This window comes from Streptomyces hiroshimensis (genome assembly GCF_014650335.1).
In the GTDB taxonomy this organism is placed as follows: domain Bacteria; phylum Actinomycetota; class Actinomycetes; order Streptomycetales; family Streptomycetaceae; genus Streptomyces; species Streptomyces hiroshimensis.
Map to the genome: position 1 here is coordinate 312,967 of NZ_BMUT01000006.1, position 114,111 is coordinate 427,077.

The window sequence follows — 114,111 nt, forward strand, 5'->3', positions numbered from 1 at the left end:
CCGCCGGCACGGCACCGGGACCGGACGGCCCGAAGGCCGGCGCGGGCACTCCGGGCGACGCCGTCCCCCGTCTCGACCCCCTCGCCGCGCTTGCCGCGGCAGCCGGTTACGACGACCCCGAGCTGTGGTGGGAGGACGCCGTCGAGCACCGCCGCAGCGCGGACGGCGGCGACGCCCTCGTGCCCTTCGCCGCCCTCGCCGAGGCCATGACCGAGCTGCGGACCGCTTTCGGCGAGGGCGACGGGCCGGACGGCGCGCGGGACCTCGTCCGCGAAGCGCACATGCGGCTCAGGATCCGGGACGCGCGACGGGAGTTCGGCGCCGGGATCGCCGTCGTCTGCGGCGCCTGGCACGTCCCCGCCCTGGCCGCGAAGCGGACCGTCGCCGCCGACCGGCAGGCCCTCAAGGGCCTGCCGAAGGTCAAGGCGGCGATCGGCTGGGTCCCCTGGACCCACCGGCGCCTCTCCCGTCACAGCGGCTACGGCGCCGGGATCGACTCGCCCGGCTGGTACGGCCACCTCTTCCACGCCCCCGACCGCCCCCTCGAACGCTGGATGACGAAAGCCGCCCGGCTGCTGCGGGACGAGGACTTCCCCGTCTCCTCCGCCCACGTCATCGAGGCCGTCCGCCTCGCCGGCTCCCTCGCCGCCCTGCGCGGCCGCCCGCTCGCCGGGCTCACCGAGACCACCGACGCCGTCAGGGCCGTGATGTGCGACGGCTCCGACGTGCCCCTCGCCCTCGTGCAGGACCGGCTCGTCATCGGGGACGTCCTCGGCGAGGTGCCCGAGACGGCTCCCGCCACGCCCCTGCAGCGCGACCTCTCCCGCCTCCAGCGCAGCCTGCGCCTCAAGCCCGAAGCGGCCTCTCGCGAGGCGGAGTTCGACCTGCGCAAGGACACCGACGCCGCGCGCAGCCGGCTGCTGCACCGCCTGCGGCTCCTCGGCGTCGACTGGGGCGAGCCGGTGCGCTCCCGCGCGGGGACCGGCACCTTCCGCGAGACCTGGCGGCTGAGCTGGGAGCCCGAACTGGCCGTCAAGGTCGCCGAGGCCTCCGCCTGGGGCACCACCGTGCTCGCGGCGGCCACCGCGAAGGCCGAGGCCCGGGCCGTCGGCTCCGCCGCCCTCGCCGACGTCACGGCCCTCGCCGAGCACTGCCTGCTGGCGGAGCTCCCCGGCGCCCTCCCGGCCGTGATGCGCGTCCTGGCCGACCGCGCCGCCCTCGACGCGGACGTCGTCCACCTCGCCGAGGCCCTTCCCGCCCTCGTCCGCTCCGTGCGCTACGGCGACGTTCGCCGCAGGGACACCGCCGCCCTCGGCAAGGTCGCCGCGGGCCTTGCCGAACGCATCTTCGTCGGCTTCCCGGCGGCCTGCGCGGGCCTCGACGCCGACGCCGCGGAGGCCATGAGGGGCCATGTGGACGCGGTCCATCAAGCGGTGACCTTGCTGGCTCCGGAGACCGCTCCGGAGACCGCTCCGGAGACCGCTCCGGAGACCGCCCCGGAGACCGGCGCGCCCTCCGGCCTCCGCCACCGCTGGTCCGGCGTGCTCGGTGTGCTCGCCGGGCGGGACGGGCTGCCCGGGGGCATCCGGGGGCGGGCCGCGCGGCTGCTGCTCGACGACGGACTGCTGCCCGACGGGCGGGCCGCCCGGCTCATGGGGCTCGCTCTGTCCACCGGCACCGAGCCGGCGCAGGCCGCCGCCTGGATCGAAGGGTTCCTCGGCAGCGGCGGCTCCGGCGGCATGCTGCTCGTCCACGACGAGCGTCTGCTCTCCCTCGTGGACGACTGGCTCACCGGTGTGCCCCCGGCGGCCTTCACCGACGTCCTGCCCCTCCTCCGGCGCACCTTCTCCGCCTACGACCCCGGCGTGCGCCGCACTCTCGGTGAGCTCGTCCGCCACGGCGGACCGGCCGGCGGCAGCGTCACTCGCCCCGGAGCCCGGCCCGCGGCCGCGCCGCCCCTGGACCCGGGCCGGGCGGCCGCCGTGCTGCCCACCCTCCGGCTCCTCCTCGGCCTCCCCGATCCCTCTGCCCCCGATCCCTCTGCCCCCGGCCCTGCCACCCCCACCACCCCAGGAGCCGCACGATGACCTCACCTCGTACGGCCACGGATTCCCGTACGGCCGCAGAATCCCGTACCACCCCGGCCGACGAGCGCCTGCGCCGCTGGCGCCTCGTCCTCGGCGGCGACGGCGCCGCGGACGGCACCGGCCGGGCCCTCTCCGGCACCGACGCCGCAATGGACCGCACCCTGGAGGCGCTCTACGGCCCGTACGGCCCGGGCCCGGGTGCCGGCGGCGGGCGGCCCGGCGGCCCGCGCGAGGTCGGCCTCGGCGGCTCCGCGCCGCGCGTCGCCCGCTGGCTGGGGGACATCCGCACGTACTTCCCGGCATCCGTCGTTCAGGTGATGCAGCGCGACGCCGTCGACCGGCTCGGCCTCTCCTCGCTCCTCCTGGAGCCGGAGATGCTCGAAGCGGTCGAGGCCGACGTCCACCTCGTCGGCACGCTGCTCTCCCTCCACAAGGCGATGCCCGAGACCACGAAGGAGACCGCCCGCACCGTGGTCCGCAAGGTCGTCGAGGACCTGGAGCGGCGCCTGGCCGGCCGCACCCGCGCCACCCTCACCGGCGCCCTCGACCGCTCCGCCCGGATCAGGCGCCCCCGCCACCGCGACATCGACTGGGACCGCACCATCCGGGCGAACCTCAAGAACTACCTGCCCGAGTACCGCACGGTCGTCCCCGAGCGGCTCGTCGGCTACGGCCGGGCCGCACGGGCGGTGAAGAAGGACGTGATCCTCTGCATCGACCAGTCCGGCTCCATGGCGGCGTCCGTCGTCTACGCCTCCGTCTTCGGCGCCGTCCTCGCCTCGATGCGCGCCCTCGACACCCGCCTCGTCGTCTTCGACACCTCCGTAGTCGACCTCACCGACCAGCTGACCGACCCGGTCGACGTGCTCTTCGGCACCCAGCTCGGCGGCGGCACCGACATCAACCGCGCGCTCGCCTACTGCCAGTCACGGATCACCCGCCCGGCGGAAACCGTCGTGGTCCTCATCAGTGATCTCTACGAGGGCGGGATCCGCGAGGGCATGCTCAAACGGGTGGCGGCCATGAAGGCCTCCGGAGTGCAGTTCGTGACGCTGCTCGCACTCTCCGACGAGGGCGCTCCCGCCTACGACCGCGAGCACGCGGCGGCCCTGGCGGCCCTCGGTGCACCGGCCTTCGCCTGCACCCCGGACCTCTTCCCGGAGGTGATGGCCGCCGCCCTGGAGAAGCGCCCGCTGCCCGTGCCCGGCACCGCCGCCTGACCGGCCGCCGCGCACGCGCCGGTAGGCCGGATGCGTACGGATTCCGTCGCGATCTGTGAGCGTAATCACGGCCGGAGTGTGAGCTCTGATTTAGGGCCTCCCCGCCTGCGGGGATAACCTGCGAGACGGACATGCCGCGTCAACGGTGAACGTGTGCCGCCCTCGCCCGTGCTACCCCGGGGCGCAACCCCCGGACCCCTGCGGAGATCGCGTCGTCACGCCGCCCAGCGGCACGCCCGCGCAGACAACGAACCGCGATATCCATGGAAAAGGGACGGACGCGCGTGGACCTGTTCGAGTACCAGGCGAGGGACCTCTTCGCCAAGCACGGTGTACCGGTGCTGGCCGGTGAAGTCATTGACACGCCTGAGGACGCCCGCGCGGCGACCGAGCGGCTGGGCGGCAAGTCGGTCGTCAAGGCCCAGGTCAAGGTCGGTGGCCGTGGCAAGGCCGGTGGCGTGAAGCTGGCCGCCACCCCGGACGAGGCCGTCGCCCGCGCGACGGACATCCTCGGCATGGACATCAAGGGCCACACGGTCCACAAGGTGATGATCGCCGAGACCGCTCCCGAGATCCTCGAGGAGTACTACGTCTCGTACCTCCTCGACCGCACCAACCGCACCTTCCTGGCCATGGCCTCGGTCGCCGGCGGCATGGACATCGAGGAGGTCGCCGCGACGACCCCCGAGAAGCTCGCCAAGGTCCCGGTCAACGCCAACGAGGGCGTCACGATCGAGAAGGCCCGCGAGATCGTCGCCCAGGCGAAGTTCCCGGCCGAGGTCGCCGAGAAGGTCGCCGAGGTCATGGTGACCCTGTGGAAGACCTTCGTCGCCGAGGACGCGCTCCTCGTCGAGGTCAACCCGCTGGCCAAGGTCGCGAGCGGCGACGTCATCGCCCTCGACGGCAAGGTCTCGCTCGACGAGAACGCCGACTTCCGCCAGCCGGAGCATGAGGCGCTCGAGGACAAGGCCGCGGCCAACCCCCTCGAGGCGGCCGCCAAGGCCAAGGGCCTGAACTACGTCAAGCTCGAGGGCCAGGTCGGCATCATCGGCAACGGCGCGGGTCTCGTCATGAGCACCCTCGACGTCGTCGCGTACGCCGGTGAGAACCACGGCGGCGTCAAGCCCGCCAACTTCCTCGACATCGGTGGCGGCGCCTCCGCCGAGGTCATGGCCAACGGTCTCGAGATCATCCTCGGCGACCCGGACGTCAAGTCCGTCTTCGTCAACGTCTTCGGTGGCATCACCGCGTGCGACGAGGTCGCCAAGGGCATCGTCCAGGCCCTGGAGCTCCTCAAGAGCAAGGGCGAGGACGTCTCCAAGCCGCTGGTCGTGCGCCTCGACGGCAACAACGCGGAGCTGGGTCGCAAGATCCTGTCCGACGCCAACCACCCGCTGGTCCAGCGCGTGGACACCATGGACGGCGCGGCCGACAAGGCCGCCGAGCTGGCTGCGGCTAAGTAAGGGACGAGGACTCCACAACCATGGCTATCTTCCTCACCAAGGACAGCAAGGTCATCGTCCAGGGGATGACCGGCGCCACGGGCATGAAGCACACCAAGCTCATGCTGGCCGACGGCACCAACATCGTCGGTGGCGTGAACCCGCGCAAGGCCGGCACGAGCGTCGACTTCGACGGCACCTCCGTGCCCGTCTTCGGCTCGGTCGCCGAGGCGATGGAGAAGACCGGTGCCGATGTCACCGTCGTCTTCGTCCCGCCGGCGTTCGCGAAGGCCGCCGTCGTCGAGGCGATCGACGCCGAGATCCCGCTGGCCGTCGTGATCACCGAGGGCATCGCCGTCCACGACTCCGCCGCCTTCTGGGCGTACGCGGGCTCGAAGGGCAACAAGACCCGCATCATCGGCCCGAACTGCCCCGGTCTCATCACCCCGGGCCAGTCCAACGCCGGCATCATCCCGGGCGACATCACCAAGCCCGGCCGCATCGGTCTCGTGTCCAAGTCCGGCACGCTGACCTACCAGATGATGTACGAGCTCCGTGACATCGGCTTCTCCTCCGCCGTCGGCATCGGTGGCGACCCGGTCATCGGTACCACGCACATCGACGCGCTCGCCGCGTTCGAGGCCGACCCGGAGACCGAGCTGATCGTGATGATCGGCGAGATCGGCGGCGACGCCGAGGAGCGTGCCGCGGACTTCATCAAGGCCAACGTCACCAAGCCGGTCGTCGGCTACGTGGCGGGCTTCACCGCGCCCGAGGGCAAGACCATGGGCCACGCCGGCGCCATCGTCTCCGGTTCGTCCGGCACCGCCCAGGCGAAGAAGGAGGCCCTTGAGGCCGCCGGTGTGAAGGTCGGCAAGACCCCGTCCGAGACGGCCCGCCTCGCGCGCGCCGCGCTGGGCGCCTGAGCCTGACGGTTCCCGTGCACGGGCCCGCACCCCTCGGGGGGTGCGGGCCCGTGCCCGTTCCGGGCTCGGACCCAGCAGGGGTGATTGTGTGTCAAATAGGTTTATCCGTGCATCAAAAGCGACACGACGGTCATTTACCCGCTACCCGAACGAAAGGCGTGTTCTTGGCAGCATGACCATGTGACCCACGATGCCGAGCACAGCCCGTCGTTGCCCTCGCCCGGCCGGCCCGGCGCCGGTGCGCCGCCACCGGCGGGCACGGTGCTCGTCGGCGGGGCGATCGCCGCGGGCCTCGGGCTCGGGGCACTGGCCGTCGTGGTCCTGCTGCTGTGGATCACCTCGCCCTACCCGGACGGCGGCGCGGGCGAGGCCCTGCGCTCCGCCGCCGGCCTGTGGCTGCTCGCCCACGGCGCGGACCTCGTCCGCACCGACACGCTCACCGGGGCGCCCGCCCCCCTCGGCCTGACCCCGATGCTGCTGACCGTCCTGCCCTGCTGGCTGCTCTACCGCGCCGCGCGGCACGCCCTGGAACCGGCGGAGGAGCCGGAGGACGACCACGACGACCTCCTCCTGTACCCCGAAGCGGTGCCCTTCGAGGAGCTCACGCCCGAGGAAGTCCTCGCCATGAGCCCGCCCCTCGCGCCCGTTCCGACGGAACCGCCGGTCCCGGCGGAGCCCGGGCCCTGCCCCGCCCCGCGCAAGGCCGCCCCGGCCCTTCTCGGCGGCTATCTGCTCGTCGCGGTGGGAGCCGTCCTCTACGCCTCCTCGGGCCCGGTACGGGTCGAGCCGCTGAGCGCCCTGCTCCACGTGCCGGTCGTCGCGGGGGCGTCCGTCGCGGCCGGGATGTGGGCCGCCGCGGGACGCCCGTACGGCACGCTGCCGCCGGTCCTCCGCCGGGCCCTCGCGCCGGTCCCCGCGCGCCTGCGGCACTGGTTCACCCGGCCCCGGTCGGCCGCGGCCCTGCGCGCGGGGACGGCGGGCACCGTCGTCCTGCTCAGCGGGGCCGCCGTCCTCCTCGCGGCCTCCCTCGCCGTCCACGCGGGCGCCGCCCGCGAGTCCCTCCTGCAGATCACCGCGGCCTGGTCGGGCCGCGCCGCGGTGCTGCTGCTGTGCCTCGCGCTGCTGCCCAACGCCGTGGTCTGGGCCGCGGCCTACGGGCTCGGGCCGGGCTTCGCGGTGGGCACGGCCGGGGCCGTCGCGCCCCTCGGGATCACCACGTACCCGCTGCTGCCGTCCTTCCCGCTCTTCGCGATCCTCCCCGCCCCGGGCCCCGCCGAGCCGCTGCCCCTGGCCGCCTCCGCGGCGGTGAGCCTCGCGGCCGGGGCCACCGTCGCCTACGCCGCCGTGCCGCGCCGCAGCGCGGACCTGGCCCGGTCGGGCCTCGGCGAGACCGCAGCCATCGCCGCCCTCGGCTCCTTCTTCTGCGCGCTCGTGATCACCCTGCTGACCTACGCGGCGGGCGGCAGCCTGGGCGCGTCCGTCCTCGCCACCTTCGGGCCCTCCTGCCGGCTGGTCGGCGCGGCCGCGCTCGCCTGGACGACCGTCGTGAGCGTGCCCGGGGCCATCGTGCTGCGGTGGCTGCGGCGGCGCATCGCCCTGGGCGACACGTCAGCGGAACCACGGGTGACCGCCGCGTCGGCCCCCGGCCTGGGGGTCGTCGCCCTGGCCGGGGCCCCGTCCGCGCGGCCTGCCGCGGGCACCCACCGCCGGGTGCCGCCCGGGCGGGCCGACCGGCCGCGGAAGGCGCGCCGGGCACGCGCCCGCTGGTGGACCGGCGCTCCTGCCGCCCGGGCGGTGGGCTCCTGGCTGGGCTTCGGCGTGGGTACGGGTGCCCGCGCGGCGGGGGCGGGGGTGCGGGCCGACACGGCGACGCTGTCCTTCGCCCGGCCCGGAGCAGGGCCCGCATGGTCGGCCGAGCCGGGCGCCACGGCCGTGGAGGCGCTGCCCGTACGGGGCGCACCGGCGGGGTCCGCCCCGGTGGGCCTCGCCGCTCCGGCCGCCGCGCCCGCATCCGGCACGCAGACCGTGCGGCGCGGGTGGTTCGGGCGCCGGCGGGCGAAAGAGAGCGGACGGCGGGGGAGAGGCGCGGCCCAGGTGCCGGCGTTCGACGCGGCGGCCTGGCACGACACGGGCGCGCGGCAGGTGCGGTGGGCCGCGCTGCGGGAGTCCGGGGGCGGGCTGATGCCGGCGTTCGAGCCGCGCGACGCGGGGCCCCCGGACCGGGGCTGAAAGGCTTCAGCCCCTCGTCCCCAACAGCTAGTCCCGCGTCCCCAGCAGCGGCCTCAGCTGCTTCGGCAAGTGCTTCTCGCACGCCTGCTGGGAGCTCTGGGTCAGGGCGTCGTCCACGCACGTGTAGTAGTCGCTGTAGACGATCTGGAAGACGAACGTCGCCGCCGCGATGGCCAGCGCCAGCCCGCCCGTCACCAGGCCGCTGACCGCCGCCGTCGTCTGCGGGCGGAAGGCGCCGGGCGGCGGGGCGGGGGCCGCCGGGGTGTCGGGATCCTGCCGCTGCGGGCGGGACTTGGCGCGCAGCGCGCTGACGCCCCAGTAGACGGAGAGGGCGCCGAGCAGCAGGGCGACGTAGGGGATGCTGAACAGGGCGAAGAAGAAGCCCCACATGCCTGCGAGGAGGGCGTAGCGGGCGCGCCGCTGGGCGGGGTCCGTGGGGTCCCAGCGCAGGCCGCCGTTCCCGCCCGGGCCGCCTGCGGGGCCGCCCGGGCCGCCGCCGAAGCCGCCGTCGTGGCGGCCGGGCTGCCGGCTGCTCCACTGGCTGCCCCACGCCGGGGGCTGCTGCCGTCCGTCGCCGGAGCCGTTCCCGTCCTCGCCTCCGTCCTGCGAGCCGTCCCCCTGCCCGCCGCCCCGGCCGTCCGCGTGGCCCTGCGGCCCCTGCGGGCGCTGCCGCGGCTGCCACGGCTGGTCGGGCTGTCCCTCCGGCGGGGGCGCGAAGGGGTTGTCCCGCTGCTCGCCGGAGGAGGACGGCGTGGGGCGGTCGTGCGACATGCGGGCGTTCCTCATCGCACCGCCGCCGGGGGTGCGGGTGGGCAGCGCGAGGGGGTGAGCCGCGTGACGGCGTCGGTCCGGCATGTGGAGTGTGTCTTCCCCTTGTGTCGTCGTCCGGCACGCCCAGGATGTGCGCCGTCCAGGATGTGTGCCCGCACGCCCGGGACGTACGGCACATCCCCGGCGTCCGTGCCTACCGCACTCCGAACGTACGGCGTCGCGCCCGGATTCCGTGCACGTGGCCCGCGCTTTTCCGTGCGCTGCTTCCAGACGCTACCTTCCGCGCGCGCCCCCGTCCCGCGGGGGCCGTTCGGTGTGCCGGTATCGTTGCTGGCGGTCGGCGGGTTCGTAGAGTCCCCCGTATCCGGCGACGCCCTCGTCTCGTACGACCATACAAACCGTAGGGCCGTGCACACCGTACGCCCATCACACCGCTCAGACCGCTGACACCGCTCCGCCCGCGAGAAAGGGCCCCACCGTGGCCTCCCCGCCTCCCGCGCCCCCCGCCCGCCTCGTCGTCCTCGTCTCCGGCTCCGGCACCAATCTGCAGGCCCTGCTCGATGCGATCGCCGCCGACCCGGAGGGCTACGGCGCCCGGATCGTGGCCGTGGGCGCCGACCGGGACGGCATCGCCGGCCTGGAGCGGGCCGAGCGCGCCGGGATCCCCACGTTCGTCTGCCGCGTCAAGGACCACCCGACGCGCGACGCCTGGGACCGCGCGCTGACCGAGGCCACCGCGGCCCACGAGCCGGACCTCGTGGTCTCGGCCGGTTTCATGAAGATCGTGGGCAAGGAGTTCCTGGCCCGCTTCGGGGGCCGCGTGATCAATACGCACCCCGCCCTGCTGCCCAGCTTCCCCGGCGCCCACGGCGCGCGCGACGCACTCGCGTACGGCGTCAAGGTGACCGGGTGCACCGTCCACTTCGTCGACGACGGCGTCGACACCGGCCCGATCATCGCGCAGGGCGTGGTCGAGGTCCGGGACGAGGACGACGAATCCGCACTGCACGAGCGGATCAAGGAAGTCGAGCGCGATCTGCTCGTCGAGGTCGTGGGGCGCCTGGCCCGCAACGGCTACCGCATAGAGGGACGAAAGGTGAAATTCCTGTGACCGCCGAAGGTATGAAGCGGCCCATCCGCCGCGCGCTGGTCAGCGTCTACGACAAGGCCGGGCTGGAGGAGCTCGCGCGCGGTCTGCACGAGGCGGGCGTCGAGCTCGTCTCGACCGGCTCGACGGCCGGCCGGATCGCCGCCGCCGGCGTCCCGGTCACCCGGGTCGAGGAGCTCACCGGTTTCCCCGAGTGCCTGGACGGCCGCGTCAAGACGCTCCACCCGCGCGTCCACGCCGGCATCCTGGCCGACCAGCGCCTGGACTCCCACCGCGAGCAGCTCGCCGAGCTGGGCGTGGAGCCGTTCGAGCTGGTGATCGTCAACCTCTACCCGTTCCGGGAGACCGTCGCCTCCGGCGCCTCGCCCGACGAGTGCGTGGAGCAGATCGACATCGGCGGCCCCTCGATGGTCCGCGCCGCCGCCAAGAACCACCCCTCGGTGGCCGTCGTGGTCAACCCCGGCCGCTACCAGGACGTCCTCAAGGCCGTCGCCGACGGCGGCTTCGACCTCGCGCAGCGCAAGCGCCTGGCCGCCGAGGCGTTCCAGCACACCGCCGCCTACGACGTGGCCGTCGCCAACTGGTTCGCCGAAGGCTACGGAGCCGACGAGGGCCCCTGGCCCGACTTCATCGGCGTCTCCTACGAGCGCAAGCAGGTCCTGCGCTACGGCGAGAACCCCCACCAGCCCGCCGCCCTCTACACGGACGGCACGGGCAAGGGCCTCGCCTACGCCGAGCAGCTGCACGGCAAGGAGATGTCCTACAACAACTACGTCGACACCGAGGCGGCCCGCCGGGCGGCGTACGACCACACCGACCCCTGCGTCGCGATCATCAAGCACGCCAACCCGTGCGGCATCGCCGTCGGTTCGGACGTCGCCGAGGCCCACCGCAAGGCCCACGAGTGCGACCCGCTGTCCGCGTTCGGCGGCGTGATCGCCGTCAACAGCCCGGTGTCGGTCGCCATGGCCGAGCAGGTCGCCGAGATCTTCACCGAGGTCATCGTCGCCCCGGCCTACGAGGACGGCGCCGTCGAGGTGCTGGCCCGCAAGAAGAACATCCGCGTGCTGCGCTGCGCCGACGCCCCCGCGGCGCACGGCGAGTCCCGTCCCGTCGAGGGCGGCGTCCTCGTCCAGGCCAAGGACCGGCTCCAGGCCGAGGGCGACGACCCGGCCAACTGGACGCTCGCCACGGGCGAGGCGCTCTCCGCCGACGAGCTGGCCGGGCTGGCCTTCGCCTGGCGCGCCTGCCGCGCGGTGAAGTCCAACGCGATCCTGCTGGCCAAGGACGGTGCGACCGTCGGCGTCGGCATGGGCCAGGTCAACCGCGTCGACTCCGCGAAGCTGGCGGTGCAGCGGGCGGGCGAGGAGCGGGCGCGCGGCTCGTACGCCGCCTCCGACGCCTTTTTCCCCTTCCCGGACGGGCTGGAGGTGCTGACGGCCGCGGGCGTCAAGGCCGTGGTGCAGCCGGGCGGTTCGGTCCGCGACGAGCAGGTCGTGGAGGCCGCGAAGGCGGCGGGCGTGACGATGTACTTCACGGGCACGCGCCACTTCTTCCACTGAGGCCGCGGAACGGCCGGAGGCCCGTACCCCCGATCACGTCGGGGGTACGGGCCTCCGGGTGGTCCGCCGAAGCGTCGCTCAGAAGCGCGGGCGGCGGAACCACTCCGCCGTGGCCTGCTTGGCCGCGAAGATGATCACCAGGATCGACAGGATGAACGTGATCAGGCCGAGTCCGTAGGCCCAGGAGCTCAGGAGTCCGCCGATGATGCCGAAAGACGCGTAGACGATCGAACCGACGCGGACGCCATTGCCGCCCTTGGCGTAGCGCACGGCGAGAATGATGCCGATAACGGCGAACACCAGGGCGAGCAGGATGAAGAAGCCGAGGACGCCCTTGCCGATGTCGACGGCCTTGTCGACGTCGACCTCGTCGCCCTGCGCGGTCCGGACCGTCCGGCCCGGGCCGACCTCGTCGGCCTTGTCCTTGATCGCGGCGATCAGGGTGCCGAAAAAGCCCGCCAGAGCCACGTGCACTGCGGCGATGCAGTAGAGCATGATGCGCGCGGCCTTGGTGATGCCCGGCATTACCTGCGGGCCCTGCGGCGCACCGGCGTAACCGCCCTGCGCCTGCGGGTACGCGGCGTACGGCTGGCCGGGCTGGGCGCCCTGAGGCGCTTGCGGATATCCGTAACCGGGCGCCTGCTGGGGCGCGCCGTACGGGTTGTTCTGATCGCCGAAGCTCATGCTGGGGATTTCCTCCGTCGGTGTCGTGCGGGGACGGCGCAGGCATTCGGAGGAGAGTTGTGTCAGCGGCTCGCCCCCGATTTGCACGCGCGGCACGCGGATCATCGTTATCGGGCCACTGACTTTTGTCCAGCTGATACCCGTATCGTCGGGGCCGCAGGGGCTCCCGGGAATAACCGGTGCGAATTCGTCACCAACCGCGGACCGCCCTGATTGGAACCATGGCCACTCCATCCGCGAGGATGGGGTCATGACCGCCCAGATTCTCGATGGCAAGGCCACCGCAGCAGCGATCAAGTCCGAACTCACCGTGCGCGTGGAGGCGCTGAAGGCCAAGGGCGTCCAGCCCGGTCTCGGCACCCTCCTCGTGGGCGACGACCCCGGCAGCAAGTGGTACGTGGCCGGCAAGCACCGCGACTGTGCCGAGGTCGGCATCGCGTCCATCCAGCGTGAACTGCCCGCCACGGCCACGCAGGAGGAGATCGAGGCGGTCGTCCGCGAGCTCAACGACAACCCCGACTGCACCGGCTACATCGTCCAACTCCCCCTCCCCAAGGGCATCGACACCAACCGGGTCCTGGAGCTGATGGACCCGGCCAAGGACGCCGACGGCCTGCACCCGATGAGCCTCGGCCGCCTGGTCCTCAACGAGACCGGCCCGCTGCCCTGCACCCCCAACGGCATCATCGAGCTGCTGCGCCACCACGGCGTCGAGCTGGGCGGCAAGCACGTCGTGGTCGTGGGCCGCGGCATCACCGTCGGCCGCTCGATCGGCCTGCTGCTGACCCGCAGGACCGAGAACTCCACGGTCACCCTCTGCCACACCGGTACCCGTGATCTGTCGGCGCACCTGCGCCAGGCCGACGTCATCGTCGCCGCGGCGGGCGTGGGCCACCTGATCAAGCCGGAGGACGTCAAGCCCGGCGCGGCCGTGCTGGACGTCGGCGTCAGCCGCGACGGCGAGGGCAAGATCATGGGCGATGTGGACCCGGCGGTCGCCAAGGTCGCCGGCTGGGTCTCGCCCAACCCGGGCGGCGTCGGCCCGATGACCCGCGCCCTGCTGCTGGTCAACGTGGTGGAGGCCGCCGAGCGCGCCGCCGGAAGCGGCAATGCGGGCTGAGAAGGAGCCGGGCGAGCCGGGCGCGGGAGCGGAGCCCGGCGCGGGCAAGGAGCCGGGCGCGGGCGGCAAGGAACCGGGCGCGGGCAAGGAACCGGGTGCGGGCAGGGAGCCGGGCGCGGGCAAGGGGCGCCGCTTCCAGCTCACGCGGGACACCGCCCGCCCCGAGGGGGGCGGGCGCGCCGCCCCCGGGGACGCCCCGGCGCCGGCGCGCCAGTGGCCGCTGCTGGCGGTCATGGGCGTGACGGGGCTCGGGCTGCTGATCACCGCCTTCGACGCGTTCCGGGTCGGGACGCTGCTGATCGGGCTGGCGATGATCGGCGGTGCGGTGCTGCGCTGGGCCCTGCCGTCCGTGGGCATGCTGGCCGTGCGCTCCCGGTTCACCGACATGATCACGTACGGCGGGCTGGGCGTGGCGATCCTGCTGCTGTCCCTGATGGCGCAGCCGCACCCGTGGCTGAAGGTGCCGTTCCTGGAGGACATCCTCCACTTCACGGTCTAGACCCGACCGGGTTTGCCCGATTTCGAGTAGCTTGATGACGAGGTGATCCCTTTCCTGCCCCGCAGGGCGGGAAAGGGCCGGTGCTGCCCGCGAGAGGGACGTTCCCCGTCATGGCCAAGATCAAGGTAGTGGGCCCGGTCGTCGAGCTCGACGGCGACGAGATGACCCGGATCATCTGGCGGTTCATCAAGGACCGGCTGATCCTGCCCCACCTCGACATCGAACTGAAGTACTTCGACCTGGGTATCGAGCACCGTGACGCCACCGGCGACCAGGTGACCGTCGACGCCGCGCACGCCATCCGGCAGCACGGCGTCGGCGTGAAGTGCGCGACGATCACGCCGGACGAGTCGCGGGTCGAGGAGTTCGGCCTCAAGGCGATGTACCCCTCGCCCAACGGCACCATCCGCAACATCCTCGGCGGGGTGATCTTCCGCGAGCCGATCATCATGGCGAACGTGCCGCGGCTCGTACCCGGCTGGACGAAGCCGATCGTCGTCGGCCGTCACGCCTTCGGCGACCAGTACCGCGCGACCGACCTGAAGATCCCCGGCGCGGGCACCCTGGCCGTGACCTTCACCCCGAAGGACGGCACCGAGCCGCTGGAGCTGGAGGTCTACGACTTCCCGGGCCCCGGCGTCGCCCTGGCGATGTACAACCTGGACGCCTCGATCCGCGACTTCGCGCGCGCCTCGTTCCGCTACGGCCTGGGCCGCGGCTACCCGGTCTACCTGTCCACCAAGAACACGATCCTGAAGAAGTACGACGGCCGGTTCAAGGACCTCTTCCAGGAGGTCTTCGACGCCGAGTTCAAGGCGGACTTCGATGCGGCCGGGCTGACGTACGAGCACCGCCTCATCGACGACATGGTGGCGGCCGCGCTGAAGTCGTCCGGCGGCTACGTCTGGGCCTGCAAGAACTACGACGGCGACGTCCAGTCCGACTCCGTCGCCCAGGGCTTCGGCTCGCTCGGCCTCATGACCTCGGTCCTCATGACGCCCGACGGCCGCACGCTGGAGGCCGAGGCCGCGCACGGCACCGTCACCCGCCACTACCGCCGCCACCAGCAGGGCAAGGCGACCTCCACCAACCCCGTCGCCTCGGTCTTCGCCTGGACCCGGGCCCTGGCCCACCGCGGCAGGCTGGACGGCACGCCCGAGGTCGTCGCGTTCGCGGAGACGCTGGAGCGGGTGTGCACGGAGACGGTCGAGAGCGGGCGGATGACCAAGGACCTGGCCCTGCTGGTCGGTGCGGAGACCCCTTGGCTGACCACCGAGGAGTTCCTCGCGGCCGTCGAGGCGAACCTGCAGAGGAAGCTCGTGCCGGCAGCCGTGTGAACGGCGTGCCGGCAGTCGCGTGAGCGGCCGCGGTGGCCGGTCCTCCACCCCCGTGGGGGGACCGGCCACCGCCCCGCCCATGAGTTTCATGATCGCGAGTTCGGGCTTCAAGATCTTCAAGCCTGCTGTGGCCCGGGGGTGACGGTTCTGCGACGAGTTCGCCGTCGCGTATCAGTTGTGCAGCAGATGTGACAAGGGCGCATGGCGGGACCCCTGATTAACCCAAATGCCACGATGCGCCCCGCCGATGGGAACTGCCATGCTGGATTGCGGCATCCCCCTGGGTAGCCAGCACCGAGGCTGCGGAAGGGGCGCCGCGGCACGGCCGGGCGCGGCACGGCCGGTGCAGCGACACAGCACGGCCCGGTACGGCAACACAGCACGGTGTACAGCACGGCACAGCACGGAAAAGGGTCACGGCACGGGAAGAGCACCGCAGACATCGGGGGACAGGGGAGTGCAATGCCTCGTTGGAGGGCGCTACCGGAGGAACTCGACCCGGAAGTGCGCGAATTCACCGAACAGCTGCGCAGACTCGTGGAGCGCAGCGGGCTGAGCGTCGGTGCCGTCGCGGACCGCACGGGCTACAGCAAGACGTCGTGGGAGCGCTATCTCGGCGGGCGGCTGCTGCCGCCGCTGGGGGCCGCCGAGGCGCTGGCCGAGGCGACCGGGACCGATGTGGTCCACCTGAGCACGATGTGGGAGCTCGCCGAGCGGGCGTGGAGCCGCAGCGAGCTGCGGCACGACTCCACGGTGGAGTCGGCCCGGATCGCCCGGGCGCGGGCCGCGCTGGGCGAGTTCGGACCTCCGCAGGGCGCGCCGCAGGCCGCCTCTCAGGCCGCCCGCGCCGGCGGGCAGCCGGGGGCGGTGATCTCGGAACCGCTGTGCCACGAGGCGGCGCGCCGGGCGGCAGCCGCGGAGGAGAGCCCGGCCGCGGGCCCCGCAGGAACCGCCGGCCCGGTAGGCCCCGCAGTCGCTCCGGAACCCTCCGGGCAGGCCCCGCGGCCGCCCGTCCCGGGCTCGCCGCAGCCGCCCGACTACCGGGCGAACGCGATCCCGGCCGACGGCCCGGCACCCCGCCGCCGCGCGGCCCTCTTCGTCACGGGCGTCGTGGGCGCGCTCCTCGTCGTCGCCGCGGCCGTCCTGCTGCTGGGCGTCGGCGACGGCACGGGCGGGGACTCCGGCAGCGTGCAGCCGCTCGCCTCGCCCTCCGCCGTGCTGCCCGCCGGGGTCAAGTGCACGGGCGCCGAGTGCAGTGGCAAAGACCCCGAGGCCATGGGCTGCGGCGGCGGCCGCGCGACGACGGCCGGCTCCGCGACGGTCGGCACGTCCTACGTCGAGGTCCGCTACAGCCAGGTGTGCGGCGCGGCGTGGGCGCGGATAACGCAGGCGGCCCCGGGCGACGCCGTCCGGATAGACGCGGCCGCGGACGGTGCCGCGCCCGCCCGTACGGAGTCCGGCCGGGTGGTGCGCGACGCCGACGGCTACACCCCGATGGTCGCGGTGTCCGGGCCGGGGAAGGCGAAGGCCTGCGCGACGCTGACCTCGGGCTCCAAGGGGTGCACGGTGGCGCGCGCTCCCTCCGCTCCGGCGGGGTGAGCCGGGCTGAGCCGGGCTGGGCCGTGCCGAGCGACAGGCCCGCCGGTGCCCCGGCGCGCCACGGTGAGGCGTCCCACACGGGGGCGGGGGTTCGGAGCGGGCCGGGTCGGATAGCCTGACGCCGGATCTCTTGATACCGAGAGAGATCCTCACTCATGGGCAGGGACACCCAACCCCAGTTCGCAGCAGGAGATCGCCATGACCCGCACTCCCGTCAATGTCACCGTCACCGGTGCAGCCGGCCAGATCGGCTACGCGCTGCTCTTCCGCATCGCCTCCGGTCAGCTCCTCGGCGCGGACGTGCCGGTCAAGCTGCGCCTGCTGGAGATCCCGCAGGGCCTGAAGGCCGCCGAGGGCACCGCCATGGAGCTCGACGACTGCGCCTTCCCGCTGCTCCGCGGCATCGACATCACCGACGACCCGAACGTCGGCTTCGCGGGTGCGAACGTCGCGCTGCTGGTCGGCGCCCGTCCGCGTACCAAGGGCATGGAGCGCGGTGACCTGCTGGAGGCCAACGGCGGCATCTTCAAGCCGCAGGGCGCGGCCATCAACGCCCACGCCGCGGACGACATCAAGGTCCTCGTCGTCGGCAACCCGGCCAACACCAACGCCCTCATCGCCCAGGCCGCCGCGCCGGACGTCCCGGCCGAGCGCTTCACCGCGATGACCCGCCTGGACCACAACCGCGCGCTCTCGCAGCTGGCGAAGAAGACCGGCTCGTCCGTCGCCGACATCAAGCGCCTGACGATCTGGGGCAACCACTCGGCCACCCAGTACCCGGACATCTTCCACGCCGAGGTCGCCGGCAAGAACGCCGCCGAGATCGTCAACGACGAGGCGTGGCTGTCCGACACCTTCATCCCGACCGTCGCCAAGCGCGGCGCGGCCATCATCGAGGCCCGCGGCGCGTCCTCGGCCGCCTCGGCCGCCAACGCCGCCATCGACCACGTCCACACCTGGGTCAACGGCACCGCCGAGGGCGACTGGACCTCGATGGGTATCCCGTCGGACGGCTCCTACGGCGTCCCGGAGGGCCTCATCTCCTCCTTCCCGGTCACCTGCAAGGACGGCAAGTACGAGATCGTCCAGGGCCTGGAGATCAACGACTTCTCCCGCGGCCGCATCGACGCCTCGGTCCAGGAGCTGGCGGAGGAGCGCGACGCGGTCCGTGCACTCGGCCTCATCTGACCGGCACACGCCGCTGACGGCACGTCGCTGACAGCACGCCACTGACAGGGGGCCTCCCGCAGCCACGGCTGCGGGAGGCCCCCTGTTTCGTCAGTACGGTGCCCGGCCGGGGCCCCACCCGAAAAACCTTCCCAGTCCACAGCTCGACATTCGCACTGGTGCGCGTCGAGGCACTCGTACGGTGTCGAGTTTCGGCCCGTCATCCGCTCCTTATGGGGTCGGTGACGGGCCGGTTGGCTTATTGTGAGTTCTCCGAAAATCCGTCAACTCCTGCATATTCGCAGGTGAGTTCGACGATCGGGGGATCAATGTCCTTATCCGCCGGATCCACAAGAGCCGATCAGGCCAACTCGCCCGGCCCGGTGAAAACGACCGGTACACCGAGGCCCGACTCACGCAGTGAAGCCACCCGCCTGCTCTGTGCGGGGGCCTATCTCGACCTCGACTTCCGCCGCCGCGTCATCGAAGAGCTGGTGGAGCACGAGGAACGCCCCGTCGCACCGTCCCTCGGCATCGACGTCGTGCCGGTGCTCACCCACGCGCTGCGGGCCCGCTCGCAGGACGTGCTCACCGCCGTGCTGCTGACCGGCCTGTGGGCCGCGTTCTTCGCCACCGGGTTCGTCACCGACACGGGCAGCCTCCCGGAGGCCCCGCTTCCGTGGGCCGGGCTCTATGCCGTGGTGTGCGTGGTGCACTGGCTCGGGCAGGCCGCCGCCGGGCGCGGGAGCGCCGTCTACGCCGTCGACCGCACCACCCTGCGCCGGGCGCTCAAGGGTCACGCCTCGCTGCGCGCCTTGCGGGCGGTCGGCCCGCCCGTGCTGCAGGTCGCCTACTGGGCCGCGGCCCTCGTCGCCCTGTTCGAGGGCATGGGCAGCTGGGCGGCCCTGCTCTTCCCGCTGCTCCTCGCGCTGCCGGTGTGGATGCACCGCCAGCGCGTCGCCTCCGTCATGCGGCTGGAGCTCGGCCGGGAGGCGTTCGCCCACCACCCCCGCGCGGTGCCGCGTTCGCGCTACCACCGGCGGATCGCGGCGACGATCGACCGCGAGCAGTACGCGGGGCTGACGATCTACGACCCCTCCCGCCCGTTCATCGGCATGGGCCGCCCGTACGAGCCGTGGTCGTTCGTCCTGGAGCTCAAGCCCCGGGACGGGGCGAAGGGTGACCTCCGGGTGCCGTTCACCGCGCGCGCCGTCGTCGACCTCATCCGGCCCCGCCTGGAGGCGCTGCGCGACTCCGCCGCTGCCACCAGCCGCGACCGGCTGAAGGACCTGGAGGTCGAGGAGTTCGTCTACCTGCCGGTCGGCCCGCACCGGCCCGAGGTCCGCTACGACGAGCCCGTGGTCCGGCGGCACCTGCAGGACGCCGTGGACGAGGGCGGCGAGGCCCGCCGCTACTTCCTGCGGGTCCGTGTCGGCGCCTGGGACGAGCAGGTCGTCGTGTCCGTGCTGGTCAGGGTGCACACCCAGGGCGGCATGCTGGTCCTGGAGGTCGTGCCACACGTCCTGACGCCGGTCAAGCCGGAGTTCCGCGCGGTCGACGTGATCGCCGCGCGCGGCGAGGACGACATCCTGCGCGACGGCGCCCGCGCCCTGCTGTCCGCCCCCGCCGCGGGCTTCGCCTCCGCGGTCTCGGCGCTCCGCACGGCCGTCGCCGGCTTCCGCACCTGGCTGGCCGACCCGCGCCGCGCGGTTCCGGACGGCCCCGCGGGCTCGGTTCGGGAGATCGCCGGGGTGCGCAGCGTCTCGCTGTTCCAGGAGATGGACATCAGCCGCTACGTGAAGACGGTCCAGGACCGGATCGCGAGCGGCGTACGGGACGCACTGCGCTCCCAGGGCTATGAGACCGACCAGTTCGAGCAGCAGATCGTGCAGGTCAGCGAGGGCGGCGTCTTCATCGGCTCGATGAGCGGCGGCGCCGTGGCCGCGGGCAGCGGCGCCCAGGCGAGGAACACCACGAAGGACGGGGGATCATGACGGAACAGCGGAAGAACAGCGGCGGTGGCGGCATCGCCATCGGCCGGATGACGGGCGGCGCGGTGGCCGCCGGGGACCGCGCGCAGGCGGAGAACCGCGCCGAGCGGGCCGGCCCGAACACTCCCGGAGACGCCGGATTAGCCGGCGTACCGGCTGAGACGCCCGGCGACGGCGGCATCGCGGTCGGGGAACTCTCGGGAGGCTCGGTCGCCGCGGGCCGGCAGGCCCGGGCCGTCGACTCCGCCCGGGACGCCCTGGCCGTGACGCCCGAGCTGCTGGAGGCCGTTGCGGCACTGCGTCGGCAACTGCCCCTGCTCGTACGGGCCGAGGGTGACGGCGTCGACGCGGTCGGCGACGAGCTCGCCGGCCTGGAGGACGAGGCCCGCCGCACCGGCCGCACGCAGCGCGGCCGCCTGGTGCGGCTGCGGGCCCTGCTGAGCAGTGGAGCCACGGCCGCCGGCGGCCTGGCCTCGGCGGCCACGGTCGCCGAGGCGGCCGGCCGGCTGCTGGCGTGAGGGGGCGGGGCACATGAGCCGCTGGGACGCTGATCTCCAGCAGTGGGTGGAGGACGAACCGCCCGGACGGAGACCGCACGCAGCACAAGGGGACGCCGCACGCGACCCCGACCACCTCCACGACCCCGACCACCTCCACGACCCCGACCACCTTCGCGACCACGATCACCTCCACGACCCCGACGAGCCGGAGATCCATCTGCTCCCCGGCCCCCTGGACGGCCTGCCCGAAGGGCCGTCGCACGCGGCGATCCTGGCCGGTGCGCTGGCCGGGGTGGTCCTCGCGGGCGGCCTGGGCGTCGGCGCCTGGGCCCTGATGCGGGACGACGGCGGCGGTACGGGCGCGGACGGCTCCGGCAGTGCGTCGCCCGGTGTGAGCGCGAGCGCCCCGCCGTCGCCGGGCCCGTCGGACGGCAGCATCTCGGGCACCACGGGCACCACAGGAAGCATGGGCACCACAGGCACCACGGGCTCCCTGGGGATGACAGGAGGGATGACCAGCGGGAGCACGGGGTTCACGGGCGGTTACAGCCCGGGCACTCCGAGCGCCCCGAGCACCCCGCCCAGCGCCTTCTCCGGATCCGGACCGGGGTCCGCGCCGGGGTCCGGGCCCGGATCCGGCCTGGGATCCGGTCAGGGCGCCCCGGCCGGATTCCGCCGCACGGAGGACCCCTCGGGCTTCCGCGTGGACGTCCCGCAGGGCTGGGAGCGCACCACGGAAGGCGCCAGCGTCTTCTTCAGGCGGGCGGACGGCAACAGCCTGATCCAGGTGTTCACGCTCGACGGGCCGGAGCCGACGCCGTACGCGTCGCTGGAGGAGGCCGAGCGGGCGGTGTCCCGCAACAAGGGCTACCGCAAGCTGTGGCTGACGCAGGAGACCGGCCCCACGCCCGGCGCCGCCGAGCTGGCGTACAGCTACATCCGGCCGGACGGCACCGTGCGGCGCGTTGTCGACCGTGCGTTCAACGGCCCCGACCACCGGCAGTACGCACTGCTGGTCGCCGGGCCGTCCGACGAGTGGCCGTCGCACCAGGAGATCTACCGGGTACTGATGGGGTCGTTCTGCCCCTCGGGGTACTGCGTGAACACGGGCGGCAGCAGCGACGCTCAGTGACCCGTGTCACTCTTTGTGAAGAAAGAGGCATAGCTTTTCGCCTTTTGGTTAGGCGCGTCCCGTTGCCGCCCGAGCGTCCTGCCCGGCGGCAGCGGGACAGACCAGGAACCGGAAGGCAGAGAAGACATGTCGTCAGCCGAGACCATCCACGTCGACGGGGTGTGGCGCGCCGCCGCGTCCGGTGCCCAGCGGGAGGTGCTCGACCCCGCGGACGCCAAGACCCTCGCCGTGGTCTCCGAGGGCGGCGCCGACGACACGGACGCCGCCGTCGCCGCGGCCCGCCGCGCCTTCGACGGCGGTCAGGGCGCCTGGCCGCGGACTCCCGTGGCCGAGCGGGCGGCGCTGCTGCGCCGCGTCGCGGACCTCCTCCAGCGCGACCGCGAGGAGATCGCGCTGACCGAGAGCCGGGACACCGGCAAGACCCTCGAAGAGGGCCGCACCGACGTCGACTGCGTGACCGACGCCTTCCGTTACTTCGCCGACCTCGTCGTGAACGAGGGCGGCGGGCGCGTCGTCGACGCGGGCTCGGACACCGTGCACAGCGTCGTCGTCCACGAGCCGGTCGGCGTCTGCGCGCTGATCACCCCCTGGAACTACCCGCTGCTGCAGGCCAGCTGGAAGATCGCCCCCGCGCTGGCGGCGGGCGACACCTTCGTCATCAAGCCCAGCGAGGTCACCCCGCTGTCCACCGTGCTGCTGATGAAGCTGCTGGCCGAGGCGGGTCTGCCGGACGGCGTCGGCAACCTCGTCACCGGCGCGGGCGACCCCGTGGGCGCCCGCCTCTCCGAGCACCCGGACGTCGACCTCGTCTCCTTCACCGGCGGCCTCGCCTCCGGCACCAAGGTGATGCAGGCCGCGGCGCCCAGCGTGAAGAAGGTCGCCCTCGAACTCGGCGGCAAGAACCCCAACGTGGTCTTCGCCGACGCCTGCGCGACCGACGAGGACTTCGACACCGCCGTCGACCAGGCCCTCAACGCCGCGTTCATCCACAGCGGCCAGGTCTGCTCGGCCGGCTCCCGCCTCATCATCGAGGAGTCCGTCCGCGACCGCTTCGTGGCCGAACTCGCCCGCCGCGCCGCGAAGATCCGCCTCGGCCGCGGCACCGAGGACGGCGTCGAGTGCGGCCCGCTGGTCTCCGCGCAGCAGCTCGACAAGATCGAGGCCTACGTCGCCTCCGCCCTGGCCGAGGGTGCGACGCTGCGCTGCGGCGGCGCCCAGCCGGAGCCGAACGAGGTGCGCCCCGCAGGCGGTTACTTCTACTCGCCGACCGTCCTCGACCACTGCCACCGCGCGATGAAGGTCGTCCGCGAGGAGACCTTCGGCCCGATCCTCACCGTCGAGGTCTTCCGCACCGAGGACGAGGCCGTGGCCCTGGCCAACGACACCGAGTACGGCCTCGCCGGCGCCGTGTGGACCAAGGATGCGGGCCGCGCCCGCCGCGTCGCCGGCCGGCTGCGCCACGGCACCGTCTGGATCAACGACTTCCACCCCTACCTGCCGCAGGCGGAGTGGGGCGGCTTCGGCAAGTCCGGAATCGGCCGCGAGCTCGGCCCGGCGGGCCTGGCCGAATACCGCGAGGCCAAGCACATCTACCAGAACCTTGCGCCCGAGCCGGTGCGCTGGTTCGCCGGCTGAGCCAGCCTCATTCCGTAAGCGAAGAACCTTCCTGCCCCGAGGAGTACCCCCATGCCCCCCGCAGCCCAGAAGATCACGGCCGACTACGTCGTCGTCGGCGGCGGCACCGCCGGATCGGTCATCGCCTCCCGCCTCGTGGAGGACCCCGGTGTCTCCGTCGTCGTCATCGAGGGCGGCCCCTCCGACATCGACCGCGAGGACGTGCTGACGCTGCGCAAGTGGCTCGGCCTGCTCGGCGGTGAGCTGGACTACGAGTACACCACCACGGAACAGCCCCGCGGCAACTCGCACATCCTGCACAGCCGCGCCAAGGTGCTGGGCGGCTGCTCCTCGCACAACACCCTGATCTCCTTCAAGCCGCTGCCCTCCGACTGGGACGAGTGGGAGAGCGCGGGCGCCGCCGGCTGGGGCGCGAAGGACATGGACCCCTACTTCGGCAAGCTCCGCAACAACATCGTGCGGGTCGCGAAGAAGGACCAGAACGCCATCGCCTCGGACTGGATCGAGGCGGTCAAGACCGCGCTCGGCGTCCCCGAGGTCACCGGCTTCAACGACAAGCCCTTCGACGAGGGCGTCGGCTTCTTCGACCTCTCCTACCACCCGGAGAACAACAAGCGCTCCTCCGCCTCCGTCGCCTACCTCCACCCCCACATGGAGGCCGGCGACCGGCCCAACCTCCGCCTCATGCTGGAGACCTGGGCGCACAAGCTGGAGCTGGACGGCACCCGCGCCAAGGGCGTGCACGTGCGCACCAAGGACGGCGAGGAGATCTACGTCGAGGCCGGCCGCGAGGTGCTGGTGTGCGCCGGCGCCGTCGACACGCCCCGGCTGCTGATGCACTCCGGCATCGGCCCGAAGGAGGACCTCGAAGCGCTCGGCATACCCTGCGTGCTCGACCTGCCGGGCGTCGGCGAGAACCTCATCGACCACCCCGAGTCGGTCATCGTCTGGGAGACCGACGGGCCCATCCCCGGCAACTCCGCGATGGACTCCGACGCGGGCCTGTTCGTCAAGCGCGACCCGGAGCACCAGGGACCCGACCTGATGTTCCACTTCTACCAGATCCCCTTCACGGACAACCCCGAGCGCCTGGGCTACGAACGCCCCGAGCACGGCGTGTCCATGACCCCCAACATCCCCAAGTCGCGCGCCCGCGGCCGGCTCTACCTCACCTCCGCGGACCTCGAGGCCAAGCCGGCCCTCGACTTCCGCTACTTCGAGGATGAGGACGACTACGACGGCCGCACCCTCGTCGACGGCATCAAGCTCGCCCGCAAGGTCGCCGAGGCCGAGCCGTTCAAGAAGTGGCTCAAGCGCGAGGTCTTCCCCGGCCCGGACGTCACCGACGACGCCGAGATCAGCGAACTCGTCCGCAAGGCCGCACACACCGTCTACCACCCCGCCGGCACCTGCCGGATGGGCGCCGCCGACGACGCCCTCGCCGTGGTCGACCCCCAGCTGCGGATCCGCGGCCTGGAGAACATCCGCATCGCGGACGCGTCCGTCTTCCCGACGATGCCCGCGGTCAACCCGATGATCGGGGTCCTGATGGTGGGAGAGAAGTGCGCGGAAATGCTTGTAGCAGGCCCCGGCACCGGGGGTGACCCCCGATGAACGGCACCGGCGCCGGCACAGGCGCAACCACCGAGCAGATGCCCGAGCAGACGCCCGAGCACGCGCCGCAGGCTGCGGCCGACGCACCGGCGGTCTTCAGCGTCCGCAACCTGTGGAAGGTCTTCGGGCCGAAGGCCGACCGTGTCCCCGGCAGCGACCTGGCCGCCCTCTCCGCCGAGGAGCTGCGCGAGCAGGCCGGCTGCACCGTCGCCGTCCGCGACGTCTCCTTCGACGTCCGCCAGGGCGAGGTCTTCGTCGTCATGGGCCTGTCCGGCTCCGGCAAGTCCACGCTCGTCCGCTGCCTGACCCGGCTCATCGAGCCGACCTCCGGCACCATCGCCATCGACGGCGAGGACGTGTGCGGCATGGACAAGGGTGCCCTGCGCGACCTGCGCCGCCACCGCGCGGCCATGGTCTTCCAGCACTTCGGGCTGCTCCCGCACCGCTCCGTCCTCGACAACGTCGCCTACGGGCTGGAGATCCAGGGCGTCGCCAAGGCCGAACGCCGCGCCAAGGCCGCCGAGATGGTGGAGAAGGTCGGCCTCGCGGGCATGGAGGACCGCCGCCCCGGCCAGCTCTCCGGCGGCCAGCAGCAGCGCGTGGGCCTCGCCCGCGCCCTCGCCGCCGACCCCGAAGTCCTCCTCTTCGACGAGCCGTTCAGCGCCCTCGACCCGCTCATCCGCCGCGACATGCAGGAGGAGGTCGTCCGCCTGCACCGCGACGAGGGCCGCACGATGGTCTTCATCACCCACGACCTGTCCGAGGCGCTGCGCCTCGGCGACCGGATCGCGCTGATGCGCGACGGCCGCGTCGTGCAGTGCGGGACGCCGGAGGAGATCGTGGGTTCCCCGGCGGACGACTACGTCCGCGACTTCGTACGGGACGTCCCGCGCGAACAGGTCCTGACCGTCCGGCGCGCGATGCGGCCCGCCGCCGCGGGCGAGTCGGAGGAGGGCGAGTCCCTCGCCCCCACGACGACCGTCGCCGAGGCGATCGAGACGGTGGCCCGCACGGGCACGGCGGCCCGCGTCGTCGACGGCGGCCGCTGCGTCGGCGTCGTCGACCACCGCAGCCTGCTGGGCGTGGTGGCGGGCCTCGACTCCTCGCGGAAGGCGGCGGCATGACCGTACACACAGCTCCGCCGCAGATGAAGACGGCGCCGCCAGGCCGGGACGCCACGGCGCCGCACCCCGCGGCACTCTTCCTCCGCGCCCTGTGGGCCCGGCCCGCCGCCCGCAAGCTGCTCGTCCTCGCCGCGGCCGCCGCCGTCCTCGTCCCCGTGGCCGCCGCCGCCCACGGCAGCGGCACCTGGCCCTCCGCGCTCACCGTCGACCTGAGCAAGCCCCTGACCGGGGCCAGCGACTGGATCATCGACAACCGCGACAGCCACTGGGCGTTCCTCTACTTCTTCGGGCACATCAGCGGCGCGATCATCGCCGCCGTACACGCGGTCTACACCGTCCTGCTGGCCCTCGGCTGGGCCGGAGTGACGGCAGCGGCGGCGCTGATCGCCTGGCGGGTCGCGGGCGTACGGGTCGCCGTGACCGCCACCGCCTCGTTCGCCGCCTGCGGCCTGCTCGGCATGTGGGTGCCCACGATGCGCACCCTCGCGCTGATGATCGTCGCGGTCGCGGTGTCCGTCGCCGTCGGCGCGCTCCTCGGCCTCGCCGCGGGCCTGTCGGACCGTACGTTCCGCGCGCTGCGGCCCGTCCTCGACACCATGCAGGCGCTGCCCGCCTTCGCGTACCTGCTGCCCGTCGTCCTCGTCTTCGGCATCGGCGTGGCCCCGGCCGTCCTCGCGACCGTCGTCTACGCGGCGCCGCCCATGGCCCGCCTCACCGCGCTCGGCCTGCGCTCGACCGACCAGGGCGTCCTGGAGGCCGTGGAGTCGCTCGGCGCGACCGGACGGCAGCGGCTGCTGACCGCACGCCTGCCGCTCGCCCGCCGCGAGCTGCTTCTGGGCGTCAACCAGACCATCATGATGGCCCTGTCCATGGCCGTCATCGCCTCCGTGATCGGCGCGGACGGCCTGGGAGACCGCGTCTACCAGGCCCTGTCGACGGTAGACGTCGGCAGCGCCCTGGCCGCAGGCATCCCGATCGTCCTCCTGGCCATCGTCCTGGACCGCACGACGGCAGCCGCGGGCGCCTCCGGTCCGCCCTCGTCGTCCGCACGCCGGCCGTGGGTGGGCTGGGCGCTGGCGGCCGTGGTCACCGCGTCTTTCACCCTCGGCGGCAGGATGCTGGGCTCGCAGACCTGGCCCGACGGCTGGACCGTCGCCATCGCCGCCCCGGTGAACACCGCCAAGGACTGGATGGTCGACCACCTCTACACCGGCCTCCCCGGCATCGGCGGCACCGCCGACCTCGCCGCCCACTACACCGGCTGGATCCTCGACCCCCTGCGCGACGGCCTCCAGGCCCTCCCCTGGTGGGGCGCCCTCCTCCTCGTGGCCGCCCTCGCCTGGCTGATCGGCACGTGGCGCACGGCCCTGACGGCAGTCCTCTCGCTGGCCGCGATCGGCGTGCTGGGCCGCTGGGAGCTGTCCATGGACACGCTCTCGCAGGTGCTGGCCGCGGTCGCCGTCACGCTCGTCCTCGGCTTCACGATCGCCGTGCCGGCCGCGCGCAGCCCGCGCGTGGAGCGGCTGCTGCGGCCCGTCCTGGACGTCTTCCAGACCATGCCGCAGTTCGTGTACCTGATCCCCGTCGTCGCCCTGTTCGGCATCGGCCGGGCTCCGGCCGCCGCGGCCGCGGTCGTGTACGCGCTGCCCGCGGTCGTCCGCATCGCGAGCGAGGGCCTGCGCCGGGTGAACCCCGGCGCCATGGAGTCCGCCCGCTCGCTGGGCGCGACCGGCGGCCAGCAGCTGCGCCAGGTGCAGTTCCCGCTGGCCCGCCCGCAGCTGCTGCTCGCGGTCAACCAGGCCGTGGTGCTGGTGCTGTCCGTCGTCATCATCGGCGGCCTCGTCGGCGGTGGCGCACTCGGTTACGAGGTCGTGTTCGGCCTCGCCCAGGGCGACCTGGCGACCGGTCTCACCGCGGGTGTGGCCATCGCCTGCCTGGGGCTGATGCTCGACCGGGTCACCCAGCCGACGAAGGGAGCGCGTGATGGCGCGTAAGACGATGGTGGGGGCGGCCGCGCTGTGCGTCCTGGCCGCCGCCACGACCACCGCCTGCGGCGCCGCCGACATGACCAAGCAGGCGTCCCCGTACGCCGCCGCGGCGGGGACGAAGACCGTCACCCTGTCCGTGCAGTCGTGGGTCGGCGCGCGGGCCAACACGGCCGTCGCCAAGTACCTGCTGGAGCACGAGCTGGGCTACCGCGTCGACACCGTTCAGGTCGACGAGGTGCCCGCCTGGGACGCCCTCAGCCAGGGCCGCGTCGACGCGATCATGGAGGACTGGGGCCACCCGGAGCAGGAGAAGCGGTACGTCGAGGACAAGAAGACGATCGCCCCCGGCGGCGACCTCGGCGTCACCGGCCACATCGGCTGGTGGGTGCCGAAGTACTTCGCCGACGCCCACCCCGACGTCCTCGACTGGCGCAACCTCAATAAGTACGCGTCGCAGCTGCGCTCGCCCGAGAGCGGCGGCAAGGGCCAGCTCCTGGACGGCTCGCCGTCGTACGTCACCAACGACAAGGCGCTCGTAAAGAACCTCGGCCTGGACTACAAGGTCGTCTTCGCGGGCTCCGAGGCGGCGCAGATCACCCAGATCCAGCAGTCCGCCAAGGACAAGAAGCCCTTCCTCACCTACTGGTACGAGCCCCAGTGGCTCTTCAACGAGGTGCCGATGGTGGAGGTGAAGCTGCCCTCGTACACGCAGGAGTGCGCGGACAAGGGCGCGGCCGACCCGTCGACGGTGAACTGCGCCTACCCGACCTCGCCGCTGAAGAAGTTCCTCAACGCGGACTTCACGCGCAACGGCGGCAAGGCGGCCCGCTTCCTGAAGAACTTCCAGTGGTCGAAGGACGACCAGAACGCCGTCTCGCAGATGATCGCCGAGGACAAGCTCAGCGCGGACGAGGCCGCGAAGCGGTGGGTGGAGAAGAACCCGGACGTATGGAAGAAGTGGCTCCGGTAGGGAGACGGAGACACGGAGACACTGAGCGAGCGGCGCCGTACCCCCGTGGACGGCGCCGCTCCCGCATGCACGCCGGGGTTCAGGCCGAGTACGCGCCCGGGCCGAGGCCCGTCGTCACGCCGATCCGGTTCCACGCGTTGATCGTGGTGATCATGGCGATGAGCTGGGCGAGCTCCTGCTGGGGGAAGTGCTTCGCCGCTCGCTCGTAGACCGCGTCGGACACTCCGGAGGGCAGCAGCGTGACGGCCTCGGTCAGGGCGAGCGCCGCCTGCTCCTTCTCGGTGTAGAAGCCGGCCGCCTCCTCCCACGCGTTGAGGAGGTAGATGCGCTCCTCCGACTCGCCGAGCTTGCGGGCGTCCTTGGTGTGCATGTCCAGGCAGAAGGCGCAGTGGTTGAGCTGCGAGGCGCGGATCTTGACCAGTTCGACGAGGGAGGTCTCCAGGCCCTTCCGGGCCGCCCGCTCCAGGTTCAGCATCGCCTTCTGCACCTCGGGGGCGTGCTCGTGGAGCAGCATGCGGGGGGCGTGGTGGTGGGTGGTGGTCTGTGCGGTCGCGTTCGTCATGGCTACGACACTAGGCCGGGAACAGCCCACAGGTATGGTCCATTCCCATGGAGAAAACACGGGCCACTTCGGGGGGTGCCGGCGACGGCGCGGGTGTGGACTTCCATCTGGACCTGAGCGGGCCGGGCGGTGTGCGCGCCTCCCTCATCCGCGCCCTGCGCGAGGCCGTCCGCAGCGGCCGGCTCGCGCCCGGCAGCCGGCTGCCCGCCTCCCGTACGCTCGCGGCCGACCTCGGCCTGGCCCGTAACACCGTCGCGGACGCCTACGGCGAGCTCGTCGCCGAGGGCTGGCTGACCGCCCGCCAGGGCTCGGGCACGCGGGTGGCCCGGCGGGCGGCGGCGCGGGCGCCCGAGCGCCGGACACCGCCCGTGCGGACGCCGCGGCGTCCCGCCTACAACCTGCGCCCCGGGACCGCCGACGTCTCCGCCTTCCCGCGCGCCGCGTGGCTCGCCGCGGCGCGCCGGGCCATGGCGGCCGCCCCGAACGACGCCTTCGGGCACGTCGACGAGCAGGGCCGGATCGAGCTGCGGACCGCCCTCGCGGGCTATCTGGCGCGCGCCCGCGGCGTGCACGCGGACCCGGAGCGGATCGTGGTGTGCGCGGGCTTCATGCAGGGGCTGGGCCTGGTCGGCCGGGTGCTGCGGGAGCGCGGCATACGCGAGATGGGGGTCGAGGAGTACGGGCTGTGGTTCCACCGGGAGACGCTGGAGCGGGCGGGGCTGCGGTGCCTGCCCATGCCGCTGGACGGCCACGGCGCCGACGTCAGTGTGCTGGAGGGCGGCAAGGCGGACGGCCGGTCCGTGCTCATGACCCCGGCGCACCAGTTCCCCACCGGCGTGCCCCTGCACCCCGACCGGCGCGCCGCGGTGGTCGACTGGGCGGCCCGTACCGGCGGGACGATCCTGGAGGACGACTACGACGGCGAGTTCCGCTACGACCGGCAGCCGGTCGGCTGCCTGCAGGGCCTCAGCCCGGAGCGCATCGTCTACTTCGGCACCGCGAGCAAGGCCCTCGCGCCGGGCCTGCGGCTCGCGTGGATGGTGCTGCCGGAGCACCTCACCGGCGAGGTGCTGGCCCACAAGCGGGCGGGGGAGTGGAGCTCGGGGGCGCTGGAGCAGCTGACGCTCGCGGAGTTCATCACGTCCGGGGCGTACGACCGGCACGTGCGGGCGATGCGGCTGCGCTACCGGCGGCGGCGCGACCGGCTCGTCGAGGTCCTCGCCGAGCGCGCCCCGCACATCAAGGTCACGGGCATCGCGGCGGGCCTGCACGCCGTCCTCGAACTCCCGCCGGGCACGGAGCACCCCACCCTGCAGGCCGCGGCGTGGGAGGGCCTGGCCCTGGAGGGCCTCTCCCGCCTCCGCTGCACCCCGCCCCCGGCCTCTGTCTCCGACGGCCTCATCGTCGGCTACGGCACCCCGCCGGACCACGCGTTCCCGGGCGCCCTGGAGGCCCTGCTGAGGGTGCTGCCGCCGGCGGAGTGACGACCGGTCCCCTCAGGCCGTCTCCGCCGGCCCCTCGGCGCCGCCCTCCCCGAAGCGGGCCAGGGCCAGGGCACCCGCGACCGCCAGGGCGAAGCCCGCGGCGGCGAGCGGCGTCAGGCCCGGGCGGGTGCGGTCGCCGAGCCAGACGATGCCGACCAGCGCCGGGCCCAGGGTCTCGCCGATGACCATGCCGGCCGTGGCCGCCGTCACCGAACCGCGCTGCAGGGCCGACGTCAGCAGCAGGAACGCGGCGCCCCCGCCCAGCAGCAGCGCGTACGCCGCCGGGTTGCGGAGCAGCGCCCCGGGGGAGAGGTCGTCGATCAGGCGGACGGTCACCTCCACCACGCCGAAGCCGAAGCCCGCGCCCAGCCCGAGGGCCGCTGCACGGGCCCGGCCCGGCAGCCGCCCGGCCGCGGCGCCCAGCGCCAGGACACCGGCCGCGACGACGAGGGTTCCGGCGCGCAGGGCCGTGGAGCCCGTGCCGTCCCCCTCGGCGCCGGACGCCAGCCCGAGCATCGCGAGTCCCCCGCAGACCACGGACACCGCGGCCCACTCGATCCCGCTGAGCCTCACCCGCAGCACCCGCGAGGCCACGACCGCCGTCACCGCGAGGCTCGCGGCCAGGGCGGCGCCCACGGCGTAGATCGGCAGGGTCCGCAGCGCGACGAGCTCCAGCGCGAAGCCCGCCGCGTCCAGCGCGAGCCCGGCCAGATAGCGCCACTGCCGCAGCACCCGCAGCAGCAGGACGGGGTCCACCCCCGAGCCGCTGCCCGGCGCGGAGGCCCGTGCGGCGACGGCCTGCAGAACGGACGCGGTGCCGAAACACACCGCCGAACCCAGCGCGCACAGCATCCCGAGGAGCATCGTCCGACTGTAGGCCGCCCCGCCGCCCGCCGTACGGAAAGGCCCTTTAGGGTGAGGGACCTCGTCGCACGCGAGTGCGAGAGAAGAGCGGCAGAGGCAGAACATGACGGGGGTCATCTGCATGACGGAAAAGACGGAAACGACGGAAAAGAAGGGCAGGGCGGGCAGGACGGGCGGGACCGGCAGGACGCGGCGCAGGCTTCGCTCGTCCACGGTCATCCTCGGCGGGATGGGCGCGCTCGCCGCGGCCCTGACCTCCTGCGGCTCCGAGCCGGACAAGCGCTGCGTCGACCCGAACAGCTACGACGCCGCGCGCGGCGGCTACCGGGTCCTCGACTCCAAGGCGTGCAAGAGCAAGGGCAGCGGGAGCACCACCGGCACCACCGGCAGCAGCAGCGGCAGCAGCGGTACGAGCGGCACCGGCCGCTGGTACTACAGCTCGGACAAGTCCGGCGGCTATGCCGAGCGCGGCACCTTCAGCAAGAGCCAGGCCGTCGACCGGGGCGGCTTCGGCTGCTCGAACTCCGGCTCCGGCGGCGGCTGATCCCGTGCGCCGCCACCGCACCGAGCCCCGCCCCGGCTGGCAGGCCACCGTCGAGGAGCAGGGCGTGATCTACCCCCTGACCCGCCTCCCCGACGGCTCCCTGCGCCCGTACTGGGACGAGAGCGCGTACTACTCCTTCACGCTCGACGAGGTCGAGGAGCTGGAGGAGACCGTCGCCGAACTGCACGAGATGTGCACGGCCGCCGCCGCGCACATCGTCGAGCGCGACCGCTTCGCCGACCTCGGCCTCACCGATCCGGCGCTGACCGCCCTGATCGCCGAGTCCTGGCGCCGCCGCGACGAACTCCCGTCCGTCTACGGCCGCTTCGACCTGCGCCACGACGGCCGTGGCCCGGCCAAGCTGCTGGAGTACAACGCCGACACGCCCACCTCCCTGGTGGAGGCGGCGAGCGCCCAGTGGTTCTGGATGGAAGACCGCTTCCCCGGCCTCGACCAGTGGAACTCCCTGCACGAGCGCCTCGTCGACGCCTGGAAGCGGCAGGCGCCGCTGCTGCCGCCCGGCGCGCCGCTGTACTTCGCGCACTCGGCCGGCGACGAGCTCGGCGAGGACCTGATGACGGTCGCCTACCTGCGCGAGACCGCCGAGCAGGCCGGCCTGGACACCCGGGCGATCTCCATGGAGAACGTCGGCTGGGACGCCCTCTCCGGCCGCTTCGTCGACGAGCGCTACGCCTTCATCCGCTCCTGCTTCAAGCTCTACCCGTGGGAGTGGCTGGCGACCGACCGCTTCGGCCCCCACGCCCTGGACACGCTCGACAACGGCGGCGGTACGGGATCCACGCTGTGGATCGAGCCGGCGTGGAAGATGCTGCTGTCCAACAAGGCGCTCCTGGCGATCCTGTGGGAGCTCCACCCGGGCCACCCCAACCTGCTCCCCGCCTACCTCGACGGCCCCCGCGAGCTCGCCCGCACCGGCGGCTGGGTCGCCAAGCCGCTGCTGGGCCGCGAGGGCGCCGGCATCACCGTCCACGAGGCGGGCGCGCCCCCGGTGCTGCGGGACGAGCCGTGCTGCTACCAGCAGCTGTGCCCGCTCCCGGACTTCGACGGCAACCGTACGGTCCTCGGCGCGTGGGTGGTCGACGGCGAGCCGGCGGGGTTGGGCATCAGGGAGTCGGCGGGCCTGATCACGGACGAGTACGCGCGGTTCGTCCCGCACGTGATCGAGACATGACCGACGCGTGACCGGCTGAGCGCTCAGAGCTCCGGCGCGGACAGGTGCAGCACCTCGTACCGCTCGGTGCAGTCGTCGTCGAGCGGTACGGACTCCTGCCACAGCACGAAGCGCAGCAGCTGCCAGTGGTGCGGGTCGACGGCGAGCGCGGCCGTGTGCACGGCGTCGTGCCCGGCCGCCAGCTCGCGCAGCGCCTCCGCCTCCGCCGCGACCGCCTCGGTCAGCCCCTCGGCGGGCAGCTGCGTCAGCCGCCGGGACGCCGCCCGCGGCACCGCGCCCCGCGCGGGCCCGGCCTCGCAGGCGATCCCGGCCCAGTGCCGCACGACCGGGCGGCCGAAGTCCCGCACGATGCCCTCGAATCCGCCGCCGCCGACGAGGAACTCGCTCATCGCGGCGGTGTCGTTCCACAGGTAGAACGGCGCGTACTGGTTGACGGGCGAGCCGTTCACGCCGCGCTCGCGGATGACGTAGGCCTTCAGCGCCATGCCGGCGCGGTCGTCGAGGGCGTGGCCGCGGGTGGCGACGCGCTCGCGGATGATCCCCATGTCGTAGTCGGCGGGGAGGGTGATCTCGTACTGCTTTGCGTACACGGTGTGTTGTGCCTTTCGCGTGCTCAGACTATGGGTTCGGCCGGGTAGCCGGCATCGGTGACGGGCTCGCCGCGCTCGGCCTCGGTGCCGTCCTCGGCGGCCGTCAGGACGGCCAGGTGGGTCATGGAGGTCGTGGGCCCGGCGCCGTGCCAGTGCCACTCGCCGGGGGCGATGACGACGCGGTCGCCGGCCCGCACGACCTCGACCGGCCCGCCCCGGCGCTGCATCAGCCCGGTGCCTTCGGTGATGTGCAGGACCTGGCCCTCGGGGTGACGGTGCCAGTGGGTGCGGCTGCCGGGCTCGAAGCGGACGTCGTCGATGCGCAGCCGCGAGGTGGGCCCCGCGACGGCGATCGGCGTGGCGTGGACGGTTCCGGTGACCCACTCGGGAGCGGCGGTGTAGGTGGCGGGCGGGTCGCGGTGGATCAGCATGGGGTGCGCTCCAGGAGAGTCAGGAGAGTGACGGATCAGGAGGACTGCGCGGCGAGAAGCCCGAGCACCCCGTCGACGGCCTGCTCGAACGGCGCCGTCGAGCCGGCGGCACGGGCCAGCACGTAGCCGCCCTGCAGGACGGCGACGACGGTCGCGGCGGTGACCGCCGGGTCGAGGCCGGCGGACAGCTCGCCGCACGCGACGCCCTCCGCGAGCACCTCGGCCAGCCGCCCCCGCAGCCAGACGAACGTCTCGTCCACGGGCGCCCGCAGCGCGGCGTCGGCCATCACGTCCGGATCCTGCGTGAGCCGCCCGACGGGGCACCCCTTGAGGACGTCGCGCTCGCGCCGCAGATAGGCGGTGATCCGCTCCACGGCCGTGCCCGGCCCGCCCAGCTGCTGCTCGGCCTTGCCCCGCATCTCCTCGGCGGTCCGCCGGATGGCCGTCAGCGCGAGGTCGGGCTTGCCGCTGAAGTGGTGGTACATGCTGCCCTGCCCGGCCCCGGCGCGCTGCTGGATGGCCTTCGGGCTCGTACCGACGTAGCCGCGCTCCCACAGCAGCTCGCGGGTGCTCTCGATGAGGCGTTCCGAGGTTTCCGAGGTGCTCATGGTGGGAGTGTACATACTAGTAGGTACAGAAGATCAACTCCGGATGTGAAAGGAGGGCCCGGCGTGCACTGCACGCCGAGCCCTCCTTTCCTCCGCACCCCTCCGTCAGGAGCCCAGCACCGCCCGCAGCTGGTCGAGCCCCCAGTCCAGGTCCTCCTTGCTGATCACCAGCGGCGGGGCGATCCGGATCGTGGACCCGTGGGTGTCCTTGACCAGTACCCGCCGCTCCATCAGCCGCTCCGAGATCTGCCGGCCCGTGCCGTGCGACGGGGCGATGTCGACGCCCGCCCACAGGCCGCGCCCGCGCACCGCCTCCACCGCGCCGCCGCCCACCAGCAGGTTCAGCTCCTGGTGGAGGTGCTCGCCGAGCTCCGTGGCCCGCTGCTGGAACTCGCCGGACTTCAGCATCGTGATGACCTCCAGCGCCACCGCGCAGGCCAGCGGGTTCCCGCCGAACGTCGAGCCGTGCTCGCCGGGCCGGTACACGCCGAGGATCTCCCGGGACGCCACCACGGCGGACACCGGCACCACGCCGCCGCCCAGCGCCTTGCCCAGCACGTACATGTCGGGGACGACGTCCTCGTGGTCGCACGCGAACGTTCTGCCGGTGCGGCCCAGGCCGGACTGGATCTCGTCCGCGATGAACAGCACCCCGCGCTCGGCGGTCAGCCGCCGTACGCCCGGCAGATAGCCGGCCGGCGGCACGAGCACCCCGGCCTCGCCCTGGATGGGCTCCAGCAGCACGGCGACCGTGTCGTCGTCCACGGCCTCCTCCAGCGCGGCCAGGTCGCCGTAGGGGACGATCTCGAAGCCCGGCGTGTACGGGCCGTAGTCCGCCCGGGCCTCCTCGTCCGTCGAGAAGCTGATGATCGTGGTCGTGCGGCCGTGGAAGTTGTCGGCCGCCACGACGATCTTCGCCCGGCCGTCCGGCACGCCCTTGACCTTGTACCCCCACTTGCGGGCGGTCTTCACGGCCGTCTCGACCGCCTCCGCGCCCGTGTTCATGGGCAGCACCATGTCCTTGCCGCACAGGGCGGCGAGCTCGGTGCAGAACTCCGCGAAGCGGTCGTGGTGGAAGGCGCGCGAGGTCAGCGTCACCCGATCGAGCTGCGCCTTCGCGGCGTTGATCAGACGCCGGTTGCCGTGGCCGAAGTTGAGCGCGGAGTACCCGGCGAGCATGTCGAGATAGCGCCGCCCCTCGACGTCCGTCATCCAGGCGCCCTCCGCATACGCGACGACGACCGGCAACGGATGGTAGTTGTGCGCGCTGTGGGCCTCGGCGGCGGCGATGCTGCGTTCCGTGGAAGTCACCGTGTGCTCCGTTCGTGTACGGGCATGCGTGTGCGGGCATTGCTGTGCCCCGTGTTCCACCTTTCTACTACTCACGGCCCCACCGTCGGACGGAGTCGGGCACCGCACCTGAGAGAATGTGCGCATGGCCCTCGATCGACCGCGCGCTCTCTCCGGCATCCAGCCCACCGCAGGCTCGTTCCACCTGGGGAACTACCTCGGTGCCGTCCGCCAGTACGTGTCTCTGCAGGAGACCCACGACGCCTTCTACATGGTGGTCGACCTGCACGCGATCACCGTGCCGCAGGACCCCGAGAAGCTGCGGGCCAACACCCGCCTCGCCGCGGCCCAGCTGCTCGCCGCCGGCCTCGACCCCGAGCGCTGCACCCTCTTCATCCAGAGCCACGTCCCCGAGCACGCCCAGCTCGCGTGGGTGATGAACTGCCTCACCGGCTTCGGCGAGGCCTCGCGGATGACGCAGTTCAAGGACAAGTCCGCCAAGCAGGGCTCCGGGGCCACCACGGTCGGCCTGTTCACCTATCCGATCCTCCAGGTCGCCGACATCCTCCTCTACCAGGCGAACGCCGTCCCGGTGGGCGAGGACCAGCGCCAGCACGTCGAGCTCACGCGCGACCTGGCCGAGCGCTTCAACGGCCGCTTCGGCGACACCTTCACCCTTCCGGCCGCGCACATCGTCCGCGAGACGGCGAAGATCTACGACCTGCAGGACCCGTCGGCGAAGATGAGCAAGTCGACGGCGAACCCCAAGGGCCTGATCAACCTCCTCGACGAGCCCAAGGTCTCCGCCAAGAAGATCAAGAGCGCGGTCACCGACACCGACACGGTGATCCGCTTCGACCCGGAGAACAAGCCCGGCGTCAGCAATCTGCTCACCATCTACGCCACGCTCACCGGTACGGGAATGGCCGATCTGGAGCAGAAGTACGAAGGCAAGGGCTACGGTGCGCTGAAGACGGACCTCGCCGAGGTCATGGTGGAGTGGGTGACGCCGTTCCGCGCGCGCACGCAGGAATATCTCGACGACCCCGAGACGCTGGACTCCGTCCTGGCGAAGGGCGCCGAGAAGGCCCGCGCGGTCGCGGCGGAGACGCTCGCCCAGGCGTACGACAAGGTGGGCTTCCTGCCCGCCAAGCACTGAGGGCGGCCGGGCCACCGGAAGCGCTCCGGGCCCCTGGTCCCGTCCCGTACGGGACCAGGAGCTCTGGCACGGGGTGTGGCACAGCCGTCACACTGGCCACGGGGACATACAGGCGCGCAGGAGGGAGAACGCAATGGGGACCGTAACGCTCGGCGTTTCGATCGCGGTCCCGGAGCCGTACGGAAGCTTCCTCCAGAAGCGCCGCGAGGGCTTCGGGGACCCGCACGCACACGGCATCCCCACGCACGTCACCCTGCTGCCGCCCACCGAGGTCGACGCCTCGTCCCTGCCCGCGATCGAGGAGCACCTCGCGCGGGTCGCCGCCGAGGGCCGGCCGTTCCCCATGCGCCTGTCCGGCACCGGCACCTTCCGCCCCCTCTCGCCCGTCGTCTACGTCAACGTGGTCGAGGGCTCCTCCTCCTGCGCCTGGCTGCAGAAGCGCATCCGGGACGCCTCCGGGCCCGTCGCCCGCGAGCTGCAGTTCCCGTACCACCCGCACGTCACCGTCGCCCACGGCATCGCCGAGGAGGCCATGGACCGGGCCTACGAGGAGCTGGCCGGTTTCGAGGCCGCCTGGACGATCGACGCCTTCGCCCTCTACGAGCAGGGCACCGACGGCGTGTGGCGCCTGGAGCGCGAGTATCCGTTCGGGGAGGGGGAGGGGACGGCGCCGGCCGTCCCCCAGCAGACCGGTGTGCGACCCCCCGCTCCTTCGCGTTAGCGCAGCTCGGAGCGGGCGTATCCGCCCGTCCGGGTGGTAGACGTACGCCATGGACTGGCTGACGCGGCTCCCCGGCATCGGGCCCCTGATCACCCGCCTCATGCGGACCCACGCGTGGCGCTCGTACGAGACCCTGGACCGGGTGAAGTGGACCCGCCTCGCCGCGGCGATCACCTTCACCAGCTTCGTGGCCCTCTTCCCCCTGCTCACCGTCGGCGCCGCCGTCGGCGCGGCCCTGCTCAGCGAGGAGCGGATGCGGGACCTGGAGCGGCGGCTCGCCGAGCAGGTGCCCGGCATCTCCGGCCAGCTCGACCTCAGCGGCCTCGTCGACAACGCCGGGACGGTCGGCCTTGTCGCCGGAGCGCTGCTGCTGTTCACGGGCATCAGCTGGATCGGCTCGCTGCGGGAGTGCCTGCGCGCGGTCTGGGAGAAGGAGGAGAGCCCCGGGAACCCCGTCGTGCTCAAGCTCAAGGACGGGGCGCTGCTCCTCGGCCTCGGCGGCGTCGCGCTCGTCTCGCTCGGCTGCTCGGCCTTCGCGTCGGCGGCCGTGGACTGGGTGGCCGCCAAGACCGGGCTGGACGGCATCGGCGCGCTGCTGACCGCGGCCGGCTTCTGCATCGCCGTCCTCGCCGACTTCCTGCTGATGCTCTACGTGCTCTCCCGGCTGCCCGGCGTCCTGCCCCCGCGCCGCCGCCTCGTCGTCGGCGCGTTCCTCGGGGCGCTCGGCCTGGAGCTGCTGAAACTGCTGCTCGGCGGCTATCTGCGGGGCGTGGCGGCGAAGAGCATGTACGGGGCCTTCGGCACGCCCGTCGCGCTGCTGCTGTGGATCAACTTCATGGCGAAGCTGGTGCTGTTCTGCGCGGCGTGGACGGCGACACGTCCTGCGGACGAGCAGCCGCAGGAAAAGGCCCGTACGGCCTGAGGCCGGCCCGGCACCGCCGACTGCCGCCGTCCTGGTTTCGCGCCGCGGCGGCGGCAGGAAAGCGGCTGCCGCCGCGGCGGAAAGGACAAGCCCGCCGCCACGGCGAGAATCCCCTACGGCGAGGGTCCGGCGGAATGCGGAACCGCCGGACCGGCGACGTACCGGCTACCCCTTCGGCCTCGGCCAGCGGCGGTGGACGACGAACGCTCCCGCGGCCAGGGCCGCCACCGCGCCGCCCGCGATGCCCACGGCCGTCCACATCCCGCCGGAGCCCGAGCTCGCCACCGAGGCCTGCGAGTGGTCCCCGCCGGCCTTGCCGGCGCCGCCCTTGCCGCCCGCGGCGCCTCCCTTCGGGGGAACCAGCATGCCGACCGGCTTGACGTGCCCGGCCGCCTCGAAGCCCCAGTCCAGCAGCCGCGCGGTCTCCTTGTAGACCTCGTACTGCTCCTGGATCTCCGGGTTCATCACCGTCACCAGCAGCTTGCGCCCGTCGTGCTGGGCGACGCCCGTGAAGGTGTTGCCCGCGTTCGTGGTCGAGCCGTTCTTCACCCCGGCCATGCCCTTGTACGGCATGCCGCCCGGCATGCCCTCGCCCGTCAGCAGCCGGTTGGTGTTGACGATGCCGAAGCTCTCGCGCGGCTTGCCCGGCTTCTCCTCGCCGGGGAACTGCGCCGACACCGTCGAGCAGTACTCCCGGAAGTCCGCCTTCTGCAGCCCCGAACGGGCGAACAGCGTCAGGTCGTACGCGCTGGAGACCTGCTCGTCCGCGTCGTAGCCGTCGGGGGTGACGACGTGGGTGTCCAGCGCCTGCAGGTCCTCGGCGTGCGCTTGCATGTCCTTCACGGTCTTGGGGATCCCTCCGTTCATGGACGCGAGGACGCGCACCGCGTCGTTGCCCGAGCGCAGGAACACGCCCAGCCACAGGTCGTGGACGCTGTACGACGAGCCCTCCTTGACCCCCACGGCGCTGCTCCCCGCGCCCATGCCCTCCAGGTCGGAGGGATCGACCCGGTGCGTCTTCGTCCGGGGCAGCTTCGGCAGCACCGTGTCGGCGAAGAGCATCTTCAGGGTCGAGGCCGGCGGCAGCTGCCAGTGCGCGTTGTTCGCGGCGAGGATCTCGCCCGACTCGGCGTCGGCCACGAGCCAGGAGCGCCCGCTGAGCTCCTTGGGCAGCTCCGGCGCACCCGGCCCGAGCTGCACCTGCGGTCCCGGCCGGCCCAGCATCTCGCCGCCCACGGTGGACATCCTGACGGGCGGCCTGCGGGGCGCGCCCCGGCCGACGCCCTTGCCGTCGTCCTCCCTGGCGGTCGCGCCCTCGGGCGCCCGGGCGCCCGAGGGACTGGGGCTCACGCTCGGGCGGCTCGGGGTCGGGGAGGGGGTGGGATCGGCGAGGGCGGGGGCGGCGGTCATCAACGGGACGAACAGGGAGGCGGCGGCCGCGAGCGCGGCCCCGTGACGTCGTCGCGTCGCGGCGGCCCGCGTGGGGCGTGATGTCGTCGTCGGCACGTCCGTGAAACTACCCCGCCACCTGGGGGTTCCAGTCGCCGCCTCACTGGCTCGGATGACGGCCGGGGACCCGATAGGACTAGTGCGCTGACCCGAACGCATACTGAAACCCATGCCGAGCACTACGTCCGACGCCGCCCCCGCCGCGTCCGGGGCCTCCGCCGCTCCTGCCGCCGCCCCCGCCGTCCTCTCCCGTCCCGTCTCCTGGTTCCTGCTCGCCTTCGGCGCGTGGAGCTGGGTCATCTGGGTCACCTTCGCTAAGAACCTATGGAAGGACGGCAGCGGTCTCGCCTTTGACGACGCGGGTGATCCGACCGCGTACTTCTGGGTGCACCTCGCGCTCGCCATCACCTCGTTTCTTCTGGGGACGGCCGTGGGGCTGATCGGGTTGCGCGGCGTCAGGGCGCTGCGGCGCACGTCATAGGAGCGACGAGGGCGCCGGGGCGGTACCTGCCAGGCACCTGCCCTGTACCTGCTCGGCACCGGGCCGGTGCCGGGCTGGTCAGAGCCGTCCCAGCTCCCACAGCCGCCACTGCCCGGTCCCGTCCGAGAGGTACTGCGTCCCCGAGACGGACGCGCTGCTCAGCACATAGTCCTTCTTCTGCCACAGCGGCAGCACGGGGACGTCCTGGGCGATGATCTCCTGGATGGCCCGGAAGTCCTTCGAGACGCGGCTGCGCTGGGAGCTGTCCTGCGCGGTGCTGATGAGCTGCTCCACCTTCGGATTGGCGTAGCCCGTGCGGAAGGAGGAGGAGCGGCCCACGAGCGGGGTGGTGAAGTTGTCCGGGTCGGGGAAGTCGGCGAGCCAGCCGACGCAGTACGCGTCGTAGTCGCCCCGGGCGTAGCCCTGCCGGAACTCCGTCCACTCCACGTGCCGCGTGGTCACCTCGAACAGCCCGGTGCCCTCCAGCTGCCGCTTCAGCAGCGCCGCTTCCTCGTCGGTGGCGGCGCCCTGCGAGTACGTGAGCGTGAAGCGGACGGGGGTGGTGATGCCGGCGCGGCTGAGGATGCCGCGTGCGGATTCGGGGTCCGGCTGGGGGTTGAGGTCGAAGAACGACGTGGTGTGGCCGGTGAGGCCCTGGGGGATGAGGGAGTACAGGGGTTCGACGGTGCGGCGGTGGACGTCGCGGGCGAGGGCCTCGCGGTCGACGACGGCGGCGATGGCCCGGCGGACCGCCGGCGGCTTCAGCGGCGAGTCGTCGCGCAGGTTGAAGAACATGGAGCGGGTCTCGGAGCCGGCGCTCTCCATCAGCTTCACCCCCGTGTCCGACAGGGAGTGCGCGGCGATGTCGGCCGGGGGCATCAGCCGCCCGGCGACGTCGAGGGAGCGTTCCTTCCAGGCCTTGCTCATCGCGGCCGAGTCCCGGAAGTAGTGCACGGTCACCTCGCCGCCCCGGTGCTTGACGGCGCCCTGGTAGTGCTTGTTGGGCCGCAGCTCGGCCACGGAGCGCGGACGGTAGCTCTTGAGGACGTACGGGCCGGAGCCGTCGGCCTCGGTGCCGGGGCGCAGCCTGTCGGCCGGATAGCGCGTGCTGTCGACGATGGCGCCGGCGCCGGTGGCTATCTTGAACGGGAACGTGGCATCCGGGACCCGCAGCCGGAAGGTGATCGTCCGTCCCTCGGTGCCGACGGACTCCAGGGTGTCCAGCAGGGACTGCGGTCCCTGGGAGGACTTGATCCGCAGGATCCGGTCGAAGGAGAACTTCACGTCCCTGGTCGTCAGTTCGTGCCCGTTGGCGAACGTCAGGCCCTCGCGGAGCTCGCACTGGTAGGTGCGTAACCCCTTCCCCTGGAAACCGCAGCGGCTCGCGGCGTCCGGCACGGGGGAGCCCGTGCCCGGGGTGTAGGTCAGTAATGACTGATAGACGTTGCTGAACAGCGCCCAGGAGCCCGCGTCATAGGCGCCGGCGGGGTCGAGGGAGGTGACGGTGTCCGTGGTGCCGACGGTGATCGGCCCCTGGTCCTCATCCCCCGGGGAGACCAGCTGACAGCCCCCCGCCCCGCCCGCCAACAGCACCGCAGCCACCACGGCCGCCCCCGCCCGAAGCCCACGCATCCCCGCGCCCCCTCCGCCCAGTGATGCGCCACACTCAAACACAGGAACGGCCGTACGTCCGGGAAATCGGCCAAGTGATCGTCAGAGTTCCTTGCGGGCAAGGAAGTCGAGGATCAGCTTCTCCCACTCGCGCGGCTTCTCGGCCATCGGGATGTGGCCGGTGTCGATCTCCGCGTACTCCGCGCCGGGGATCCCGTCCGCCAGGAAGCGGGAGTTGGCGGGGGAGACGAGGGTGTCCTGCAGGGTGGCGATCACCAGGGTCGGGACGGAGATCCCGGCCAGGTGGGCGGTGTTGTCGGCGGTGGCGACCACGGCGGCCTGCTCGGCGGCCCCGGCCGGGACGCCCGCGGCGAGCAGGTCCAGGAAGGCCGGCAGGTGCTCGGCGGGTATGGCGTTGTAGAAGTCCTCGCCGAAGCCGGACAGGGCCACGAACCGGGCGAAGGCCTCGTAGTCGCCCTCGGCGAGCAGCTTCTGCCAGAGGTACAGCGAGGCCAGCGTGCGGTTGTCCGGCTTGGCCAGACCGGCCGTCAGGACCAGGCCGCGCACCCGGTCCGGGTAGCGGGCCGCCGTCCGCACGGACACCAGGGTGCCCAGCGAGTAGCCGAGGAGGGTGAAGGTGTCGAGGCCGGCCGCGTCGGCGGCGGCCACGATCCCGTCCACGAGGCCGTCCAGGGTCAGCGGGCCGGTCGCCCGCGGCGTCGCACCGGAGCCGGGGTAGTCGGGGGCCACCACGGTGTGGTGCTCGGCGAGGGCCGGGATCACCGGCGTGTAGTTGCCCTCGATGCTGCCGCCCGCGCCGTGCGCGAGGAGGATGCCGGGGCCGGAGCCGTGGACGGTGGTGGCGAATGCGGGAATCTGTGTCATGGCCAAGAGGTTGCCGTATGACACCAGTGTCAAGGTCAAGTCCTGATGGGGGAGAACCGCCCATGCGCATCGGAGAGCTGTCCCGCCGTACCGGAGTGAGCCCCCGGCTCCTGCGCTACTACGAGGAGCAGGGCCTGCTCCGCTCCGAGCGGGACACCAACGGCTACCGCAGGTACCACCCGGACGCCGCCGAGCGCGTCGGCCGCATCCGCGAGCTCCTCGACGCCGGCATGACGACGGAGACCATCCGCACGCTCCTGCCCTGCGCCCAGGGCGGCCCCGGCCTGCTCACCTGCACCCACTCCGTCCGCGCCGTAGACGACCAGCTCGCCCGGGTGGAGGAGCAGATGGCCGAGCTCCGGCGCCGCAAGGAGGCCCTGCTGGGCGTCACCGAGGCCATGCACACCCGCCGCCGCGAGGACGAGGCACTGGCCCTGCAGGCCCTGCGCTCGTCCTGAACCGGCGGGCACGCCGAAGGCCGGGCCCCGCTTCCCCCTTCGGGGAGGAGCGGGGCCCGGCCTTCGGCGGAAGCGGACCGCAGGTCAGAAGCGGCGCGTGATGAGCGCTCGCTTCACCTCCTGGATCGCCTTGGTGACCTCGATGCCACGCGGGCAGGCGTCCGTGCAGTTGAACGTCGTGCGGCAGCGCCACACGCCGTCCTTGTCGTTCAGGATCTCCAGGCGCTGCTCACCGGCCTCGTCGCGCGAGTCGAAGATGAAGCGGTGGGCGTTGACGATCGCCGCCGGGCCGAAGTACTGGCCGTCGTTCCAGAACACCGGGCACGAGGACGTGCACGCGGCGCACAGGATGCACTTGGTGGTGTCGTCGAAGCGCTCGCGGTCCTCGGCGGACTGCAGGCGCTCGCGCGTCGGCTCGTTGCCCTTGGTGATCAGGAAGGGCATCACGTCGCGGTAGGCCTGGAAGAACGGCTCCATGTCGACCACGAGGTCCTTCAGGACCGTGAGGCCCTTGATGGGCTCGACCGTGATCGGCTTCGACGGGTTGAGGTCCTTGATCAGCGTCTTGCACGCGAGGCGGTTCTTGCCGTTGATGCGCATCGCGTCGGAGCCGCAGATGCCGTGCGCGCAGGAGCGGCGGAACGTCAGCGAACCGTCGACGTCCCACTTGATCTTGTGGAGGCCGTCGAGGACCCGCTCCTTGGGGTCGATCTCGACCTCGAAGTCCTGCCAGGTGACCTCGTCCGAGACCTCCGGGTTGAACCGGCGGACGCGGAAGGTGACCGTGATGTAGGGAGAGGCCGCGGAGTCGGCCTCGACCTTGTCGAGAGTCGCGGTGCTCATCAGTACTTACGCTCCATCGGCTGGTAGCGGGTCTGGACGACCGGCTTGTAGTCGAGGCGGATCGAGTCCTTGCCGTCCGCGTCGACCTCGCGGTACGCCATGGTGTGGCGCATGAAGTTGACGTCGTCGCGGTTGGGGTAGTCCTCGCGGTAGTGACCACCGCGGGACTCCTTGCGCGCGAGCGCGGACACGGCCATCACCTCGGCCAGGTCGAGCAGGTTGCCCAGCTCGATGGCCTCCAGCAGGTCGGTGTTGAAGCGCTTGCCCTTGTCCTGGACGGACACGTTCTTGTAGCGCTCGCGCAGCTCGGCGATCTTCTCGACGGCCGTCTTGATGGTCTGCTCGGTGCGGAAGACCATGACGTTGGCGTCCATGGTCTCCTGCAGCTCCTTGCGGAGCTCGGCGACCCGCTCCTTGCCGGTGGAGTTGCGCAGCCGCTCGACCTGGTCGGCCACGAGCTGCGCCGGGTTCTCCGGCAGCTCGACGTAGTCGGCCTTCGCCGAGTACTCCGCGGCGGCGATGCCCGCGCGGCGGCCGAAGACGTTGATGTCGAGCAGCGAGTTGGTGCCCAGGCGGTTGGCGCCGTGCACGGACACGCAGGCGACCTCGCCGGCGGCGTAGAGGCCGGGGACGACGGTGTCGTTGTCGGCCAGCACCTCGCCCTCGACGTTGGTCGGGATGCCGCCCATGGCGTAGTGCGCGGTGGGCTGGATCGGGATCGGGTCCGTGTAGGGCTCGATGCCGAGGTAGGTGCGCGCGAACTCGGTGATGTCCGGGAGCTTGGCGTCCAGCTGCTCCGGCGGCAGGTGGGTGAGGTCGAGGTAGACGTGGTCGCCCTCGGGACCGCAGCCGCGGCCCTCGCGGATCTCCGTGTAGATGGAGCGCGAGACGACGTCACGGGACGCGAGGTCCTTCATGACCGGCGCGTACTTCTCCATGAAGCGCTCGCCGTCCTTGTTGCGGAGGATGCCGCCCTCACCGCGGGCGCCCTCCGTCAGCAGGATGCCCATGCGCCAGATGCCCGTCGGGTGGAACTGGAAGAACTCCATGTCCTCCAGCGGCAGGCCGCGGCGGTAGCAGGCCGCCTGGCCGTCGCCCGTGAGCGTGTGGGCGTTCGACGTCACCTTGAAGAACTTGCCGGTGCCGCCGGAGGCGTAGATGACCGCCTTCGCCTGGAAGATGTGGATCTCGCCGGTGGCCAGCTCGTACGCGACCACGCCCGCCGACTTCTTGACGCCGTCGACCTCGGTGATCAGCTGGTCCAGGACGTAGAACTCGTTGAAGAACTCCACGCCCTCCTTGACGCAGTTCTGGTACAGCGTCTGGAGGATCATGTGGCCGGTGCGGTCCGCGGCGTAGCAGGACCGGCGGACCGGGGCCTCGCCGTGGTTGCGGCTGTGGCCGCCGAAGCGGCGCTGGTCGATGGTGCCGTCCGGGGTGCGGTTGAACGGCAGGCCCATCTTCTCGAGGTCGAGGACCGCGTCGATGGCCTCCTTCGCCAGGATCTCGGCGGCGTCCTGGTCGACCAGGTAGTCACCGCCCTTGATCGTGTCGAAGGTGTGCCACTCCCAGTTGTCCTCCTCGACGTTCGCGAGGGCGGCGGCCATGCCGCCCTGCGCGGCGCCCGTGTGGGAGCGGGTGGGGTAGAGCTTGGTGAGCACCGCGGTGCGGCTGCGCTTGGTCGACTCGATGGCCGCGCGCATGCCGGCGCCACCGGCGCCGACGATGACGGTGTCGTACTTGTGGATCTTCATGGTGTCGTCAGCCCCGGGCTCTAGCGGATGTTCGGGTCGAAGGTGAAGATCACCAGCGTGCCCAGCAGGACGGTGAACACCGTGGCCGCGTACAGCAGGTTCTTCAGCCAGAAACGGGTCGTCGCGCGCTCCGCGTAGTCGTTGATGACCGTGCGGAGGCCGTTGGCGCCGTGGAGCATCGCGAGCCAGAGCATGACCAGGTCCCAGGCCTGCCAGAACGGCGAGGCCCAGCGGCCGGCCACGAAGGCGAAGCCGATCTTGCTGACGCCGCCGTCGAGGACGAGCTGGATCAGCAGGTGGCCGAGGACCAGGACGACCAGGACGATGCCGGACAGCCGCATGAACAGCCAGCCGTACAGCTCGAAGTTGGTGCGGGTCGTCTTCGGGCTCTTCTTGGTGCGCTTGCGGGGCGCTTCGATGACCGGGGCCGGGTTGTCGACGCCGAAGCGGGAGGCGTCGGCCGCGGCGGCGGTGGCGGGGGTGGTTTCAGCAGACATTTCGCGACTCAGCTCCCGAACAGCGTGCGCAGCGTGTGCTGGAGCACGGGGTAGAAGGCGCCTGCCATCAGCACAGCCCAGATACCGACGACCCACCACAGCATCTGCTTCTGGTGCCGCGGTCCCTTGGACCAGAAGTCCACCGCGATGATGCGGAGACCGTTGAGCGCGTGGAAGAGGATGGCGGCGACGAGGCCGTACTCCATCACGTTCACGATGGGCGTCTTGTACGTCGCGACCACGTCGTCGTACGCCTCGGGGGAGACGCGGACGAGAGCGGTGTCCAGGACGTGCACGAACAGGAAGAAGAAAATGAGGACGCCGGTGACTCGATGAGCCACCCAGGACCACATGCCTTCCCGGCCGCGGTACAGCGTTCCAGCCGGCACGGAAAACCCTCCGGGAGCGGGGATCAGGGCCTGCCGGCTTCTCTGTCGGTCGGGCCCGGCCGGGTACGGTCCACCGGCCCTGGCCATCGTAGCGACGCCTTGTCGGTTCGGCGTCCCGGGGTCCGCAGGTGTGATCAAACAGGCATGTGCGCGCACGTCAAGGGCCGGAAGGGGTGCCTCCGGAGAAATTTCCGCACCCGGTCCGACCTGCGGCGTCCGGCTGAATGGGTGTTATGTCCCGCACGGCCGGACGGTACGCGGCCGCATGGGCGGGGTGTCCGGCGCCAGCCGGGCGAGCCGGCCGCGGGCGAGCCGGGCGAGCTCGGCGGCGGTGACGGCGGCCTCCTCGGCGGGGGTGGAGGCGAGCCGGGTGCGCAGGGCGGCCAGGGCGCGGTCCAGGGCGTCGTCCGGGCGGCTGCCGTCCAGACAAAGCACGAAAACATGGCCGAACCGGGCCTCGTAGGCGGCCTGGGCCTGGCGCAGGGCGCTGCGGGCCGCCTCGGTCGCGGCAGCGGAGGCGGAGGAGGTGGCGGAGGTGGCGTCGGGCGCCGCGGTAGTGGGGGAGCCGGGCGGGTCGCCTCGGCCGGGGTGGCCGGGGCGGTCGGCGCGGCCGGGGGTGGTGAGGAGGTGCGAGGGGGCGGTCTCGTCGGCGAGCGCCTCGGCCAGATCGGCGGGGGCCAGGGCGCGGGCGGCGTGCTCCGCGGTGTTCAGCAGGGTGCGCAGGTCGGGGTAGGGGCGCAGGTCGGCGAGGTGGCGGGCCCAGCGGCGGCTGCCGCAGCAGGCGAGGAGGGCGGCCTCGGCGGCGCCCGGGGTGGCGGAGTTGAGCCGGTCGAGGCCGTGGCGGTCGAGGTCGTACAGCGTGACCTCCGAATCTCCGGCAGCCGGACCCGGTGACGCCGGGCGGCCGACGAGTCGAATGGGGCCGCCACCGTAGCGATGCATATCGGCCACGGTGCGGCGGATGGATGAATTTCCTTCGGACGGGGGCGGATTCCGGCACGCGGTGGACATGGGCGGATCGCCGTATGGGGAAAGAGGACTACCTTCGCCCCATTCGGGCCGAATGAGCCGCAAAGACTCCGGAAGAGGAGGCTTGCTCCATGGGACTGCGCCTCAGGATGACCCGGGCTTCGGCCGTCCGGGGGACCGTCTGCGCCGGCGTCCTCCTCGCCACGATGACCCTCATGGGCTGCCCCCGCGAGACCGGCACCCGGCCGGGCGGGGACGACTCGCGCTCCCCCGGGACCTCCGCCTCCTCCTCGTCGTCCGCCTCGTCCCGCTCGCCCGCCCGGCAGTCCTCCGCGCAGGTCCCCGTCCCCGCCGGCGTCCCCCGCGCCATCCCCGCCGTCCGCTCGGCCGAGGCCGCCCCCGGCCCCGGCTGGCGGCCCGCCGACGGCGCCCGCGTGGTCGCCTCCGGCCCGCTCGCCGACGAGGGCCGCCGCCTGGCCGGCGAGCTCAGGCTCGGCTACGCGGCCGGCACCGCCCGCCCCGGCGACGTCGAACTCGTCCTGCGCCCCGGCACGGGCCAGGGCCCCCTCGCAGCCGAGGCCTACGAGCTGACCGCCCGCGACGGCAAGGTGCTCGTCGCCTCGGCGGGCGAAGCCGGAGTGTTCTACGGCACGCGCACCCTCCTGCAGGCCGTGCGCTCCGGCGGCGGGCTCCCCGAAGGCGTCGTGCGCGACGCCCCCGACCGCGCCCAGCGCGGCCTCCACCTCGACATCGCCCGCAAGCACTTCACCGCCGAGTGGATCGAGGCCCGGCTGCGCGAGCTGTCCGCCCTCAAGCTCAACCAGCTCGCCCTGCACTTCTCCGACGACCAGGGCTTCCGCATCGAGAGCGACTCCCACCCCGAGATCGTCTCCCCGCAGCGGCTGACCAAGGCCGAGGTCCGCCGCATCGTGGCACTCGCCGAGTCCCTGCACATCACCGTCATCCCCGAGATCGACTCGCCCGGCCACCTCGGCGCCGTCATCGCCGCCCACCCCACGCTGCAGCTGCGCGACGCCGCCGGAAAGCCCGTCCGCGGCGCCGTCGACATCGCCAACCCCGACGCCGCCCGCATCGTCGACGACCTGCTGCGCGAGTACGCCCCGCTCTTCCCCGGCCGGTACTTCCATCTCGGCGCCGACGAGTACCGCGCGCTGATGGCCAAGAACCCCGAGGCCTCCTACCCGCGCCTGGCCGCCCGCGCCAAGGAGAAGTACGGGCCGCACGCCCGCGTCCAGGACCTGGCCACGGGCTGGCTCAACGACCGGGCCGCCCTCGTGCGCACCCTCGGCAAGAAGGCCAAGGCGTGGAACGACGGCTTCTTCCGCGGCGGCGTCGTGACCGCGAGCAAGGACATCGAGGCCGAGTACTGGACGGGCAAGGAGATCGGCGCCCGCCCCCCGCAGGAGTACCTGGGCGAGGGGCGCACCCTCGTCAACCTCAACGACGAGTACCTCTACTACGTCCTCGGCGAGCCCAACCAGTTCCGCTACCCCACCGGGCAGCGGATCTACGAGCAGTGGTCGCCGCCCGTGCTGCGCGGCACGGCGCCCGTACCGGGGCAGGCCGGGCCGGACCGGGTGCTCGGCGGGCGCCTCGCCGTCTGGTGCGACCGGCCGGAGGCGCAGAACGCCCAGCAGGTCGCCGACGGCATCCGGCTGCCGCTGGCCGCGGTCGCCCAGCGGCTGTGGGACGCCCGCAAGCCGACGATGACGTGGCAGGACTTCGCGACGCTGGATGCGAGGGTCCGGTAAGAGCCGGACGCGGCGGTTGCGGTGGATACGTGAAAAGCCCGCCGCAACCGCAACCGCAACCGCGACCGGCCACGACGGCGAGATCCGGCGGAATCCGCGATTACCGGCACAGCGCGGGCGCCCGTTGCGCGGGGCGCAGCCCGGCACGTGCGGCACCGCCGTCCGAGGGCCTAACCTCCGGGAGGAAGCACGCGCATCAGAACGAGGGCCCGATGAAGATCGAATTCCTGCTGCACAACGCGTACGGCATCGGCGGCACCATCCGCTCGACCGTCAACCTCGCCGCCGCCCTCGCGGACCGGCACGAGGTCCGGATCATCAGCGTCAACCGGCCCGTGGACGCCCCCGAGCTGGCCATCGACCCGCGCGTACGCCTCACGCCCCTGGTCGACCTGCGCGAGGGCACCGACGGCGACGAGTACGAGGCCCCGCTCAACCAGCAGGCCAGCGAGATCTTCCGGGACGAGCGCATCGACAACGGCCGCATGGCCGCGACGGCCCTCACCGATCAGCGCGTGCGCGACCACCTCGCCGCCACCGACGCCGACGTCGTCATCGCCACCCGCCCCAAGCTCATCGGCTACCTCGCGAAGTACGGCTCCGACCGCTATCTGCGCCTGGGCCAGGAGCACCTCACGCACGAGGCCCACGTCCCCGAGCTGCACGCCGTGATGGACCCGGCGATCGCCGCCCTGGACGCCTTCGCCACCGTCTCCGAGGCCGACGCCGGGCACTACCGCGAGGCCCTCCCCGACGCCCGCGCGCGCATCCTCTCCATCCCCAACGCCGTCCCCGCCCCCGTCGCGGAGCCCTCCGACGGCACGTCCCGGCTGATCGTCTCCGCCGGCCGCCTCGTCGCCGTCAAGCGCTACGACCGGCTCGTCGCCGCCTTCGCCAAGATCGCCGCCGAGCGCCCCGAGTGGCACCTGCGCATCTACGGCCGCGGCCCCGCCAAGGCCAAGCTGCGCAAGCAGATCGAGGAGCTCGGCCTCTACGAGCGCATCACGCTCATGGGCGCCCGCTCGCCCATCGAGACCGAGTGGTCCAAGGGCGCCGTCGCCGCCGTCGCCTCCGACGCCGAGTCCTTCGGCATGACGATCGTCGAGGCCATGCACGCGGGCCTGCCGGTCGTCGCCACCGACTGCCCCTACGGCCCCCGCGAGATCCTCACCGACGGCACGGACGGCGTGCTCGTCCCGCTGGCCGGCCCGGAAGGGCACGAGCGGGACGCCGTCGACGCCTACGCCGACGCCCTGCTGAAGATCACCGGGGACGCCGGGCTGCGCGCCCGCCTCGGCGCCGCCGCCCGCGAGACCGCCGCCCGCTACGAGCCCTCGCGCATCGCCGCCCGCTACGAGGAGCTGTTCGAGGAGCTGCGCCCGGGCTCCACGACCACCGCCGAGAAGAAGAAGGGGCTGTTCGGCGGCCTGTTCGGCGGCGGCCGCAAGAAGCAGCCGGCCGTGGCCGCCCCCGCCCCCGGCGAGATCGCCCACCCCGAGGCCCGCTGCGCCGTCGCCGCGGACGGCTCGCTCGTCGTCCGCCTGCGCGCCGACCAGCTCACCGCCGCGGACACGCACGTGCTGCTGCGCCACCGCGGCACCAAGGGCAAGGAGTCCGTGCGCGTGCCGCTGCCCGCCCGCCGCGAGCCCGGCACCTGGGTCGAGGCCCGCCTCGACCGCACCGCGCACACCCTGCCCGAGGGCCGCTGGGACACCTACGCCGAGCGCTCCGGCGACAAGTCGCGCCGCCGCCTGACCGCAGCGCTGGTCGAGCAGAAGGCCCTGCTCGGCCTGGACCTCGCGCAGACCGCCGCCGGCGCTGCCGCCGTGGTCCCGTACGAGACGAGCGACGGCTTCCTCGCCGTCCGCACCTGGCTGCGCCCGCAGCACGCCGAGGCCGCCGAGGTGCGGGTCGGCGAGGACGGCATCCGCATCGCGGTCCGTGCCCACGGCACCTCCCTCGGCGAGGGCGCCGAGCTGATCGCGCGGCTGCGCCACGGCGACGGCTCCGCGGCCGACGTGCGGGTGCCGCTGGAGAACGGCTCGGGGAGCCTGCCGTACGAGCCGATGCAGCAGCGGCACAAGCCGGACGAGGAGCAGGACCTTTGGGACCTGTGGGTGCGGCCGCAGGCAGGGGCCGCGCTGGTGCGCGTCGGCCGGCTCGCGGGCGACTTCGCCGACCGCAAGGGCATCGACACCTTCCCGGGCGCCGTGCGCGGTGAGGTGCGGCTGCGGCCGTACTTCACGGTGACCAACGACCTGACGATCACGGTGAAGGACGTGGCGCAGGAGGACGCGGCGTAGCAGGACGCGGCGTAGGCGCGCGCGTAGGAGGGGCGCAGGCCCTCGCGGCAGGGGGAGGGCGGGCCGGAACGGAGGACGGCCGGGGCCGCCACCCCCCACAGGAGAGGCCCCGACCGCCGTCCGGTGCGGACCCTGGTGGGGCCCACACCTCCTACAGCGCCGCAGGCCGTCAATCCGTCACACTGTCATACCGGGGTGCCGGGGGCCCTTTCTGGACGAAGCCGGGTCACTGCCCGTAACGTGCGGGTCCGCGCCGCTCCGGCGTGCGCCTCTCTCGCTCGTCGTCCCAGTGGCCAGGTCCGGATAAACCGGACCAGCGGGAAAATCGGTCACGTTCCAGGGGGTTCTCACCTATGTATCCGTGCGGTCACTGCCGCGCCGCCGCCGTCGGCCCGGACGGCCGCTGCGCCGCCTGCGGTGCCTACCAGCAGCAGGCGGCCATGGCGTCGGCGCCCGCGCCCGCCTACGGGTACCCGTACGCCCCCGCGATGCCGCAGGCCCCGATGCCCGTCGGCGGCGTCGACCTGCGCCGCGGCATGCGGATCGCGCTGATGACCGCGCTCGGAGTGAGCGTGGCGGCGCTGCTGTTCGTCTTCTGGACCGACACCCAGACGCGCATGGCGCTGCAGGACGTGCTGGACAACGGCGTGACCTCCACCACGCAGGAGGACCTGGAGGACGCGGACGCCACGGCCACGATCGCGTCGCTGCTGTACGTCCTGTCCCTGGCGGCCTCGGCCACGCTCTGGGCCATCTGGTTCCGCCGGGCCCGGATCAACGCCGAGTTCTTCGCGCCCGGCAGCCACCGCCTCGGCATCGGCTGGGCCGCGGGCGCGTGGTTCACGCCGGTCGTCAACTTCTGGTTCCCCAAGCAGATCGTCAACGACATCTACAAGGCCAGTGCCCCGCAGGGCGCCTCCAAGGGCCTGCTGAACTCCTGGTGGACCGTCTGGCTCGCCTCCGGCGTCTGCGGCGTCCTCTCGTCGGCAATGAGCTTCGGAGCCTCCGCGCGGATCGCCGCCAAGGGCTACGACGGCTCCACCTGGCGCGAGGACGCCGAGGCGCTGAAGAACTCGGCGACCCTCTCCGGCCTCGGCACGCTGCTGATGGCGGTGGCCGGCGTCCTCGCCATCCTCGTCGTCCGCCAGCTGTCCCGCCTGCAGGAGCAGCGCGCGATGTCGGGCGCCGGCGGTCCGGTTCCCTCCGGTGTGCCGTACGGCGCGCCCGGGTATGTCCCCGGGCAGCAGCCCGGCGGCCCCGCGGCCGGCTGGCCCCACCCGCCGCAGAATCCTTACGGCAGCGGGCCGGCGGGCTACTGAGCCACGGAATCTCCGAGTGGTGCAGGATGAGGGCGTGCAGGGGGACGACGCCGAGCTGACGGCCGCGGTGAACGCGGCCCAGGGTGGGGACGAGACGGCATTCCGTACGGTCTACCGCTCCGTCCACCCCCGCCTGCTCGGCTACGTACGCACGCTCGTCGGCGAGGCCGACGCCGAGGACGTGGCCTCCGAGGCATGGCTGCAGATCGCCCGTGACCTCGGCCGGTTCGCCGGTGACGCCGACCGCTTCCGCGGCTGGGCCGCCCGGATCGCCCGCAACCGGGCCCTGGACCACATACGGATGCGCGGCCGGCGCCCGGCCATCGGCGGCGACGAGAGCGAGCTCGCGGGCCGGGCCGCCGACGCCGACACCGCCGGGGAGGCCCTGGAGGCCCTCGGCACCGGCAACACCCTCGCCCTGATAGCCCGGCTCCCCCAGGACCAGGCCGAGGCCGTCGTGCTGCGCGTGGTCGTCGGCCTCGACGCGAAGAGCGCCGCCGGGGTGCTGGGCAAGCGCCCGGGAGCGGTGCGCACCGCCGCGCACCGCGGGCTGCGCCGGCTGGCCGAATTGGTGACGTCGGGAACGGACGGGGTCGACGGGACGTCCGGGACTGTGGGGACAAGCGGAACGGCGCCGGCGCCCGGTGGCGCCGACCGGCCGGCGGGGAAGCCGGTCACCGACACCGTCCCCCAGCAGCGGCGGGCACACCCCGGGGCTCCCCCCGGAGCGAATGCTTCTGCCGGTGTGACGCAAATGCGTGCGCGGACGCAGAAGGACATGTGATGGCGGATGACCACCGGTACGACTGGCTGGAAGACTGGCTGGACGACGACGCCGTGGAACGCTTGCTGAGCGGAACGGCGGCCGTCGCCCCGGCCGGCGACTCCGCCGACCCCGCCGACCCCACGAACGGGTCCGCTGCGCGGGCGGCTTCGGGGGCGTCCGACTTCGCCGGTGCGTCCGGCATCTCTGCTGTTGCTTCCGGCGCCACGGCCGTTTCCGGCACCTCCGGTGCCTCAGGTACGGCAGACGCTGCGGGCGGTCCCGGGGCTCCCGGCGTATCCGGCGTATCCGGTGCCTCGGCGACGCCCGATGCGCCGGGCGGCCCCGGCACTTCCGGCGCCTCGGCCGCCTCCCGTGGCTCCGCTGCTCCGGCAGCGGCAGGTGCCTCTGAAGCCGCGCCCGGTGGGCCGGTCGGCACAGCGCCCGGTGCATCTGCCGCAGCCGCAGCCGCAGCCGATGCTGCAGCCGCGGCCGGCGTCGGTGCCGCGGCCGGTGCCGCACCCGGCAGTCCGGCCGATCCCGTATCGGGCACCCGGCCGGAGGGCCACCCCGTAGCCGGTGCCGCAACCGGCGGTCTGACCGACACCACCCCCGGTGCATCCGCCGCGGCCGCAGCCGACGCCGCACCCGGCGGTCGGGCCGCCACCGCACCCGGTGACCCGGCTGGCTCCGTATCCGGCGCCCGGCCGGACGGCCACCCCTCACCCGGCGGTCCGGCTGACCTCGCATCGGGCACCCGGCCGGAAGGCCACCCCGCATCGGGCGCCCGGCCGGACGGCCACCCCGTATTCGGAACCCGGCCGGACGGCCACCCCGTGCCGCCCGAGGCCGAGCGGCTCGCTGCCGTGCTCCGGTCGCTGGTACCGCCGCCCGCCCCCGCCGACCGGGCCCTGCCCGGGGAGGACGCGGCGCTGGCGGCGTTCCGCGCGGCGCGGGTCGCCGAGGAGGCGCCCGCTTTCGCCGCCGGGCCCGAGCCCGAGCCCGCGGTGCGGCTCGGCGTGCCCGCGGGCCGTCCCGCGACCGGGTCCGGTTTGTTCTCCCGCTGGCGGCCCGTCAAGGCCGCGCTGGCCATGGCGCTGGCGGGCTGTGCGATCGGCGGCGTCGCGGTGGCCGCCGGTGCGGGCGTGCTGCCCGGGCCGTTCGGCGGCTCGGGCGGGCAGCCCGCGGCGGCGCCGAGCGTGTCCGCCTTCGGTGACGACCGCGCCGAGAGCGCGTCCCCCGACGGCAGCAGGTCGCCCGGCGGCAAGCCGTCCCGCGGCCCGGACGGCAGCCCGAGCGGCACCGGCAGGCCCGACGGCTCCGGTTCGCCCACGCCCGGCTCCGGCCGGAGCGCCGCGCCCGCCGACCGGGACAGGCCCGGGGGCTCGGCGTCCCCGTCGCAGCGCCCCGGCCAAGGCAAGGGTGAGGACAAGGGCGACGACGGCCGCGGCGACGGCACCAAGGCCGGCCCCCTGGCCACCCGCCTGTGCCGCGACTACCTCGCGGCCCAGCAGCGCCGCGACAGCGTCGACGAGGACGCCGTCCGGACGCTGGAGCGTGCCGCAGGCCTCGGCGAGGACGCCGACCTGCGCGCCTTCTGCGAGAACGCGGTCAAGTCGGCCGACGGCGGCGACCCCGCCCGCTCCGGCACGATCTCCGGCTCCGGCGACGGGCGCTCCGGCGGCGGAAAGGGCTCCGGCAAGGCCGGCGGCACGGGTGACGACGGCGGCGACTGGGACAGTCCGGGCCGTCTCACCCGCCTTGTGCCGCCCGTCCGCAGCGATCCCCGTTTCACCGTTCCGGCCCCCGGTGTGACGTTTTCCGACCCCACGGCGCTGTAGGTAGTGAGCCGACTGGTCATCGGCTGCGCACGAGCCGGAGTTCCCCCCATACCGTCGGCTCATGCGCATCGGCGCGGGCGGGGCTCTTCCCCCGGCTCTGCCCGCGCCCCCCTCTTTCTCACCCGTGTCGGGGCTGCCCCGTGCGTCCCGGTCGGCGCATCCTGTCTGCAGGATGTGCCGAGCGGCAGCGGGAGCAGCGGGAGGCGGGACGCCCATGGCGCGCGAACCGGACAGCGGCAGGCCCCACGGCGTCAGGCCCGGCGGCGCCGATCCTGACGGCGGGGGAGCGGGGCGGCCCGGCGCGGTGCGCCCGCCCCGGCTCAGCGAGTCCGGGCAGGCCTTCGAGCCCGTCTACGGGCCCGGGGCCCTGGACGGCTGGGATCCCGCGGAGCGCCTCGGCGCGCCCGGCGCGTACCCCTTCACGCGGGGCGTGTATCCCACGATGTACACCGGCCGCCCCTGGACGATGCGCCAGTACGCCGGCTTCGGCACCGCCGCCGAGTCCAACGCCCGCTACCGGCAGCTCATCGCCCACGGCACCACCGGCCTGTCCGTCGCCTTCGACCTCCCCACGCAGATGGGCCACGACTCCGACGCCGAGATCGCGAGCGGCGAGGTGGGCAAGGTGGGCGTCGCCGTCGACTCCGTCGAGGACGTGCGGGTGCTCTTCGACGGCATCCCGCTCGGCGAGGTCTCCACCTCGATGACCATCAACGCCCCCGCCGCGCTGCTGCTGCTGATGTACCAGCTCGTCGGCGAGGAGCAGGGCGTCCCGGCGGACCGGCTCACGGGGACCGTCCAGAACGACGTCCTCAAGGAGTACATCGCGCGCGGCACGTACATCTTCCCGCCGAAGCCGTCGCTGCGGCTGGTCGCCGACACCTTCGCGTACTGCGGCGCCGAGCTCCCCAAGTGGAACATGATCTCGATCTCCGGCTATCACATGGCCGAGGCCGGCGCCTCGCCCGCGCAGGAGATCGCCTTCACCCTCGCCAACGGCATCGAGTACGTGCGCACGGCCGTGGCCGCGGGCATGGACGTCGACCGCTTCGCCCCGCGCCTGAGCTTTTTCTTCGTCTCGCGCACGACGCTGCTGGAGGAGGTCGCCAAGTTCCGGGCGGCCCGGCGGATCTGGGCGCGCGTGATGAAGGAGACGTTCGGCGCCCGCGACCCGAAGTCGCAGATGCTGCGCTTCCACACCCAGACGGCGGGCGTCCAGCTCACGGCGCAGCAGCCGGAGGTGAACCTCGTGCGCGTCGCCGTCCAGGGCCTCGCTGCCGTCCTCGGCGGCACCCAGTCCCTGCACACCAACTCCTTCGACGAGGCCATCGCCCTGCCGACGGACAAGGCCGCCCGCCTGGCCCTGCGCACGCAGCAGGTGCTGGCGTACGAGACGGACGTGACGGCCACGGTCGACCCCTTCGCCGGCTCCTACGCCGTCGAGTCCCTCACCGACGCCGTCGAGGAGGCCGCCGTGGACCTCATGGGCCGGGTGGAGGACCGCGGCGGGGCGGTCGCCGCCATCGAACAGGGCTTCCAGAAGGCCGAGATCGAGCGCAACGCGTACCGCATCGCGCAGGAGACCGACAGCGGCGAGCGGGTGGTCGTCGGCGTCAACCGCTTCCGGCTCGACGAGGAGGAACCGTACGAGCCGCTGCGCGTCGACCCGGCCATCGAGGCCCGGCAGCGGGAGCGTCTCGCGCGGCTGAGGCAGGAGCGCGACGGCCGGGCGGTGGAGGCGGCGCTGGCGGCCCTGCGCAAGGCCGCCACCGGGACGGACAACGTCCTGTATCCGCTGAAGGACGCCCTGCGGGCGCGGGCGACGGTCGGGGAGGTGTGCAACGCGCTGCGGGAGGTGTGGGGGACACACGTGCCGGCGGACGTCTTCTGAGCGCAGTTCTTCAGGAGCACTGTGCTCCGTAAGAGACACTGGAGGGTATGTCCGCTCCCCGCCGCGCCTGCCCCGTATGCACCCGCGAGATCGCCGTCGTCGGCGGCCGCTACGCCCGTCACGACCCTCCGGGCCGCCGCCCGGCCTTCTCGTACGAGCTGATCTCCTGCCCGGGTTCGCGCCGCTCGGCCCCGCTGCTGGCGACGGAGCCGCGTCTGTTCGACCCGGAGGAGCCTCCGACGGACGGGCAGCAGCAGCTGTTCTGACCGGGCGGCGGCGAGCCTCGCGGTCCCGGCCTACTTGGAGCGCTGAGCGGGGGCCTCGGGGGACTCGGGGGCCTCGGCCTTGCAGAGGGTGTCCCCGGCCGGCCGCTGACCGGTGACGAGGAACCGGCTCACGGCCCGGTCGCTGCACGCGTTGCCGGTGTCGAGCCACACGCCGTGACCGCCGGCGTCCACCGAGAGGAGGCGGGCACGGTCACCAAGGGCCTCGCGCATCTTCAGCGCCCCGCGGTGCGGCGTCGACGGGTCGCGCAGGTTCTGCACCATCAGGATGTTGGACGGCCCCTGGGACGTGATGCGGGTGGGCTTCTCCGCGGGCCGGTCCTTCCAGAAGGCGCACGGAGTGATGGACGCCGGCATGCCCGCGGTGAGCGGATACCGCGCGCGGTCGGCGGCCACGGCCCGCTCGTACGAGGAGACGTCGCGCGGCCAGGCCACGTCGTTGCAGACGACGCCCGCGAACACCGCCGCATCGCGCTGCGAGAGCGGCTCGGGGTAGGGGTCGGCCACGGTGAGCGGGCCGTCACCGCCGCTGCGGGCGGCGCGCATCAGCCTGGCCACCGTCGGGTAGCGCTCCCGGTCGTACAGGCTCATCTGCAGGGACTGCCGCAGGACGTTGCCGGTCAGCCGGTGGCCGGTGTCCTTGAACGTACGGGGCTTGCGGTCGAGCTCGGCGGCGAGGGCGAGGAACATCGGGCGCACGTCCTCGGCGCGCTCGGCGAGCCGCTCCTCGCCGCGGGCGGGGTCGGCGGCCCACCGGGCGAAGTCGGGGAAGGCGTCCTCCGCGGCCTGCGACATGTTGGCCAGCCAGCCGCGCGCGACGCGGGTGGGGTCGGGGTCGGCGCTGCTGTCGAGCACCCAGCGGTCGGTGCGCTCGGGGAACATCTGCGCATAGACGGCACCGACGTAAGTGCCGTAGGAAACGCCGACGGCGGACAGCTTGTCCTCACCCAGCGCCTTGCGGAAGCTGTCGATGTCCCGGGCCTCGTTGCGCGTGGTGAGACTGCGCAGGACGTCACCACCGTTACGGGCACACGCCTCGGCGACCCGGCGGGCCCGGGCCACCCCTTCCGAGATGTCCCCGTCCGGCCGCGGCCACGCCCGGAAGTCGACCAGCTGCCGGTCGTCCGCGGAAACCCCGCAGTCGGCTCCGGTGCTACCCCCCACGCCGCGCGGATCGATCCCCACGACGTCGTAGACCCCCTTGGTCGCCTTCCGCACCTTCTCCCCCTGCTGCGCCACGTCCCCCACTCCGGACCCTCCCGGCCCGCCGGCTATCAGCAGGAGAGTCCCGCGGCGGGCCTTGGGCCGGTCGCTCCGCAGCCGGGAGACGGCGATGTCGACGGTGGGCCCGCCGGGTTTGCGGTAGTCGAGGGGGACGGGGAGGGTGGCGCACTCGGTGCCGGGGGCGCTGTTTTCAGCGGTACAAGGGCGCCAGTCGAGTCCACCGGGGTGCGGGGTGGAGGCCGCATGGGCGGGGACGGTGAGAGCGGTGGCGCAGGCGGCGGCGGACAGGGCCAGGAGCAGGCTGTTACGGCTACGGGATCTCATGAGACCAAGGCTGTCCGACGCGCCATCGACTGCCCATGAGGCCAACTCCCCGGGCGGAGGTAGGGATATCCACACCCGTAAGGGTCGTGAGGGTCGTTCCCGAGAACCGCTTCTGAGGCCCGTTCGCCCTACTTCCAGGGGATGTTGAGCCAGGGGCTGGCGGGGTCGGTGGTGAGAATGCGGTGTGCGTCGACCATCTCCTCGTACCACGGGCCGAACTCCTCCTCGTCGAAGTGCAGGCAGCGCCCGAGGATGTACCCGGCGGAGAATTCCTCCCAGGAGCGGTAGGCGCCCTGGGCGGCGCGGCCTGCGCGGAGGACCGCTTGTTCGGCTTCCGGCAGGGTGCAGAAACGCGCTCCGAGCCCCCAGCGGGCCATTCCGGAGGCACGTCCGTAGTCCCAGGCCTCCGTGGTGCGGATGAAGGAGCCCTCCGGCAGCAGTCCGTCGGCGCGGAAGCGGGCCTCGTAGCGGGCGATGCGCCCGATCATCCGCCGCACTCCCGCGGCCTGCGACTCGGCCTCGGCTGCCGAGACGGGCTCCGCGGGGATGACTCCCTCGGGGGTGATCCGGGCTTCGCCGGCCTCGGCGATGCTGCGCCGGAGCACGCGCTCGGCACTCTCACGCCAGTGCTCGATGGCGACGGCCCCGGCGAAGTCCCGGGCGAGTACGTGCCGAATGCGCAGCACGAACTGCCACACGCCACTGATCACGTCCGCGTTGAGCAGCCGCTCCTGGGTGCTGAACCAGTCCTCCCGGCTGGTGACCCCCCAATACTTCTCAAGCCGGTACCGCTCGTGGTGATAGCCCGAGCCGTGATAGGCCATGGAGTTCCACAGCTCGCCGTTCTTCACGAACAGCAGCGCTGCGCAGGCCAGTCCGTGGGCGACCGGACCGTGCAGGGGCCCGCCCACGTGGAGGGCGCGCAGCTTGCCGTGCGCGTGAGAATGGCCGCAGGCGCTCTGCGCGTTGCGAGCGCGTTCGTGGTGCTGCTGCCAGACGGCCCGGTGAGCGGGTGTCGTCGGCAGGAAGGCTTCACAAGGACTACCGGGATTGACCGCCAGGAACGGCGGGTCGCCGGCCTCCCACGCACGGGCGTACCAACCCAGAGAGCGCGCCTCGAAGACCGGATCGGCGACGGGCGCCGGCAGCATTCCCTCGGTGAAGACCGCCAGGCACTCGGTCTGTGTCTGCGGGTTCCAGTACGGCGAGAAGAACACGGTGTCGGGCGCCGCGTCGGCTCGCTGCCGCGAGATGGCCAGGAACAGATCGGCCCCGCCCAGCACATCGAAGTAGGCGGGCCAGTCACCACGCATCTTCGCCTCGTACAGGCCACGCTCGACGGCGGTCGGCGCCTGCCAGGGGGGTGGGGGTGCCACGGCCTGCGGCGGCGTACTGACGGGCCCCTCCCCGGTGTTCATCATGCCCATGGTCGAAAACTCTATCGATTGCCATGGTGGGAGAGCTTCTCGCAGTAGCGCCCGGATCGCACCCTCGGGTCACTTATCCGCTGCGCACTGTCGCCGGCCGGTTGATTTACGGGCCCGAAAGGCCGTCACCTACCCATCCCCTGCTGCCAGCCTGTTCTGACCCGCCCTCAGCCCACGGATCTCAGCCCCGGCCGGTTCCTGCCTTGAGGGTACGTATCAGGGTGCCGAGGGCGCGTGGGGTGGCCCGCACCACGGTGGCGGGGGTGTCGCTCTCGCGGAGGGCGATCGCCTCGCCTGCTGCGGCGACCTCAACGCAGTCGTTGCCACCGTCCCCGGTTCCCGAGTATGTGGACTTCTGCCAGGTGATCATATGCGCCTTCCCCCTAGAGCTCGCGTGCGATCCGAAGGATGAAGTCACGTGACTCCGACGGACTGAGTGCCACGTTGCCCAGCTTGCTCCAACGATCGCGGTACCTGGCAAGTTGTTCCTCAGCGTGAAAGAAGAGGTTGCCATGCATTTGATCCACCTGGACCGTATCGAAGGTGGCCACCCGATCGGCTACGTAGAGCATTGAGTACCCCATTCCCGCGAAGCCCTCAACCTCGAACGGAAGCACCCGAATCGTGGTGTCAGGCCATTCGAATGCTGCCAGCAAGAAGTCGAGTTGGCCGCGCGCAACCTTGCGGTCGCCCACCCTCATGCGTAGCGCGGCCTCGTGCACGATCACCGTGAGCGTCGGCCGATCATTGCGCTCAAGCACCTTACGACGCTGCAGCCGAAATTCGACGGCCGTATCTAGGTCACACAACTCAAGGTCACTGGCCACGTAGGAGAAGAGAGCGCGCATGTAGTCCTCAGTCTGCAGCAGCCCTGGCACATTGACGACCTGCACATTACGCAGAGCGCTCGAATGCCATTCCAGTTCGGCCAGATCCAGTGCAGACTTCGGCATGCGTCCCCGGTACGTCTCCCACCACCCCCGTGTTCGCTCCGCAGCCCGCTCTGCAAGGGCGTCGATCAGGGCGGCGTCCTGTACGCCGTAGTGCGCTGCCAGGATCCGCGTCCGATCCCCTCCTGCCGCAGCGTTGCCCGCCTCCACGTGGGACAGCCACGCCTGGTCGCGCCCGACAGCGGCAGCAGCGTCCCGTGCCGAGACGCCCGCCCGATCGCGCAACTTCCGGAGCTCGGCGCCCAGTCGCGCCTGCCGGGCCGTGACGATGGTCCGCCTCGCCATGTCGTCCTCTTTCTCGCGCGCTTGCGGCGCCAATGTGTCACAGCGAGCCCCGATGGGGCGAACTTCACGGGATCGGTTGCGCAGTCCCAAAAATGGCACCTACGTTGAGTGTCGCGCAGCTCACACCGTGAGCTCACCGTCCCGTCCCGGAAGCGCACCGCCCCGCCCTGCCCCCACGCAGTGGCGACCGCGGCAATGACACCGGGCCTCAGGCCACTTCACCCCACCCCGCCGGAGGCGACATGCTGCTCCTGCCTGCCCCGAAGCCGGTTCACCTCGCCCATGAAGAGATCGAGCCGTTCGAGTACCGCCTGCGCGTTCCCAACGACGCCCGGGCCGTCCCCATCGCTCGCGGTGCCATCCGCGCCGCGCTGGCGGCCCATGGTCTGAGTGAGCTGATGGGACGCGCAGAGCTGTTGGCGTGTGAGCTGCTCACCAATGCGATCGTGCACACCGACGACGCCGCCGAACTCCGTATCTCCTGGTCGCAGTGGGAGATCCTCACGCTGACCGCCTGGGACAGCGGCGTTCTCCCACCGGCTCCACCTGCCACCCCTCACCCTTACGACGACAACGGCCGCGGCCTGACGCTCCTCCGTTCGCTCGCCGACAGCTGGGGGCACTTCGCCTCGCCGCACGGCTTTACGTGTCGCCCTTCCAAGGCCGTCTGGTGTTCGATCACGCGCAGGCCGGCGTCGCCTCCGCATACGTAGGGTCAGGCCACTGCTCGAACCAGCGTTCCTCCGCCTCCAGTTGGGCGGCAAGGGAGATCAGGCGGGGCTCGCTGTCTGCCGGGCCGAGGAGTTGGGCACCCAGGGGCAGCCGGTCCCGGGCCGTGAAGCCCGCCGGGACGCTCATGCCCGGCCAGCCGAGGACGTTCCACGGCCAGGAGTACGGGCAGGCCGCGATCATCGCCGCGTCCGTACGGCTGCTGGACAGGTCCGACAGCTCCCCGTTGCGCAGGGGCGGCACTGCCGTCGTCGGGGTCAGGATCACGTCGAAGCGGTCGAAGATCTCCCCTACGCGGCGCCGCAGCGGCTCCTCCGCGGCGCGGGCCACGCGCAGGACCCCGCCGCCCAGCAGCAGTCCGCCGCGCGCGTTGACCTTCGTGCGGGTGTCGAGCAGGGCCGGGTCGGGGACGCGCCCGGCCCACTCCCGTACGCCGGACATCGAGCGGGGCACGAACGTGAGCCCGATCAGCCCGTAGCGCGGTTCCTCCTCGATCACCTCGTGTCCGAGGGACGCGAGCCGCTCCGCGATGCGAACGGTCGCCGCGCGCGCCTCGGGGTCGAGCCACTGGCGGGCGGCGGCGAAGGCGGGGCGCAGGGAGAGGGCGATCCGGAGCCGGCCCGGGTCGCGCTCGGCTGCCGCAAGCACGTCCACGGGCGGCGGCCGGTGCAGGTCCCCGGCGTGGCTGCCGCTCGCCGCCTGCAGCAGCAGCGCGGCGTCGGCGACCGTACGGGCGAGCGGGCCGTGGCAGGTGATGCCGCGGAAGGCCTCCGGCTCGGGCCAGGTGGAGATGCGGCCGCGCTGCGGTTTGATGCCGACCAGGTGCGTCCAGGCGGCGGGGATCCGTATCGAACCGGCGCCGTCCGAACCGAGCGCCGCCGGTACGAGCCCCGCGGCGACGGCTGCCGCGGCGCCGCCCGAGGAGCCGCCGGGCGTGTGCTCCGTACTCCATGGGTTGCGCGTCACGCCGAACGCGGGGCCCTCCGTGACGGGCCACTGCCCGAGCTCCGGCGTGTTCGTCTTGCCGACGATGACCGCGCCCGCGGCCCGCAGCCGCCGCACCGCCTCGCTGTCCGCCGATTTCGGCGGGAAATCGCCCGCGCAGCCGAAGGCGGTGGGCTCGCCCGCGACATCGACGTCGTCCTTCACCGCCAGGGGAACCCCGAGCAGCGGGAGCCGCCCACCGGCCTCTCCCGCCGCCAGCCGCCGGTCCGCCGCGTCCGCCTCGGCGAGTGCGGCCTCGCCCCGTACGCGGCGGAACGCGTTGAGCAGCGGCTGCGTCTCCGCGATGCGGGCCAGCGAGTGTTCTACGAGCGCTCGCGAGGTGACCTCGCCTGCGGCGAGCGCCCGCGCTTGTTCCGCCAGCCCACTATCCGTCAGATCCGTTAAGTGCGTTACATCCGTCGAGTCCGTCATTCGGCCCCTCCCCCGTAGCTCGGAGCCCTTCGCTCCGAATACCGTGAGTGCACCTCTGGCCTCATTTTGTACCCTTCCTCTGGCTTGGGGAGGCGAGAGTGACGTCATCGACGGCGTTGACGGACGAAATACGCGCACTGCATGCGGAGGAGGGGCGGCCGGCTGCACTGGTCGGCTGGTTCCGCAGGGCGGCGGTACTGGTTCCGTCGGACGGTCAGGACGGTTTGTGGTCCGCCGAGTACGGCGGGATTCGCTGGATCTACGCGTTCACGGATGAGGCCGCGCTCGGACGGTTCGCCCTTGCTCAGGGCGCAGACGGGACGACCGACTGGCCGTACCGTACGGTGCTGGGCGCTCGGCTGCTGGACGTGGTGGTGCCGGCCGTCGGCGTCCCGGCCGGTGTCGCTCTCGACGTCGGCAGCCCGTATCCCATGCTGTTCCCGCCGGTGACCGGGATCGTCCCGGACGCGTACGCCGTCAATGCGGACGTTGACGTCAATGCCGGGGCCGGGGCCGGGGCCGGGGCCGGGGCCGGCGTCGGGGAGGGCGCCGCATGACCGCCAACGGCAACGGCAACGGCAGTGCTGGCGCTGGCGCTGGTGGCAACGGCCTCGCCGCCGACTCCGCCGCACTCGACAACATCACCAAGGGCATCAACGGCGCCATCGGCGAACTCAAGTCCCTCGGCACGCCCGGCGAGGCGGCGGTCGGCCGCGGCTTCGACGAACTCGCCCTCAGCGGCGTGGAGCTGGGACACGAGGGGCTGGCCGCGGCCTTCAAGTCCTTCTGTTCCCGGTGGGACTGGGGAGTCCGCGCCCTGGTCCAGGACGGCAGCCAGTTCGCGCAGCGCGTGGGGCTCGCCGCGGGTTACTACCACGAGCAGGACGCGTACATCCGGGACACGTTCAAGGTCGGCGTGAACGCCGTCATGGGCAACCCGCACCTCGCGGAGGAGGACGTCGAGAAGAAGTCGATGTCCGAGATCCTCGCCGACAACCCCGTCAACGACTTCAGTCACCCGGACTACAGCGCCGAGTCCTTCCGCAAGTCCGAGGAGGACAGCCGCCGGGTCTGGGCCGAAACCGTCCGCGACGCCTCCACCGGCGCCGCCAACGGCTTCGGCAAGGGCCCGCTCGGCCGCCAGGGCACCGAGGCCGCGAACAAGCTGGCCGACGAGCTGGAGGGCCGCGGCTGATGGGCGTCTTCGATCCCCTGGTCAAGGGTTTCGACAAGGTCGGCGAGGCTGCCGAAAAGGGCCTCGACAAGATCGAGAAAAAGGCGGGTGAGGCCGTCGAGTGGGGCGCGGACAAGGCCGCCAAGGGGCTGGACAAGATCGGCGCCCACGACGAGGCGCTCGCCGTCAAGTACCTGGGCGACCGCACGGCCTCGGAGATGGGCGCCGAGATCAAGGAACAGCAGCTCGGTCAGACCGAGAACCCGCTGGCCCTGATCCACGGCGAGCCCTGGGGCATCGAGGCCGCCGCCAAGCACCTGCAGGGCTTCCACAAGGCCTTCAACACCGCGCACTCCGGCCTCCAGCGGGTCCACTCCGGGGAGTGGAAGGGCGAGGGAGCGCACGGGTTCGACACCCATTTCGCGCCGGAGCCGAAGAAGTGGGCGCAGGCCGCGGACGCCTGCGAGAGCGCCGCGAGCGCGCTCACCTCGTACGCGCACACCGTCCGCTGGGCCCAGAAGCAGGCGGTGGAGGCCGTCAGCCTCTACAAGCGAGGTACGAAGGCCACGGAGAAGGCGGTCAAGGCCCACAACGACAAGGTCGACGCGTACAACGCGAAGGTGAAGGCGGGTGAGAACCCGGGCGAGCGCCCCGGCACCTTCCAGGACCCCGGCGCCGCCGACATCAAGGAGGCGCACCGCATCCTTGACGAGGCCCGCAAGCAGCGCAACACGGCGGCGGGCGAGGCGAAGTCCCGTATCGACAAGGCCGTCGAGGCCGCCCCGAAGGAACCGGCCTTCCACAACCGCATGAAGGGCGACGTCCAGGACTTCGCGGCGGGCGCGAACGTCGAGCTCCTCCACTTCGGCGGCGGCGTCTTCCGGTCCGGTACGGATCTGCTGAAGTTCACCCGCAGCCTCGATCCGCTCGACCCGTACAACGTCACGCACCCTGCGGAGTACGTCACCGGCATCAACAACACCGCTGCGGGACTCGTCTCCCTCGCGTCCCACCCCGAGCGCATTCCGGGGGCGCTGCTCGGCCCCGGCTGGGGCTCGGACCCGTCCGAGGCGGGCGGCCGGCTCACCGGCAACATCTTCATGGGCCTCACCAGCGGCGGCATCGCCGGAGCGGGCTCCCGCGCGGGCGTGAGCGCGGCGAGGACGGGCGCGCAGGCCGGAGCGCGCGCCGGGGCCAGGGCGGGAGCGCGGGCCGGGGCCAGGGCGGGAGCGCGGGCCGGGGCGAAGGCCGGGGCGCGGGATGCCGGGGAGGAGGGGGCGGAGAGCGCGGCGCGGCGGGCGGCGAAAGAGAAGCCGCAGGAGCCGAACACGGACCCCAAGAAGGTCGAATCCGGCGGCACGGACCCGGTGGACATCGCGACAGGCCGCATGTTCCTGCCGCAAACGGACGTCACCCTCCCCGGCGCGCTCCCTCTGCTCGTTTCCCGGCATGTGAAGTCCGGTTACGACTGCGGCCGGTGGTTCGGCCCCTCGTGGGCGAGCACCCTGGACCAGCGGCTGGAGATCGACGCCGAAGGCGTGATTTTCGTCGACGAGCACGCTCGGCTGCTGGAGTACCCGCATCCGGTCCCGGGCGTCGCCACGTATCCGGCGAAGGGCCCGCGGTGGCCGCTGGCGATCGAGCCCGACGGCACGTACAGCGTGACCGACCCGGAGACGGGTCACACCCGGCACTTTTCCCCCTACGGCCTCCCGGGGGAGGGCCTGGCCCTTCTGCACCAGCTGAGCGACCGCAACGGCCACTGGATCGCCTTCGAGTACGAGGCGGACGGCACGCCGGTCGCGATGGCCCACGACTCGGGCTACCGCATCCGCATCACCACGGACGCGGAGGCCGGCCGCATCACCGCGCTGCACCTGGCGGACACGGCGGACACGGCGCTGATCCGCTACGGGTACGAGGACGGCAACCTCACGAAGGTCGTCAACTCGTCCGGGCAGCCGCTGCGCTTCGCCTACGACGGGCGCGGCCGGGTGACGTCGTGGACCGACCGGAACGGCACGCATTACACGTACGCGTACGACGACGAGGACCGTTGCGTCTACGAGTCGGGGACCGAGGGGCACATGCGGTGCACCCTTGAGTACGGGCTTCCGGATCCGGACAGCGGCCTGCGCATCACCCGTGTGACCGACGCGCTCGGTCACACGACCGCCTACACGATCAATCGGCGCTCCCAGATCGTCTCCGTCACCGATCCCACGGGCGCCACGACGCTGTCCACGTGGGACCGTCACGACCGTCTCCTCTCTCGCACGGATCCCCTGGGTCACAGGACGGAGTTCCGCTACGACGAGGACGGGCGCCTGGCGTCGGTGTTCCGACCGGACGGGCGGCGGCTCTCGGTCACGTACAACGCACTCGGCCTGCCCGAGACGACGACCGGAGCGGACGGGGCGGCCTGGCGCCACGCGTACGACGACGCGGGCAACCGTACGTCGACGACGGACCCGGCGGGCGCGGAAACGTTTTACGCGTACGACGACGCCGGCCACCTCACATCGGTGACGGATGCGCTGGGCAACACCACTCGTCTCACCTGCAACAGGGCCGGTCTGCCCACCGAGATCACCGATCCCCTGGGCGCCGTCACCAGCTACCGCCGGGACTCCTTCGGCCGCGTGACGACCGTCATCGACCCGCTCGGCTCCACGACCCGCCTCACCTGGACGGTCGAGGGCCGCCTGGCCCGCCGCATCTCCGCGGACGGCGCCGAGGAACGCTGGACGTACGACGGCGAGGGCAACTGCACGACGTACACCGATGCGGTGGGCGGGGTCACGCGCTACGAGTACGGCCCCTTCGACGTCATGACGGCCCGGACCGGGCCGGACGGCGTACGGCACGAATTCACGCACAACACTCGCCTCCAGCTCACCCGCGTCACCAACCCGCAGGGCCTGACCTGGGACTACGCCTACGACCCGGCCGGCCGCCCGGTCGCCGAGACCGACTTCGACGGCCGCACCCTTACCTACGCGCACGACCCGGCGGGCCGGCTCGTGGCCCGTACGAACGGGCTGGGCGAGACGATCGCGTACGAGCACGACGTGCTGGGGCGCGTGGTGCGCAAGGACGCGGCGGGGGCGGAGACGACGTACGTCCATGACGCGGCGGGCCGCCTGATGGAGGCCGTGGGCCCGGACGCGACACTCGTCTACAGCCGGGACCGCGTCGGCCGCATCAAGTCGGAGACGACGAACGGCCGGACGCTGACCTTCGCGTACGACGCACTCGGGCGACGCACGCGCCGGGTGACGCCGGGCGGGGCGGTGAGCACGTGGACGTACGACGCGGCGGGGCGGCGGACGTCGCTGACGGCGTCGGGGCGCGTGATCGACGTCGAGCACGACGCGGCGGGGCGGGAGGTGGCCCGCCGCTTCGGAGAGGGGGTGACCCTGACGTCGGCGTGGGACGCGGTAGGCCGCCTGGTGTCACAGGGCCTGGACGGTACGGGGGAACTGCTCCAACACCGCGCCTACACCTACCGCCGCGACGGCCACCTCACCGGCATCACGGACACCGCCACCGGCTCCCGCACCTTCGACCTGGACACGGCGGGGCGCGTGACGGCCGTCCACGCCCCGGGCTGGACGGAACGCTACGTCTACGACGAGGCCGGAAACCAGACGGAGGCGACGTGGCCGGCGGCCCACCCGGGCGCCGAGGCGCAGGGCGTCCGCACGTACACGGGCACGCGAATATCCCGCGCGGGCGGAATCCGCTACGAACACGACGAGCAAGGCCGCGTAACCCTCCGGCAGAAGACCCGCCTCTCGCGGAAGGCGGACACCTGGCGCTACGAGTGGGACGCGGAGGACCGCCTGACGGGGGTGGTCACCCCGGACGGTACGAGATGGCGCTACGCGTACGACCCGCTGGGCCGCCGCACAGCCAAGGAACGCCTGACGGAGTCGGGCGAGGTGGCGGAACGCGTGGACTTCACGTGGGACGGCGCGATCCTGACGGAACAGACCTCCTGGTCGCCGTCCCTGCCGAACCCGATAACCCTGACCTGGGACCACAACGGCCTCCACCCGATAGCCCAGACGGAACGCATATCGGCGGCGGACGCGCCCCAACGCGAGGTGGACCGGCGCTTCTTCGCGATCGTCACCGACCTGGTGGGCACACCGACGGAGCTGGTGGACGAGACCGGCCGAACGGCCTGGCGCACCCGCTCGACCCTCTGGGGCACGACGGCGTGGTCACGCGACAGCACGACGTACACCCCTCTCCGCTTCCCCGGCCAATACTTCGACCCGGAAACCGGCCTCCACTACAACTACCACCGCCACTACGACCCGGAAACGGCCCGCTACACCTCCCCGGACCCCTTGGGCCTGGCCCCGGCCCCGAATCCGGCGACGTACGTCCACAATCCTCATACGTGGATGGACCCGCTGGGGCTTGCGCCGGACTATGAAGAACATGGCGAACACCTGTTCCGGGGCACCACTCCGGATTTCGGTGGGAGTCAGGGAACACAGAAGTGGGGTATCACTCCCACGTCAACAGATCCTGGAGTCGCCACTGCGTTCGCGACGCATTCGGAACAGTTTGGTGAAGGTGTCGTCCTGGGGGTACCTAGAAGTTCCCTTGAAGGAATTCCCACGCATAGGGGTTACATCTCCGCGGAAGCAGAGGTTGGCGTCGAGCTTCCCGCCTCTGAGCTCGCTCAGCGTGCCGGCTTCGCCGTACCTGCCGCCAAGGCTCGTGAGATCCTCAGTGGCATGGGGATCGACATCCCCAGGAGAATCGGCATAGGCGACTTGGATCAACTTCTGCGAGATATACCGAAACTGTCGCCTGAGCAGATTAACCAGTTCGTATCGGAGGCTTACCGCCATGGATGAAAATGTCGAAAACGTTCAGCTTCGAATCTTGGAGGTTGTTGCCTCAGGTGAGGAGGGGGCGGTGTGTATTGTTCGCTGCCTTTCTGGGATGGCGTATCCGGGAATGACGTTTTCTGTATCTGGTGGAGTCGGAGAAGGGGCGGCATGCTCGTTTTTGAGGCTAGAGTGGATTGAGCGGTATGACTTCCGTACGGATATTCTTGACGCGCCACATGCGGCAAAAGTGAATCTGTGCGGACCAATGGCATCGCAGCTGAACCCCGACGCGACGGTCTCGTCTGTCGCGAGGTCGGGCTGATGGTTGATCATGGCCTGTGGTTGACGGTGTCGAAACTCGTTGGCAGAGCCCGGCGAGGAGGTTGGCGACGGGGCGTGCCCGGACTGTGGTCAGCGTCAACTCGCCGAAGATGCACGTCGGTTGGGTGAACTCGGCCGACGGCAGTGCAGCGGCATCCGCTGTCGCGTCGGTTTCCGTTGGGCCTGGCTGACTCGTCACTCGGTTGCGTTCGGTTGCCGGATTGATGTGGCGCGCATGCGGACGCGTTTTCCTGCCGGGCATCGGCCCGTATCGGTAGGAGACCGCACCCGCATGCATCCTGCAGGCGACGGCCGGCCTCGTCTCCGGCCGGGCCGGCCCCTCGCCGCGCCGGAGGCGCTACCGCCCCGCCCCCCGCGTCATCAGCAGCAGTGCGCCGATGGCGATGATCGGGGTGATCACGATGAGGGCGAGGCCCATGGGGTTGCGGTGGTTGTAGACCCAGCGGCTGCCGTAGCGCTGGCGGATGAAGAGCGGCTGGTCGTCACCGGCACGGCCGCCGGCGTCGCCGGCATCGTCGCCATCGCGGTCACGGGCGTGGTCGTTCTCGGGGCGCATGAAACCAGGCTACGGACGGCCGTTCGATGTGGCGATCATTTTGTCGCACCTCTGTTGTTTTGTGGCGCGGCCGGGACATCCCCGCTATGGCGCGAGGATGTCCAGCTCCGCCATCGCGCCCGCCGTGATCTCGCGCGTCAGCGCCTCCGCGCGGGCGGCGTCCCGCTCCCGTACGGCCTCGGCGACGCGTACGTGGAGGGTGACGGCGGCCGGGTCGGGGTCGGTGAACATCACCTGGTGCTCCGTGCGGCCGGTGAGGACCTCGGCGACGACGTCGCCCAGGCGGGCGAACATCTCGTTGCCGGAGGCGCGCAGGATCACCCGGTGGAAGGCCACGTCGTGGACCAGATAGGCGGCGAGCTGCTGGCCGCGTGAGGTGGCGACCATGCCGAGGGCGTGGCGGGTCAGCTCCTCGCACTGGTCGGCCGTCGCGAGGCGGGCCGCGAGTCCCGCCGCCACCGGCTCTACGGCCGAGCGCAGGACCGTGAGCGAGCGCAGCTGCCGCGGCCGGTCGGCGCCGGCCAGCCGCCAGCGGATGACCTGCGGGTCGTAGACGTTCCACTCCTCGGTGGGGCGGACGGTCACGCCGACCCGGCGCCGGGAGGCGACCAGGTGCATGGACTCCAGGACGCGTATCGCCTCGCGGATGACCGTGCGCGAGACCTCGAAGCGCCGTTCCAGCTCGTCGGTGCGCAGCACGCTGCCCGGCGGGTACGCGCCCGCCGTGATCGCGGGCCCGAGGGACTCCAGCACGCGCGCGTGCAGCCCCTGCCCCTGGTTTTCCATGGGGCAAGCCTACGGTCCGGCCGCGATGGCCCCGGTGCGGCAAATTAAGTATGACGTTTGAGTCACAGGGTCTTGAATATGTCGTACGTAATGGGTTTCAGTGTGGCCCACACCCCCGGTCACCCCGGTCGACGAAGACGTCGATGAAGACAGTGAGGCCCCTGATGAGCAGCCGCCCGGCATACCCCCACGTCGTCGTCGTGATGGGCGTCGCCGGTACCGGCAAGACCACCGTCGGCCCGCTCGTCGCGGAGGCCCTCGGAGTCCCGTATGCCGAGGGCGACGACTTCCACCCGGCCGGCAACATCGCCAAGATGTCCGCCGGGATCCCGCTCGACGACGCCGACCGTGCCCCCTGGCTCGACGCCATCGGCGCATGGGCCGCGGGCCGGGCCGGCCGCGGCGGGGTCGTCAGCTGCTCCGCGCTCAAGCGCGCATACCGGGACCGGCTGCGGGCCGCCGCGCCCGGGCTCGTCTTCCTTCACCTCACCGGCGACCACGATCTGATCGCCGGCCGCATGGCCGCCCGCAAGGGCCACTTCATGACCACCCGGCTGCTGGACTCCCAGTTCGCGACCCTCGAACCCCTCGGCGCGGACGAGGCAGGCGTCGACGCCGACGTCGAGCCCGCGCCGGAGGTCATCGCCGAGCGGGCCGTTCAGGCCCTGCAGCACCGGCAGGGCCTGCAGCAGTTCTGATCACTTCCCCCTCCCTCCTTCCACCCTCCCCCTCCCTCTCCCCCCTCCAAGGAAGCCCCGTGAGCACTCTCAGCGTCGAGATGCTGGCCGCGGCCCCCGCCGGACCGATCACTTCGGCGGGTCACGCACAGCTGGGGATCGCCGTCCTCGTCGGCATCGCCGTCATCGTCCTCCTCATCACCCGCTTCAAACTGCACGCCTTTCTCTCCCTGACCATCGGTTCGCTGGTGCTCGGAGCCGTGGCGGGCGCGCCGATGGACAAGGCCATCGCGAGCTTCACCACCGGGCTCGGCGCGACGGTCTCGGGCGTCGGCGTCCTCATCGCGCTCGGCGCGATCCTGGGCAAGCTCCTCGCCGACTCCGGCGGCGCCGACCAGATCGTCGACACGATCCTGGCGAAGGCCGGCCCGCGCTCGATGCCGTGGGCGATCGTGCTGATCGCGGGCGTCATCGGTCTGCCGCTCTTCTTCGAGGTCGGGATCGTGCTGCTGATCCCGGTGGTGCTGCTCGTCGCCAAGCGCGGCAACCACTCCCTGATGCGGATCGGCATCCCCGCGCTCGCCGGGCTGTCCGTCATGCACGGCCTGGTGCCCCCGCACCCCGGCCCGCTGGCCGCCATCGACGCGATCGGCGCGAACCTCGGCGTGACCCTCGCCCTGGGCGTGCTCGTCGCCGTGCCCACCGCCGTGATCGCCGGACCGCTGTTCTCCCGGGTGGCGGCCCGCTGGGTGGACGTCACGCCGCCGGAGAAGCTGATACCGCAGCGGCCCTCGGCCGACCTGGAGCGCCGCCCCGGCTTCGCCGCCACCGTCGCCACGGTCATGCTGCCCGTCGTCCTCATGCTCGCCAAGGCGCTCGTCGACATCGTCGTGGACGACCCCAAGGACCACGTCCAGCGCGTCGCCGACGTCATCGGCTCGCCGCTGATCGCCCTGCTCGCCGCCGTCCTCGTCGGACTGTTCACGCTCGGCCGGGCCGCCGGCTTCGGCCGCGACCGGCTCGCCGGGACCGTCGAGAAGTCCCTCGTCCCCATCGCCGGCATCCTGCTGATCGTCGGCGCCGGAGGCGGCTTCAAGCAGACCCTGATCGACGTCGGCGTCGGCCGGATGATCCTGGACTTCTCCAAGGACTGGTCGGTCTCCGCCCTGCTGCTGGCCTGGCTGATCGCGGTCGCCATCCGCCTCGCGACGGGTTCGGCGACGGTCGCCACCATCTCGGCCGCAGGCCTCGTCGCCCCGCTGGCCGCCGACATGAGCACGACCCACGCCGCGCTGCTCGTCCTGGCCGTCGGCGGCGGCTCGCTGTTCTTCAGCCACGTCAATGACGCCGGGTTCTGGATGGTGAAGGAATACTTCGGCATGGACGTCGGCCAGACGATCAAGACATGGTCGCTGATGGAGACCGTCATCTCCGTCGTCTCCCTCGTTCTCGTCCTGCTGCTGTCGCTGGTCCTCTGACGGCGCGCGGCGCGCGGTCTGCGGCGCCGGTCCTCCGGTCCGTTGCTCCTCTCGGCCGTGGCTGCGCTCGCTGCTCTGCGTTGCTGCCGCTCCGATGGGCATATCGGACCTTAGGCTTCGCATATGCGCACTGGAAGACCTGTCGCCCTGCTGCTCGGCGCCTCCCTGCTGGCCGCCGGCTGTACGAGCACCCCCTCCGCGAAACACGCGGATGCGAAGAGCACCCCGAACGGCGGCGCCACCGCCACCGCGTCCCCCGACGCGGCGGCGGGGCCCCTCGGCGCCTCCGACCTCCAGGGCCGCTGGTGGACCTGGGCGGCCTCCAGCCCCAGCGGCTCCAACCCGGTCGAGGACCGCGACGGCAGTCTGTGCGCCCAGGGCCAGAAGGACGGCGTCTGGTTCCTGGCCGGCACCTTCGGCGAGCGCGCCAAGCGCACGTGTGCCGTCCCGGCCAAGCGGCGGGTGGCCTTCCCGCTCGTGAACCTGATGAGCGATCAGGCCGGCTGCTCCGAGTTCATGGCCCCCGCCAAGGGCACCGCCACCCTCGACGGCAAGCCCCTGCGGGCCGAGCGCTACGACGCCACGCCGGTACGGGTCACCGCCGCGGAGGGCAACCCCCTCACCGACGGCGGTGGCAGCTTCCGCACCCACGCCTGCGGGCTGTGGGTGCAGATGGAGCCGCTGAGCCCCGGGAACCACACCCTGGAGATCCGGGGCTCCTCGGGCCGCTTCGCCGTCTCGGTCGACTACACGCTCAAGGTCCCGGCGGCGGGATCGGCGACGGACCACGACGCGGTCTGATCCGGCCTGACCAGTGTGAGCCGATCCGGGCCGGACCGATCCCGGCCGGGCAGGTTCGGGCAGATCCGGACCAGGCAGGTCCGGGCCGGTCCAAGTCGATCCGGCCCGGACCCCGCGCGGCTCAGGCCCGTATCCCCGACACCTCCGCCAGGTACGCCCGTACGTCCGCCGCGTCGTCCGTGGCCAGCCCGACATAGCCGTCCGGGCGGACCAGGAACAGCCCCGAGCCGTACGCCGCCTTGGCGTGGCCGCCGGTATCGATCAGATCCGGGGCGGCCCCGCCGATCCGGTACGTACGGACCCACTCCGCGTCCGCCACCGCCGCCGCGTCCGGCCCGCCCACGGCCTCCGCCCCGGTGAGGTCCAACAGGGTGAAGTGCGGGCCCCGGAAGGCGTCGAACAGGCTGAACGGCGCGCCCGAGGCGTCGGTGCAGGGTGCGTCGGGCGCCCGGTCACCCGCCCGCAGCCCGTCCTCCGGCAGATCCCGGCGCAGCTCGCGGGCCAGCGGGCCCGTCCGGTAGTTGAGGGTGAGCTGGTGGGTCTCCTTGCCGCGCCGTGACATGCCCCGCTCGAAGCCGACGTTGCGGTCCTGCCCGTGGACGCGGGTGCTCAGCTCCAGCACGCCGGCGGCCACCTGCATGCGCTCGGTGTCGTACGTGTCGAGCAGGGCGTCCGGCGCGCCGTGCCGCAGGACGGCGCCGAGCTTCCAGCCGAGGTTGTAGGCGTCCTGCAGGCTGGTGTTGAGCCCCTGCCCGCCGGCGGGGGAGTGGATGTGGGCCGCATCCCCCGCGAGGAAGACCCGGCCGGAGCGGAAGCGCGCGGCCATGCCGGCCTTCGGCTGGAAGGACGACGCCCAGATGACCTCCTCGGGCAAGAGGCCGGTGAGCCCCGTGCGCTCGGCGATGAGCCGGGTCAGGGCCTCGGGCGTGGCGTCGCGCGCCGGGTCCGGCGTGTACGAGGTGTCGGCCCAGAAGGCCATGACCTGGATGGTGTCCGTCGTGAGCTCCAGCGGGCGCAGGCCGAGGAGCCCGCCGGGGGCGGTGGTCCACATGTGCCAGTGGCCGCGGTCGATCCCCGCGCGCTCGAAGCCGGTCATCCGCACGTCGGCGACCATCGCATGGCGCTCGTCGACGACGTCGACCTCGAAGGGCACGCCGAGCGCCTTCCGCACGGCGCTGCGCCCGCCGTCCGACGCGACGAGATAGCCGGCCCGCACCGTCTCCACCCTGCCGTCGGCGTGCCGCAGCTCGGCCGTGACGCCGTGCTCGTCCTGCGTGAAGCCCGTCAGGGCGGTGTTGAAGTCCACCCGGCCGCCCAGCTCTTCGAGGCGCTCGTACAGCACCTCCACCGTGCGCCACTGGGGGCACATCATCGTATTCGGGTAGGGCACGCCGGGCGAGGGGTCGCCGGGCTCGACGAGGGACCACTCGCGCCCGCGCTCGGTGCCCTCCCACGACTGCACGGGCGGGATGGGTCCGGCCGAGGCGAGCAGGGCCGTGATGGCCCCGAGGTCGTCCATCACCTCCAGGCTGCGCGGCTGGAGGCCCGTGCCGCGCGAGCCGGGGAAGCCGCGCGCCTCCTGCTCGACGAGCCGGTGGCGGATGCCGCGCCGCGTCAGGTCGATGGCGAGGACGAGGCCGGTGGGCCCGGCGCCGGCGATGAGTACTTCGGTCTCGGTCCCGGTCTCGGTGAATACACCGGTGGACACATCGGTGGATGCAGGCATGGCCATGCGATCCGCCCCCCTTAACGTCGTTAAGTACGTTGCCCCCCCAGGGTGAACTGAACGTTGTTAAGCTGTCAAGGTGGCAACTCGCATCGACCGTGCCCAAGTGGCCGAAACCGCCCTCCGCCTGCTCAACGAGGTGGGCCTCGAAGGCCTGACCCTGCGCAGGATCGCCCAGGAGCTGGGCGTCCAGGCCCCGGCCCTCTACTGGCACTTCAAGAACAAGCAGGAGCTGCTCGACGAGGTGGCCACCGAGATGTTCCGGCGCATGAGCGGATCCCTCACCGCCGTCGACACCAGCACGTGGCAGGAGTTCCTGACCGGCTCGGCCCGCGTGATCCGCAACTTCCTGCTCGGCTACCGCGACGGTGCCAAGGTCTACAGCGGCACGCGCTTCAGGGGTGTCGGCTACGCGAGCCCGGTGGAGGGGATGATGCGGGTGATCGTGGACGCGGGCTTCACCCCGAAGGCCGCCGCCCGCGCCTGGTTCACGATCAACACGTACACGATGGGGTACGTGATCGAGGAGCAGTCCGTCTACCCCATCCCCGGCAGCGGCGAGCGCGACCCCGCGTACGAACTGGCGGAGCGTGCCCGGAAGCTGGAGGGCTATCCCCTGGCCATAGAGGCCGGAGAGGTGTTCTTCAACGATCTCGACGCCGGCTTCGAGGACGGCCTGCACGCCGTCGTCGCCGGCATCGAGGCGACGCTGCTACCGCCGTCCGGCGGGCCCGCCGGGGTCGAGTGACCTGCGCAGTACGGGCGTGAGCCGCCGCTCCACGCCGCGGTGCAGCAGCCAGGCCAGGCCCAGCATCAGGGCGACGGTCAGGCCCAGCGTCGCGTACGAGGGGATGCGCAGGCTGCGGTGCAGGGCGCCGATCACCACCCACCCCAGGTGCTCGTGCACGAGGTAGAAGGGGTACGTCAGCGCGCCTGCGACCGTCAGCCAGCGCCGGTTCATCCAGCCGAGCCTGCCCAGCGCGACGGCCGCGACGGCCGCGTACCCGAGCGCCACGACGGCGACGATCACGTACGGGGAACGGTACGAGAAGTAGTGCGGGTTCGGCGGGTGCCACAGCCCCGCCACCGCGTAGTGCTGCCCCACCAGGAAGCTCACGGCGACGATCCCCCAGTGCAGGAGGTCGTGCCCGAAGCGGTGGATCAGGTACAGGCCGATGCCGCCGATGAAGTACGACGAGTACTCCGGCATCACCACGACCCGCAGGAACTCCACGTGCGAGGCGGTCGTCACCACGGTCGCCAGCGTCCACACCGCGCAGAACAGCACCACGCGGCGCCGCGTCGCCCCCGGCAGCACCACGAACAGCGCGAAGAGCGCGTAGAACCGCAGCTCCGCCCAGAGCGTCCAGCACACCCCCAGCACGCGCTGCGCGCCCACCGGCTGCTGCAGCATCGTCAGGTTCACGAGGGTGTCGCTGAACGAGACCGTCTTGTACGTGACCCACGGCAGCGCGAACGCGACGGTGACCAGCAGGATCGCCGCCCAGTAGGCGGGATAGAGGCGGGCGGCGCGGGAGGCGAAGAAGGAGCGCAGGGGGCGTCCCCAGCCGCTCATGCAGATCACGAAGCCGCTGATCACGAAGAAGATCTCGACGCCGAGACAGCCGTAGGCGAACGCACCCGACAGGGTGGGGAATTCATGCCGCGGCGAGACGCCCCAGGCGCGGCTGACATCGCCGTCCCGGCCGCCGTAGTGGTACAGCGCGACCATCAGCGCGGCTATCAGGCGCAGGCCGTCGAGGGCGCGGAGGCGGCTGCCGCCGCCCGGGGTTTCCTGTAAGGGCTTCGGCTGCCCGTCAGGGGCCTCTCGGCGCTGCCGGGGGAGTGCCGGGGCCGTCATGTCGTCACCTTCGTTTTGGCCGGTGCCTTCGCCTTGGTCAGGCGCCGCTGCAGGGCCCGCGCCCTCCGGGCGACCCTCCGTACGGTCGGGTTGCGCGGGAGGAAGGACAGCTGGGACGGGATCGCGCCGGGGAGCGCCAGGGCGGTGAGGCGGCGGCGCTTGAAGTAGCGGCGGGTGCGGGGGGTGAGGTGGGTGGTGAGGTAGCGCTCGGCGGCGGTGCGGAGGCCGGGGTAGATCTGGGGTTGCATGGCGAAGCCGACCGCGGCCAGGAGGTCGTTGAGATCGGCTTGCTCACCGTTGTCGGCCGGCGAGGCTTCAAGCGGGGGCAGTGTGGCGTCCACCAAGGTCACCGGCACCCGGTTGCTGTTCTGGTACGGGCTCAGGCGTTCCAGGAGGAGGTCCGTGCCCGTGTGTGCCGCCGGGAGGCCGTAGAAGGCCGTCGCCGTCACCAGCGCCGTCGAGAAGCAGCCGGCCACCAGTGCCGGGCGCAGCCGCTGGTAGGCGACCTCGGCCAGGACGGGTGCGTCGAGGACCGTCAGGCCGACGCCGAGCCGCCCGGCCTCCTCCTCCAGCATCCGCGACCAGCGGGCCGGCGCCGCCGGATGGGGCTTGAAGACGAGCTCGCGGTGCCCGCGCCCGGCCGCGCCGCGCAGCATGCGCACGTGCAGCCGCTCCTCCTCCTCGGGGGTGAGGATGTCGAGCGCCGACAAGTACTGGCCGAGCAGGAGCGCGGCGCCCTCGGGGGCGTCGAGGGCGGGTGCGGCGTCGGCGAGTTCGGCCAGCACCTTGGTGAAGACCTCCGTGGGGACGATCTCCGGTGCGACGCCGAACTCCGAGAGCAGCAGCGGCCGCAGGCCGGGCACGAGGTCGAGGTGGAGCAGCCGGCCGACGCGGGTGCCGATCAGCGGGTCGAGCTTGTTGCGGGTGGGGCCGTAGCTCATCAGCCCGTCGGCGTAGAGGTCCAAGGGGGCGTCGGGGAAGCACTGGACGATCGCGAGCGCGGGGCTGACCTGGAGGGACTCGACGGCGAGGGAGACGTCGTCATCACCGAGGCCCCACAGGAGCCGCAGGTGCCGCTCCCACAGGGGCGCGTCGTCCGGGCGGGGCGACCAGCCGGACGGGTGGAAGGGGCGGACGGCCTCGTTCCAGGACAGGACGCCGTCGAAGCGGGTGCGCAGCCGCTCGAAGCCGGGGGCCTCGTCCAGGGCCGGGGTGGTCTCGGGGACGGCCGCGGTGTTGGCGACGAGCAGCAGCCGGCGGTCGGCGGGGGTGAAGCACCCGGCGTCCAGGGCGGCGGCGAGCGTCGCGGCGCCGTACAGCGTGGAGGCGAGGAAGATCTGCGTGCGGCGGCGCGGGGGAGGGGGGAGCGCGGGCATCAGGCGGCCGCCCCGGAACGGCCAGGAGCTCCGGAAGTGCCTGAGGCCCCGGCTCCCGCCCCGGCCGGCCGTCGCCTCAGCCTCCGCAAGCGGATCGCGCGGTCGTAGTCCATGGAATTCACGGCGTCCTTGACGAGTTCCGGTGGCAGGCGGCGCAGTGCGGCTGCGCTCTTCGTACGCAATGCGCGGGCCACCTGGGGCTCAAAACGTTCGATATTCATCAGGTGATGGGCGATGATTGCGCAATATGTTCGAACGGCTTTGGGGAGGAATTCTTCCGCATTCTCGTCCCGGGTCGTCTCCTCGATGACCTGATCGAATGCGCGCAGGAAATCGAGCTGGCGTACGTCCCCGATCTGGGTGAGTGAAGTGGCGACCCCGCGCCGGTAGAAGACGCCCAGCAGTCCGGCGACCGCGAAAGTGCGCGCCTCGCGGTGCAGGCGCCAGATCCAGGGCCGGTCCTCGGCGGTGCGCAGGCCGTCGGTGAAGTGCAGCAATCCGGCGTCCAGCAGCCGCCGGTGGTAGATGCCGGCCCAGGCGTACGGATAGTCGACGGACGTCGAGCGGTCCGCCGGCAGGATCGCGCTGCGGGGGTCCAGCACCACCCCGCGGCGGCCGTGCGGCACGCGCTGCACGGTGCGGGTGCGGCCGGTGCACTGCACGTGGTCCGTGCGGACGAAGTCGACGTCCAGCTCCTCGATGAACGCGAGGAGCCGTTCGTAGTGGCCGGGCGCGAGCCAGTCGTCGCCGTCCAGAAAGGTCAGGTACTCGCCGCGCGCGGCGTCCAGCCCGGTGTTGCGGGCGGTGGCGAGGCCGCCGTTGCGCTCGTGGCGCACGACCACGGCCCCCGGCAGCTCGCGCCCGGCGCGCTCCAGCAGCGCCGGCGTGCCGTCGGTCGAACGGTCGTCCACGAGAATGAATTCGAAATCCTCACGGGCATTCGCACGCAGACTCCTCAGCGCATCGGGCGCAAAGGTCTGAACATTGAAGAACGGGACGATGACGGAGAGCTTGACCACCCCGGCGACATTAGGCGGCCCCCCGGCATTCGTCTTGTCCGCGGGCGGGCGCGGAGGTGAACGAAGCGCGGCGGAATGATGAACCCGCCCCGCCCCCGGGCCGATTCGCCGATCGTCGGTGTGCTGTTTACCGGCTGTTGCCCTCGCGTTGGGCAACGAAACGGAATGGATTTCTATCGTCGGCGACGTGCCATCACGTACCGAACCTTCGCTGCGGATCGCCGTGCTCGCCGACTCCGACACCCGGTGGAAATGGGGGGCGCTCACCGCGCACCGCCTCGCCCCGGGCGCACGGCTCGACGGCCGCCTCCTGAGGGGTCGCGCGACCCCCACCGCCCGCCAGCTCACCGAGGTGGGCGTGGCCGCGGCGGAGATCGGCGAGGTCACCGGGACGGAATTCGTCCGCTCGGCCGGCCGCGACCGGTACGACGTCGTCGTGCTCGCCTGCGTCGGCGGCGCCGTCCAGGCCATGCTGCACGGCCTCGCCGCGGCCTGGGAAGGCGACCCCGAACCCCGCAGGCCCGTCGTGGTGACCGGCTACGTGGGCGTCGTCTACGAGAAGCTCACCGACGGGCTGCTGCTGCGCCACGGCGCGGACCTCGTCCTCGCCAACTCCCCGCACGACGCGGACCGTTTCCGCGAGGTCTACGAGGGGGTGGGCGCGGACGCGGACTGCGTCACCGAGTGGGCGCTGCCGTTCCTCGGTGACCGGGCTGGCCGGGCTGACCGGGCCGACCGGCACGACGCCGCCACCCGCGATCAAGTGCGGCCGTTCACCGTCGTGTTCGCCGCCCAGCCCTCCGTGCCGGAGAGCCGTGCCGACCGCGTCTACCTGCTGCGGCGCGCCGTCGCGCACGCCCGGGCGCACCCGGCGCGCGAGGTGCTCATCAAACTCCGCAGCAAGCCCGGGGAACACACCACACACATCGAGGAACTCCCGTACCAGAAGCTCGCCCTGCGCCTGCCCGGCGGACTCCCTCCCAACTGCCGCCTGGTCTACGGGCACATGGGGGACGTCCTCGACCGCACCGACCTCCTGGTCACCGTGAGTTCCACCGCGGCCCTGGAGTCCCTCCACCGCGGGATCCCCACCGCCGTCCTCACCGACCTCGGCATCCGCGAGGCCCTCGGCAACCACCACTTCCTCGGCTCGGGGTGCCTAGCCTCCTGGGACCGGCTCGACGCAGGCCACCTGCCCGAGGCCGATCCGGAGTGGGCCGCCCGCCAGGGCGTCCCCTCCGACGGCTACGAATCCGGCTCCGGCCCGGGCTACGGCTCCGGCCCGGGCTACGGCTCCGGCCCGGGCTCGGGATCCGGCCCTGCCTCCGGCTCCGGCCCCGGCCCCAGCTCCGGCTCCGGGGAGGCCGTCTTCGCCGCCGCCCGGCAGCGCGTCGCGGACCTCGCGGCCCGGCCCGTCCTCCCGCCCCTCGCCCCGTACTACACCGCAGCCACCGCACCCGGGTACCTCCCCGCCGTCCTCGCCCGCCACGGCCTCGACCACCGGGGCCGGCCCCTTCCCGGCCGGGCGGGAGCACCCCGCGAGGAGAGCGCCCTGCGCCGCGCGGGCCGCGCCGCCCTGCGCGACGCGGCCCGCGGCGCCTACCGCCACGGCGTCCAGCGGGTGGCTCCGCTGATCCGCCGAGCGGGGGAGCTGTGACCGCCGAAGCCCACGCCCCGAACACCACGAACACTCCGAACACCACGAACAACCCGAACACCCGGAACACCCGGAACACCCGGAACACCCGGAACACCCGGAACACCCGGAACACCCGGAACACCCGGATACGCAAGGAGCCCGTCATGCAAGCCGCCCCGGCCGTCCTGGCCGTCATCCCCGCCCGCGGCGGGTCCAAGGGCGTCCCCGCGAAGAACCTCGCGGCCGTCGGGGGCGTGCCCCTCGTGGCCCGCGCGGTCCGCGCGTGCCGTGCCTCCCGCCTCGTCACCGACGTCGTCGTCTCCACCGACGACCCCGGCATCGCGGCCACCGCGCGCAGCGCCGGAGCCGTCGTCGTCCAGCGCCCCGCGACGATCGCAGGGGACACGGCCACCAGCGAGGCGGCCGTGCTGCACGCGATGGACGCGTACGAGGCGCTGTACGGCACCGGGGTCGGCACGGTCCTGCTGGTGCAGTGCACGAGCCCGTTCCTGACCGGCGGGGACGTCGACGGCGTGGCCGCGGCGGTCGTCGAAGGGGGCGCGGACAGCGCGCTGACGGTGGCGCCCTTCCACGGCTTCGTGTGGCGCGAGGGCGAGGGGGCGGAGGGGGGTGCAGGAAGCGGCGTCAACCACGACAAGGCCCACCGCCCCCGCCGCCAGGACCGCCCCCAGGACCTCCTGGAGACCGGCGCCGCCTACGCCATGCGCGCCGACGGCTTCCGGGCCGCCCGGCACCGCTTCTTCGGCCGCACCGAGCTCGTCCGCTCCGAGGCCGCCCGCGTCCTGGAGATCGACGACCCGCACGACCTCGACCGCGCCCGCGCCCTCGCGCCCCTCCTCGACGGCCCCGACCCCGCCGCCCGCCCCACGCGCGCCGACATCGACGCCGTCGTCATGGACTTCGACGGCACCCAGACCGACGACCGCGTCCTCATCGACGCCGACGGCCGCGAACTCGTCGCCGTCCACCGCGGCGACGGCCTCGGCATCGCCGCCCTGCGCCGCGCCGGGCTCGCCCTGCTCATCCTCTCCACCGAGGCCAACGCCGTCGTCGCCGCCCGCGGACGCAAGCTGCGCGTGCCCGTCCTGCACGGCGTCGACCGCAAGGACCGCGCGCTCAAGCAGTGGTGCGAGGAGCAGGGCGTCGCACCCGACCGCGTGCTCTACGTCGGCAACGACGTCAACGACCTCTCCTGCCTCGGGCTCGTCGGCTGGCCGGTCGCCGTGGCGGACGCCCACGACACCGTGCGCGGCGCGGCCCGGGCCGTCACCGCCGCGCGCGGCGGCAGCGGCGCCCTGCGCGAGATCGCCACCTGGCTGCTGGGCCCCGGCCTGGCCACGCCCTGAGCCCGCCGGGACGCACGACCCCGGCCCGTCAGGGTTCACGACCTCCCCTCCCGTCCCCGTACCGCGAAGGAACCGCCCCGCATGAACTCCCTGAGCCCCCTGAACTCCCTGAGCTCCGTGCTCACCGCCCCGTACGCCCCCGTCCGGACCCTCGGCGCCAAGACGGCCGGCCCCGGCCACCCCGTCTACGTCACCGGCGAGATCGGCATCAACCACAACGGCGACCTGGACAACGCCTTCGCCCTCATCGACGCCGCCGCCGACGCGGGCTGCGACGCCGTCAAGTTCCAGAAGCGCACCCCCGAGATCTGCACGCCCCGCGACCAGTGGGACATCGAGCGCGACACACCCTGGGGCCGGATGCGCTACATCGACTACCGCCACCGGGTGGAGTTCGGCGAGGACGAGTACCGCGCCATCGACGCCCACTGCCGCGAGCGCGGCATCGACTGGTTCGCCTCGCCCTGGGACACCGAGGCCGTCGCCTTCCTGGAGAAGTTCGACGTCCCCGCCCACAAGGTGGCCTCCGCCTCCCTCACCGACGACGAGCTCCTGCGCGCCCTGCGCGCCACCGGCCGCACGGTGATCCTCTCCACCGGGATGTCCACCCCGAAGCAGATCCGGCACGCCGTCGAGGTGCTCGGCAGCGAGAACATCCTGCTCTGCCACGCCACCTCCACCTACCCGGCCAAGGCCGCCGAGCTCAACCTGCGGGTGATCCACACCCTCCGCGCCGAGTACCCCAACGTGCCGATCGGCTACTCCGGCCACGAGACGGGCCTGCAGACCACCCTCGCCGCCGTCGCCCTCGGCGCCTCCTTCGTCGAGCGCCACATCACCCTCGACCGCGCCATGTGGGGCTCGGACCAGGCGGCCTCCGTCGAGCCGGGCGGGCTGGCGCGGCTCGTGCGCGACATCCGCGTCGTCGAGGAGTCCCTCGGCGACGGCGTGAAGCGCGTCTACGACAGCGAGCTCGGCCCGATGCGCAAGCTGCGCCGGGTCGCGGGCGTCGTCGCCGAGGCCGGCGACCGCGAGCCGGCCACGGTCTGACGGGCCCCAGGTGACCCCGAGCCCCGCCCCCGAGGGCGGCCCCGAACCGGGTCCACGGGCCCGCCCGCCGGGCTCACGAGCGACCCCGAGCGCCGCCGAGGGCGGCCTTGCGCCGGGCCTACGGGCCCGACGGGCGCCTCACTCCCGCCGCGCCGGCCGCCGCGCCGGCGAGCAACCACTCACCACGCCACCGGCGGCGCCGAAACCACCGGATGCCGTTCCGGCGCCGGAAGCCGTTCCGGCACCGCCGGACACCGCCGTGGAGGCCGATCGCCGTCGCGGCGGCACGAAGGAGCGGAGCCCGGGACACGACAGTGCCGGCCCCGCCCAAGGCGAGCCGACGGCCTCGCCGGAGCCCGCCCCCACCCCCGCCCGCCCCCGCACCCTCGCCTTCGTCGAGAGCCCCGTTCAGCTCCTCAACGTTCTCGAATGGGCGTACGTGACGGGGGTGGGCGAGCGCCGGGCCCGGCCGGCCTCCACGGCCCGTCGCCCCGGTCCGCCCCTGGCGTGCGGCGTCCCCCGGCAGCCCGGGCCGCGCGATCAGGACGCCGCCGCCGGCCCCGGCTCGTCGCCCGTCCGCCCCGAACCCACCGGCCTCCTCGTCGTCGTCCTCGCGCCCCACGACCCGATGTCGCGCGGCCAGCTGCGCCGGATGGCCGAGCTCGCCCGCGATCAGGGCCACGACGTGCGCTGGGAAGAGGCGCGGGGCGGGCCGACGGCGCCGGTGGCCACGGTCGGCGGCCTCGCGGGCGCGCTGCGCCGGGCGCACCGGATCGTGATCGGCGACCCGTTCTCGCGCTACGTACAGCTGCTGCTGACGATCACCCGCGCCCGGGAGCTGGTGGTGGTGGACGACGGCACGGCCACCATGGAGTTCGTCGCCCAACTCGGCCGGGGCGAAAGCCTTGTACGGTGGCACCGGCGCGGCAGTAGAGGGGCGCGCGATCTCCTCTTCGCGCCGGTCTCTGCTTCAGCGCGCCGGATGCTCACGCCCAACGATCGCCGGAGCGTAGAGGTGTTCACCTCGATGCCGGTCGAACCGCCACCCGGCGTACACGTCAAGGCCAACGACTTCGCCTGGACGCGCGCGGCCTTCGGCCCGCCCCGGCTCACCGGGGGCACGGACCTCGTGGGCACCTCCCTGGTGGAGACGGGGGTCGTCGACCCCGATCGCTATCTGGAGGCCGTCGCCTCCCTCGCCCGCGCCCACGGCGCCACCCGCTACTTCGCCCACCGCCGCGAGAGCGCGGAGAAGCTGCGCCGGATAGCGGACACGGTGGGGCTGGAAGTCGTACGGCCCGAACTCCCGCTGGAGATCGTCGCCCGCCGCGGCCCCGTCGGCCGCACCGTCCTGAGCTTCCCCTCGACCGTCGTGCACACGCTGCCGCTGGCCCTCGCGGGCACCGGGATCACCGTCGCGGTCTGCGACATCGACCCCGTTTGGCTCACCGAGCACGCCTCGCCTCGGGCGGAGGGATTCCTGGCCGAGGTGACGGACACGGCCCGGGATGTGCGGCGACTTCCGGCCAGCCCGCTGACCGCTCCCTGAGCCGTAAAGACTGGTCATACCCCTCAAGTGAGCCATCCATGCGGCTGAACTTTTCTTGATCGGGGGGCAGTTGCCCCGGTAAGGGCTCTACTCTTCCCTGCGTGAACCATCTGATGCCTTGCGACGCCGGGACTGCCACTTCTCAGGGGACGGGCGAGGGGGTGCTCGCCGGTACGCTCCCCCCGGGGCTGCGCGACGAACTCATCGCGTTCCGGCGGGATTTGCACATGCACCCCGAGCTGGGCAACCGCGAGTTCCGGACCACCGCGGCCGTCAAGGCGAGACTGCAGCGGGCGGGCCTCTCCCCGCGGACGCTGTCCACGGGCACGGGGCTGTTCTGCGACATCGGGCGGGAGCCGGGCGTGCCCGCCCAGCCCATGCTGGCGATCCGCGCCGATCTGGACGCCCTGCCCATCCCGGACACCAAGACGGTCCCGTACCGCTCGACGGTCCCCAGGATGGCGCACGCCTGCGGCCATGACGTGCACACCACCGCCGCCCTCGGCGCCGGCCTGGTCCTGGCCGACCTCGCCGAGCAGGGCCTGCTGCCCAACCCCGTGCGGCTGATCTTCCAGCCCGCCGAGGAGGTGCTGCCCGGCGGCGCCCTCGACGCCATCGAGTGCGGCGCCCTGGACGGTGTCGGCAAGATCATCGCGGTGCACTGCGACCCCAAGGTCGAGGTCGGCCGCATCGGCCTGCGGCAGGGCGCCATCACCTCCGCCTGCGACCGGCTGGAGGTCACCCTGGCCGGCCCCGGCGGCCACACCGCCCGCCCCCACTTCACCACCGACCTGGTGACCGCCGCGGCCCGCATCGCCATCGACGTGCCCGCGGTGCTGGCCCGCCGGGTGGACGCCCGCTCGGGCCTCTCCCTCACCTGGGGCCGGATGGAGACGGGGCACGCCCCCAATGTGATCCCGCAGCACGCCGAGCTCTCCGGCACCGTCCGCTGCCTCGACCTGCACGCCTGGCGGGACGCGCCGGATCTGGTGCACGCCGCGATCGACGAGGTCGCGGCGCTCCACCGGGCCAAGTCGGAGATCAATTACGTCCGCGGGGTGCCCCCGGTGGTCAACGACCCCGAGGTCACCGGCCTGCTGCGGCGCGCCATGGCCGCCCGCCGCGGCCCCTCCTCCGTCGAGGACACCGAGCAGAGCCTGGGCGGCGAGGACTTCTCCTGGTATCTGGAGCACGTGCCCGGCGCGATGGCCCGTCTGGGCGTCCGCCCGGTGGGTGACACGACCCGGCGTGACCTGCATTGCGGTGATTTCGACGTGGATGAGGGGGCCATCACCGCGGGCGTCGAGCTCTTCACCGCCGCCGCATTGCTGGATGGACGCCGGATTTAGCTGTAGTCGACACCGGATTGTGGGGGCGTTGTGCGGGCGTTGTGAGCGCGTATTGCTTGCACATTGGCGTGCATATACGGGCCTCTTGATGCCGGGCCGGGTCCGGATTGAGCGTTGCAGGTCACGTTGTACGTAAAACCTGGCCGATCGGGGCCAGATCACGTTGTACGTAAAACCCATCGGGGGCGTCGACGGCCGATCCCAGGCGTCACCGGGCCGGATGCGCGTATCCCCGACGCAATCGGGTCAATAGTGGTTCGCGACGATCCGATAACGGCTTTGATGTACCCCTTTTCAGTCCATCTACGCGCGTTACGATTCCGGCGTCCAGCGCCAATGGAGGCGCTTCGAGTGAAGGGGCCCCTCGTGCGCCGGGTATCCACAATCACTGCCGCGGGTATCACCACCGCAGCTCTCGCGTTCACCCTCACCGCCTGTGGTGAGTCCTCCACCGAATCCGGTGGCGGCAGCAGCAGCAAGGGTGTCGGTCTCGCCTTCGACGTCGGTGGTCGTGACGACCACTCCTTCAACGAGTCCGCTGCTCGTGGCCTGGACAAGGCCGAGAAGGAGCTGGGCGTCAAGGGCAAGATGATGACCGCCAAGAACGGCGAGACCGAGGCCGAGCGCGAGCAGCGCCTCAGCTCCCTCGCCGACGCGGGTTACAACCCGGTCATCGGCGTGGGCTTCAACTACGCGAAGTCGATCGAGAAGGTCGCCAAGGACTTCCCGAAGACCAACTTCGCGATTGTCGACTCGGTCGTTCAGGGTCCGAACGTCGACAGCATCACCTTCGGTGAGCACGAGGGCTCCTACCTCGCGGGTGTCGCCGCGGCCCTGAAGTCCAAGACCAACAAGGTCGGCTTCATCGGCGGCGTGGACAACGAGCTGATCAAGAAGTTCCAGGCGGGCTTCGAGCAGGGCGCGAAGGCCACGAACCCGAAGATCGAGGTCACCTCCGAGTACCTCGGCAGCAGCGACAAGGGCTTCAACGACCCGGCGGCCGCCAAGGACAAGGCCAAGGGCATGCTCGACCGTGACATCGACGTGATCTACACGGCGGCCGGCCTCTCCGGCAACGGCTCCATCGAGGCCGTCTCCGGCAAGAAGGACGCCTGGGCCATCGGTGTCGACTCCGACCAGTACCAGCAGCCGGGTCTGGCCAAGTACAAGGACCACATCCTCACCTCGGTCGTGAAGAACGTGGACGTCGCGGTCTTCGACATGATCAAGAGCGTCAAGGACGGCAAGCCGCTGACCGGCACGCACCCGTACCTGCTCAAGGACGGCGGCGTCTCGCTGGCCACCTCGGGCGGCTTCATCGACGACATCAAGGCCAAGATCGAGGAAGCGAAGAAGAGCATCGTCGACGGCAAGGTCCAGGTCAAGACCACCCCGTGACCCGGTGCCGGTCCTGACCGGCACCAGCCCGGCCGGTCCCCGCGACCGGCCGGACCGCAAGGCCGCGGGCCCGGCGGAGAGAGGACCTCTCCACCGGGCCCGTAGACACGCCCCCGGCCCTCGGCCGGGGGCACTGCGGCCAACGCTACGCGCGTAGCGTCCCGTTAACGCGTGTAGCGTCGCCCCCGCCCCACGGAGCTCATCCCGGTCCCCGCCCGGGCGGTTCCTCTTCTTCCTCCCGCTCCCTTCCCCGAGGAGAGTGCGCCATCAAAGCGTCCACCAGTACCGAAGCCGAAGGTACGCAGGCCCCCGCAGTAGAACTCGAGGGCATCACCAAGCGGTTCCCCGGTGTCGTGGCCAACCACGACATCCGCCTCACGGTCCGCCGCGGCACCGTCCACGCCCTCTGCGGCGAGAACGGCGCGGGCAAGTCCACCCTGATGAAGATCCTCTACGGCATGCAGAAGCCGGACGAGGGCACCATCACGCTCGACGGCGAGCAGGTCACCCTGCACAGCCCGAGCGATGCCATCGCGCGCGGCATCGGCATGGTGCACCAGCACTTCATGCTCGCCGACAACCTCACCGTCCTGGAGAACGTCGTCCTGGGCGCCGAGAAGCTGCACGGCATCGGCGGCAAGGCCCGCGCGAAGATCAAGGAGATCTCCGACGCGTACGGCCTGGGCGTGCGCCCCGACGTCCTCGTGGAGGACCTCGGCGTCGCCGACCGCCAGCGCGTGGAGATCCTCAAGGTCCTCTACCGCGGCGCCCGCACGCTGATCCTCGACGAGCCGACCGCCGTCCTCGTCCCGCAGGAGGTCGACGCGCTGTTCGACAACCTGCGCGAGCTCAAGTCCGAGGGCCTCACGGTCATCTTCATCTCGCACAAGCTCGGCGAGGTGCTCTCCGTCGCGGACGACATCACCGTCATCCGCCGCGGCACCACCGTCGGCACCGCGGTCCCCAGCGAGACCACCCCCAAGCAGCTCGCCGAGCTGATGGTCGGCAGCGAGCTGCCCTCGCCGGAGACCCGCGAGTCGACGGTCACCGACGTCGAGATGCTGAAGGTGGACGGCCTGCACCTGTCGGCGACCGACCCCGACGGCGTGGTCCGCGCGGTCCTCGACGGCATCTCCCTGACCATCCACAAGGGCGAGGTCCTGGGCATCGCCGGTGTGGAGGGCAACGGCCAGGCCGAGCTCGTCGAGGCCATCATGGGCATGCGCGACCCCGACGGGGGCACGATCACCCTGGACGGCGCCGACATCAGCCACGTGGCGACGCGCAAGCGGCGCGAGAGCGGCATCGGCTACGTCCCCGAGGACCGCCACCGCCACGGCCTGCTGCTGGAAGCCCCGCTGTGGGAGAACCGCATCCTCGGCCACGTCACCGAGAAGCCCAACAGCAAGCGCGGCGTCCTCGACAACAAGGCCGCCCGCACCGACACCGAGCGCATCGTGCGCGAGTACGACGTGCGCACGCCCGGCATCGAGGTCACCGCGGCCTCCCTGTCCGGCGGCAACCAGCAGAAGCTGATCGTCGGCCGCGAGATGAGCCACGCGCCCAAGCTGCTCATCGCCGCGCACCCCACGCGGGGCGTGGACGTCGGTGCGCAGGCGCAGATCTGGGACCAGATCCGCGAGGCGCGCCACGAGGGCCTGGCGGTGCTGCTGATCTCCGCCGACCTGGACGAGCTGATCGGGCTCTCCGACACCCTGCGGGTGATGTTCCGCGGCCGCCTGGTCGCCGACGCCGACCCCGCCACGATCACCCCGGAGGAGTTGGGCTCGGCCATGACCGGCGCCGCAACCGGCCACCTCGAGCACACCGAGGACGGCGAAGAGACCGCCACCGGCGGCGAAGAGGCCGCTGAAGAGACCGCTGAAGAGAACGCCACCGACGAGGCCGCGGGGGAGGGTGACGAGAAGTGAAGAAGTTCGACAAGAACAAGGTGATCCTGGGCTTCGCCGCCCCGGTCCTGGCCATCGTGGCCGCCCTGGTGCTCACCTCGATCATCATCGCCGCCACCGGCAAGGACCCGTTCCACGCCTTCGAGGTGATGGTCGACTACGGCTCGAAGAGCGACAGCCAGGTCTGGATCATCAACAAGGCCACCCCGTACTACCTGTCCGCGCTGGCCGTCGCCATCGGCTTCCGGATGAACCTCTTCAACATCGGCGTCGACGGCCAGTACCGCATCGCGGCCTTCTTCGCCGCCGTCGTCGGTGGTGCGCTCACGCTCCCCGGCATCATCCAGATCCCGATCATCATCATCGTCGCGATGCTGGTGGGCGCCCTCTGGGCGGGCATCGCCGGTCTGCTGAAGACGACCCGGGGCGTCAGCGAGGTGATCAGCACGATCATGCTGAACGCCATCGGCGCCTCGGTCATCGCCTACTTCCTGAAGGACGGCCGTCTCGCGGAGAAGGAGGGCAACCTGGTCCACACGCCCTACCTGCCCGACGCCGCGCACTTCTTCGAGATCCCGACCACGCCCAAGCCGATCTACGGCTTCGTGGTCGTCGCGGCGCTGGCCGGCATCGCCTACTGGTTCGTGCTCGGCCGCACCCGCTTCGGCTTCGACCTGCGCACCGTGGGCCAGTCCGAGTCCGCCGCCCACGCCTCCGGCGTGAGCGTCAAGCGCATGGTGATCACCGCCATGCTGCTCTCGGGCGCCATGGCCGGCCTCGTCGGCATGCCGACCCTGCTCGGCGTCTCGTACAACTACGGCACCGACTTCCCCACCGGCATCGGCTTCACCGGTATCGCCATCGCGCTCCTGGGCCGTAACCACCCCATCGGCATGGTGGCCGGTGCGCTGCTCTGGGGCTTCCTCGACCGCACCAGCACCCAGCTGGAGTTCGAGGGCTACGCCCAGGAGGTCGTCGGCGTGATGCAGGGCGTCATCGTCCTGTGCGTCGTCATCGCCTACGAGATCGTGCGCCGGTACGGCCTCAAGATGCAGCAGCGCAAGGTCGGCGAGGAGCTCGCCGCCCAGGCCCGTAAGAGCGACAAGGCGGAGGTTTCCGCGTGAGTACGACCTTCACCGCCGCGGTCTCCAACGCACTCAGCGGCAAGAACAAGCCCGGACGGCGCAAGCTCTCCTACCCCGTCGTCCTGCTGATCATCGCGGGCGCCGTGCTCCTGCTCTCCGCCCTGCGGGCGATCACGGGCGCCCATGACCTGACCTCCTCCGGTCAGTACGGCTCCGCCCTCGCCGCCGCCGTGCCGATCGGCCTCGCCGGTCTGGCCGGTCTGTGGTCCGAGCGCGCGGGCGTCGTCAACATCGGCCTCGAAGGCATGATGATGCTCGGCACCTTCTGTGCCGGCTGGATCGGCTGGCAGCACGGCCCCTGGGCCGCGGCGCTCGCCGGCGTCATCGGCGGCGCCCTCGGCGGCCTCGTGCACGCCGTCGCCACGGTCACCTTCGGCGTCGACCAGATCATCTCCGGCGTGGCCATGAACATCCTGGCGCTCGGTGTCACGCAGTACCTCGCCAAGCTGTGGTTCGGCGCGGAGGGCAGCGCGGCCCAGCAGGCGGGCGGCAACGACAAGCAGTCGCCCGTCATGGACAACATGCCGGACTTCTCCGTCCCCGGCCTGTCCGGCTGGCTCGGCGACATCGAGAAGCACCACTGGTTCGTCGTCTCCGACGTCGCCGGCATGGTCCGCGGCCTGACCACCGGCGTCTCGTGGCTGACGATCGTCGCCGGTCTGCTCTTCGTCCTCACCTTCTACGTGCTGTGGCGCTCGGCCTTCGGCCTGCGTCTGCGCTCGTGCGGTGAGAGCCCGGTGGCCGCCGAGTCCCTCGGCGTCAACGTCTACACGTACAAGTACGCGGCCGTGGTCGTCTCCGGCGCCCTCGCGGGCCTCGGCGGCGCGTTCCTCGCCATCGGCACGCACATGTACTCCGACGGCCAGACCGCCGGCCGCGGTTACATCGGTCTCGCGACCATGATCTCCGGCAACTGGCGGCCGGGCGGCGTGGCCATGAGCGCCGGCCTGTTCGGCTTCATGGACAGCCTCCAGCTGCGCGCCGGCGGCCCGACCGTCCACGCGCTGCTGCTGCTCCTGGCCGTGCTGCTGATCGGCTTCGCCGCGTGGCGGCTCAAGGCCGGCAAGGTGCAGGCCGCGGTCATCGCCGGTGTGATCGGCGCCCTGCTGGTCGTCTGGTACGTCACGACCGACACCGTGCCGCTGGAGCTCGTCGTCGCGACTCCCTACCTGGCGACGCTGCTCGTCCTGTCGGTGTCCTCGCAGCGCCTGCGAATGCCCAAGGCGAACGGCAAGCCCTACCGGAAGGGCCAAGGAAAGTGACCTCTTCCCCCAACTGGGAGGAGCTGCGCGGGCAGGCCCGGGACGCGATGTCCCGGGCCTACGCCCCGTACTCCGACTTCCCCGTCGGCGCGGCGGCCCTCGTGGACGACGGCCGCACCGTGACCGGCTGCAACGTGGAGAACGCGGCCTACGGCGTCGCCCTGTGCGCCGAGTGCGGGCTGGTCTCCGAGCTGTTCGCCACGGGCGGCGGCCGGCTCGTGGCCTTCACCTGCTGCGACCGGCACGGCAACGTCCTCATGCCCTGCGGGCGCTGCCGCCAGCTCCTGTGGGAGCACGGCGGCCCCGAGCTGGCCGTGGACACGACCACCGGCATCCGCCCGCTGGCGGAACTCCTGCCGGATGCGTTTGGGCCTGCTGACCTGAATCGTTAAAGATGTCCCCAAGCGCCGGAGGGGTTGCCGATGCAACCCCTCCGGGTCACTTTCCGGCCCCGGGAAGACCTGAGGACTACGAACTTAAGGAAAATGTGCTGATGGACGCCATTTCCGTGATCCGCGCCAAGCGCGACCGCGCCCGTCTGACCGACGAGCAGATCGACTGGGTCATCGACGCGTACACCCGCGGCGAGGTCGCCGACGAGCAGATGTCCGCGCTCGCGATGGCCATCCTGCTCAACGGCATGGACCGGGCCGAGATCGCCCGCTGGACCGCCGCGATGATCAAGTCCGGCGAGCGCATGGACTTCTCGTCCCTGCCCGTGCCGACCTCGGACAAGCACTCCACGGGTGGCGTCGGCGACAAGATCACGCTGCCGCTGGCCCCCCTCGTCGCGGCCTGCGGCGCGGCCGTCCCGCAGCTGTCCGGCCGCGGCCTCGGCCACACGGGCGGCACGCTCGACAAGCTGGAGTCCATCCCGGGCTGGCGCGCCCTGCTCTCGAACGACGAGATGATGGACGTCCTGCGCAACGTCGGCTCCGTCATCTGCGCCGCGGGCGACGGCCTGGCCCCTGCCGACAAGAAGCTCTACGCCCTGCGCGACGTGACCGGCACGGTCGAGGCGATCCCGCTGATCGCGTCCTCCATCATGTCGAAGAAGATCGCCGAGGGCACGGGCTCGCTCGTCCTGGACGTGAAGGTCGGCTCCGGCGCCTTCATGAAGAACATCGAGGACGCGCGCGAGCTCGCCTCCACGATGGTGGGCCTGGGCACGGACCACGGCGTCAAGACCGTGGCCCTCCTGACGGACATGTCCACCCCGCTCGGCCTCACCGCGGGCAACGCCCTTGAGGTCCGCGAGTCGGTCGAGGTCCTCGCGGGCGGCGGCCCGGCGGACGTCGTCGAGCTGACCATCGCCCTGGCCCGCGAGATGCTCGACGCGGCCGGCATCAAGGACGCCGACCCGGCCAAGGCCCTGCGCGACGGCACCGCCATGGACCACTGGCGCCGCATGATCCAGGCCCAGGGCGGCGACCCGGACGCGACGCTGCCGGTGGCCCGCGAGCAGCACGTCGTGAAGGCGACCGCCTCCGGCGTCCTCACCAAGCTGGACGCCTACGCCGTCGGCGTCTCCGCCTGGCGCCTCGGCGCGGGCCGCGCCCGCAAGGAGGACCCGGTGCAGTTCGGTGCGGGCATCGAGATGCACGCCAAGCCGGGCGAGAAGGTCACCGAGGGCCAGCCCCTGATGACCCTCCACACGGACACCCCGGAGAAGTTCGACTACGCGCTGGCCGCGCTGGACGGCGGCGTCGAGATCGCCCCGGCGGGCACGGACTTCACGGCGAACCCGATCGTGCTGGACCGCATCGCGTAAGTGCCGTCACGCCGGTACTGAGAAAAGCCCCCGCTTCGGCGGGGGCTTTTCTTTTTATCCCACCCCGGATATCCCAGGCGCGCCACTCGTCCGAGTGAAGTTCTTGCGCCACCCCTGGTTGAGGTTGACGCGCGGCAGTGTCCTGAACGCGTCGCCGTAAAACATGTGCCGAATATCTGAACGTCTGACCGCCCGAACCGCCGAACAGTCAACTCCTCGGAAAGGAAGGGAAGATGAGCAGAAACAGGCTCACCGTCGTATCGGCCCTCGCGCTGACCGCAGCGGGGCTCCTCGTGGCCGCCGCCGGAACGGCTCAGGCAGGCGCCTACGACGACATCAACATGCAGAAGCAGGAAAAGACCCAGTGGTGCTGGGACGCCTCGGGCAACACCATCGCCGCGTACTGGGGCTACAACTACACCCAGACCCAGTTCTGCGACCTCGCCCATGCCGCGACCGGCGTCAGCTGCGCCAACCAGCCGGCCACGCTCGGCGACATGGCGGGCGCCTGGGGGCGCATGGGCTTCAGCAACACCGGTACGGGAGTGAGCAGCTCGCTGTCGTTCAACGAGGTCTCCAACGAGGTCAACGCCGGCCGGCCCATGGGCGTGCGCATCGGGTGGACGTCCGGCGGCGGCCACATGAACGTCGTCTACGGCTACGACGAGTCGGACAACACCATCGGCGTCGGCGACCCGTGGCCGGACACCCAGACGTACACGTGGTGGAAGTACGCCGACTACGTCAGCAACAGCTCGTTCAAGTGGACGCACAGCCGCGAGAAGATCACGGGCTGAGGAGGAGCATCATGCGTGACACCGGAAAGCCCCGCACACGCAAGGCCGCTCGCCTCTCCCTCGGCCTGGCCCTGGGCGCGTCGGCGCTGCTGACCGCGGCGACCGGGCCGGCCCTCGCCGCCCCCGCCCCCGTCGACATCCCCGACTACCAGGCGGCCCTGGACGCGGTGAGGTCGCAGGCCACCCACAACGCCGTCTGCCGGTTCCTCAGCGTGCCGCTGCCGGACGGCGGCCCCCGCGGAGCCCAGACGATCCCCGCCCGGACCGACCCGTGCGAGGGCGTGCCGTCCTTCACCGTCAAGCTCCCGGCCGCGCTGAACGAGATCACCCCGGCCTTCGCCGCCGGCACGGCCAGACCTGTCCTCGCCGAAGCGCTCCGGATCGCCTACGTGGTCTCCCCGGTCAGCCCCGACAGCGGCAGCGGGCGCAGCGCGACCGTCCTGCTGGCCGCCACCCAGGGCGGCGGATGGCACCTGGCCGGCGTGCGCGAGAGCGACAGCGACGGCACCTACCCCACCAAGGGGGCCCTGGGGGCCACGGTGTTCTCCGAACCGCAGCTCCACGCCTGGTACCAGCTGAAGCTCGACGGCACCGTCGAGCCCCTCAACGACGCGGCCAAGGCCGGCCTCGACGGCCGCACGTCGGTGTCCCTGGCCGACTACCAGAACCTGGTGAAGGGCCGCTACGCCGACAAGCAGCCGGGCTCGGAGTACGACACGAAGGGCTTCTCCAGCGGCTTCCGGCCCACCGCCCCGGCCCACGACGCCTCGTCCCCGGCCCCGCTGATCATCGGCGGCTCCACCGCGGCGCTCGCCCTGGCGGGCGGCACCTTCGCCCTCCGGCGCCGCCGCCGGGCGATGTGATCGCCGGGTGACCTACTCGTACGGGTGAACGGGGCCGGCGGACTTCCGCCGGCTCCGTTTCGTGTGCACCTTGTCTGATGACCCGATGGAGTGAGCGGAACCGTTGTCATGTCGACCCCGTATATCCCGTGTCAGACTGCGGGCATGACGCAGCGCGCTCTCCGCCTCACGGCGGCCGTCACGCATGAGGACGACTGGTACGTGGCCCGTTGCCTCGATGTCGAGGTGACAAGCCAAGGCGAAACGATCGAGGAAGCGCTGGACAATCTGCGCGAGGCGCTTGAGCTCTTCTTCGAGGACGAGCCGGTGCCCGAAGTGCACGATGTCATCACCGCTCCGGTCGAGGTCCGGGTCGCATGACCCCGGCCCTGCCGCGCGGGCTCTCGGGCATGCAGATCGCGAAGGCACTTGGGCGAGGCGGGTTCGAGCATGTCTCCACACGAGGCAGTCATGCCGAGTACCGCGCCGGTGACCGTACGGTGATCGTGCCACTGCACCCCGACCTTGCGCCGGGCACTCTGCGTTCCATCCTCCGGCAGGCCGACTGGAACATCGACAAGTTGCTGGATCACCTGTAGCGGGTTGGCTCAGATGACGAAAGGGGCCGTTTCCCCGCCAGGACAGGTGGCGGGGAAACGGCCCCTCCGGGTCCGTACGGCCGCCGGGCTACGCCCGGACGGCCGCCTCGCGGCGGCGTTCCACGAGCGCCCGCCGCGTCGCGTACAGCGTGATCGACGCCGCGCCCACCATCGCCAGCAGGCCCAGCACCACCGTGCCGTCCCAGCCCCCCGCGCCGAAGGCGAGCGCGCCGAGCGTGCCGCCGACCGACGAGCCCAGGTAGTACGCCGTCTGGTAGAGGGCCGACGCCTGGGCGCGGCCCGTCTTCGCGGCGCGGCTCACCGAGGACGACGCCACCGCGTGGCCCGCGAAGAAGCCCGCCGTGATGAGGACCAGGCCCGCCAGGACCGCGAGCAGCGACGACGACAGCGACAGCAGCAGGCCCAGCGTCGTCGTGCCCACCGCCAGGTAGAGCGCCCCGCGGCGGCCCAGCCGGCCGACCAGCTTGCCGGCCGCGGCCGACGACGCCGTACCGACCAGGTAGATCAGGAAGATCGAGCCCACGACGCCCTGCGGGAGGGAGAAGGGCGCCTCCGCCAGCCGGTAGCCGATCACGGTGTAGACCGCGCCGAAGACCGTCATGAACAGCGCGCCGATCGCGTACAGGCGGCGCAGCAGCGGGTCGGAGAGGTGCCCGCCCACCGTCCGGGCCAGGCCGCGGGCCGAGACCGCCGCCGGCTTGAAGTGCCGCGCCTTCGGGATCATCACCCGGAACGTCACCGCGCACACCACCGCGAGCGCACCCACCGCGGCCAGGCCCGCCCGCCAGCCCCACGCCTGGGCCACCCAGCCCGCGAGGATGCGGCCGGTCATGCCGCCGATGCTGTTGCCCGCCACGAACAGACCGATCGCGCCGACCAGCGCCTTCGGCCGGACCTCCTCCGCGAGGTAGGCCATCGCCGACGCCGGTACCCCGGCCAGCGCCGCGCCCTGCACCGCGCGCAGCGCGACCAGCCAGCCCAGGCTCGGCGCGAGCGGCACGAGCAGGGCCACGAACGCGGCCACACACAGCGAGGCGGTCATCATCGTGCGGCGCCCGAAGCGCTCGGAGAGGGCGCTGAGCGGGATGACCGCGAGGGCGAGCCCGCCCGTCGCGGCGGAGACCGTCCAGCTGGCCTGATCGGCCGTCACTCCGAGGCCGGCGGAGATGGCCGGCAGCAGTGCCTGCGTGGAGTAGAGGAGGGCGAAGGTGGCGATGCCCGCGGCGAAGAGGGCGAAGCTCATCCGGCGGTAGCCGGGGCCGCCCGGATCCAGCCGGGTGTCATCGTCGGTCGAGTGAGTGAAGTGAAGGGACGACAGAGCAGAGGCACCCGAGCGCACGATGACGCTGGATGCCCCGGTATCGGCAGGAGGCATGCCAAAACCGTAGGCAGCCTGGGCTGATGCGTCCAATGCACAGAATGGCGATAATCGATCCTGTGTTGCATGAGTACAGGTCACGGCGGTCCTTGTCACCGGCCGGCAACGAAAAAGACATCCCCGTAACAGCCGATGTCGAGGCCGATTCGTGGGCGGTCGCCCTCACGCCGCGGCTCGCGCAGTTCGTCGCCGTCGCCCGGCACGAGCACGTCACGCGCGCCGCGCAGCAGCTCGGCATGCCGCAGTCCACGCTCAGCCGCTCGATGGCCCGCCTCGAAGACGACCTGGGCGTCGCCCTGTTCGCCCGCCACGGGCGCACCGTCTCCCTGACCGCGGCCGGCCGCACCTTCCTCGCCACCTGCGAGCGCGCCCTGTCCGAGGTCGACCGCGCCGCGGAATCCGTACGGGCGGACGCCGACCCCGCCGCCGGCAAGGTCGCCTTCGGCTTCCTGCACACCCTCGGCTCCGAGACCGTACCCGAGCTCATCCGCGCCTTCCGCGCCGACCATCCGCGCGTCCGCTTCCAGCTCGTGCAGAACTACGGCGAGTCCATGCTGCAGCGGCTGCGCGACGGCGAGCTCGACCTGTGCCTCACCTCGCCCGTGCCCGACGCGCCGGACCTCGTCTCCCGCCGCCTGGACGAGCAGAAGCTGCGCCTCGTCGTCCCCGACGACCACCCCCTCGCCTCCCGCAAGCGCATCCGCCTCGCGGAGGCCGCCTCCGAGCTCTTCGTCACCCTCGAACCGGGGTACGGGCTGCGGCGCATCACCGACGCCGTGTGCGCGGAGGCCGGGTTCACCCCGAAGATCGCCTTCGAGGGCGAGGAGGCGGAGACGCTCCGCGGCCTTGTGGCCGCGGGCCTCGGAGTGGCCCTCCTGCCCCCGCCGGCCGTCCCGCGGCCCGGCGTCGCCGAACTGACGGTCACGGCGCCGCGCGCGTTCCGCGAGATCGGGGTGGCGTGGCTGGACGGCCACCCCGACACGCCGCCGGTGGCGGCGTTCAAACGGTTCCTGCTGTCGCGCAGGGGGCAACTGCTGCCCCGCTGATCCGCGACCGCCCCCGGACCGGCGGTGCCGAACACGCATGGCCCCGCGAAGCGGACCCGCGGTGCCGAACCGCCCTCAATACCCCAGACTCGCCCCGAAGCCGGAGGCGAGCGGCATGCGCAGGCCCAGCGGCGGCGGAGCCGCCAGGGCGTCCGCGACCGGGCGGGCGAAGTGGTGGCCGAAGAGGGCGCCGCGGACGAAGTCGGCCGCCAGGGCCTGGACTTCCGCGCGGTGCTGCCGCAGGCCGTGCCCGTCCGAGTGGACCTCGAAGCGGCACACGTCGCGGTTGACCTTCTTCGCCCGCTGGGCGAGGCGGAACGACAGGTCCGGGTCCGTGCGCTCGTCGTTGGTGCCGTGGACGATCAGCACGCGCCGCCCGCACAGCTGCCGTACCGGATCGGGCTCCGGGAGGAGCGCCGGTTCCGGCAGCCAGGGGGCGATCGCCAGGACCGAGGTCACCGCCGGATGCCCCGCGGCGAGGAGCGCGGCCCGGCCGCCCATGCCGGTGCCGATCAGGCAGACCGGCACGTCGCCGTAGCGCCGCACCACCTCGTCCGCCGCCCACTCCGCATCCCGCACCGGGTCGGCCGCCGAACCGTTCCACCCGCGCCGCCGGTAGTGGACGACGTGCGTGACCAGCCCCTCCTCCGTGCTCGCCCGGGCCAGCCGGCGGGCCAGCGGCCGCTGCGCCGCGAGGGTCAGCGCGGAGGGCTTCCCGGTGCCCTCGGCGCGGCCGCCGGGGAGCAGCAGCACCACGCCGTGCACCGTGCGCCCGGCACCGAGCGGCTTCCCCAGCCGCGCCGTGGGCGGCGCCGTATCCCGCTTCTCCCGCGGGGGATTGGGCCGTCCGTGCGTTCCTTCCGGGTCCCGCTGAGGCAACGCTTGCTGAGCCATGGCAGAAACGATGGCAGAAGGACCGGTGGTGTCCACCCCGCCGACGGGTCACCGTTCCGTATCGTTCGCCGATATCTACGCGCGTAGGGGCTAGAGTGCCGAAATGACGACCGAGACCATCTCCCAACCGAACCCCGAACAGATCCGTCGCGCCCCCAAGGTCCTGCTGCACGATCACCTGGACGGCGGACTGCGCCCGGGCACGATCGTGGACCTCGCCCGTGAGACGGGCTACACCGGTCTTCCGGAGACCGACGCGGACAAGCTGGGCGTCTGGTTCCGCGAGGCGGCCGACTCCGGCTCGCTGGAGCGCTACCTGGAGACCTTCGCGCACACCTGCGCCGTGATGCAGACCCGTGACGCCCTCGTCCGGGTCGCCGCGGAGTGCGCCGAGGACCTGGCCGAGGACGGCGTCGTCTATGCCGAGGTGCGCTACGCACCGGAGCAGCACCTGGAGGCGGGCCTCACCCTCGAAGAGGTCGTGGAGGCCGTCAACGAGGGCTTCCGCGAGGGCGAGCGCCGCGCGAAGGCGAGCGGCCACCGCATCCGCGTGGGGGCGATGCTGACCGCCATGCGGCACGCCGCCCGCGCCCTGGAGATCGCCGAACTCGCCAACCGCTACCGCGACTCCGGCGTCGTCGGCTTCGACATCGCGGGCGCCGAGGCGGGCTTCCCTCCCACCCGTCACCTGGATGCGTTCGAGTACCTCAAGCGCGAGAACAACCACTTCACCATCCACGCGGGTGAGGCGTTCGGCCTGCCGTCGATCTGGCAGGCGCTGCAGTGGTGCGGCGCGGACCGCCTCGGTCACGGCGTCCGCATCATCGACGACATCGAGATCGGCGAGGACGGCAAGGTCAAGCTGGGCCGGCTCGCCTCCTACGTCCGGGACAAGCGCATTCCGCTGGAGATGTGCCCCACCTCGAACCTGCAGACCGGCGCGGCCAGCTCGTACGAAGAGCACCCGGTCGGACTGCTCCGTAAACTGCATTTCCGGGCGACCATCAACACCGATAATCGCCTGATGAGCGGCACCAGCATGAGCCGGGAATTCGAGCACCTGGTGAAGGCCTTCGGCTACACGCTGGACGACATGCAGTGGTTCACCGTCAACGCGATGAAGTCCGCATTCATCCCATTCGATGAACGTCTGGCCATGATCAACGACGTGATCAAGCCGGGTTACGCCGAGCTCAAGTCGGAATGGCTCTTCCAGTAGGCCCGTACGGGCCCTTTCTGACCAGCGAAGTTTTCACCGGCCGCAACGGACGGTGAATCCGCGGGGAATACCGTGCAACGGCCGGGACTTTCGGGTCCCGGCCGTGTCACTGATTGCGGCGGCCGGGAAGTCGCGGCTAGGTTTCAGTGCCGCTCAAGAATCCCCCGTCGCGAGGACAGAATTCAGATGAAGCTCGGAACCTTCAGGACTCTCGGTGCCGCCGCCCTCGGAGTCGCCTTCGCCGCCGCCGCGGCGGGGAGCGCGCAGGCGGCCGGCAGCGCCGGTGCCGTCGAATCGCTCACGACCACCGCCCGCACCACGACGGCGGGACTGCCCATCCAGCAGGTCGCCCAGGTCGCCCCCGCGGGCGGGCCGGTCGTCTCCGCGGCGGACCGCGCGATCCAGAGCGGTGTGCTGACGGCCCCGGCCCAGGCCGTGGACCGGGCCGTGGCGCCGCAGCTCCCGACGCAGGACCTCGCGCCGAAGAGCGCGACCAAGGCCGCCCCGGCCACGACCACCGCCCTGCCGACCGAGAACAAGGGCAACGGCGGCCTGCTGGCCCCGCTGTCCGGGCTGCCGCTCGGCAGCCTGCCCATCAACGGCATCGGCTGATCCCCGCGAGCCGTCCCGCTCGCAGGAGCCGTACGACGGCGGGCCGTCTCCCGGAACCGATGTCCGGGAGACGGTCCGCCGTTTTGCATACAGGAAGCTTTTATCAGGGACGCTTACCGGGAATTCCTACCGGTCATGCCGGGAACCCCTACCGGGAATTCCTACCAGGAGTGCGCGGCCCCGCCGTGGCCCTGGTGCGCGTTCTCCGAGGGCAGCAGGATCCACAGCGCGATGTAGAGCAGGAACTGCGGGCCGGGCAGCAGGCACGAGAGCAGGAAGATCACCCGCATCGTCGTGCGGGACATTCCGAAGCGCTCGGCCAGACCGGCGCACACCCCGGCGATCATCCTGTGGTTGCGGGGACGGACCAGCTTGGCGGACATGACGGCGACTCCTCGTCTCAACGGGGGACCGATACGGCGCGGGAACGTTTTTCCCGTCTCTCCCGTCGGCTTCCCGATGACTCCACGTTATGTCCGCGGGCCCGGCCGGAACGTCGGCCTACGGGGCGATCCCGACCCTGGGGATCGTAGGGGTGACACCCTGAGGGGTCTCCTCCCGTCGTATGGGCTCCGGCCGCGGTCCCTCACTCCTGCGACGGAGACGGGCCCTCACCGCAGGGACGACGGCCAGGTGCACGGCCGCCACCCCCGTCACGTTCAGCAGCAGCGCATCCACGTCCAGCACCTGGCCCACGACACCGCTCTGCACCACCTGCAGCGCCAGCGACACCATCGCGCTGGTGAAGACGGTGCGGGTCAGCGAGCCCAGCGACGACGCCGCCAGCCGGCCCCTGGCCCAGGGCAGCAGCACCCCCAGCGGGGCCAGCGGCAGCACCCCGGCCCCTATGGCCCGCGTGGCCTCCCACGGCCCGAGGGCGAGGTCGGCACGGATCGTGGCCAGCGGCTCCAGGTGCGCGGCGGACACCCAGGGCACCGTCAGCGGGCGCAGGGCGAGCCACACCACCGCCAGCAGATGGGCGAAGAGCAACACGCAGCCCGCGACGCGGTAGCGGTATCGGAGGGCGGGCGCGCCGCCGTAACCATGACCCTGCACGCCCCACATGACGCGGTGCGCCGGTCGCACGGTTCCGGCCGACGGCGACGGAGAGTGGCGACGGAGCGCGGACACGGAGCGTCACCGGTGAATGCGGAGCCCGTGGGCCCGCCGTGGCCCTAGGAGACGGGGGTTCCCGTGATGTCCGCGCTGTCGGGGTGCACCCTGAGCTCGTCGGTGCAGGCGTAGCTCTTGGGGCGCTCTCCGGACGGCCCGCCGAGGATCACCGACCGCTTGCCGTCGGCCGCGGCCGTCCCGGCGTATGTGCACACGAGCTGGGCCAGGCCGACCTGCGGGAGCTCGCCCGGCTCCCGGGCGAGCCGCAGCGTCCCTGCGGGGTCGCCGGGCCTGGGCCCGGCGACGGTCAGCCGCTGCGGCACGGCCGTGGACATCCCCGCCCCGGCCTCCTCGTTCGAGGGCGCCTTGCGCAGCTCCTCCAGCAGCACACGGGCGACGGCCACGCTGTCCTCGGAGGTCTCGGCCACCGCACGCGTGACGGGCACCAGCTGAGAGGTGCACTCCAGCTGGACGGTCACGGTCGCGGCGCCCGAGGGGATGGCGGGCTCGGGCCGTACGACGCACGAGGCACGCGAGGGCGCGCCGCCCGCGTCCACCGGCACGGCGGTGCCGCGGATGCCGCACGCCGTGGCCGAGCCCAGCAGGGCGAGGGCCAGGGCGGTGCTGCGCAGGGTCTTTCTCACTGCCCGCCCTTCCCGTTCTTCCCGGTCTTTCCGCTCTTCGAGGTCTTTGCGCTCTTCGCGTTCTTCCCGTCCGCCGTCCCGTCCGCGCCGTCCCGCTCCCCGGCCGGCTGCTCCTCCAGGCCCGAGACGTCCCGCGGCAGGGTCAGGGTGAAGACCGCGCCGCCCTCGGGGGAGTTGGCCGCGGTGATCTCGCCGCCGTGGATGTGGGCGTTCTCCAGGGCGATGGACAGGCCGAGGCCGCTGCCCTCCGACCGCGGCCGGGACGCGCTCGCCTTGTAGAAGCGGTCGAAGACGTGCGGCAGCACGTCCTCGGGGATGCCGGGGCCGTGGTCGCGTACGTCGATGCGCAGGGCGTCGTCCTCGGTGCGCACCGAGACGCGCACCGGCGAGCCGCCGTGCTTGAGGGCGTTGCCGATGAGGTTGGCCAGGATGACGTCCAGGCGCCGCGGGTCGAGCCGGGCCACGATGCCGCGCTCGGCGTCCAGCTCGACGGCGTCCAGCCAGGCGCGGGCGTCGATGCAGGCGGTGACCTGGTCGGCGACGTCGACGTCGTCCAGCACGAGCCGGGCCGTGCCCGCGTCGAAGCGGGTGACCTCCATCAGATTCTCCACCAGGTCGTTCAGCCTGCGGGTCTCGCTCACCACGAGCTGCACCGCCGGGGCGATCATCGGGTCGAGGTTGTCCGCCTCGTCCTCCAGCACCTCCGTCACGGCCGTGATCGCCGTGAGCGGGGTCCGCAGCTCGTGCGACATGTCGGCGACGAAGCGGCGGCTGGCCGCCTCCCGGGCGCTGAGCTCCTCGACGCGCTTCTCCAGCGACTCCGCGGTCTTGTTGAAGGTGCGCGACAGGTCCGCCAGCTCGTCCGTGCCCGACACGCGCAGCCGGGTGTCCAGCTTGCCCTCGCCGAGCCTGCGGGCGGCGTCGCCGAGCCGCTGCACGGGCCGCAGCACGGTCGACGCGGCGGCCTGCGCGAGCAGCGCCGAGCCGATCAGCGCCAGGCCCGTGGCGATGCCCAGCGACCAGGCCAGCGAATTGAGGTCTTCGCGCTCGTTCTCCAGGGACTTCAGCAGATAGCCCGTCGGGCCGCCGCCGATCACCTTCGCGCCGCCCACCAGATACGGCTTGCCGTCCAGCGTGATGCGCTGCCAGTACAGGTGGTACGCGTACCGGTTGGAGTCGTCCACACGCCGCTCGCGGCCCACGGCCGCCTGCAGGGACTTCGGCACGACCTTGAGCGAGAACAGATCGCGGTCGGAGGGCGCGGCGCAGGCCCGGCCGCCCTCGCCGCTGTCGATCAGCAGCACCTCGTACTTCTGCGACGTGGCCGCCATCCGCTCGGCCGCCGCCTGCAGCTCCTGGCAGGTCGGCCCGAGCGGCAGCGTGCCGGTGTTGTCCTGCAGGGACTTGCGGAAGTCGTCGAGGGCCGCGTCCTGGGTGCGGGTGAGCACCGCGTCGCGGTTGAGCCAGTAGGCGATGGCGGACGCGGAGACGGCTGCGGCCAGGGCGACCAGGGCGAAGACGAGCATCAGCCGCAGCCGCAGGCTTATCCAGCGCAGGCTGAGCTTCATCACGTTACGGGCGGCCGCCCAGCGTCGTACGCGTCCGGTCACTGCGGGGCGTCCAGGCGGTAGCCGACGCCGCGCACGGTGCGGATCAGGGTCGGGGACGACGGGACGTCCTCGACCTTGGCCCGCAGCCGCTGCACACAGGCGTCGACCAGCCGGGAGTCGCCGAGGTAGTCGTGTTCCCAGACCAGCCGCAGCAGCTGCTGGCGGGAGAGGGCCTGGCCGGGCCGGCGGCTGAGCTCCAGCAGCAGCCGCAGCTCGGTCGGCGTGAGCTGGAGCTCCTCGCCGTTCTTGGTGACCGTCATCGCGGAGCGGTCGATGACCAGCGAGCCGAATGCGGCCGAGTCGTTGGTCTCGCGCTCGCCGCGGCGCAGCACCGCACGGATCCGGGCGTCCAGCACCCGGCCCTGCACGGGCTTGACCACATAGTCGTCGGCGCCGGACTCCAGGCCCACCACCACGTCGATGTCGTCGCTGCGCGCGGTGAGCAGGATGATCGGCAGCTGGTCGGTGCGGCGGATCCGCCGGCACACCTCGAAACCGTCGATACCGGGCAGCATCACATCCAGCACGATCAGATCCGGCCGCTGCTCGCGCAGCAGTTTCAGGCCGTCCTCGCCCGTCGCCGCGGTCATCACGCGGTGACCTTGGCGGGACAGGGAGAACTCCAGAGCCGTGCGGATGGCGTCGTCGTCCTCGATCAGCAACAGGGAAGGCACGGTGGTCATTCTGGCCTACGTCAGGCAGGTAGTTCGACCGCCGCCCTCCGCGCACAGCCCCGCCGCCTGTTGCAGGGCTGTGACAGTCGGCGGACAACGCGATGAAACTGGCCCGGCAGGCTTTTGGTCATCGGGCAGCGGAGCCCGGTACGGAAATCGGACCGAGGCTGGCTCCACCGACGGGGGGCGCGAGATGAACACACTGCACAGCACCACGACCAGCGCAGTCATTCGCACGCGCCTGCACGACGCCGGGCGGAGCCCGGAGAAGTCCGGTGCCGTGGGCGGGCGGGGGTGCGCCCGCGGCACCGGACGTGTACGGCCGCCCTACATGGTGGCGATCGACGCGGTCACGTACGGGGAGCCCAAGGGAGCTGCGGGGGCGGCTCCGGGGGCCACGGGGGAGAAGAAGGCGGCGTCCAGGGCCGAGGCGGAGTTCACCGCCTACGTCCAGGAGCGCCGGGCCTCCCTGTACGCGACCGCGTACCACCTGACGGGCGACCGGCACGAGGCGGAGGACCTGCTGCAGAGCGCGCTGTTCTCCACCTTCCGCGCCTGGGACCGGATCACGGACAAGGCGGCCGTCGGCGGCTACCTGCGCCGCACCATGACGAACCTGCACATCAGCGCCTGGCGCCGGCGCAAGCTCAACGAGTACCCGACCGAGGAACTGCCGGAGATGCCCGGCGAGGGCGATGCGATGCGCGGCACCGAGCTGCGCGCCGTCCTCTGGCAGGCCCTCGCCCGGCTGCCCGAGCTGCAGCGCACGATGCTCGTCCTGCGCTACTACGAGGGCCGCACGGACCCGGAGATCGCGGAGATCCTGGACATCAGCGTGGGCACGGTCAAGAGCAGCATCTGGCGCTCGCTGCGCCGCCTGCGCGACGACGAGGTCATCGGCTCCGGCCGGGACCAGCTGGAGTCCTTCGGCGAGCTGGTCGCCTGAGAAGGCAGTACGCAGGAGGCAGTAAGAAGCAGTAAGAGGCAACAAGGGGCCCTGAACGGGGGGCGCTCGGGGGAGCGCGGACAGGGCCGTGGGGGAGCGGAAGCGGGTCGGACAGCCGGGGGGCCTGTCCTGACCCGCTTCTGCGCGTCCGGGACGCGGGCGCCGCAGCGCACGCGCCCCGCAGTGCACCTACGCGCCGCTCAGATCTTGACGCCCTCGCGGCGCCCCGCCGCCGCAGCCGCGATCCGGCCCATCGCCGTCTCCCTGCCGCACGCGTACGCACCCAGCGCCGTCTGACGGGCCACGATGCCGCGCTCGGCGCGCATCAGCCGCAGGCCGCGGCGGACCAGGTACGGCACCGGCTTGCGGGCCTCGCGCAGGTCGCGCACCAGGCGGCGGCGGAAGGTGGTGGAGGGGCGGCCGCGCAGGCACAGGGCGTCCGCCAGCACGCCCAGGTCGCGGCAGCGGTCGATGATGTCGGCCGCGAAGATGCCCTCGGCTATGAACAGCGGGGTGCGCCCGATGTCCAGCACGCTCGCCCCGGTGATCGAGCTGCTGGAGATGTCGTACAGCGGCACGCTCGCCCGCGACGTCCGGCACAGGGTCTCTATCGCGGAGACGGCGGCGTCCGCGTCCCACGAGAGCGGGGAGTCCCAGTCGGTGCCCGAGCCGTCCGCGAGGAGCGGCAGCGTCGGGTCCGTGCCCTCCTTGTAGAAGTCGTCCAGGTTGAGGACGGGCAGACCGGTACGGGCTGCGAGGGACGATTTTCCGGAACCGGAGGGACCGGTCAGCAGGATGACGCGCGCGGGGGCCAGGTGGGGAGTCACGGGACACCAGTGTGAGGCATTGAGCCGGATGGGGGATCCCCATGGGTTGCATGGTGCGCACAGCGTCACCACTCGCATACTGTGCGTTGTCGTTCGCCCGCACTTCGCGACCTCTCACGACCCCGGCAGGTGGCCATGGCTTCGCACGCTCGACATGCACGCTCCGCCAGCAAGGAGTCGAGGGCGCTCCGGCGCCGGATGCTCCTGCGCGTAGGGCTGACCGTCTCGGCGGGTGCGGCCTTCGCCGCGGGCGGCGCGGCCTCCGCGAGCGCCGACACCGGCATGGACGCCGCCCCGAGCACCGGCATGGCGCGCGCCCAGCTCGGCGAGACCAACATCCCCGCCGCGATCGAGGGGGCCAACAAGGGCCTGGGAGCGGGGGCAGAGGCGATCTTCGACACGGCCAAGACCCTGCGGACCAACCCCTTCGCCGGCACGCCCGTCGACCCGTTCGACAACACGGTGGGTACGAAGGTGGGGAACATGCAGCCGGTCACCACCAAGCCGGCGACGGCGCCGATCTCCAAGGGCGGCAGCCTGACGGACCTGCCCGTGGCGTCGAACCTGACGTCGCTGCTGCCGACGGGGCGGCCTGCGGCGCCCCCCAAGGGGCACTGAGTGACGCACTGAGTGACGCACTGAGTCCGGACATGCCGGAGGCCGGGGCGGGTCGTAACCCACCCCGGCCTCCGGCATGTCAGCTCGGGCTGCTCCGGATGCTCCGGCTCAGTACGACGAGCCGCCCGCGCCCAGCGACCCCGTCGGGTGCCAGACCGTGCGCGTCTCCAGGAACGCCGTCATGCGGTCCGTGCCGGGCTGCGCCGCCCAGTCCACAGGCTGTGGACGCAGCACGCGCTTGAGGTTGTCCGCCGCGGCGATCTCCAGCTCCTTGGCGAGCTCCGCGTCCGCACCGGCCAGGTCGATCGCGTTGACGTCCTGGTGCGCGGCCAGCGACGGCGCGATCTCGGCCGCACGGCCCGACAGGACGTTCACGACGCCGCCCGGGACGTCGGACGTGGCCAGCACCTCGCCCAGCGACAGGGCGGGCAGCGGGGCCTTCTCCGAGGCCACCACGACCACGGTGTTGCCGGTGGCGATCGCCGGGGCGATCACCGACACCAGGCCGAGGAACGACGACTCCTGCGGCGCGAGCACGGCGACGACGCCGGTCGGCTCGGTGGAGGAGACGTTGAAGAACGGGCCCGCGACCGGGTTCGTCGCACCGGTGATCTGGCTGATCTTGTCGGTCCAGCCCGCGTACCAGACCCAGCGGTCGATCGCGGCGTCCACCTGGGCCGCGGCCTTCGCCTTGGACAGGCCCTCGGCCTCGGCGACCTCCGCCACGAACTGGTCGCGGCGGCCCTCCAGCATCTCGGCGACGCGGTAGAGGACCTGGCCGCGGTTGTACGCGGTCGCGCCGGACCAGCCGCCGACGGCCTTGCGGGCCGCGACGACCGCGTCACGGGCGTCCTTGCGCGAGGACAGCGGGGCGTTGGCCAGCCAGTTGCCCTTGGAGTCGGTCACCTCGTACACCCGCCCGCTCTCGGACCGGGGGAACTTGCCCCCGACGAACAGCTTGTAGGTCTTGAAGACAGTCAAGCGCTCAGACATCGAGGTACGCCTCCAGGCCGTGGCGGCCGCCCTCGCGGCCGAATCCCGACTCCTTGAAGCCGCCGAACGGCGACGTCGGGTCGAACTTGTTGAACGTGTTGGCCCAGATGACACCCGCGCGCAGCTTGCCCGCGACGGCCAGCATGCGCGAGCCCTTCTCCGTCCAGATGCCGGCGGAGAGGCCGTACTGCGAGTTGTTCGCCTTGGCGACCGCCTCGCCCGGGGTGCGGAACGTCAGCACCGACAGGACCGGGCCGAAGATCTCCTCGCGGGCGATCCGGTGGGCCTGGGTGACGCCCGTGAACAGCGTCGGGCGGAACCAGAAGCCGTTCTCCGGCAGCTCGCACGCCGGGGCCCAGCGCTCGGCGCCCTCGGCCTCGCCGCTGTCGGCCAGCTCGGTGATCCGGGCCAGCTGCTCGGCGGAGTTGATCGCACCGATGTCGGTGTTCTTGTCCAGCGGGTCGCCGAGGCGCAGCGTGGACAGACGGCGCTTGAGGGAGTCCAGCAGCTCGTCGTGGATCGACTCCTGGACCAGCAGGCGCGAGCCCGCGCAGCAGACCTGGCCCTGGTTGAAGAAGATGCCCTGGACGATGCCCTCGACGGCCTGGTCGATGGGCGCGTCGTCGAAGACGATGTTGGCGCCCTTGCCGCCCAGCTCCAGCGTGAGCTTCTTGTCCGTGCCGGCGACCGTGCGGGCGATGGCCTTGCCGACCGCCGTGGAGCCGGTGAACGCGACCTTGTCGACGCCCTCGTGCGCGACGAGCGCGGCGCCCGTGGTGCCGTCACCCGTGACGATGTTGACGACGCCCTTGGGCAGGCCCGCCTGGCGGCAGATGTCCGCGAAGAACAGCGCCGACAGCGGCGTGGTCTCGGCCGGCTTCAGGACGACCGTGTTGCCCGTGGCGAGCGCCGGGGCGATCTTCCACGCCAGCATCAGCAGCGGGAAGTTCCACGGGATGACCTGGCCCGCGACGCCCAGCGGGCGGGGGTTCGCGCCGTAGCCCGCGTGGTCGAGCTTGTCGGCCCAGCCCGCGTAGTAGAAGAAGTGCGCGGCGACCAGCGGGAGGTCCGCGTCGCGCGTCTCCTTGATCGGCTTGCCGTTGTCCAGGGTCTCCAGGACGGCCAGCTCGCGGCTGCGCTCCTGGATGATCCGGGCGATCCGGAAGAGGTACTTGGCGCGCTCGGCGCCGGGCAGCGCCGACCACTTCTCGAAGGCCTTGCGGGCGGCCTTCACCGCGCGGTCCACGTCCTCCGCGGAGCCCTGGGCGACCTCGGAGAGCACCTCCTCGGTGGAGGGGCTGATCGTCTTGAAGACCTTGCCGCCGGTCGCCTCGGTGAACTCGCCGTCGATGAACAGGCCGTACGACGGGGCGATGTCGACGACCGCGCGCGACTCGGGTGCGGGTGCGTATTCAAATGCCATGTCGGTCAGTCCACCGTCACGTAGTCGGGACCGGAGTAACGCCCGGTGCTCAGCTTCTGCCGCTGCATCAGCAGGTCGTTGAGGAGGCTGGAGGCACCGAAGCGGAACCAGGTGTTGTCCAGCCACTCCTCGCCCACGGTCTCGTTGACCAGGACCAGGAACTTGATCGCGTCCTTGGTGGTGCGGATGCCGCCGGCCGGCTTCACACCGACCTGGACGCCGGTCAGCGCGCGGAAGTCCCGCACGGCCTCCAGCATCAGCAGGGTGTTCGCCGGGGTGGCGTTGACCGCGACCTTGCCGGTCGAGGTCTTGATGAAGTCGGCGCCCGCGAGCATGCCGATCCAGGACGCGCGGCGGATGTTGTCGTACGTCGACAGCTCGCCGGTCTCGAAGATCACCTTGAGGCGGGCCTTGTCGCCGCACTCGGCCTTGACGGCGCGGATCTCTTCCAGGACGTCCATGTAGCGGCCCGCGAGGAAGGCGCCACGGTCGATGACCATGTCGATCTCGTCGGCACCGGCCTCGATCGCATCGCGGGTGTCCGCGAGCTTGACCGGCAGCGCGGCGCGGCCGGCCGGGAACGCGGTGGCCACGGACGCGACCTTCACGTCCGTACCGGCGAGGACGGCCTTGGCCGTCGCCACCATGTCGGGGTAGACGCAGACGGCGGCGGTGCGCGGCGTCGTGCGGTCGGTGGGGTCGGGGTTGACGGCCTTGGCGGCCAGGGCCCGGACCTTGCCCGGGGTGTCGGCACCCTCGAGCGTCGTGAGGTCGATCATCGAGATCGCCAGGTCGATGGCGTACGCCTTCGCCGAGGTCTTGATCGAGCGGGTGCCGAGCGAGGCGGCGCGGGCCTCCAGCCCGACCGCGTCGACCCCCGGGAGTCCGTGCAGGAAGCGGCGCAGCGCACTGTCGGAGGCGGTGGCGTCCGCCAGCTCCTTCAGCCGCCCCGCGGCGTCGTTGCCGTGTGCGGGAACTGTGGTGGGCATGGTCACCAGATGAGCATATCTACGCGCGTAGCGTGTGCCAACCCCCTGCGGGAGGCGGGCGCGGTTCGGGGCGCTGCGGACGGCTCGCGCCGCGGTGCCGCCGCCGTGCCGCCGCGGTGCTGAGAGCCTCCGCGGGAGGCGTCAGGCAGAATCTGCCCATGACGAGCCCTAGCCCCGAACAGGAATACGCCGACAGGCGTTACCGCTCGCCCGCCGGCATCGCCGGCGGCGTGCTGATGCTCGCCCTCGCGGGCTGGCTGGGCGGCGACGCCGCCGTCCGCGGCGAGGGCCGTACGCCCTGGCTCGCGCTGGCCGGGCTGCTGTGCGTCGTGCCGCTGATCATCGCTTTCACGCTGCGGCCCGCCGTGTTCGCCGGGGCGTCGCGGCTGTTGGTGCGCAACCCGTTCCGGACGATCACGCTGCCGTGGGCGGCGGTGGACGCGGTGCGGGCCGGGTACTCCAGCGAGGTGCTGGCCGGGGGCTCCACGTACCAGCTGTGGGCCGTGCCGGTGTCGCTGAGGAAGCGCAAGCGCGCGGCCCGGAGCGGGGCGGAGGCGGCCCCCGCCGACCAGACCGTCACGGAGCTGCAGGAGCTCGCCGAGCGGAACGCTTCGCGGGAGGACGCGGGCGGGGAGGTCGTGGTCCGGTGGGCCTACGAGATCATCGCGCCGGCTGTGGTGGGGCTGGTGTTGTTCGTGGTGTTGCTGGTGGTCGACTGACAGCCGTTTCCCCGAGGAGGGAAGGAGGGGGTCCGGGGCACAGCCGCGGACCCCCTTCGCGGCATCAGATGCCCGCGGCCTTCGACAGGTCGGCCTTGATCTCGGCCAGAACCTCGGCGGCC

General features: G+C 72.2%; 103 protein-coding genes (2 of these 103 cut by a window edge). 64 read left to right on the forward strand and 39 right to left on the reverse strand.

The annotated features are described in order from the left end of the window. The 5 genes from IE241_RS16440 to IE241_RS16460 all read left to right on the forward strand — a co-directional run. Window positions 1-2,087, forward strand: partial view of a DUF5682 family protein gene (locus IE241_RS16440; RefSeq protein ID WP_229899336.1) — the 3' portion only. Its footprint begins 367 nt before the window's first position; the window shows 2,087 of its 2,454 coding nt (coding positions 368-2,454); its start codon lies off the left edge, out of view; its stop codon occupies window positions 2,085-2,087. Continuing rightward, the gene (locus IE241_RS16445; protein WP_190022475.1) at window positions 2,084-3,307 is read left to right on the forward strand and encodes a VWA domain-containing protein; all 1,224 of its coding nucleotides are present in this window, start codon (window positions 2,084-2,086) and stop codon (window positions 3,305-3,307) included. Before IE241_RS16440 ends, IE241_RS16445 begins: the two co-directional genes overlap by 4 nt. A gap of 284 nt (window positions 3,308-3,591) precedes the next feature. Beyond that, the gene (gene sucC / locus IE241_RS16450) at window positions 3,592-4,770 is read left to right on the forward strand and encodes an ADP-forming succinate--CoA ligase subunit beta (RefSeq protein WP_190022476.1); all 1,179 of its coding nucleotides are present in this window, start codon (window positions 3,592-3,594) and stop codon (window positions 4,768-4,770) included. 20 nt (window positions 4,771-4,790) lie between these two features. Next, entirely contained in the window at window positions 4,791-5,675 is an 885-nt protein-coding gene (sucD, locus tag IE241_RS16455; protein WP_058045881.1) for a succinate--CoA ligase subunit alpha, read from the forward strand. Window positions 5,676-5,855: 180 nt separating this feature from the next. Further along, window positions 5,856-7,904 carry a cell division protein PerM gene (locus IE241_RS16460; RefSeq protein WP_190022477.1) on the forward strand — a complete coding sequence of 683 codons (2,049 nt, stop codon included), beginning with the start codon at window positions 5,856-5,858 and terminating at the stop codon, window positions 7,902-7,904. A 27-nt stretch (window positions 7,905-7,931) separates the two neighbouring features. Here IE241_RS16460 and IE241_RS16465 read toward each other — a convergent pair whose 3' ends face one another. Beyond that, entirely contained in the window at window positions 7,932-8,759 is an 828-nt protein-coding gene (locus IE241_RS16465; RefSeq protein WP_190022478.1) for a hypothetical protein, read from the reverse strand. A gap of 394 nt (window positions 8,760-9,153) precedes the next feature. Between IE241_RS16465 and purN the strand changes: the two genes are divergently transcribed. Continuing rightward, entirely contained in the window at window positions 9,154-9,786 is a 633-nt protein-coding gene (gene purN / locus IE241_RS16470) for a phosphoribosylglycinamide formyltransferase (protein WP_190022479.1), read from the forward strand. A gap of 11 nt (window positions 9,787-9,797) precedes the next feature. Further along, complete coding sequence (gene purH, locus IE241_RS16475) at window positions 9,798-11,345, forward strand: bifunctional phosphoribosylaminoimidazolecarboxamide formyltransferase/IMP cyclohydrolase (RefSeq protein ID WP_190022589.1); 1,548 nt, start codon at window positions 9,798-9,800, stop codon at window positions 11,343-11,345. A 78-nt stretch (window positions 11,346-11,423) separates the two neighbouring features. Here purH and IE241_RS16480 read toward each other — a convergent pair whose 3' ends face one another. Next, window positions 11,424-12,029 carry a hypothetical protein gene (locus IE241_RS16480; protein ID WP_190022480.1) on the reverse strand — a complete coding sequence of 202 codons (606 nt, stop codon included), beginning with the start codon at window positions 12,027-12,029 and terminating at the stop codon, window positions 11,424-11,426. 250 nt (window positions 12,030-12,279) lie between these two features. Between IE241_RS16480 and IE241_RS16485 the strand changes: the two genes are divergently transcribed. The 13 genes from IE241_RS16485 (at window position 12,280) to IE241_RS16545 (ending at window position 28,705) form a co-directional block, all read left to right on the forward strand. Further along, a complete protein-coding gene (locus tag IE241_RS16485; RefSeq protein ID WP_190022481.1) occupies window positions 12,280-13,149 on the forward strand; it encodes a bifunctional methylenetetrahydrofolate dehydrogenase/methenyltetrahydrofolate cyclohydrolase in 870 nt (289 codons plus the stop codon). Next, entirely contained in the window at window positions 13,139-13,648 is a 510-nt protein-coding gene (locus tag IE241_RS16490; protein ID WP_190022482.1) for a DUF3017 domain-containing protein, read from the forward strand. Before IE241_RS16485 ends, IE241_RS16490 begins: the two co-directional genes overlap by 11 nt. A 110-nt stretch (window positions 13,649-13,758) precedes the next feature. Next, a complete protein-coding gene (locus tag IE241_RS16495; protein ID WP_190022483.1) occupies window positions 13,759-14,985 on the forward strand; it encodes an NADP-dependent isocitrate dehydrogenase in 1,227 nt (408 codons plus the stop codon). Between the two features lie 462 nt (window positions 14,986-15,447). Beyond that, window positions 15,448-16,584, forward strand: coding sequence for a helix-turn-helix domain-containing protein (locus IE241_RS16500; protein ID WP_190022484.1), 1,137 nt, complete (start codon window positions 15,448-15,450; stop codon window positions 16,582-16,584). Between the two features lie 198 nt (window positions 16,585-16,782). After that, on the forward strand, window positions 16,783-17,772 hold the full coding sequence (locus tag IE241_RS16505; RefSeq protein ID WP_190022485.1) for a malate dehydrogenase: 990 nt from the start codon (window positions 16,783-16,785) through the stop codon (window positions 17,770-17,772). 362 nt (window positions 17,773-18,134) lie between these two features. Beyond that, on the forward strand, window positions 18,135-19,745 hold the full coding sequence (locus IE241_RS16510; protein WP_229899338.1) for an AbeC-like domain-containing protein: 1,611 nt from the start codon (window positions 18,135-18,137) through the stop codon (window positions 19,743-19,745). Beyond that, window positions 19,742-20,260 (forward strand): hypothetical protein, encoded by a 519-nt coding sequence (locus IE241_RS16515; protein ID WP_190022487.1) that lies wholly within the window; start codon window positions 19,742-19,744, stop codon window positions 20,258-20,260. The genes IE241_RS16510 and IE241_RS16515 overlap by 4 nt, the downstream gene beginning before the upstream one ends. A 13-nt stretch (window positions 20,261-20,273) precedes the next feature. Beyond that, window positions 20,274-21,374 (forward strand): serine/threonine kinase C-terminal domain-containing protein, encoded by a 1,101-nt coding sequence (locus IE241_RS16520; protein ID WP_190022488.1) that lies wholly within the window; start codon window positions 20,274-20,276, stop codon window positions 21,372-21,374. Between the two features lie 126 nt (window positions 21,375-21,500). Next, window positions 21,501-23,009, forward strand: a complete 1,509-nt coding sequence (locus IE241_RS16525; protein ID WP_190022489.1) for an aldehyde dehydrogenase family protein — start codon at window positions 21,501-21,503, stop codon at window positions 23,007-23,009. A 51-nt stretch (window positions 23,010-23,060) separates the two neighbouring features. Beyond that, the gene (locus IE241_RS16530; protein WP_190022490.1) at window positions 23,061-24,623 is read left to right on the forward strand and encodes a GMC family oxidoreductase; all 1,563 of its coding nucleotides are present in this window, start codon (window positions 23,061-23,063) and stop codon (window positions 24,621-24,623) included. Next, entirely contained in the window at window positions 24,620-25,747 is a 1,128-nt protein-coding gene (locus IE241_RS16535) for a quaternary amine ABC transporter ATP-binding protein (protein ID WP_190022491.1), read from the forward strand. Before IE241_RS16530 ends, IE241_RS16535 begins: the two co-directional genes overlap by 4 nt. Beyond that, window positions 25,744-27,741, forward strand: coding sequence for an ABC transporter permease (locus tag IE241_RS16540; protein ID WP_373300688.1), 1,998 nt, complete (start codon window positions 25,744-25,746; stop codon window positions 27,739-27,741). The genes IE241_RS16535 and IE241_RS16540 overlap by 4 nt, the downstream gene beginning before the upstream one ends. Next, entirely contained in the window at window positions 27,731-28,705 is a 975-nt protein-coding gene (locus tag IE241_RS16545) for an ABC transporter substrate-binding protein (RefSeq protein ID WP_190022492.1), read from the forward strand. The genes IE241_RS16540 and IE241_RS16545 overlap by 11 nt, the downstream gene beginning before the upstream one ends. 79 nt (window positions 28,706-28,784) lie before the next feature. Here IE241_RS16545 and IE241_RS16550 read toward each other — a convergent pair whose 3' ends face one another. Then, on the reverse strand, window positions 28,785-29,267 hold the full coding sequence (locus IE241_RS16550) for a carboxymuconolactone decarboxylase family protein (protein ID WP_190022493.1): 483 nt from the start codon (window positions 29,265-29,267) through the stop codon (window positions 28,785-28,787). Between the two features lie 47 nt (window positions 29,268-29,314). Between IE241_RS16550 and pdxR the strand changes: the two genes are divergently transcribed. Beyond that, the gene (pdxR, locus tag IE241_RS16555) at window positions 29,315-30,751 is read left to right on the forward strand and encodes a MocR-like pyridoxine biosynthesis transcription factor PdxR (protein WP_190022494.1); all 1,437 of its coding nucleotides are present in this window, start codon (window positions 29,315-29,317) and stop codon (window positions 30,749-30,751) included. A 12-nt stretch (window positions 30,752-30,763) separates the two neighbouring features. Here the strand turns inward: pdxR and IE241_RS16560 are convergent, their stop codons facing one another. Continuing rightward, on the reverse strand, window positions 30,764-31,603 hold the full coding sequence (locus tag IE241_RS16560; protein WP_190022591.1) for a hypothetical protein: 840 nt from the start codon (window positions 31,601-31,603) through the stop codon (window positions 30,764-30,766). A gap of 241 nt (window positions 31,604-31,844) precedes the next feature. On the opposite strand from IE241_RS16560, the gene IE241_RS16565 reads away from it, so the two are divergent. Beyond that, window positions 31,845-32,159, forward strand: a complete 315-nt coding sequence (locus IE241_RS16565) for a hypothetical protein (RefSeq protein ID WP_190022592.1) — start codon at window positions 31,845-31,847, stop codon at window positions 32,157-32,159. Between the two features lie 4 nt (window positions 32,160-32,163). Then, complete coding sequence (locus IE241_RS16570) at window positions 32,164-33,351, forward strand: glutathionylspermidine synthase family protein (protein WP_190022495.1); 1,188 nt, start codon at window positions 32,164-32,166, stop codon at window positions 33,349-33,351. Window positions 33,352-33,374: 23 nt separating this feature from the next. On the opposite strand, the gene IE241_RS16575 is transcribed toward IE241_RS16570, so the two are convergent. The 4 genes from IE241_RS16575 to rocD form a co-directional block, all read right to left on the reverse strand. Beyond that, window positions 33,375-33,941 carry a DUF4865 family protein gene (locus tag IE241_RS16575; RefSeq protein ID WP_190022496.1) on the reverse strand — a complete coding sequence of 189 codons (567 nt, stop codon included), beginning with the start codon at window positions 33,939-33,941 and terminating at the stop codon, window positions 33,375-33,377. Between the two features lie 23 nt (window positions 33,942-33,964). Continuing rightward, a complete protein-coding gene (locus IE241_RS16580; protein WP_190022497.1) occupies window positions 33,965-34,372 on the reverse strand; it encodes a (R)-mandelonitrile lyase in 408 nt (135 codons plus the stop codon). Window positions 34,373-34,407: 35 nt separating this feature from the next. Then, complete coding sequence (locus IE241_RS16585; RefSeq protein ID WP_229899340.1) at window positions 34,408-34,980, reverse strand: TetR/AcrR family transcriptional regulator; 573 nt, start codon at window positions 34,978-34,980, stop codon at window positions 34,408-34,410. A 105-nt stretch (window positions 34,981-35,085) separates the two neighbouring features. Then, window positions 35,086-36,291: an ornithine--oxo-acid transaminase gene (gene rocD / locus IE241_RS16590; protein ID WP_229899342.1), complete on the reverse strand. Its 1,206-nt coding sequence runs from the start codon at window positions 36,289-36,291 to the stop codon at window positions 35,086-35,088. 124 nt (window positions 36,292-36,415) lie between these two features. On the opposite strand from rocD, the gene trpS reads away from it, so the two are divergent. The 3 genes from trpS to IE241_RS16605 all read left to right on the forward strand — a co-directional run bounded on the left by trpS (window position 36,416) and on the right by IE241_RS16605 (window position 39,072). Beyond that, complete coding sequence (gene trpS, locus IE241_RS16595; protein ID WP_190022500.1) at window positions 36,416-37,429, forward strand: tryptophan--tRNA ligase; 1,014 nt, start codon at window positions 36,416-36,418, stop codon at window positions 37,427-37,429. A gap of 133 nt (window positions 37,430-37,562) precedes the next feature. Beyond that, window positions 37,563-38,150: a 2'-5' RNA ligase family protein gene (locus IE241_RS16600; RefSeq protein ID WP_190022501.1), complete on the forward strand. Its 588-nt coding sequence runs from the start codon at window positions 37,563-37,565 to the stop codon at window positions 38,148-38,150. Window positions 38,151-38,199: 49 nt separating this feature from the next. Next, window positions 38,200-39,072: a YihY/virulence factor BrkB family protein gene (locus IE241_RS16605; protein ID WP_190022502.1), complete on the forward strand. Its 873-nt coding sequence runs from the start codon at window positions 38,200-38,202 to the stop codon at window positions 39,070-39,072. A 165-nt stretch (window positions 39,073-39,237) separates the two neighbouring features. Here the strand turns inward: IE241_RS16605 and IE241_RS16610 are convergent, their stop codons facing one another. Continuing rightward, window positions 39,238-40,692, reverse strand: coding sequence for a D-alanyl-D-alanine carboxypeptidase family protein (locus IE241_RS16610; RefSeq protein ID WP_373300689.1), 1,455 nt, complete (start codon window positions 40,690-40,692; stop codon window positions 39,238-39,240). A 97-nt stretch (window positions 40,693-40,789) separates the two neighbouring features. Between IE241_RS16610 and IE241_RS34210 the strand changes: the two genes are divergently transcribed. Further along, a complete protein-coding gene (locus tag IE241_RS34210; protein ID WP_229899380.1) occupies window positions 40,790-41,002 on the forward strand; it encodes an SCO4848 family membrane protein in 213 nt (70 codons plus the stop codon). A 78-nt stretch (window positions 41,003-41,080) separates the two neighbouring features. Here the strand turns inward: IE241_RS34210 and IE241_RS16615 are convergent, their stop codons facing one another. Together IE241_RS16615 and IE241_RS16620 are read right to left on the reverse strand one after the other, a co-directional pair. Then, on the reverse strand, window positions 41,081-42,634 hold the full coding sequence (locus IE241_RS16615) for an ABC transporter substrate-binding protein (RefSeq protein ID WP_190022503.1): 1,554 nt from the start codon (window positions 42,632-42,634) through the stop codon (window positions 41,081-41,083). An 81-nt stretch (window positions 42,635-42,715) separates the two neighbouring features. Further along, entirely contained in the window at window positions 42,716-43,498 is a 783-nt protein-coding gene (locus IE241_RS16620; protein WP_190022504.1) for an alpha/beta fold hydrolase, read from the reverse strand. A gap of 62 nt (window positions 43,499-43,560) precedes the next feature. Here IE241_RS16620 and IE241_RS16625 point away from each other — a divergent pair, with 62 nt between their 5' ends. Continuing rightward, complete coding sequence (locus IE241_RS16625) at window positions 43,561-43,956, forward strand: MerR family transcriptional regulator (RefSeq protein ID WP_190022505.1); 396 nt, start codon at window positions 43,561-43,563, stop codon at window positions 43,954-43,956. Window positions 43,957-44,040: 84 nt separating this feature from the next. Here the strand turns inward: IE241_RS16625 and IE241_RS16630 are convergent, their stop codons facing one another. From IE241_RS16630 to IE241_RS16650, 5 genes are all read right to left on the reverse strand, one after another. Continuing rightward, complete coding sequence (locus tag IE241_RS16630; protein ID WP_190022506.1) at window positions 44,041-44,799, reverse strand: succinate dehydrogenase iron-sulfur subunit; 759 nt, start codon at window positions 44,797-44,799, stop codon at window positions 44,041-44,043. Next, window positions 44,799-46,553, reverse strand: a complete 1,755-nt coding sequence (gene sdhA / locus IE241_RS16635) for a succinate dehydrogenase flavoprotein subunit (RefSeq protein WP_190022507.1) — start codon at window positions 46,551-46,553, stop codon at window positions 44,799-44,801. The genes IE241_RS16630 and sdhA overlap by 1 nt, the downstream gene beginning before the upstream one ends. A 20-nt stretch (window positions 46,554-46,573) precedes the next feature. After that, window positions 46,574-47,050 (reverse strand): succinate dehydrogenase hydrophobic membrane anchor subunit, encoded by a 477-nt coding sequence (locus IE241_RS16640; protein ID WP_190022508.1) that lies wholly within the window; start codon window positions 47,048-47,050, stop codon window positions 46,574-46,576. Between the two features lie 8 nt (window positions 47,051-47,058). Then, complete coding sequence (sdhC, locus tag IE241_RS16645) at window positions 47,059-47,439, reverse strand: succinate dehydrogenase, cytochrome b556 subunit (RefSeq protein WP_190022509.1); 381 nt, start codon at window positions 47,437-47,439, stop codon at window positions 47,059-47,061. A gap of 231 nt (window positions 47,440-47,670) precedes the next feature. Then, a complete protein-coding gene (locus IE241_RS16650) occupies window positions 47,671-48,381 on the reverse strand; it encodes a 2-oxo-4-hydroxy-4-carboxy-5-ureidoimidazoline decarboxylase (RefSeq protein ID WP_190022510.1) in 711 nt (236 codons plus the stop codon). Window positions 48,382-48,539: 158 nt separating this feature from the next. On the opposite strand from IE241_RS16650, the gene IE241_RS16655 reads away from it, so the two are divergent. The 7 genes from IE241_RS16655 to IE241_RS16685 all read left to right on the forward strand — a co-directional run bounded on the left by IE241_RS16655 (window position 48,540) and on the right by IE241_RS16685 (window position 58,563). Further along, complete coding sequence (locus tag IE241_RS16655; RefSeq protein WP_190022511.1) at window positions 48,540-50,180, forward strand: beta-N-acetylhexosaminidase; 1,641 nt, start codon at window positions 48,540-48,542, stop codon at window positions 50,178-50,180. A 212-nt stretch (window positions 50,181-50,392) separates the two neighbouring features. Then, the gene (locus IE241_RS16660; RefSeq protein ID WP_190022512.1) at window positions 50,393-52,483 is read left to right on the forward strand and encodes a glycosyltransferase; all 2,091 of its coding nucleotides are present in this window, start codon (window positions 50,393-50,395) and stop codon (window positions 52,481-52,483) included. Between the two features lie 353 nt (window positions 52,484-52,836). Beyond that, entirely contained in the window at window positions 52,837-53,802 is a 966-nt protein-coding gene (locus tag IE241_RS16665; protein ID WP_190022513.1) for a DUF4328 domain-containing protein, read from the forward strand. 34 nt (window positions 53,803-53,836) lie between these two features. Further along, the gene (locus IE241_RS16670; protein WP_373300699.1) at window positions 53,837-54,586 is read left to right on the forward strand and encodes an RNA polymerase sigma factor; all 750 of its coding nucleotides are present in this window, start codon (window positions 53,837-53,839) and stop codon (window positions 54,584-54,586) included. Between the two features lie 815 nt (window positions 54,587-55,401). After that, window positions 55,402-56,406 (forward strand): hypothetical protein, encoded by a 1,005-nt coding sequence (locus IE241_RS16675; RefSeq protein WP_190022515.1) that lies wholly within the window; start codon window positions 55,402-55,404, stop codon window positions 56,404-56,406. 214 nt (window positions 56,407-56,620) lie between these two features. Next, window positions 56,621-58,297 (forward strand): acyl-CoA mutase large subunit family protein, encoded by a 1,677-nt coding sequence (locus tag IE241_RS16680; protein WP_190022516.1) that lies wholly within the window; start codon window positions 56,621-56,623, stop codon window positions 58,295-58,297. A gap of 47 nt (window positions 58,298-58,344) precedes the next feature. Then, entirely contained in the window at window positions 58,345-58,563 is a 219-nt protein-coding gene (locus tag IE241_RS16685) for a hypothetical protein (RefSeq protein WP_058045918.1), read from the forward strand. Window positions 58,564-58,593: 30 nt separating this feature from the next. Here IE241_RS16685 and IE241_RS16690 read toward each other — a convergent pair whose 3' ends face one another. From IE241_RS16690 to IE241_RS16705, 4 genes are all read right to left on the reverse strand, one after another. After that, window positions 58,594-60,129: an alpha/beta hydrolase gene (locus IE241_RS16690; protein WP_190022517.1), complete on the reverse strand. Its 1,536-nt coding sequence runs from the start codon at window positions 60,127-60,129 to the stop codon at window positions 58,594-58,596. 128 nt (window positions 60,130-60,257) lie between these two features. Next, a complete protein-coding gene (locus tag IE241_RS16695; protein ID WP_229899382.1) occupies window positions 60,258-61,547 on the reverse strand; it encodes a DUF1266 domain-containing protein in 1,290 nt (429 codons plus the stop codon). 190 nt (window positions 61,548-61,737) lie between these two features. After that, window positions 61,738-61,926: a DUF397 domain-containing protein gene (locus tag IE241_RS16700; RefSeq protein ID WP_190022518.1), complete on the reverse strand. Its 189-nt coding sequence runs from the start codon at window positions 61,924-61,926 to the stop codon at window positions 61,738-61,740. A 13-nt stretch (window positions 61,927-61,939) separates the two neighbouring features. After that, window positions 61,940-62,791 carry a helix-turn-helix domain-containing protein gene (locus tag IE241_RS16705; protein ID WP_190022519.1) on the reverse strand — a complete coding sequence of 284 codons (852 nt, stop codon included), beginning with the start codon at window positions 62,789-62,791 and terminating at the stop codon, window positions 61,940-61,942. Between the two features lie 242 nt (window positions 62,792-63,033). On the opposite strand from IE241_RS16705, the gene IE241_RS16710 reads away from it, so the two are divergent. Further along, complete coding sequence (locus tag IE241_RS16710; RefSeq protein WP_190022520.1) at window positions 63,034-63,504, forward strand: ATP-binding protein; 471 nt, start codon at window positions 63,034-63,036, stop codon at window positions 63,502-63,504. Here the strand turns inward: IE241_RS16710 and IE241_RS16715 are convergent. Continuing rightward, window positions 63,470-64,936, reverse strand: coding sequence for an amidase (locus IE241_RS16715; protein ID WP_190022521.1), 1,467 nt, complete (start codon window positions 64,934-64,936; stop codon window positions 63,470-63,472). The genes IE241_RS16710 and IE241_RS16715 overlap by 35 nt on opposite strands. Window positions 64,937-65,034: 98 nt before the next feature. Here IE241_RS16715 and IE241_RS16720 point away from each other — a divergent pair, with 98 nt between their 5' ends. The 3 genes from IE241_RS16720 to IE241_RS16730 are packed head-to-tail and all read left to right on the forward strand — an operon-like array spanning window position 65,035 to window position 70,987. Next, window positions 65,035-65,493 carry an SseB family protein gene (locus IE241_RS16720; protein ID WP_190022522.1) on the forward strand — a complete coding sequence of 153 codons (459 nt, stop codon included), beginning with the start codon at window positions 65,035-65,037 and terminating at the stop codon, window positions 65,491-65,493. Next, window positions 65,490-66,131 carry a hypothetical protein gene (locus IE241_RS16725; RefSeq protein WP_190022523.1) on the forward strand — a complete coding sequence of 214 codons (642 nt, stop codon included), beginning with the start codon at window positions 65,490-65,492 and terminating at the stop codon, window positions 66,129-66,131. The genes IE241_RS16720 and IE241_RS16725 overlap by 4 nt, the downstream gene beginning before the upstream one ends. Further along, the gene (locus IE241_RS16730; RefSeq protein WP_190022524.1) at window positions 66,131-70,987 is read left to right on the forward strand and encodes a putative T7SS-secreted protein; all 4,857 of its coding nucleotides are present in this window, start codon (window positions 66,131-66,133) and stop codon (window positions 70,985-70,987) included. Before IE241_RS16725 ends, IE241_RS16730 begins: the two co-directional genes overlap by 1 nt. Window positions 70,988-71,642: 655 nt before the next feature. On the opposite strand, the gene IE241_RS16735 is transcribed toward IE241_RS16730, so the two are convergent. Together IE241_RS16735 and IE241_RS16740 are read right to left on the reverse strand one after the other, a co-directional pair. Next, window positions 71,643-71,861 (reverse strand): hypothetical protein, encoded by a 219-nt coding sequence (locus IE241_RS16735; protein ID WP_190022605.1) that lies wholly within the window; start codon window positions 71,859-71,861, stop codon window positions 71,643-71,645. Between the two features lie 84 nt (window positions 71,862-71,945). Beyond that, window positions 71,946-72,647 carry a FadR/GntR family transcriptional regulator gene (locus tag IE241_RS16740; RefSeq protein ID WP_190022525.1) on the reverse strand — a complete coding sequence of 234 codons (702 nt, stop codon included), beginning with the start codon at window positions 72,645-72,647 and terminating at the stop codon, window positions 71,946-71,948. A gap of 164 nt (window positions 72,648-72,811) precedes the next feature. On the opposite strand from IE241_RS16740, the gene IE241_RS16745 reads away from it, so the two are divergent. The 3 genes from IE241_RS16745 to IE241_RS34215 all read left to right on the forward strand — a co-directional run bounded on the left by IE241_RS16745 (window position 72,812) and on the right by IE241_RS34215 (window position 75,603). Further along, window positions 72,812-73,345: a gluconokinase gene (locus IE241_RS16745; RefSeq protein ID WP_190022526.1), complete on the forward strand. Its 534-nt coding sequence runs from the start codon at window positions 72,812-72,814 to the stop codon at window positions 73,343-73,345. Window positions 73,346-73,404: 59 nt separating this feature from the next. Continuing rightward, window positions 73,405-74,802, forward strand: a complete 1,398-nt coding sequence (locus IE241_RS16750; RefSeq protein ID WP_190022527.1) for a GntP family permease — start codon at window positions 73,405-73,407, stop codon at window positions 74,800-74,802. Window positions 74,803-74,925: 123 nt separating this feature from the next. Beyond that, window positions 74,926-75,603, forward strand: coding sequence for a signal protein (locus IE241_RS34215; RefSeq protein WP_229899346.1), 678 nt, complete (start codon window positions 74,926-74,928; stop codon window positions 75,601-75,603). A gap of 121 nt (window positions 75,604-75,724) precedes the next feature. Here IE241_RS34215 and IE241_RS16760 read toward each other — a convergent pair whose 3' ends face one another. Next, the gene (locus IE241_RS16760; RefSeq protein WP_229899349.1) at window positions 75,725-77,335 is read right to left on the reverse strand and encodes an FAD-dependent monooxygenase; all 1,611 of its coding nucleotides are present in this window, start codon (window positions 77,333-77,335) and stop codon (window positions 75,725-75,727) included. A gap of 73 nt (window positions 77,336-77,408) precedes the next feature. On the opposite strand from IE241_RS16760, the gene IE241_RS16765 reads away from it, so the two are divergent. After that, window positions 77,409-78,077: a TetR/AcrR family transcriptional regulator C-terminal domain-containing protein gene (locus IE241_RS16765; RefSeq protein WP_190022528.1), complete on the forward strand. Its 669-nt coding sequence runs from the start codon at window positions 77,409-77,411 to the stop codon at window positions 78,075-78,077. On the opposite strand, the gene IE241_RS16770 is transcribed toward IE241_RS16765, so the two are convergent. From IE241_RS16770 to IE241_RS16780, 3 genes are read right to left on the reverse strand one after another with little or no spacing between them, the layout of a single operon-like run. Continuing rightward, entirely contained in the window at window positions 78,042-79,190 is a 1,149-nt protein-coding gene (locus tag IE241_RS16770; protein WP_190022529.1) for an acyltransferase family protein, read from the reverse strand. The genes IE241_RS16765 and IE241_RS16770 overlap by 36 nt on opposite strands. Further along, on the reverse strand, window positions 79,187-80,566 hold the full coding sequence (locus IE241_RS16775) for a polysialyltransferase family glycosyltransferase (RefSeq protein WP_190022530.1): 1,380 nt from the start codon (window positions 80,564-80,566) through the stop codon (window positions 79,187-79,189). Before IE241_RS16775 ends, IE241_RS16770 begins: the two co-directional genes overlap by 4 nt. Then, the gene (locus tag IE241_RS16780; RefSeq protein WP_190022531.1) at window positions 80,566-81,585 is read right to left on the reverse strand and encodes a glycosyltransferase family 2 protein; all 1,020 of its coding nucleotides are present in this window, start codon (window positions 81,583-81,585) and stop codon (window positions 80,566-80,568) included. The genes IE241_RS16775 and IE241_RS16780 overlap by 1 nt, the downstream gene beginning before the upstream one ends. A gap of 187 nt (window positions 81,586-81,772) precedes the next feature. On the opposite strand from IE241_RS16780, the gene IE241_RS16785 reads away from it, so the two are divergent. From IE241_RS16785 to IE241_RS16855, 15 genes are all read left to right on the forward strand, one after another. Beyond that, window positions 81,773-83,242 carry a DUF6716 putative glycosyltransferase gene (locus IE241_RS16785; protein ID WP_190022532.1) on the forward strand — a complete coding sequence of 490 codons (1,470 nt, stop codon included), beginning with the start codon at window positions 81,773-81,775 and terminating at the stop codon, window positions 83,240-83,242. Between the two features lie 146 nt (window positions 83,243-83,388). Next, entirely contained in the window at window positions 83,389-84,591 is a 1,203-nt protein-coding gene (locus tag IE241_RS16790) for an acylneuraminate cytidylyltransferase (RefSeq protein WP_190022533.1), read from the forward strand. Window positions 84,592-84,672: 81 nt separating this feature from the next. Then, window positions 84,673-85,641 carry an N-acetylneuraminate synthase family protein gene (locus IE241_RS16795; protein ID WP_190022534.1) on the forward strand — a complete coding sequence of 323 codons (969 nt, stop codon included), beginning with the start codon at window positions 84,673-84,675 and terminating at the stop codon, window positions 85,639-85,641. 259 nt (window positions 85,642-85,900) lie between these two features. Then, window positions 85,901-87,190: a hypothetical protein gene (locus IE241_RS16800; RefSeq protein WP_229899350.1), complete on the forward strand. Its 1,290-nt coding sequence runs from the start codon at window positions 85,901-85,903 to the stop codon at window positions 87,188-87,190. 113 nt (window positions 87,191-87,303) lie between these two features. After that, window positions 87,304-88,539 carry an amidohydrolase gene (locus tag IE241_RS16805; protein ID WP_190022597.1) on the forward strand — a complete coding sequence of 412 codons (1,236 nt, stop codon included), beginning with the start codon at window positions 87,304-87,306 and terminating at the stop codon, window positions 88,537-88,539. A gap of 366 nt (window positions 88,540-88,905) precedes the next feature. Then, window positions 88,906-89,937 carry a BMP family lipoprotein gene (locus IE241_RS16810; protein WP_190022535.1) on the forward strand — a complete coding sequence of 344 codons (1,032 nt, stop codon included), beginning with the start codon at window positions 88,906-88,908 and terminating at the stop codon, window positions 89,935-89,937. A gap of 266 nt (window positions 89,938-90,203) precedes the next feature. Further along, window positions 90,204-91,868 carry an ABC transporter ATP-binding protein gene (locus IE241_RS16815; protein WP_190022598.1) on the forward strand — a complete coding sequence of 555 codons (1,665 nt, stop codon included), beginning with the start codon at window positions 90,204-90,206 and terminating at the stop codon, window positions 91,866-91,868. Beyond that, on the forward strand, window positions 91,865-92,971 hold the full coding sequence (locus IE241_RS16820) for an ABC transporter permease (protein WP_190022536.1): 1,107 nt from the start codon (window positions 91,865-91,867) through the stop codon (window positions 92,969-92,971). Before IE241_RS16815 ends, IE241_RS16820 begins: the two co-directional genes overlap by 4 nt. After that, the gene (locus IE241_RS16825; RefSeq protein ID WP_190022537.1) at window positions 92,968-94,254 is read left to right on the forward strand and encodes an ABC transporter permease; all 1,287 of its coding nucleotides are present in this window, start codon (window positions 92,968-92,970) and stop codon (window positions 94,252-94,254) included. Before IE241_RS16820 ends, IE241_RS16825 begins: the two co-directional genes overlap by 4 nt. Beyond that, window positions 94,251-94,646 (forward strand): cytidine deaminase, encoded by a 396-nt coding sequence (locus IE241_RS16830; RefSeq protein ID WP_190022538.1) that lies wholly within the window; start codon window positions 94,251-94,253, stop codon window positions 94,644-94,646. Before IE241_RS16825 ends, IE241_RS16830 begins: the two co-directional genes overlap by 4 nt. Before the next feature lie 95 nt (window positions 94,647-94,741). Then, window positions 94,742-96,025, forward strand: coding sequence for a thymidine phosphorylase (locus tag IE241_RS16835; protein WP_190022539.1), 1,284 nt, complete (start codon window positions 94,742-94,744; stop codon window positions 96,023-96,025). Window positions 96,026-96,258: 233 nt separating this feature from the next. Beyond that, window positions 96,259-96,822, forward strand: coding sequence for a papain-like cysteine protease family protein (locus tag IE241_RS16840; protein ID WP_190022540.1), 564 nt, complete (start codon window positions 96,259-96,261; stop codon window positions 96,820-96,822). Window positions 96,823-96,833: 11 nt separating this feature from the next. Next, window positions 96,834-97,685 (forward strand): hypothetical protein, encoded by an 852-nt coding sequence (locus tag IE241_RS16845; protein ID WP_190022541.1) that lies wholly within the window; start codon window positions 96,834-96,836, stop codon window positions 97,683-97,685. A 144-nt stretch (window positions 97,686-97,829) separates the two neighbouring features. After that, window positions 97,830-98,045 (forward strand): type II toxin-antitoxin system HicB family antitoxin, encoded by a 216-nt coding sequence (locus IE241_RS16850; RefSeq protein WP_190022542.1) that lies wholly within the window; start codon window positions 97,830-97,832, stop codon window positions 98,043-98,045. Next, window positions 98,042-98,263, forward strand: coding sequence for a type II toxin-antitoxin system HicA family toxin (locus IE241_RS16855; RefSeq protein ID WP_190022543.1), 222 nt, complete (start codon window positions 98,042-98,044; stop codon window positions 98,261-98,263). The genes IE241_RS16850 and IE241_RS16855 overlap by 4 nt, the downstream gene beginning before the upstream one ends. 88 nt (window positions 98,264-98,351) lie before the next feature. Here IE241_RS16855 and IE241_RS16860 read toward each other — a convergent pair whose 3' ends face one another. Further along, window positions 98,352-99,659 carry an MFS transporter gene (locus tag IE241_RS16860; protein WP_190022544.1) on the reverse strand — a complete coding sequence of 436 codons (1,308 nt, stop codon included), beginning with the start codon at window positions 99,657-99,659 and terminating at the stop codon, window positions 98,352-98,354. Window positions 99,660-99,694: 35 nt separating this feature from the next. Between IE241_RS16860 and IE241_RS16865 the strand changes: the two genes are divergently transcribed. After that, window positions 99,695-100,708: a LysR family transcriptional regulator gene (locus IE241_RS16865; protein WP_373300701.1), complete on the forward strand. Its 1,014-nt coding sequence runs from the start codon at window positions 99,695-99,697 to the stop codon at window positions 100,706-100,708. Window positions 100,709-100,783: 75 nt separating this feature from the next. Here IE241_RS16865 and IE241_RS16870 read toward each other — a convergent pair whose 3' ends face one another. Beyond that, entirely contained in the window at window positions 100,784-101,602 is an 819-nt protein-coding gene (locus tag IE241_RS16870) for an alpha/beta hydrolase (RefSeq protein WP_229899352.1), read from the reverse strand. A gap of 103 nt (window positions 101,603-101,705) precedes the next feature. Here IE241_RS16870 and IE241_RS16875 point away from each other — a divergent pair, with 103 nt between their 5' ends. Then, entirely contained in the window at window positions 101,706-102,821 is a 1,116-nt protein-coding gene (locus IE241_RS16875; RefSeq protein WP_190022546.1) for an adenosine deaminase, read from the forward strand. Between the two features lie 186 nt (window positions 102,822-103,007). Continuing rightward, window positions 103,008-103,433, forward strand: a complete 426-nt coding sequence (locus tag IE241_RS16880) for a hypothetical protein (protein ID WP_190022547.1) — start codon at window positions 103,008-103,010, stop codon at window positions 103,431-103,433. A gap of 161 nt (window positions 103,434-103,594) precedes the next feature. Here IE241_RS16880 and IE241_RS16885 read toward each other — a convergent pair whose 3' ends face one another. The 5 genes from IE241_RS16885 to afsQ1 all read right to left on the reverse strand — a co-directional run bounded on the left by IE241_RS16885 (window position 103,595) and on the right by afsQ1 (window position 107,474). Next, window positions 103,595-103,816 carry a PspC domain-containing protein gene (locus IE241_RS16885; protein ID WP_190022548.1) on the reverse strand — a complete coding sequence of 74 codons (222 nt, stop codon included), beginning with the start codon at window positions 103,814-103,816 and terminating at the stop codon, window positions 103,595-103,597. Between the two features lie 118 nt (window positions 103,817-103,934). Continuing rightward, window positions 103,935-104,489, reverse strand: coding sequence for a VanZ family protein (locus IE241_RS16890; protein WP_373300702.1), 555 nt, complete (start codon window positions 104,487-104,489; stop codon window positions 103,935-103,937). Between the two features lie 119 nt (window positions 104,490-104,608). Continuing rightward, a complete protein-coding gene (locus IE241_RS16895; RefSeq protein WP_229899354.1) occupies window positions 104,609-105,190 on the reverse strand; it encodes a hypothetical protein in 582 nt (193 codons plus the stop codon). After that, complete coding sequence (locus tag IE241_RS16900; protein ID WP_444545149.1) at window positions 105,187-106,899, reverse strand: ATP-binding protein; 1,713 nt, start codon at window positions 106,897-106,899, stop codon at window positions 105,187-105,189. The genes IE241_RS16895 and IE241_RS16900 overlap by 4 nt, the downstream gene beginning before the upstream one ends. Continuing rightward, window positions 106,797-107,474: a two-component system response regulator AfsQ1 gene (gene afsQ1, locus IE241_RS16905; protein ID WP_190022549.1), complete on the reverse strand. Its 678-nt coding sequence runs from the start codon at window positions 107,472-107,474 to the stop codon at window positions 106,797-106,799. Before afsQ1 ends, IE241_RS16900 begins: the two co-directional genes overlap by 103 nt. A 193-nt stretch (window positions 107,475-107,667) precedes the next feature. Here afsQ1 and IE241_RS16910 point away from each other — a divergent pair, with 193 nt between their 5' ends. Further along, complete coding sequence (locus IE241_RS16910; RefSeq protein WP_190022550.1) at window positions 107,668-108,420, forward strand: SigE family RNA polymerase sigma factor; 753 nt, start codon at window positions 107,668-107,670, stop codon at window positions 108,418-108,420. 200 nt (window positions 108,421-108,620) lie between these two features. Here the strand turns inward: IE241_RS16910 and IE241_RS16915 are convergent, their stop codons facing one another. After that, window positions 108,621-109,325 (reverse strand): uridine kinase family protein, encoded by a 705-nt coding sequence (locus tag IE241_RS16915; protein WP_190022551.1) that lies wholly within the window; start codon window positions 109,323-109,325, stop codon window positions 108,621-108,623. 57 nt (window positions 109,326-109,382) lie between these two features. Here IE241_RS16915 and IE241_RS16920 point away from each other — a divergent pair, with 57 nt between their 5' ends. After that, a complete protein-coding gene (locus IE241_RS16920; RefSeq protein WP_190022552.1) occupies window positions 109,383-109,865 on the forward strand; it encodes a hypothetical protein in 483 nt (160 codons plus the stop codon). 108 nt (window positions 109,866-109,973) lie between these two features. On the opposite strand, the gene IE241_RS16925 is transcribed toward IE241_RS16920, so the two are convergent. From IE241_RS16925 to deoC, 3 genes are read right to left on the reverse strand one after another with little or no spacing between them, the layout of a single operon-like run. Further along, the gene (locus IE241_RS16925) at window positions 109,974-110,858 is read right to left on the reverse strand and encodes an aldehyde dehydrogenase family protein (RefSeq protein WP_190022553.1); all 885 of its coding nucleotides are present in this window, start codon (window positions 110,856-110,858) and stop codon (window positions 109,974-109,976) included. Beyond that, window positions 110,851-112,281 carry an aldehyde dehydrogenase family protein gene (locus IE241_RS16930; protein WP_190022554.1) on the reverse strand — a complete coding sequence of 477 codons (1,431 nt, stop codon included), beginning with the start codon at window positions 112,279-112,281 and terminating at the stop codon, window positions 110,851-110,853. The genes IE241_RS16925 and IE241_RS16930 overlap by 8 nt, the downstream gene beginning before the upstream one ends. A gap of 5 nt (window positions 112,282-112,286) precedes the next feature. Beyond that, window positions 112,287-113,270, reverse strand: coding sequence for a deoxyribose-phosphate aldolase (deoC, locus tag IE241_RS16935; RefSeq protein WP_190022602.1), 984 nt, complete (start codon window positions 113,268-113,270; stop codon window positions 112,287-112,289). A 158-nt stretch (window positions 113,271-113,428) separates the two neighbouring features. On the opposite strand from deoC, the gene IE241_RS16940 reads away from it, so the two are divergent. After that, complete coding sequence (locus IE241_RS16940) at window positions 113,429-113,989, forward strand: PH domain-containing protein (RefSeq protein ID WP_190022555.1); 561 nt, start codon at window positions 113,429-113,431, stop codon at window positions 113,987-113,989. 64 nt (window positions 113,990-114,053) lie between these two features. Here the strand turns inward: IE241_RS16940 and IE241_RS16945 are convergent, their stop codons facing one another. After that, window positions 114,054-114,111, reverse strand: the final stretch of a protein-coding gene (locus tag IE241_RS16945; RefSeq protein ID WP_190022556.1) for a phospho-sugar mutase. 1,619 nt of this gene lie beyond the right edge of the window; 58 of the gene's 1,677 nt are visible here — the last part of the coding sequence; its start codon lies off the right edge, out of view; its stop codon occupies window positions 114,054-114,056.

Bases quoted from the DNA above. Each gene is read 5' to 3' on its own strand.
- IE241_RS16445 (WP_190022475.1), top strand. From the start codon at position 2,084: ATGACCTCACCTCGTACGGCCACGGATTCCCGTACGGCCGCAGAATCC.
- sucD (WP_058045881.1), top strand. From the start codon at position 4,791: ATGGCTATCTTCCTCACCAAGGACAGCAAGGTCATCGTCCAGGGGATG.
- IE241_RS16465 (WP_190022478.1), bottom strand. From the start codon at position 8,759: ATGCCGGACCGACGCCGTCACGCGGCTCACCCCCTCGCGCTGCCCACC.
- purH (WP_190022589.1), top strand. From the start codon at position 9,798: ATGAAGCGGCCCATCCGCCGCGCGCTGGTCAGCGTCTACGACAAGGCC.
- IE241_RS16480 (WP_190022480.1), bottom strand. From the start codon at position 12,029: ATGAGCTTCGGCGATCAGAACAACCCGTACGGCGCGCCCCAGCAGGCG.
- IE241_RS16485 (WP_190022481.1), top strand. From the start codon at position 12,280: ATGACCGCCCAGATTCTCGATGGCAAGGCCACCGCAGCAGCGATCAAG.
- IE241_RS16490 (WP_190022482.1), top strand. From the start codon at position 13,139: ATGCGGGCTGAGAAGGAGCCGGGCGAGCCGGGCGCGGGAGCGGAGCCC.
- IE241_RS16495 (WP_190022483.1), top strand. From the start codon at position 13,759: ATGGCCAAGATCAAGGTAGTGGGCCCGGTCGTCGAGCTCGACGGCGAC.
- IE241_RS16500 (WP_190022484.1), top strand. From the start codon at position 15,448: ATGCCTCGTTGGAGGGCGCTACCGGAGGAACTCGACCCGGAAGTGCGC.
- IE241_RS16505 (WP_190022485.1), top strand. From the start codon at position 16,783: ATGACCCGCACTCCCGTCAATGTCACCGTCACCGGTGCAGCCGGCCAG.
- IE241_RS16515 (WP_190022487.1), top strand. From the start codon at position 19,742: ATGACGGAACAGCGGAAGAACAGCGGCGGTGGCGGCATCGCCATCGGC.
- IE241_RS16520 (WP_190022488.1), top strand. From the start codon at position 20,274: ATGAGCCGCTGGGACGCTGATCTCCAGCAGTGGGTGGAGGACGAACCG.
- IE241_RS16525 (WP_190022489.1), top strand. From the start codon at position 21,501: ATGTCGTCAGCCGAGACCATCCACGTCGACGGGGTGTGGCGCGCCGCC.
- IE241_RS16530 (WP_190022490.1), top strand. From the start codon at position 23,061: ATGCCCCCCGCAGCCCAGAAGATCACGGCCGACTACGTCGTCGTCGGC.
- IE241_RS16535 (WP_190022491.1), top strand. From the start codon at position 24,620: ATGAACGGCACCGGCGCCGGCACAGGCGCAACCACCGAGCAGATGCCC.
- IE241_RS16540 (WP_373300688.1), top strand. From the start codon at position 25,744: ATGACCGTACACACAGCTCCGCCGCAGATGAAGACGGCGCCGCCAGGC.
- IE241_RS16545 (WP_190022492.1), top strand. From the start codon at position 27,731: ATGGCGCGTAAGACGATGGTGGGGGCGGCCGCGCTGTGCGTCCTGGCC.
- IE241_RS16550 (WP_190022493.1), bottom strand. From the start codon at position 29,267: ATGACGAACGCGACCGCACAGACCACCACCCACCACCACGCCCCCCGC.
- pdxR (WP_190022494.1), top strand. From the start codon at position 29,315: ATGGAGAAAACACGGGCCACTTCGGGGGGTGCCGGCGACGGCGCGGGT.
- IE241_RS16560 (WP_190022591.1), bottom strand. From the start codon at position 31,603: ATGCTGTGCGCGCTGGGTTCGGCGGTGTGTTTCGGCACCGCGTCCGTT.
- IE241_RS16565 (WP_190022592.1), top strand. From the start codon at position 31,845: ATGGGCGCGCTCGCCGCGGCCCTGACCTCCTGCGGCTCCGAGCCGGAC.
- IE241_RS16580 (WP_190022497.1), bottom strand. From the start codon at position 34,372: ATGCTGATCCACCGCGACCCGCCCGCCACCTACACCGCCGCTCCCGAG.
- IE241_RS16585 (WP_229899340.1), bottom strand. From the start codon at position 34,980: ATGAGCACCTCGGAAACCTCGGAACGCCTCATCGAGAGCACCCGCGAG.
- trpS (WP_190022500.1), top strand. From the start codon at position 36,416: ATGGCCCTCGATCGACCGCGCGCTCTCTCCGGCATCCAGCCCACCGCA.
- IE241_RS16600 (WP_190022501.1), top strand. From the start codon at position 37,563: ATGGGGACCGTAACGCTCGGCGTTTCGATCGCGGTCCCGGAGCCGTAC.
- IE241_RS16605 (WP_190022502.1), top strand. From the start codon at position 38,200: ATGGACTGGCTGACGCGGCTCCCCGGCATCGGGCCCCTGATCACCCGC.
- IE241_RS16610 (WP_373300689.1), bottom strand. From the start codon at position 40,692: ATGGGTTTCAGTATGCGTTCGGGTCAGCGCACTAGTCCTATCGGGTCC.
- IE241_RS16615 (WP_190022503.1), bottom strand. From the start codon at position 42,634: ATGCGTGGGCTTCGGGCGGGGGCGGCCGTGGTGGCTGCGGTGCTGTTG.
- IE241_RS16620 (WP_190022504.1), bottom strand. From the start codon at position 43,498: ATGACACAGATTCCCGCATTCGCCACCACCGTCCACGGCTCCGGCCCC.
- IE241_RS16625 (WP_190022505.1), top strand. From the start codon at position 43,561: ATGCGCATCGGAGAGCTGTCCCGCCGTACCGGAGTGAGCCCCCGGCTC.
- IE241_RS16630 (WP_190022506.1), bottom strand. From the start codon at position 44,799: ATGAGCACCGCGACTCTCGACAAGGTCGAGGCCGACTCCGCGGCCTCT.
- sdhA (WP_190022507.1), bottom strand. From the start codon at position 46,553: ATGAAGATCCACAAGTACGACACCGTCATCGTCGGCGCCGGTGGCGCC.
- IE241_RS16640 (WP_190022508.1), bottom strand. From the start codon at position 47,050: ATGTCTGCTGAAACCACCCCCGCCACCGCCGCCGCGGCCGACGCCTCC.
- IE241_RS16650 (WP_190022510.1), bottom strand. From the start codon at position 48,381: ATGCATCGCTACGGTGGCGGCCCCATTCGACTCGTCGGCCGCCCGGCG.
- IE241_RS16655 (WP_190022511.1), top strand. From the start codon at position 48,540: ATGGGACTGCGCCTCAGGATGACCCGGGCTTCGGCCGTCCGGGGGACC.
- IE241_RS16660 (WP_190022512.1), top strand. From the start codon at position 50,393: ATGAAGATCGAATTCCTGCTGCACAACGCGTACGGCATCGGCGGCACC.
- IE241_RS16665 (WP_190022513.1), top strand. From the start codon at position 52,837: ATGTATCCGTGCGGTCACTGCCGCGCCGCCGCCGTCGGCCCGGACGGC.
- IE241_RS16680 (WP_190022516.1), top strand. From the start codon at position 56,621: ATGGCGCGCGAACCGGACAGCGGCAGGCCCCACGGCGTCAGGCCCGGC.
- IE241_RS16685 (WP_058045918.1), top strand. From the start codon at position 58,345: ATGTCCGCTCCCCGCCGCGCCTGCCCCGTATGCACCCGCGAGATCGCC.
- IE241_RS16690 (WP_190022517.1), bottom strand. From the start codon at position 60,129: ATGAGATCCCGTAGCCGTAACAGCCTGCTCCTGGCCCTGTCCGCCGCC.
- IE241_RS16695 (WP_229899382.1), bottom strand. From the start codon at position 61,547: ATGAACACCGGGGAGGGGCCCGTCAGTACGCCGCCGCAGGCCGTGGCA.
- IE241_RS16700 (WP_190022518.1), bottom strand. From the start codon at position 61,926: ATGATCACCTGGCAGAAGTCCACATACTCGGGAACCGGGGACGGTGGC.
- IE241_RS16705 (WP_190022519.1), bottom strand. From the start codon at position 62,791: ATGGCGAGGCGGACCATCGTCACGGCCCGGCAGGCGCGACTGGGCGCC.
- IE241_RS16710 (WP_190022520.1), top strand. From the start codon at position 63,034: ATGCTGCTCCTGCCTGCCCCGAAGCCGGTTCACCTCGCCCATGAAGAG.
- IE241_RS16715 (WP_190022521.1), bottom strand. From the start codon at position 64,936: ATGACGGACTCGACGGATGTAACGCACTTAACGGATCTGACGGATAGT.
- IE241_RS16725 (WP_190022523.1), top strand. From the start codon at position 65,490: ATGACCGCCAACGGCAACGGCAACGGCAGTGCTGGCGCTGGCGCTGGT.
- IE241_RS16730 (WP_190022524.1), top strand. From the start codon at position 66,131: ATGGGCGTCTTCGATCCCCTGGTCAAGGGTTTCGACAAGGTCGGCGAG.
- IE241_RS16735 (WP_190022605.1), bottom strand. From the start codon at position 71,861: ATGCGCCCCGAGAACGACCACGCCCGTGACCGCGATGGCGACGATGCC.
- IE241_RS16740 (WP_190022525.1), bottom strand. From the start codon at position 72,647: ATGGAAAACCAGGGGCAGGGGCTGCACGCGCGCGTGCTGGAGTCCCTC.
- IE241_RS16745 (WP_190022526.1), top strand. From the start codon at position 72,812: ATGAGCAGCCGCCCGGCATACCCCCACGTCGTCGTCGTGATGGGCGTC.
- IE241_RS34215 (WP_229899346.1), top strand. From the start codon at position 74,926: ATGCGCACTGGAAGACCTGTCGCCCTGCTGCTCGGCGCCTCCCTGCTG.
- IE241_RS16760 (WP_229899349.1), bottom strand. From the start codon at position 77,335: ATGGCCATGCCTGCATCCACCGATGTGTCCACCGGTGTATTCACCGAG.
- IE241_RS16770 (WP_190022529.1), bottom strand. From the start codon at position 79,190: ATGACGGCCCCGGCACTCCCCCGGCAGCGCCGAGAGGCCCCTGACGGG.
- IE241_RS16775 (WP_190022530.1), bottom strand. From the start codon at position 80,566: ATGCCCGCGCTCCCCCCTCCCCCGCGCCGCCGCACGCAGATCTTCCTC.
- IE241_RS16790 (WP_190022533.1), top strand. From the start codon at position 83,389: ATGCAAGCCGCCCCGGCCGTCCTGGCCGTCATCCCCGCCCGCGGCGGG.
- IE241_RS16795 (WP_190022534.1), top strand. From the start codon at position 84,673: ATGAACTCCCTGAGCCCCCTGAACTCCCTGAGCTCCGTGCTCACCGCC.
- IE241_RS16805 (WP_190022597.1), top strand. From the start codon at position 87,304: ATGCCTTGCGACGCCGGGACTGCCACTTCTCAGGGGACGGGCGAGGGG.
- IE241_RS16840 (WP_190022540.1), top strand. From the start codon at position 96,259: ATGAGCAGAAACAGGCTCACCGTCGTATCGGCCCTCGCGCTGACCGCA.
- IE241_RS16845 (WP_190022541.1), top strand. From the start codon at position 96,834: ATGCGTGACACCGGAAAGCCCCGCACACGCAAGGCCGCTCGCCTCTCC.
- IE241_RS16850 (WP_190022542.1), top strand. From the start codon at position 97,830: ATGACGCAGCGCGCTCTCCGCCTCACGGCGGCCGTCACGCATGAGGAC.
- IE241_RS16855 (WP_190022543.1), top strand. From the start codon at position 98,042: ATGACCCCGGCCCTGCCGCGCGGGCTCTCGGGCATGCAGATCGCGAAG.
- IE241_RS16860 (WP_190022544.1), bottom strand. From the start codon at position 99,659: ATGCCTCCTGCCGATACCGGGGCATCCAGCGTCATCGTGCGCTCGGGT.
- IE241_RS16865 (WP_373300701.1), top strand. From the start codon at position 99,695: ATGCACAGAATGGCGATAATCGATCCTGTGTTGCATGAGTACAGGTCA.
- IE241_RS16870 (WP_229899352.1), bottom strand. From the start codon at position 101,602: ATGGCTCAGCAAGCGTTGCCTCAGCGGGACCCGGAAGGAACGCACGGA.
- IE241_RS16875 (WP_190022546.1), top strand. From the start codon at position 101,706: ATGACGACCGAGACCATCTCCCAACCGAACCCCGAACAGATCCGTCGC.
- IE241_RS16880 (WP_190022547.1), top strand. From the start codon at position 103,008: ATGAAGCTCGGAACCTTCAGGACTCTCGGTGCCGCCGCCCTCGGAGTC.
- IE241_RS16885 (WP_190022548.1), bottom strand. From the start codon at position 103,816: ATGTCCGCCAAGCTGGTCCGTCCCCGCAACCACAGGATGATCGCCGGG.
- IE241_RS16910 (WP_190022550.1), top strand. From the start codon at position 107,668: ATGAACACACTGCACAGCACCACGACCAGCGCAGTCATTCGCACGCGC.
- IE241_RS16915 (WP_190022551.1), bottom strand. From the start codon at position 109,325: ATGCGAGTGGTGACGCTGTGCGCACCATGCAACCCATGGGGATCCCCC.
- IE241_RS16920 (WP_190022552.1), top strand. From the start codon at position 109,383: ATGGCTTCGCACGCTCGACATGCACGCTCCGCCAGCAAGGAGTCGAGG.
- IE241_RS16925 (WP_190022553.1), bottom strand. From the start codon at position 110,858: ATGTCTGAGCGCTTGACTGTCTTCAAGACCTACAAGCTGTTCGTCGGG.
- IE241_RS16930 (WP_190022554.1), bottom strand. From the start codon at position 112,281: ATGGCATTTGAATACGCACCCGCACCCGAGTCGCGCGCGGTCGTCGAC.
- deoC (WP_190022602.1), bottom strand. From the start codon at position 113,270: ATGCCCACCACAGTTCCCGCACACGGCAACGACGCCGCGGGGCGGCTG.
- IE241_RS16940 (WP_190022555.1), top strand. From the start codon at position 113,429: ATGACGAGCCCTAGCCCCGAACAGGAATACGCCGACAGGCGTTACCGC.